The sequence below is a fragment of the Cupriavidus sp. TMH.W2 genome, assembly GCF_050847365.1.
GTDB lineage: Bacteria > Pseudomonadota > Gammaproteobacteria > Burkholderiales > Burkholderiaceae > Cupriavidus.
Window position 1 is genome coordinate 1,986,310 of sequence record NZ_CP193793.1, and the last position, 112,748, is coordinate 2,099,057.

At 65.7% G+C, this 112,748-nt stretch carries 101 protein-coding genes and 2 pseudogenes (2 of these 103 only partly in view); 44 read left to right on the forward strand and 59 right to left on the reverse strand.

Annotation, left to right across the window (positions count from 1 at the left end; all coding sequences use genetic code 11):
• A protein-coding gene (locus ACREYQ_RS26490) for an SDR family oxidoreductase (RefSeq protein ID WP_432260945.1) crosses the window boundary here: on the forward strand, positions 1-379 show its 3' portion. Its footprint begins 362 nt before the window's first position; only the last 379 of its 741 coding nucleotides appear in the window; its start codon lies beyond the left edge, outside the window; its stop codon occupies positions 377-379.
• Positions 380-581: 202 nt separating this feature from the next.
• Positions 582-899 (forward strand): hypothetical protein, encoded by a 318-nt coding sequence (locus ACREYQ_RS26495; protein WP_432260946.1) that lies wholly within the window; start codon positions 582-584, stop codon positions 897-899.
• 93 nt (positions 900-992) lie between these two features.
• Here the strand turns inward: ACREYQ_RS26495 and gudD are convergent, their stop codons facing one another.
• The gene (gene gudD / locus ACREYQ_RS26500; RefSeq protein WP_432260947.1) at positions 993-2,351 is read right to left on the reverse strand and encodes a glucarate dehydratase; all 1,359 of its coding nucleotides are present in this window, start codon (positions 2,349-2,351) and stop codon (positions 993-995) included.
• 379 nt (positions 2,352-2,730) lie between these two features.
• On the opposite strand from gudD, the gene kdgD reads away from it, so the two are divergent.
• Positions 2,731-3,642, forward strand: a complete 912-nt coding sequence (gene kdgD, locus ACREYQ_RS26505) for a 5-dehydro-4-deoxyglucarate dehydratase (RefSeq protein WP_432260948.1) — start codon at positions 2,731-2,733, stop codon at positions 3,640-3,642.
• A 39-nt stretch (positions 3,643-3,681) separates the two neighbouring features.
• Here kdgD and ACREYQ_RS26510 read toward each other — a convergent pair whose 3' ends face one another.
• Positions 3,682-3,921: a TolC family protein gene (locus ACREYQ_RS26510; RefSeq protein ID WP_432260949.1), complete on the reverse strand. Its 240-nt coding sequence runs from the start codon at positions 3,919-3,921 to the stop codon at positions 3,682-3,684.
• Between the two features lie 901 nt (positions 3,922-4,822).
• On the opposite strand from ACREYQ_RS26510, the gene ACREYQ_RS26515 reads away from it, so the two are divergent.
• Entirely contained in the window at positions 4,823-6,421 is a 1,599-nt protein-coding gene (locus ACREYQ_RS26515; protein ID WP_432260950.1) for a kelch repeat-containing protein, read from the forward strand.
• Between the two features lie 205 nt (positions 6,422-6,626).
• On the opposite strand, the gene ACREYQ_RS26520 is transcribed toward ACREYQ_RS26515, so the two are convergent.
• The 5 genes from ACREYQ_RS26520 to gtdA all read right to left on the reverse strand — a co-directional run bounded on the left by ACREYQ_RS26520 (position 6,627) and on the right by gtdA (position 11,779).
• The gene (locus ACREYQ_RS26520; protein ID WP_432260951.1) at positions 6,627-7,979 is read right to left on the reverse strand and encodes an MFS transporter; all 1,353 of its coding nucleotides are present in this window, start codon (positions 7,977-7,979) and stop codon (positions 6,627-6,629) included.
• A 108-nt stretch (positions 7,980-8,087) separates the two neighbouring features.
• Positions 8,088-9,302, reverse strand: a complete 1,215-nt coding sequence (locus ACREYQ_RS26525; RefSeq protein ID WP_432260952.1) for a 3-hydroxybenzoate 6-monooxygenase — start codon at positions 9,300-9,302, stop codon at positions 8,088-8,090.
• A 27-nt stretch (positions 9,303-9,329) separates the two neighbouring features.
• A complete protein-coding gene (gene maiA, locus ACREYQ_RS26530) occupies positions 9,330-9,971 on the reverse strand; it encodes a maleylacetoacetate isomerase (protein ID WP_432260953.1) in 642 nt (213 codons plus the stop codon).
• A gap of 34 nt (positions 9,972-10,005) precedes the next feature.
• Positions 10,006-10,704 (reverse strand): fumarylacetoacetate hydrolase family protein, encoded by a 699-nt coding sequence (locus ACREYQ_RS26535; protein WP_432260954.1) that lies wholly within the window; start codon positions 10,702-10,704, stop codon positions 10,006-10,008.
• Positions 10,705-10,795: 91 nt separating this feature from the next.
• On the reverse strand, positions 10,796-11,779 hold the full coding sequence (gene gtdA, locus ACREYQ_RS26540; RefSeq protein WP_432262665.1) for a gentisate 1,2-dioxygenase: 984 nt from the start codon (positions 11,777-11,779) through the stop codon (positions 10,796-10,798).
• Positions 11,780-11,985: 206 nt separating this feature from the next.
• Between gtdA and ACREYQ_RS26545 the strand changes: the two genes are divergently transcribed.
• On the forward strand, positions 11,986-12,936 hold the full coding sequence (locus ACREYQ_RS26545; RefSeq protein ID WP_432260955.1) for a LysR family transcriptional regulator: 951 nt from the start codon (positions 11,986-11,988) through the stop codon (positions 12,934-12,936).
• A 127-nt stretch (positions 12,937-13,063) separates the two neighbouring features.
• Here the strand turns inward: ACREYQ_RS26545 and ACREYQ_RS26550 are convergent, their stop codons facing one another.
• Entirely contained in the window at positions 13,064-14,230 is a 1,167-nt protein-coding gene (locus ACREYQ_RS26550; protein ID WP_432260956.1) for an acyl-CoA dehydrogenase family protein, read from the reverse strand.
• A 436-nt stretch (positions 14,231-14,666) separates the two neighbouring features.
• A pseudogene (locus ACREYQ_RS26555) lies at positions 14,667-15,098 on the reverse strand (hypothetical protein); the annotation flags it as partial.
• Here ACREYQ_RS26555 and ACREYQ_RS26560 point away from each other — a divergent pair.
• Positions 15,098-15,505, forward strand: coding sequence for an FCD domain-containing protein (locus ACREYQ_RS26560; RefSeq protein ID WP_432262666.1), 408 nt, complete (start codon positions 15,098-15,100; stop codon positions 15,503-15,505). The pseudogene ACREYQ_RS26555 and the gene ACREYQ_RS26560 overlap by 1 nt on opposite strands.
• A gap of 144 nt (positions 15,506-15,649) precedes the next feature.
• On the opposite strand, the gene ACREYQ_RS26565 is transcribed toward ACREYQ_RS26560, so the two are convergent.
• The 4 genes from ACREYQ_RS26565 to ACREYQ_RS26580 all read right to left on the reverse strand — a co-directional run bounded on the left by ACREYQ_RS26565 (position 15,650) and on the right by ACREYQ_RS26580 (position 22,622).
• Positions 15,650-16,804 carry a DSD1 family PLP-dependent enzyme gene (locus tag ACREYQ_RS26565; protein WP_432260957.1) on the reverse strand — a complete coding sequence of 385 codons (1,155 nt, stop codon included), beginning with the start codon at positions 16,802-16,804 and terminating at the stop codon, positions 15,650-15,652.
• The gene (locus ACREYQ_RS26570; protein WP_432260958.1) at positions 16,797-19,829 is read right to left on the reverse strand and encodes an FAD-binding and (Fe-S)-binding domain-containing protein; all 3,033 of its coding nucleotides are present in this window, start codon (positions 19,827-19,829) and stop codon (positions 16,797-16,799) included. Before ACREYQ_RS26570 ends, ACREYQ_RS26565 begins: the two co-directional genes overlap by 8 nt.
• Before the next feature lie 64 nt (positions 19,830-19,893).
• Positions 19,894-21,168 carry an MFS transporter gene (locus tag ACREYQ_RS26575; protein ID WP_432260959.1) on the reverse strand — a complete coding sequence of 425 codons (1,275 nt, stop codon included), beginning with the start codon at positions 21,166-21,168 and terminating at the stop codon, positions 19,894-19,896.
• Positions 21,169-21,401: 233 nt separating this feature from the next.
• Entirely contained in the window at positions 21,402-22,622 is a 1,221-nt protein-coding gene (locus tag ACREYQ_RS26580; RefSeq protein ID WP_432260960.1) for a pyridoxal-phosphate-dependent aminotransferase family protein, read from the reverse strand.
• Positions 22,623-22,793: 171 nt separating this feature from the next.
• On the opposite strand from ACREYQ_RS26580, the gene ACREYQ_RS26585 reads away from it, so the two are divergent.
• Together ACREYQ_RS26585 and ACREYQ_RS26590 are read left to right on the forward strand one after the other, a co-directional pair.
• Complete coding sequence (locus ACREYQ_RS26585) at positions 22,794-23,513, forward strand: GntR family transcriptional regulator (protein ID WP_432260961.1); 720 nt, start codon at positions 22,794-22,796, stop codon at positions 23,511-23,513.
• A gap of 626 nt (positions 23,514-24,139) precedes the next feature.
• Complete coding sequence (locus ACREYQ_RS26590) at positions 24,140-25,363, forward strand: polyhydroxyalkanoate depolymerase (protein ID WP_432260962.1); 1,224 nt, start codon at positions 24,140-24,142, stop codon at positions 25,361-25,363.
• 75 nt (positions 25,364-25,438) lie between these two features.
• Here ACREYQ_RS26590 and ACREYQ_RS26595 read toward each other — a convergent pair whose 3' ends face one another.
• Genes ACREYQ_RS26595 through ACREYQ_RS26615 form a run of 5 tightly spaced genes read right to left on the reverse strand, consistent with a single transcriptional unit; the run spans position 25,439 to position 30,458 of the window.
• Positions 25,439-26,404 (reverse strand): tripartite tricarboxylate transporter substrate binding protein, encoded by a 966-nt coding sequence (locus ACREYQ_RS26595; RefSeq protein ID WP_432260963.1) that lies wholly within the window; start codon positions 26,402-26,404, stop codon positions 25,439-25,441.
• 33 nt (positions 26,405-26,437) lie between these two features.
• Complete coding sequence (locus ACREYQ_RS26600; RefSeq protein ID WP_432260964.1) at positions 26,438-27,328, reverse strand: amidohydrolase family protein; 891 nt, start codon at positions 27,326-27,328, stop codon at positions 26,438-26,440.
• Complete coding sequence (locus ACREYQ_RS26605) at positions 27,321-28,517, reverse strand: CaiB/BaiF CoA transferase family protein (RefSeq protein WP_432260965.1); 1,197 nt, start codon at positions 28,515-28,517, stop codon at positions 27,321-27,323. Before ACREYQ_RS26605 ends, ACREYQ_RS26600 begins: the two co-directional genes overlap by 8 nt.
• 24 nt (positions 28,518-28,541) lie before the next feature.
• Complete coding sequence (locus ACREYQ_RS26610) at positions 28,542-29,534, reverse strand: tripartite tricarboxylate transporter substrate binding protein (RefSeq protein WP_432260966.1); 993 nt, start codon at positions 29,532-29,534, stop codon at positions 28,542-28,544.
• Positions 29,535-29,579: 45 nt separating this feature from the next.
• On the reverse strand, positions 29,580-30,458 hold the full coding sequence (locus ACREYQ_RS26615; RefSeq protein ID WP_432262667.1) for an HpcH/HpaI aldolase/citrate lyase family protein: 879 nt from the start codon (positions 30,456-30,458) through the stop codon (positions 29,580-29,582).
• A 94-nt stretch (positions 30,459-30,552) separates the two neighbouring features.
• On the opposite strand from ACREYQ_RS26615, the gene ACREYQ_RS26620 reads away from it, so the two are divergent.
• Both ACREYQ_RS26620 and ACREYQ_RS26625 read left to right on the forward strand, forming a co-directional pair.
• Positions 30,553-31,428 carry a LysR substrate-binding domain-containing protein gene (locus ACREYQ_RS26620; protein WP_432260967.1) on the forward strand — a complete coding sequence of 292 codons (876 nt, stop codon included), beginning with the start codon at positions 30,553-30,555 and terminating at the stop codon, positions 31,426-31,428.
• A 343-nt stretch (positions 31,429-31,771) separates the two neighbouring features.
• On the forward strand, positions 31,772-32,923 hold the full coding sequence (locus ACREYQ_RS26625; protein ID WP_432260968.1) for a hypothetical protein: 1,152 nt from the start codon (positions 31,772-31,774) through the stop codon (positions 32,921-32,923).
• Between the two features lie 113 nt (positions 32,924-33,036).
• Here the strand turns inward: ACREYQ_RS26625 and ACREYQ_RS26630 are convergent, their stop codons facing one another.
• Positions 33,037-33,300: a helix-turn-helix domain-containing protein gene (locus tag ACREYQ_RS26630; protein ID WP_432260969.1), complete on the reverse strand. Its 264-nt coding sequence runs from the start codon at positions 33,298-33,300 to the stop codon at positions 33,037-33,039.
• A gap of 267 nt (positions 33,301-33,567) precedes the next feature.
• On the opposite strand from ACREYQ_RS26630, the gene ACREYQ_RS26635 reads away from it, so the two are divergent.
• The 3 genes from ACREYQ_RS26635 (at position 33,568) to ACREYQ_RS26645 (ending at position 37,034) form a co-directional block, all read left to right on the forward strand.
• Positions 33,568-34,539 (forward strand): quinone oxidoreductase family protein, encoded by a 972-nt coding sequence (locus tag ACREYQ_RS26635; RefSeq protein ID WP_432260970.1) that lies wholly within the window; start codon positions 33,568-33,570, stop codon positions 34,537-34,539.
• A 91-nt stretch (positions 34,540-34,630) separates the two neighbouring features.
• Positions 34,631-35,953 carry an MFS transporter gene (locus ACREYQ_RS26640; RefSeq protein ID WP_432260971.1) on the forward strand — a complete coding sequence of 441 codons (1,323 nt, stop codon included), beginning with the start codon at positions 34,631-34,633 and terminating at the stop codon, positions 35,951-35,953.
• 625 nt (positions 35,954-36,578) lie between these two features.
• Positions 36,579-37,034, forward strand: a complete 456-nt coding sequence (locus ACREYQ_RS26645) for a histidine phosphatase family protein (protein ID WP_432260972.1) — start codon at positions 36,579-36,581, stop codon at positions 37,032-37,034.
• 47 nt (positions 37,035-37,081) lie between these two features.
• Here the strand turns inward: ACREYQ_RS26645 and ACREYQ_RS26650 are convergent, their stop codons facing one another.
• From ACREYQ_RS26650 to ACREYQ_RS26670, 5 genes are all read right to left on the reverse strand, one after another.
• Complete coding sequence (locus tag ACREYQ_RS26650; RefSeq protein ID WP_432262668.1) at positions 37,082-37,810, reverse strand: amino acid ABC transporter ATP-binding protein; 729 nt, start codon at positions 37,808-37,810, stop codon at positions 37,082-37,084.
• A gap of 77 nt (positions 37,811-37,887) precedes the next feature.
• On the reverse strand, positions 37,888-38,991 hold the full coding sequence (locus ACREYQ_RS26655) for an amino acid ABC transporter permease (protein ID WP_432260973.1): 1,104 nt from the start codon (positions 38,989-38,991) through the stop codon (positions 37,888-37,890).
• A gap of 3 nt (positions 38,992-38,994) precedes the next feature.
• On the reverse strand, positions 38,995-40,191 hold the full coding sequence (locus tag ACREYQ_RS26660; protein ID WP_432260974.1) for an amino acid ABC transporter permease: 1,197 nt from the start codon (positions 40,189-40,191) through the stop codon (positions 38,995-38,997).
• 72 nt (positions 40,192-40,263) lie between these two features.
• On the reverse strand, positions 40,264-41,283 hold the full coding sequence (locus ACREYQ_RS26665; protein WP_432260975.1) for an amino acid ABC transporter substrate-binding protein: 1,020 nt from the start codon (positions 41,281-41,283) through the stop codon (positions 40,264-40,266).
• A gap of 391 nt (positions 41,284-41,674) precedes the next feature.
• Entirely contained in the window at positions 41,675-42,241 is a 567-nt protein-coding gene (locus ACREYQ_RS26670) for a phasin family protein (RefSeq protein ID WP_432260976.1), read from the reverse strand.
• Between the two features lie 1,004 nt (positions 42,242-43,245).
• Here ACREYQ_RS26670 and ACREYQ_RS26675 point away from each other — a divergent pair.
• Entirely contained in the window at positions 43,246-43,620 is a 375-nt protein-coding gene (locus tag ACREYQ_RS26675; RefSeq protein WP_432260977.1) for a PHA-granule associated protein 4, read from the forward strand.
• A 342-nt stretch (positions 43,621-43,962) separates the two neighbouring features.
• On the opposite strand, the gene ACREYQ_RS26680 is transcribed toward ACREYQ_RS26675, so the two are convergent.
• The 4 genes from ACREYQ_RS26680 to ACREYQ_RS26695 form a co-directional block, all read right to left on the reverse strand.
• Positions 43,963-44,304 (reverse strand): hypothetical protein, encoded by a 342-nt coding sequence (locus ACREYQ_RS26680; RefSeq protein WP_432262669.1) that lies wholly within the window; start codon positions 44,302-44,304, stop codon positions 43,963-43,965.
• 409 nt (positions 44,305-44,713) lie between these two features.
• Positions 44,714-47,017 (reverse strand): molybdopterin cofactor-binding domain-containing protein, encoded by a 2,304-nt coding sequence (locus ACREYQ_RS26685; RefSeq protein WP_432260978.1) that lies wholly within the window; start codon positions 47,015-47,017, stop codon positions 44,714-44,716.
• The gene (locus ACREYQ_RS26690) at positions 47,014-47,481 is read right to left on the reverse strand and encodes a (2Fe-2S)-binding protein (RefSeq protein ID WP_432260979.1); all 468 of its coding nucleotides are present in this window, start codon (positions 47,479-47,481) and stop codon (positions 47,014-47,016) included. Before ACREYQ_RS26690 ends, ACREYQ_RS26685 begins: the two co-directional genes overlap by 4 nt.
• A 69-nt stretch (positions 47,482-47,550) precedes the next feature.
• Entirely contained in the window at positions 47,551-48,000 is a 450-nt protein-coding gene (locus ACREYQ_RS26695; protein WP_432260980.1) for a MerR family transcriptional regulator, read from the reverse strand.
• A gap of 78 nt (positions 48,001-48,078) precedes the next feature.
• On the opposite strand from ACREYQ_RS26695, the gene ACREYQ_RS26700 reads away from it, so the two are divergent.
• Together ACREYQ_RS26700 and ACREYQ_RS26705 are read left to right on the forward strand one after the other, a co-directional pair.
• Entirely contained in the window at positions 48,079-49,314 is a 1,236-nt protein-coding gene (locus ACREYQ_RS26700; protein ID WP_432260981.1) for an NADH:flavin oxidoreductase/NADH oxidase family protein, read from the forward strand.
• Between the two features lie 126 nt (positions 49,315-49,440).
• A complete protein-coding gene (locus ACREYQ_RS26705) occupies positions 49,441-50,340 on the forward strand; it encodes an acetoacetate decarboxylase (ADC) (RefSeq protein ID WP_432260982.1) in 900 nt (299 codons plus the stop codon).
• 90 nt (positions 50,341-50,430) lie between these two features.
• On the opposite strand, the gene ACREYQ_RS26710 is transcribed toward ACREYQ_RS26705, so the two are convergent.
• Positions 50,431-51,351, reverse strand: coding sequence for a pyridoxal-phosphate dependent enzyme (locus ACREYQ_RS26710; RefSeq protein ID WP_432260983.1), 921 nt, complete (start codon positions 51,349-51,351; stop codon positions 50,431-50,433).
• Between the two features lie 143 nt (positions 51,352-51,494).
• Here ACREYQ_RS26710 and ACREYQ_RS26715 point away from each other — a divergent pair, with 143 nt between their 5' ends.
• Positions 51,495-52,412, forward strand: a complete 918-nt coding sequence (locus ACREYQ_RS26715) for a LysR family transcriptional regulator (protein ID WP_432260984.1) — start codon at positions 51,495-51,497, stop codon at positions 52,410-52,412.
• A 209-nt stretch (positions 52,413-52,621) separates the two neighbouring features.
• Here the strand turns inward: ACREYQ_RS26715 and ACREYQ_RS26720 are convergent, their stop codons facing one another.
• Positions 52,622-52,915 carry a hypothetical protein gene (locus ACREYQ_RS26720; protein WP_432260985.1) on the reverse strand — a complete coding sequence of 98 codons (294 nt, stop codon included), beginning with the start codon at positions 52,913-52,915 and terminating at the stop codon, positions 52,622-52,624.
• 214 nt (positions 52,916-53,129) lie between these two features.
• Here ACREYQ_RS26720 and ACREYQ_RS26725 point away from each other — a divergent pair, with 214 nt between their 5' ends.
• Positions 53,130-53,744: a cupin domain-containing protein gene (locus ACREYQ_RS26725; RefSeq protein ID WP_432260986.1), complete on the forward strand. Its 615-nt coding sequence runs from the start codon at positions 53,130-53,132 to the stop codon at positions 53,742-53,744.
• A gap of 102 nt (positions 53,745-53,846) precedes the next feature.
• Here ACREYQ_RS26725 and ACREYQ_RS26730 read toward each other — a convergent pair whose 3' ends face one another.
• A complete protein-coding gene (locus tag ACREYQ_RS26730; RefSeq protein WP_432260987.1) occupies positions 53,847-54,185 on the reverse strand; it encodes a penicillin-binding protein in 339 nt (112 codons plus the stop codon).
• A gap of 753 nt (positions 54,186-54,938) precedes the next feature.
• Positions 54,939-55,156: pseudogene (locus tag ACREYQ_RS26735) on the reverse strand (GlxA family transcriptional regulator); the annotation flags it as partial.
• A 129-nt stretch (positions 55,157-55,285) separates the two neighbouring features.
• Between ACREYQ_RS26735 and ACREYQ_RS26740 the strand changes: the two are divergent.
• From ACREYQ_RS26740 to ACREYQ_RS26755, 4 genes are all read left to right on the forward strand, one after another.
• Positions 55,286-55,963, forward strand: coding sequence for a DJ-1/PfpI family protein (locus ACREYQ_RS26740; protein ID WP_432260988.1), 678 nt, complete (start codon positions 55,286-55,288; stop codon positions 55,961-55,963).
• 389 nt (positions 55,964-56,352) lie between these two features.
• The gene (locus tag ACREYQ_RS26745) at positions 56,353-56,550 is read left to right on the forward strand and encodes an FAD-dependent oxidoreductase (RefSeq protein ID WP_432260989.1); all 198 of its coding nucleotides are present in this window, start codon (positions 56,353-56,355) and stop codon (positions 56,548-56,550) included.
• A gap of 55 nt (positions 56,551-56,605) precedes the next feature.
• Positions 56,606-56,941, forward strand: a complete 336-nt coding sequence (locus ACREYQ_RS26750; RefSeq protein ID WP_432260990.1) for an NAD(P)/FAD-dependent oxidoreductase — start codon at positions 56,606-56,608, stop codon at positions 56,939-56,941.
• Complete coding sequence (locus tag ACREYQ_RS26755) at positions 56,938-57,813, forward strand: winged helix-turn-helix transcriptional regulator (RefSeq protein ID WP_432260991.1); 876 nt, start codon at positions 56,938-56,940, stop codon at positions 57,811-57,813. Before ACREYQ_RS26750 ends, ACREYQ_RS26755 begins: the two co-directional genes overlap by 4 nt.
• A 69-nt stretch (positions 57,814-57,882) precedes the next feature.
• On the opposite strand, the gene ACREYQ_RS26760 is transcribed toward ACREYQ_RS26755, so the two are convergent.
• The gene (locus ACREYQ_RS26760) at positions 57,883-58,203 is read right to left on the reverse strand and encodes a hypothetical protein (protein ID WP_432260992.1); all 321 of its coding nucleotides are present in this window, start codon (positions 58,201-58,203) and stop codon (positions 57,883-57,885) included.
• A gap of 180 nt (positions 58,204-58,383) precedes the next feature.
• Between ACREYQ_RS26760 and ACREYQ_RS26765 the strand changes: the two genes are divergently transcribed.
• The 3 genes from ACREYQ_RS26765 to ACREYQ_RS26775 are packed head-to-tail and all read left to right on the forward strand — an operon-like array spanning position 58,384 to position 61,132.
• Positions 58,384-59,379: a Bug family tripartite tricarboxylate transporter substrate binding protein gene (locus tag ACREYQ_RS26765; protein ID WP_432260993.1), complete on the forward strand. Its 996-nt coding sequence runs from the start codon at positions 58,384-58,386 to the stop codon at positions 59,377-59,379.
• Between the two features lie 37 nt (positions 59,380-59,416).
• Positions 59,417-60,772 (forward strand): acyclic terpene utilization AtuA family protein, encoded by a 1,356-nt coding sequence (locus ACREYQ_RS26770; protein ID WP_432260994.1) that lies wholly within the window; start codon positions 59,417-59,419, stop codon positions 60,770-60,772.
• A 9-nt stretch (positions 60,773-60,781) separates the two neighbouring features.
• The gene (locus ACREYQ_RS26775; protein ID WP_432260995.1) at positions 60,782-61,132 is read left to right on the forward strand and encodes an AtuA-related protein; all 351 of its coding nucleotides are present in this window, start codon (positions 60,782-60,784) and stop codon (positions 61,130-61,132) included.
• A gap of 15 nt (positions 61,133-61,147) precedes the next feature.
• Here ACREYQ_RS26775 and ACREYQ_RS26780 read toward each other — a convergent pair whose 3' ends face one another.
• Together ACREYQ_RS26780 and ACREYQ_RS26785 are read right to left on the reverse strand one after the other, a co-directional pair.
• Positions 61,148-61,969 carry an IclR family transcriptional regulator gene (locus ACREYQ_RS26780; protein ID WP_432260996.1) on the reverse strand — a complete coding sequence of 274 codons (822 nt, stop codon included), beginning with the start codon at positions 61,967-61,969 and terminating at the stop codon, positions 61,148-61,150.
• 36 nt (positions 61,970-62,005) lie between these two features.
• Positions 62,006-63,199 carry an acyl-CoA dehydrogenase family protein gene (locus ACREYQ_RS26785; RefSeq protein WP_432260997.1) on the reverse strand — a complete coding sequence of 398 codons (1,194 nt, stop codon included), beginning with the start codon at positions 63,197-63,199 and terminating at the stop codon, positions 62,006-62,008.
• A gap of 139 nt (positions 63,200-63,338) precedes the next feature.
• On the opposite strand from ACREYQ_RS26785, the gene ACREYQ_RS26790 reads away from it, so the two are divergent.
• Positions 63,339-63,989, forward strand: a complete 651-nt coding sequence (locus ACREYQ_RS26790; protein WP_432260998.1) for a GntR family transcriptional regulator — start codon at positions 63,339-63,341, stop codon at positions 63,987-63,989.
• 51 nt (positions 63,990-64,040) lie between these two features.
• Here ACREYQ_RS26790 and ACREYQ_RS26795 read toward each other — a convergent pair whose 3' ends face one another.
• Both ACREYQ_RS26795 and ACREYQ_RS26800 read right to left on the reverse strand, forming a co-directional pair.
• On the reverse strand, positions 64,041-64,403 hold the full coding sequence (locus ACREYQ_RS26795) for a type II toxin-antitoxin system PemK/MazF family toxin (RefSeq protein ID WP_432260999.1): 363 nt from the start codon (positions 64,401-64,403) through the stop codon (positions 64,041-64,043).
• Positions 64,403-64,657 (reverse strand): AbrB/MazE/SpoVT family DNA-binding domain-containing protein, encoded by a 255-nt coding sequence (locus ACREYQ_RS26800; protein WP_432261000.1) that lies wholly within the window; start codon positions 64,655-64,657, stop codon positions 64,403-64,405. The genes ACREYQ_RS26795 and ACREYQ_RS26800 overlap by 1 nt, the downstream gene beginning before the upstream one ends.
• A 311-nt stretch (positions 64,658-64,968) precedes the next feature.
• Between ACREYQ_RS26800 and ACREYQ_RS26805 the strand changes: the two genes are divergently transcribed.
• Complete coding sequence (locus tag ACREYQ_RS26805; protein WP_432261001.1) at positions 64,969-65,574, forward strand: uracil-DNA glycosylase family protein; 606 nt, start codon at positions 64,969-64,971, stop codon at positions 65,572-65,574.
• Between the two features lie 27 nt (positions 65,575-65,601).
• Here the strand turns inward: ACREYQ_RS26805 and ACREYQ_RS26810 are convergent, their stop codons facing one another.
• Positions 65,602-66,426, reverse strand: a complete 825-nt coding sequence (locus ACREYQ_RS26810; RefSeq protein ID WP_432261002.1) for an IclR family transcriptional regulator — start codon at positions 66,424-66,426, stop codon at positions 65,602-65,604.
• Positions 66,427-66,556: 130 nt separating this feature from the next.
• Here ACREYQ_RS26810 and ACREYQ_RS26815 point away from each other — a divergent pair, with 130 nt between their 5' ends.
• The 3 genes from ACREYQ_RS26815 (at position 66,557) to ACREYQ_RS26825 (ending at position 70,474) form a co-directional block, all read left to right on the forward strand.
• A complete protein-coding gene (locus tag ACREYQ_RS26815) occupies positions 66,557-68,212 on the forward strand; it encodes a GMC family oxidoreductase (protein WP_432261003.1) in 1,656 nt (551 codons plus the stop codon).
• Between the two features lie 131 nt (positions 68,213-68,343).
• Positions 68,344-69,672: an MFS transporter gene (locus ACREYQ_RS26820; protein ID WP_432261004.1), complete on the forward strand. Its 1,329-nt coding sequence runs from the start codon at positions 68,344-68,346 to the stop codon at positions 69,670-69,672.
• Between the two features lie 79 nt (positions 69,673-69,751).
• Positions 69,752-70,474 (forward strand): GntR family transcriptional regulator, encoded by a 723-nt coding sequence (locus ACREYQ_RS26825; RefSeq protein ID WP_432261005.1) that lies wholly within the window; start codon positions 69,752-69,754, stop codon positions 70,472-70,474.
• Positions 70,475-70,574: 100 nt separating this feature from the next.
• Here the strand turns inward: ACREYQ_RS26825 and ACREYQ_RS26830 are convergent, their stop codons facing one another.
• Positions 70,575-71,243 carry an alpha/beta hydrolase gene (locus ACREYQ_RS26830; RefSeq protein ID WP_432261006.1) on the reverse strand — a complete coding sequence of 223 codons (669 nt, stop codon included), beginning with the start codon at positions 71,241-71,243 and terminating at the stop codon, positions 70,575-70,577.
• A 457-nt stretch (positions 71,244-71,700) separates the two neighbouring features.
• Here ACREYQ_RS26830 and ACREYQ_RS26835 point away from each other — a divergent pair, with 457 nt between their 5' ends.
• The 3 genes from ACREYQ_RS26835 to ACREYQ_RS26845 all read left to right on the forward strand — a co-directional run bounded on the left by ACREYQ_RS26835 (position 71,701) and on the right by ACREYQ_RS26845 (position 76,961).
• Positions 71,701-74,178: a DUF3772 domain-containing protein gene (locus ACREYQ_RS26835; RefSeq protein WP_432261007.1), complete on the forward strand. Its 2,478-nt coding sequence runs from the start codon at positions 71,701-71,703 to the stop codon at positions 74,176-74,178.
• 196 nt (positions 74,179-74,374) lie between these two features.
• Positions 74,375-75,493 carry an NAD(P)H-dependent flavin oxidoreductase gene (locus ACREYQ_RS26840; protein WP_432261008.1) on the forward strand — a complete coding sequence of 373 codons (1,119 nt, stop codon included), beginning with the start codon at positions 74,375-74,377 and terminating at the stop codon, positions 75,491-75,493.
• Between the two features lie 346 nt (positions 75,494-75,839).
• Positions 75,840-76,961, forward strand: coding sequence for a porin (locus tag ACREYQ_RS26845; protein WP_432261009.1), 1,122 nt, complete (start codon positions 75,840-75,842; stop codon positions 76,959-76,961).
• An 846-nt stretch (positions 76,962-77,807) separates the two neighbouring features.
• Here the strand turns inward: ACREYQ_RS26845 and ACREYQ_RS26850 are convergent.
• From ACREYQ_RS26850 to ACREYQ_RS26865, 4 genes are all read right to left on the reverse strand, one after another.
• A complete protein-coding gene (locus ACREYQ_RS26850) occupies positions 77,808-78,956 on the reverse strand; it encodes an integrase core domain-containing protein (protein WP_432258891.1) in 1,149 nt (382 codons plus the stop codon).
• Positions 78,957-79,314: 358 nt separating this feature from the next.
• Positions 79,315-80,160: an ABC transporter permease gene (locus ACREYQ_RS26855; protein WP_432261010.1), complete on the reverse strand. Its 846-nt coding sequence runs from the start codon at positions 80,158-80,160 to the stop codon at positions 79,315-79,317.
• Positions 80,161-80,195: 35 nt separating this feature from the next.
• On the reverse strand, positions 80,196-80,993 hold the full coding sequence (locus tag ACREYQ_RS26860; RefSeq protein WP_432261011.1) for an ABC transporter ATP-binding protein: 798 nt from the start codon (positions 80,991-80,993) through the stop codon (positions 80,196-80,198).
• Between the two features lie 59 nt (positions 80,994-81,052).
• Positions 81,053-82,030: an ABC transporter substrate-binding protein gene (locus tag ACREYQ_RS26865; protein WP_432262670.1), complete on the reverse strand. Its 978-nt coding sequence runs from the start codon at positions 82,028-82,030 to the stop codon at positions 81,053-81,055.
• Positions 82,031-82,298: 268 nt separating this feature from the next.
• On the opposite strand from ACREYQ_RS26865, the gene ACREYQ_RS26870 reads away from it, so the two are divergent.
• Entirely contained in the window at positions 82,299-82,967 is a 669-nt protein-coding gene (locus ACREYQ_RS26870) for a response regulator (protein WP_432261012.1), read from the forward strand.
• On the forward strand, positions 82,964-84,346 hold the full coding sequence (locus tag ACREYQ_RS26875) for a sensor histidine kinase (RefSeq protein ID WP_432261013.1): 1,383 nt from the start codon (positions 82,964-82,966) through the stop codon (positions 84,344-84,346). Before ACREYQ_RS26870 ends, ACREYQ_RS26875 begins: the two co-directional genes overlap by 4 nt.
• Positions 84,347-84,365: 19 nt before the next feature.
• On the opposite strand, the gene ACREYQ_RS26880 is transcribed toward ACREYQ_RS26875, so the two are convergent.
• The 5 genes from ACREYQ_RS26880 to ACREYQ_RS26900 all read right to left on the reverse strand — a co-directional run bounded on the left by ACREYQ_RS26880 (position 84,366) and on the right by ACREYQ_RS26900 (position 91,145).
• Complete coding sequence (locus ACREYQ_RS26880) at positions 84,366-84,671, reverse strand: hypothetical protein (RefSeq protein WP_432261014.1); 306 nt, start codon at positions 84,669-84,671, stop codon at positions 84,366-84,368.
• 119 nt (positions 84,672-84,790) lie between these two features.
• Entirely contained in the window at positions 84,791-87,907 is a 3,117-nt protein-coding gene (locus tag ACREYQ_RS26885; RefSeq protein WP_432261015.1) for an efflux RND transporter permease subunit, read from the reverse strand.
• Between the two features lie 6 nt (positions 87,908-87,913).
• On the reverse strand, positions 87,914-89,074 hold the full coding sequence (locus ACREYQ_RS26890; protein WP_432261016.1) for an efflux RND transporter periplasmic adaptor subunit: 1,161 nt from the start codon (positions 89,072-89,074) through the stop codon (positions 87,914-87,916).
• A 2-nt stretch (positions 89,075-89,076) separates the two neighbouring features.
• Positions 89,077-90,531 carry a TolC family protein gene (locus ACREYQ_RS26895; RefSeq protein ID WP_432261017.1) on the reverse strand — a complete coding sequence of 485 codons (1,455 nt, stop codon included), beginning with the start codon at positions 90,529-90,531 and terminating at the stop codon, positions 89,077-89,079.
• A gap of 218 nt (positions 90,532-90,749) precedes the next feature.
• Positions 90,750-91,145: a cobalt-zinc-cadmium resistance protein gene (locus tag ACREYQ_RS26900; RefSeq protein WP_432261018.1), complete on the reverse strand. Its 396-nt coding sequence runs from the start codon at positions 91,143-91,145 to the stop codon at positions 90,750-90,752.
• A 323-nt stretch (positions 91,146-91,468) separates the two neighbouring features.
• Between ACREYQ_RS26900 and ACREYQ_RS26905 the strand changes: the two genes are divergently transcribed.
• Both ACREYQ_RS26905 and ACREYQ_RS26910 read left to right on the forward strand, forming a co-directional pair.
• Complete coding sequence (locus ACREYQ_RS26905; RefSeq protein WP_432261019.1) at positions 91,469-91,699, forward strand: antitoxin of toxin-antitoxin stability system; 231 nt, start codon at positions 91,469-91,471, stop codon at positions 91,697-91,699.
• On the forward strand, positions 91,692-92,051 hold the full coding sequence (locus ACREYQ_RS26910) for a type II toxin-antitoxin system PemK/MazF family toxin (protein WP_432261020.1): 360 nt from the start codon (positions 91,692-91,694) through the stop codon (positions 92,049-92,051). Before ACREYQ_RS26905 ends, ACREYQ_RS26910 begins: the two co-directional genes overlap by 8 nt.
• Positions 92,052-92,128: 77 nt before the next feature.
• On the opposite strand, the gene ACREYQ_RS26915 is transcribed toward ACREYQ_RS26910, so the two are convergent.
• Both ACREYQ_RS26915 and ACREYQ_RS26920 read right to left on the reverse strand, forming a co-directional pair.
• Positions 92,129-93,751, reverse strand: a complete 1,623-nt coding sequence (locus ACREYQ_RS26915) for a rhodanese-related sulfurtransferase (RefSeq protein WP_432261021.1) — start codon at positions 93,749-93,751, stop codon at positions 92,129-92,131.
• Positions 93,748-94,365 carry a cysteine dioxygenase gene (locus ACREYQ_RS26920; RefSeq protein ID WP_432261022.1) on the reverse strand — a complete coding sequence of 206 codons (618 nt, stop codon included), beginning with the start codon at positions 94,363-94,365 and terminating at the stop codon, positions 93,748-93,750. Before ACREYQ_RS26920 ends, ACREYQ_RS26915 begins: the two co-directional genes overlap by 4 nt.
• 322 nt (positions 94,366-94,687) lie before the next feature.
• On the opposite strand from ACREYQ_RS26920, the gene ACREYQ_RS26925 reads away from it, so the two are divergent.
• On the forward strand, positions 94,688-95,569 hold the full coding sequence (locus ACREYQ_RS26925) for a DMT family transporter (protein ID WP_432261023.1): 882 nt from the start codon (positions 94,688-94,690) through the stop codon (positions 95,567-95,569).
• 4 nt (positions 95,570-95,573) lie between these two features.
• Here ACREYQ_RS26925 and ACREYQ_RS26930 read toward each other — a convergent pair whose 3' ends face one another.
• On the reverse strand, positions 95,574-97,442 hold the full coding sequence (locus ACREYQ_RS26930; RefSeq protein WP_432261024.1) for a bifunctional sugar phosphate isomerase/epimerase/4-hydroxyphenylpyruvate dioxygenase family protein: 1,869 nt from the start codon (positions 97,440-97,442) through the stop codon (positions 95,574-95,576).
• Positions 97,443-97,571: 129 nt separating this feature from the next.
• On the opposite strand from ACREYQ_RS26930, the gene ACREYQ_RS26935 reads away from it, so the two are divergent.
• Positions 97,572-98,339, forward strand: coding sequence for an IclR family transcriptional regulator domain-containing protein (locus ACREYQ_RS26935; RefSeq protein WP_432261025.1), 768 nt, complete (start codon positions 97,572-97,574; stop codon positions 98,337-98,339).
• Here ACREYQ_RS26935 and ACREYQ_RS26940 read toward each other — a convergent pair.
• Positions 98,336-99,283 carry a LysR family transcriptional regulator gene (locus tag ACREYQ_RS26940; RefSeq protein ID WP_432261026.1) on the reverse strand — a complete coding sequence of 316 codons (948 nt, stop codon included), beginning with the start codon at positions 99,281-99,283 and terminating at the stop codon, positions 98,336-98,338. The genes ACREYQ_RS26935 and ACREYQ_RS26940 overlap by 4 nt on opposite strands.
• Before the next feature lie 95 nt (positions 99,284-99,378).
• Between ACREYQ_RS26940 and aroQ the strand changes: the two genes are divergently transcribed.
• Entirely contained in the window at positions 99,379-99,852 is a 474-nt protein-coding gene (gene aroQ / locus ACREYQ_RS26945) for a type II 3-dehydroquinate dehydratase (RefSeq protein ID WP_432261027.1), read from the forward strand.
• A gap of 358 nt (positions 99,853-100,210) precedes the next feature.
• Here the strand turns inward: aroQ and ACREYQ_RS26950 are convergent, their stop codons facing one another.
• The 3 genes from ACREYQ_RS26950 to ACREYQ_RS26960 form a co-directional block, all read right to left on the reverse strand.
• Entirely contained in the window at positions 100,211-101,275 is a 1,065-nt protein-coding gene (locus tag ACREYQ_RS26950) for a porin (protein ID WP_432261028.1), read from the reverse strand.
• A gap of 46 nt (positions 101,276-101,321) precedes the next feature.
• Positions 101,322-102,659 carry an MFS transporter gene (locus ACREYQ_RS26955; RefSeq protein ID WP_432261029.1) on the reverse strand — a complete coding sequence of 446 codons (1,338 nt, stop codon included), beginning with the start codon at positions 102,657-102,659 and terminating at the stop codon, positions 101,322-101,324.
• A gap of 89 nt (positions 102,660-102,748) precedes the next feature.
• Positions 102,749-103,582: a shikimate dehydrogenase family protein gene (locus ACREYQ_RS26960; RefSeq protein WP_432261030.1), complete on the reverse strand. Its 834-nt coding sequence runs from the start codon at positions 103,580-103,582 to the stop codon at positions 102,749-102,751.
• A gap of 297 nt (positions 103,583-103,879) precedes the next feature.
• On the opposite strand from ACREYQ_RS26960, the gene ACREYQ_RS26965 reads away from it, so the two are divergent.
• The 4 genes from ACREYQ_RS26965 to ACREYQ_RS26980 all read left to right on the forward strand — a co-directional run bounded on the left by ACREYQ_RS26965 (position 103,880) and on the right by ACREYQ_RS26980 (position 109,157).
• Positions 103,880-104,962 (forward strand): 4-hydroxyphenylpyruvate dioxygenase family protein, encoded by a 1,083-nt coding sequence (locus ACREYQ_RS26965; RefSeq protein WP_432261031.1) that lies wholly within the window; start codon positions 103,880-103,882, stop codon positions 104,960-104,962.
• A gap of 407 nt (positions 104,963-105,369) precedes the next feature.
• Entirely contained in the window at positions 105,370-107,136 is a 1,767-nt protein-coding gene (xsc, locus tag ACREYQ_RS26970; protein WP_432262671.1) for a sulfoacetaldehyde acetyltransferase, read from the forward strand.
• A 222-nt stretch (positions 107,137-107,358) separates the two neighbouring features.
• The gene (gene pta / locus ACREYQ_RS26975; RefSeq protein ID WP_432261032.1) at positions 107,359-108,390 is read left to right on the forward strand and encodes a phosphate acetyltransferase; all 1,032 of its coding nucleotides are present in this window, start codon (positions 107,359-107,361) and stop codon (positions 108,388-108,390) included.
• Entirely contained in the window at positions 108,387-109,157 is a 771-nt protein-coding gene (locus ACREYQ_RS26980) for a TSUP family transporter (RefSeq protein WP_432261033.1), read from the forward strand. The genes pta and ACREYQ_RS26980 overlap by 4 nt, the downstream gene beginning before the upstream one ends.
• 70 nt (positions 109,158-109,227) lie before the next feature.
• Here ACREYQ_RS26980 and ACREYQ_RS26985 read toward each other — a convergent pair whose 3' ends face one another.
• The 4 genes from ACREYQ_RS26985 to ACREYQ_RS27000 all read right to left on the reverse strand — a co-directional run.
• Complete coding sequence (locus tag ACREYQ_RS26985; protein ID WP_432261034.1) at positions 109,228-109,512, reverse strand: septal ring lytic transglycosylase RlpA family protein; 285 nt, start codon at positions 109,510-109,512, stop codon at positions 109,228-109,230.
• Between the two features lie 405 nt (positions 109,513-109,917).
• Positions 109,918-111,639, reverse strand: coding sequence for a cobaltochelatase CobT-related protein (locus ACREYQ_RS26990; protein ID WP_432261035.1), 1,722 nt, complete (start codon positions 111,637-111,639; stop codon positions 109,918-109,920).
• Positions 111,636-112,652 (reverse strand): AAA family ATPase, encoded by a 1,017-nt coding sequence (locus tag ACREYQ_RS26995; RefSeq protein WP_432261036.1) that lies wholly within the window; start codon positions 112,650-112,652, stop codon positions 111,636-111,638. Before ACREYQ_RS26995 ends, ACREYQ_RS26990 begins: the two co-directional genes overlap by 4 nt.
• Positions 112,653-112,700: 48 nt before the next feature.
• Positions 112,701-112,748, reverse strand: the final stretch of a protein-coding gene (locus ACREYQ_RS27000; protein ID WP_432261037.1) for an IclR family transcriptional regulator. 783 nt of this gene lie beyond the right edge of the window; only the last 48 of its 831 coding nucleotides appear in the window; its start codon lies beyond the right edge, outside the window; the stop codon is at positions 112,701-112,703.

Genomic DNA, 112,748 nt, shown 5'->3' on the forward strand with positions numbered 1-112,748 from the left:
CCTCAACGCCCAGGCTGCCGCCCGCCGCATGGTGAGCCGCGGCCGTGGCACGATTCTCTTCACCGGAGCAACCGCCGGCCTGCGCGGCGCCGCCAGCTTTGCCGCGTTCGCCGGCGCCAAGCATGCCTTGCGCGCACTGGCTCAGAGCATGGCGCGCGAGCTGGGCCCGCACAACATCCATGTGGCCCATGTGGTCGTGGATGGCGCGATCGACACCGCGTTCATCCGTGATACGTTCCCGGAACGCTACGCGCTCAAGGAGCAGGACGGCATCCTGAATCCGGATCATATCGCCGAAAACTACTGGCATCTTCACCAGCAGCCGCGGGATGCCTGGACGTTCGAGCTCGACCTGCGCCCCTATATGGAGCGCTGGTAAGCGATACTGGCAGCGGTATTCAGTCAGACGGTGACCTCGGCAATCCCTCCCCCCTTCAGTGGGACCTTTTCCAGCGCGAAGCCGATTGCCCTGCTATTTCCATCACGCTATGATGATTTTCAGATAGCGTGCCGTCCGCCGCCGCTCCTGGCATTTCTTCGGGCAGCGGAAAGAAAGGCACCACGGGGCGATGGAGGGTCAATTGGAAAACGAGAACTACAAGCACTGGAGACGCCGGTGGTTGCGGTGGCACTCGCGGTCTCTGTTGGCAGGCACGCTGGTATTGCAGCGCTCCGAGCGGGATGCATACCTTGACAAGATGCTGAAGACATACCTTGCCTACGGCGACTTCACCGAGAATGAGATTGCTTTCATTTTCCGGCGCGTCTCCCACGGTGCCCGGAGGCTCGCCTCACACCTGGATGCATCAGTCTGTGCCCGGCGCGCGCAGGAGCAAATCCGCGCTCAGGGGCTCAGACTGATGACGGACGCTGCCGAGATCTTCGGTCGGGGCTTTTAGCGAACTGCGTGAACTGGCGGGGTGTTGGCCACTATCTCGAAGCCGCTCTCGGCCAAGACAGCGACGGGGCTGCCGCACCCCGGCCGCACCGCATCACCTGACCATGCAGGGCGCCTTGTTGTTGAACTTCCAGCCCGGGATCAGGAACTGCATGGCCACGGCATCGTCGCGTGCGCCCAGGCCTTTGCGCAGGTACAGCTCGTGCGCGCGCGCCAATGCATCCATGTCCAGCTCCACGCCCAGGCCCGGCGTCCCGGGCACCCGCACCTGCCCGCCCTCGATCTTCAGCGGGTTGCGGGTCAGGTGTTCGCCGTCCTGCCAGATCCAGTGCGTATCGATGGCAGTCACCCGACCCGGCGCAGCCGCGGCGACGTGCGTGAACATCGCCAGCGAAATATCGAAGTGGTTGTTCGAATGCGAGCCCCAGGTCAGGCCCCAATCCGCGCACATCTGCGCCACGCGCACTGAGCCCTGCATGGTCCAGAAGTGCGGGTCGGCCAGCGGGATGTCGACCGACTGCAGCCGTACCGCGTGCCCCATCTGGCGCCAGTCGGTGGCGATCATGTTGGTGGCGGTGGGCAGGCCGGTGGCGGTGCGGAACTCGGCCATGATCTCGCGCCCGGAGTAGCCGTCCTCGGCGCCGCACGGGTCTTCGGCATAGGCCAGCACGCCGCGCTGGTCGCGGCACAGGCGCACGGCCTCGGCCAGCGACCAGGCGCCGTTGGGGTCCAGCGTGATGCGCGCCCTGGGGAAGCGCTCGGCCAGCGCCAGGATCGCTTCCATCTCTTCGTCGCCGCGCAGCACGCCGCCCTTGAGCTTGAAGTCGTTGAAGCCGTAACGGTCATAGGCGGCTTCGGCCAGGCGCACTACCCCCTCGGGCGTCATCGCCGCTTCATTGCGCAGGCGGAACCAGGCGTTGTCGGCGTCGCGCTCGGTGCGGTAGTCCAGCGTGGTGCGCTGGCGGTCGCCGATAAAGAACAGGTAGCCCAGCATCTCCACGGCGTCGCGCTGCTGGCCCTCGCCGAGCAGCGCGGCCACGGGGACCCCCAGGTGCTTGCCGAGCAGGTCGAGCAACGCGGCCTCGAGCGCCGTCACCGCGTGGATCGCGATGCGCAGGTCGAAGGTCTGCAAGCCGCGGCCGGCCGTATCGCGAGCGGCAAATGCGTTACGCACCTGGTTCAGCACGGCATGGTAGTTGCCGACCGACCGCCCCACCACCAGCGGCCTCGCGTCGTCGAGCGTCTGGCGGATACCTTCGCCTCCGGGCACCTCGCCTACACCGGTATTTCCCGCGCTGTCCGTCAGGATCACGATATTGCGCGTGAAGTAGGGTCCATGCGCCCCGGACAGATTCATCAGCATGCTGTCATGGCCTGCCACCGGAATGACGGTGAGTTCGGTCACGACAGGCGTGGCATTCACCTGGGCGGCGGAAGTTTGGGAATCTTGCATGGGGCTGTCTCAGAACGTGTCGTATTTGTACCGAAAGACCGGCCTGAGCGATATGCCGGCCGGAGTGACGCCTGGACGATAACACGCTACGTCATCGGTCGTCATATAAGCGATGACCGAGTATAGTCAGAGGCCTCAGGCCCGGTCAAGCGCCACAAAGACCAACCGGCGCGTTAGCCCGTACCGATGGTGGCCGATGCCTTGCGCAGCCATTCGCGGCTCATCGGCCCTGGCTTGCGAGCGGTCGGCTTATGTTATACGATGTCTTACAATGAAGCCGGCACCGCAGCGGCTTCGCCTCGATGGCTGAGCATGGCGTGACCCAATCTAACGTGCAGCCAGTCACATTGACCTCCTTATTTGTTTTCGTTCCCGCGACATGACGCCTCAAGACCTCAAGCAAATCATCAGTTCCGGCCTGCTGTCCTTCCCCGTGACGGACTTCGACGCCCAGGGCAACTTCAACCCGGCAAGCTACGCCGCGCGCCTCGAATGGCTCGCGCCCTATGGCGCCAGCGCCCTGTTCGCGGCGGGCGGCACCGGTGAATTCTTCTCGCTGGAACCCAGGGAATACAGCGACATCGTCCGCACAGCGGTGGACACCTGCCGCGGCAAGGTGCCCATCATCGCCGGTGCAGGCGGTCCGACCCGCGTGGCCATCGCCTACGCGCAGGAGGCCGAACGCCTTGGCGCGCACGGCGTGCTGCTGCTGCCCCACTACCTGACCGAAGCCAGCCCGGAAGGCATCGCCGCCCACGTGGAAGCCGTGTGCAAGTCCGTATCGTGCGGCGTGATCGTCTACAACCGCGCGGTCTGCCGCCTCGACGCGATCCAGCTGGCGCGCCTGGCCGACCGCTGCCCGAACCTGGTCGGCTACAAGGACGGACTGGGCAACATCGAACTGATGGTGTCGATCCGTCGCAAGCTGGGTGAGCGCTTTGCCTATCTGGGCGGCCTGCCCACCGCCGAAGTCTACGCCGCAGCGTATAAGGCGCTGGGCGTGCCCGTGTACTCATCGGCCGTCTTCAACTTCATCCCCAGGACCGCGATGGAGTTCTACCGGGCCGTGGCCAGGGACGATCACGAGACGACCGGGCGTCTGCTCGACACCTTCTTCCTGCCCTACCTGCAGATCCGCGACCGCAGGCAAGGCTATGCGGTCAGCATCGTCAAGGCCGGCGCCAGGCTGGCTGGCCACGATGCGGGCCCGGTGCGCACCCCGCTTACCGACCTCACCGAAGAAGAGACAGCCATGCTGGCCGGGCTGATCGACAAGGTCGGCGCACAGTAAGAGATTGAACCGCTCACGTGTATGTGGGCAGTTCCCCCTTCAAGGCTGGCTTTGCCACCCCCCGCCCATCGCCTGGTATAGCAGTACGCTGGCAATGAGCCGGTCAGACCGTGCCTGAATCAGGTTGAGCTCGGCGTTCAGGAGTTGGCGCTGCGCATCCAGTTGATCCAAGTACGGTGCATCGCCGGCCTTGTACCGGTTTGTCGCGTGGCGCAGCGCCTCCACCAGCGCATCGCGCTGCTCGGACAGGCGTTGCACCTGGGTGCCGAGCTGGTCCACCGCGGCAAAGTTGTCGTTGTCCAGTTTCTCGAAGGCCTGGATCCGTTCGCTGGGCAGCAGCCGCAGCAGGCTGACCGCCGCCAGCGACGAACCGCGCGACTTGCTGGCGACGACAAGGGCTCATGCTAGCGCACGATCGGGTTGCCGGCCATCGGAAGGATCCCCGCAACCCGAGACCAGGCGAATGCAGGCGAATCCTGTCCCCGACTGCGCCGAACCCGGCTGCGCTTTCATGCTCGGCGCCAGTCATGGGCTCGGCGTATCCCCGGGCAAAGCCTGCTACTCGTCATTTGGCACCTCCGCAATTGAATCCCCGCGTTGGAAGTGCAGGGCCGGCGGCCTGACAGACGCAACCCATTTGGGGGATTGAAAAAAATTGCCATTAAGCGATCAAAGCCAATAACTGAGAGCCTATCCAATTGATTTAAAAGAAGAGTTTTGATCTATCCTTCGACTGAAAACAATCAGACGTTGCGTAAAGGAAGGCCTTGTTCTATCGTCCAAAGGCGCTGCAAAACCTCATAAATTAACGCCCGCCTCCTGGCATATCCATATCCAAAAGCGAGCAATAAAGATAGGCGCAATGTGCGTGTTCGATGTTTATCGGCCGCGCCGCTTCCAATCCGACGCTGGGGGAAACTTCTTCTTCACGACAAGGAGAACCCTATGTCGCGCCTTCAAGCGTCCTCGGCTCATCACGTGGCGAGAAACTCGCAAAAGTATTTCGCGTGCGCCGCCATATTGGTCAGGTTGTTCTTGACTGCCTGTGGTGGCGGCGAAGATTCCGCCAGCCTTGCGCATCCCCCCGCCGCCCAGAACGCCGTCAGCAGCAGGAGCGCATGAGCCGGGTTTCGGTCCGCGCATGTTTGACTTGATATTAAGGAAAAGCAGGAGATTCAAGATGAAAAAGAAGAGCACGAATTCACGTTTGGTTAAGTCGGTGATTGCGGCTGGCGCTCTCGCGCTGACACTTGGATGGCCGGCAGCTTCCCCCGCAGCGACATGGAGCAAACTCACCAATGTCGCGCCGGGATCTACCGGTACGATGATGCTTCTCACGGACGGCACCGTCATGGTCCAGGGGAATCCGTTCAATAGATGGATGCGACTGACCCCCTCCGCTACGGGTAGCTACGTCGACGGAACGTGGTCATCGCTCGCCTCCATGGGCAGGCAGCGGCTTTACTTTGGTTCCCATGTGCTGCCAAACGGCAAGGTGTGGGTGTTGGGCGGGGAATATAGCGGAACGCCATTGCAGCAGAATATAACGAACACTGGCGAACAGTACGATCCGGTTACCAATACCTGGTCGCCAATTGCCAACCACCCTGAACATTATTTCGGCGACGACCCTACCATGTTGTTACCGAAGGGCAAGATCCTCGCCGGCTCTATTTTCACGAATATGTCATATCTATACGATATCGCGACGAACTCATGGTCGTTTGCGGCATCGAAGGTATATCCGGACAGGAGTGACGAGGAGACCTGGGTGAAACTACCCAATGGAAAGGTCTTGACCTACGATATTTTTGAGAGCGTCGACCACTCCGGCCAGTTTGCGGAGGTGTACGACCCCGTGGCGAATGCCTGGCAAAGTGTGAGCCCAAGTGACAGCACGGCAGGTGGCTCGATTCCGCCTCTAAGCAGCGTCGCTCTCGGCTACGAATTAGGTCCGCTGCTCAACGTGCCAGCGAATGGAGCTAACAGTCAAGTATTCGCGATCGGCGCAACTGGGCACACCGCACTGTATTCACCGAAGACAAACACATGGACACCTGGCCCCGATATTATGGGGGTGCTTGGAGGCCAACCTGCCTTGTTCGGTGCTGCAGATGCGCCAGCGACGGTAATGCCAAACGGTCACGTTCTTTTTGCCGCAGACGCAAGCCCCACACGCGGGCTGTTTAAACCCCCAACGCAGCTTTTCGATTTCGATCCGGTGTCGAACACGATTTCGGCGGTCTCGCCTGCCATACCCGATGCCAACCTTGCAAGCATTCCTTCCTTTATCACGCGGATGCTCATCCTGCCTAACGGACAGGTCCTGTTCTCCGATAGCACGAATCAACTGTGGGTCTATACGCCTGATGGTTCCGCAGATCCGTCGCGGCGTCCGGTCTTCGCAAACGTGAAGTACGGCGGCGCCGGTGTGTTCACGCTCCAAGGGGTCCGGATGAATGGCCCGTCGGCCGGGTCTGGATATGGCGATGACGTTGAATCAGATGAAAACTACCCGATCGTCCGACTCGAAGACTCCGCGGGAAAGGTGTTCTATGCCCGGACCACAAACTGGAGTAATACCGGAGTCGCAAAGGGCGTCACAACGGAGACTGTTGACTTCACCTTGAAGACAGGCATGCAACCGGGTGACTACTCTCTGGTGGTGAGCGGCGCGGGTGTGTCTTCGCAGCCGCATTGCGTGACGATCACGGCCGGTCAGATCCAAGGCACTGGTGCGGGCTCTAACGCCGCGATTACGTGCCGGGGGACGCCGTAAACGCCGGAGAGACTCTACCGACTCTACCCTTAGCCGGCCGTAGCGCGGTAATGCCGTTCAGTTAACCACCGTCGTTCCCGCGCAGGCGGGAACCCAGTGACTTCATCCCCAAAGGGGACGTGCAAGACGCTGGATTCCCGCCTTCGCGGGAATGACAGTGGAGTCTGATACCTTGACTGAACGGCATTAGCCACAGCGCGGGAGATTATCGGTCCGCGGCCGCTGCCAGACGTTCCACCGCCGCCTCACGCCTGGCCATCCCCAAGACGAACATCGACGCCCCGGCGATCAGCGCGGGCACGCCTATCAACGCAAACAACGCCGGCAAGCCCAGGCCCATCGACAGCATGGTCGCGCCGCCGACGGATCCCACCACCGAGCCCATACGGCCAACGCCATTGGCCCAGCTTACGCCAGTGGCACGGCAGTCCGTCGGATAAAAGCTGGCGGACAGCGCATTCGCGCCCACCTGCGATCCCGAGATGCAGAAGCCAGCCAGGAACACCGCCATGCCCGCGGCCACTGGCTCGGAGGCAAAGCTGCCCACCGCCGCGATGCCAAGCGCCGCCAGCGAATAGCTGCACGCCAGCACAGTGTGCGGCTTGATCCGGTCCATCAGCCAGCCCAGCACGATCGCCCCCGCTGTGCCGCCAACCTGGAACATCGTCGTCACCAGCGCAGCCGTGCGCAGGGAATGACCGGTACTGCGCAGCAGTGTCGGCAGCCAGCTGGACAGCAGGTAGATCACCAGCAGGCTCATGAAGAACGTCAGCCAGAACAGCAGCGTGCCGCGCAGCAGCTCGGGCCGGAACAGGTGCCGCACCGGCGAGCTGGTGACGCGCTGCTCGCCCACCGCGAAGGTGGCGTTGCGCAGGTCTTCATGCGGAGCGATCTTCCGCAACGTGGCGACGACGCGCTCGCGCGACTTGCCGGTCAGCACCAGGTAGCGCACCGATTCCGGCAGCCGCCACACCAGCGCCACCGCCAGCAGCAGCGGCATCACGCCGCCCGCGACCAGCACCGAGCGCCAGCCGAAGGCCTCGATCAGTCCGGCCGAAGCGAGGCCGCCGAAGGCCGAGCCCAGCGTGAAGCCGCAGAACATGGTGGTGACCAGGAAGGAGCGGCGCTTGTCCGGGCAGAACTCGGAAGTCAGCGTAATGGCGTTGGGCATGGCCCCGCCCAGGCCCAGGCCGGTCAGGAAGCGCAGCAGCACCAGTGTCCACAGGTCCTGCGACCAGGCCGATGCCAGGCTGGCGACGCCGAAAAACAGCACCGACAGCACCAGCACGCCCTTGCGGCCGAAGCGGTCAGCCAGCGGGCCAAACAGGAAGGCGCCGGCCATCAGGCCGCCGAGCCCGGCGCCGAACAGCGGCGCCAGCTGCGCCGGCGTCAGTTGCCATTCGGCGCGGATGGCGGGCGCGATAAAGCCGATCGCGGCGGTATCGAAGCCGTCGACGGCAACGATCAGGAAGCACAGTACGACAATGGTCACCTGGAACGCCGACAGCGGCTGGCGGTCGATGAACGCGGTGACGTTCAGGGGTTGGCTGGCAGGCATGGTGTCTCCTCCTTGATGCCAGGGTTGGGGGCGAGAGAGGGCCGGCAGCTTCGTCGGCCGCCAGCTCGCTATCCGTTTTCTGCGGGAAAGAACCCCGCGCTCAGCGGCTTACAGCCACGGCGTGGGGCTCAGGCACTGGTCGGCACGCCAGCCATGCAGCCATTGCAGTGCGTCGTAGAACTGCGCCTGAGTGCGTCCGGTCCACAGGCTGTTGCGCACCAGCCGGTCGACGCCCTTGGCGTGGTAGACCCGGCCCATGTCGCGCGCGGCGTAGAGCACGCGCGCGGTGCGCGGGATGCGGGCTTGCTCGTACAGCCTGAAGGCCGCGGCATAGTCGCCATCCGCCGCCTGCACCGCGGCACCGAGCGTGACCGCGTCTTCCAGCGCCTGGCAGGCGCCCTGCGCCACATACTGGGTCATCGGATGCGCGGCATCGCCCAGGATGGTGGCGCGGCCGAAGCTCCAGCGCTCGACCGGGTCGCGGTCGGCGGTGGCCCAGCGCTTCCAGGAGGTGGGACGGTCCAGCATCTGGTGCGGCAGCGGATGGATGCCTTCGAAATACGACAGCACCTCTTCCTTGCTGCCCTCGCGCACGCCCCAGGTTTCCGCTTCGCGGCTGTGGAAGGTCACCACCAGGTTGTACTGCTGGCCGCCGCGCAGCGGGTAGTGCACCAGGTGGCAGTGCGGGCCGGCCCAAACCACCGGGGCATTGACTTGCAGGTCTGGCGGCATGTTGTCGACATCGACCACGGCGCGATAGACCACATGGCCGGTCACGCGTGGCTCGTCACCGATCAGCGCCTGGCGGATCGCGGACTTGACGCCGTCGCAGCCGATCACGGCGTCGCCGCGATGCTGCTCGCCATGCTGGTCGATCACGGTCACGCCGTGCTCATCCTGCAGCAGCTGCTCCACGCGCGTGCTGGTGCGGAAGGCGATCAGCGGATGGTCCTGCACCGCCTCCAGGATCGACAGGTGGATATCGGCGCGATGGATCACCGCATAGGGGTTGCCGAAGCGCTCGCGATACGCTTGCCCGACATCGACCTCCGCGATCACCTGCGTGTCGATCGCATCGCGCAGGCTGAGGTAGTCGGTGAAGACCGCGCGGCTGCGCGCGGCCTCGCCAACGCCCAGCGCGTCCAGCGCGGCAAAGGCGTTGGCGGCCAGCTGGATGCCGGCGCCGATCTCGCCGATCTGCTCGGCCTGCTCCAGCAGTTCGATGCGGATGCCCTGGCGTGCCAGCGCCAGCGCCGCCGCCAGGCCGCCGATGCCGCCACCGATGATCAGGACCTTGCCGGTCGCGTTGTTGGAATGGTTCATGCTTGTCTCCTGGCCTGCGCGCTGGCGTCAGGCGGTGAAATCGGGCTGGCGCGCGGGCGCGGCTTCGGCAAAGGCCGGGTGCTCGCTGGCGTGGGCATATGCCGCCATGGCACGCGGATACGGGCTGAGGTCGCAGCCCATGCGCAGGGCGTTGGCCACTTGCGGCACCAGCGTGACGTCGGCCAGCGTCGGCGCATCGCCAAAGCACCACTTGCCATGCCCGTGCAGCGCCAGCAGGCGCTCCACGCCGGCCATGCCTTCATCGATCCAGTGGCGGTACCACGCGTCCTTCTGCGCAGGCGTGACTTGCAGCACGTCCTGCAGGTAGCGCAGCACGCGCAGGTTGTTGACCGGGTGGATGTCGCAGCCAATCAGCGTGGCCAGCTCCAGCACCCGCGCGCGCTGCACCGGGTCTTGCGGGATCAGGCGCGGCTCGGGGTGGCACGTGTCCAGGTAGTCGAGGATCGCGAACGACTGGCCCAGCGTGAAACTGCCATCCACCAGCGCTGGCACCGAGGCCGACGGGTTGATGCCCGCCACATACTCGGCCTCACGGTGCTGGCCGGTGCGGATATTGACGGGCAGGTAGTCGTACGGCAGGCCCTTCAGGGCCAGCGCGATGCGCACCCGGTACGACGTGGAGCTGTTGAAGAAGCTATAGAGCTGCATGATCGGTATTGCCTGTATGCTGCGCTGCGCGCGTTCAGACCACGCGCAAGGTCAGTTCGCCCAGTCCGTCGACGCCGGTGACCATGGTGTCGCCAGCCTTGACCGCGCCCACCCCTTCGGGCGTGCCGGTGAAGATCACGTCGCCCGGCTCCAGGCGGAAGAACTGCGACAGGTAGGCCACGGTCTCGGCCACCGACCAGATCAGGTGCGACACATCGCTGCGCTGCTTCGTTTCACCGTTGACCGTCAGCCAGAGGCCGGCCTGCTGCGGGTGCCCGATGTCGCTGGCACGGTGGATCGGCGCCACCGGGGCCGAGGCGTCGAAGGCCTTGCCGATTTCCCAGGGGCGGCCCATCTCGCGCATCTTCATCTGCAGGTCGCGGCGCGTCATGTCGAGTCCGACGGCATAGCCCCACACGTGGTCGAGCGCCTGTTCGACCGGGATATCCGAACCGGCCTTGCCGATCACGGCCACCAGCTCGGCCTCGTAGTGGTAGTTCTGCGTCTGCGCCGGGTACGGCAGCTCCAGCGTGGTGCCGGCCTGCACGGGGACGATCGCATCGGCCGGCTTGCAGAAGAAGAACGGCGGCTCGCGGTCAGGGTCGAAGCCCATCTCGCGGGCGTGGGCGGCGTAGTTGCGGCCCACGCAGTAGACGCGGCGCACGGCGAACTGGTCATCGCTGCCGGCAACGGGAATGGCAACGGTGGCTGGGGGCGTAAAGACGTAGGACATGGTGATGGCTTCCGGGAAATTGTCAGGTATGCAAAGCCCGGCGGTGCGGTAAGCACCGCGCGCGGCGGATCGGATCAGGGTTGGCTTGCGCTCAGGTGCGCGATTCACGCAGCAGGTTCAGGGCCGACAACACCGGCCGGTCCGAATAGCTGAACAGCACGGCGTCTTCCAGCGCGCCGAGCTGCACCGGCGCCCACGACGGCGCCACGAATACATCGCGCGGCTCGAACTGGAACTGCGCATCGCCAATGCGCACCGTGCCGCGCCCTTCCACCACGCTGTACACGGTGGCGTCGGTGCTGCGGTAGGTCTTGCCCTGGAAGCCCGCCGGCAGGTACTGCATGAAGGTGGCGATGGTCGGCATCGGCCAGCCGCCGGTGGCCGGGTTGACGTAGCGCAGCTTGACGCCGTCCCAGGGATCGAGCTCGCCGTTGCGATACAGCTGGTCCAGCGCCTCGCGCGAGCGTGCGTATGGATAGCTGAAGATCGGCGAGGTGGGATCGGTCACGCGGTGCCGCACCGGCACCATGTTGTGGCCGAAGCGCGCAAAGCTGTCGCCCTCGGCGCGGGTCACCGGCTGCTGGGATTCGGGGTAGTTCTCGGCAAACCCGGCGTCGAACTGCTGCACCAGCGGGATGTCCAGTCCGTCCAGCCACACCACCGGCTCGCCGCCGTCTTCGACGCCGGGGTTGCCATGGTCATGCCAGGTCCACGACGGCGTGATGATGAAATCGCCGGGGTGCATGGTGGCGCGCTCGCCATTGACCGCGGTCCAGGCGCCCTTGCCTTCCACGATAAAGCGCAGCGCCGACTGGGTATGGCGGTGGCTGGGGGCAATCTCGCCCGGCAGGATCAGCTGCAGGCCGGCATAGAGCGTGGAGGTGATGCTGGACTTGCCGGGAATGCCCGGGTTCTCCAGCACCAGCACGCGGCGCACCGCTTCCTCGGCGCTGATGACGCTGCCGGCCTGCATCACCAGCGGGCGCAGCTGCTCGTACTTCCAGATGGCGGGAACGATCTGCGGCCGCGGTTGCGGCGGCACCAGCGCGTGCAGCGACTCCCACAACGGGGTCATGTGGCTGCGGCCGATCTCTGCGTAATAGGCCGCGCGCGCTGCGTCCGTTGCGTGGTGAGGGGCGTGTTCGGACATGCTGTCTCCGTAACTTTCTGACGGTGTCGCGGTGTTTGCACCGCTGATGTTGTCGTTATACGCCCCGCCCTATAAGATATGAAATGAAGATTTCATCTTATCCATACGATTTTTCATATAGGTAGACCTCGATGGACTGGACCCAGAGACTGCGGCTGCGCAACCTGCAGATGCTGCTGAGCCTGGCCGAGACCGGGAACATGAGCCAGTCGGCGGCGCTGCTGAATACGACCCAGCCCGGGCTTTCCAAGTGGCTGAAAGACCTGGAGGACGACATCGGCCTGCCGCTGTTCGAGCGCCAGGCGCGCGGCCTGCGCCCGACGCCCTACGGCGAGTCGCTGATCGAGCACGCGCGCCGGATCGAGGCCCAGCTGGATACCGCGCGCGACGACCTGCAGGCCATGCGCGAGGGCGGCAGCGGGCTCGTGGTGGTCGGAACATCCGGCGCGTCGGCGGCGGATACCGTGCCCCTGGCCGCGTTGAATCTGCTGCAGCAGATGCCCCGCGCCAGCATGCGGCTGGTGGAAACCACCATGGACCGGCTGATGAGCCAGCTGGCACACAGCGAGCTGGATATCGTGGTCGGCCGCTCGGCCCCCGAACTGCAGGACGCGCAGATGCGTACGGAATCGCTCTACATGGAGCCGATCCATTTCGTCGCCCGGCCCCGCCATCCGCTGCTGCAGGGCGCCGCCATCGGCTGGGATGACCTGTATCGCTACCGCTGGGTGGTCTGGCCGCGCGGAACGCCGATTCGCAATGCGCTGGAGGGCGCGCTGGCCAGCGCCGAGCGCGCGCTGCCAGCGGACTGCGCGGAAAGCAATTCCACGGTGCTGAACCTGACCTTGTTCAATAACAGCGACATGATCGGCCTGGCCTCGCACCGCACCGCGCGCCGGCTGGAAGAGCTGGGCGCGCTGCGCATCGTGCCGCTGCGGCTGGCGGGGTTCGGTTCCGTGTCGATGTACTGGCGTGAGGATGGCGAGTCGCGCGCGGCGGTGGCGGCGATGCTGGATTGCCTGCGGCGCGCTGCCGTGGGCGAAGACTATGCAAGGCGCACCGAGACCGGCGCCACGCGTTAGCTGGCTTTGTACACGATGCAGGCCCGGACACGGTGTTGCCCAGGGCGCATGATCCGGCTGGCGGGAGGTGGCCGGCGCTTCAGTTTCCGCGCCTGGCACATGCGCCAGGCGCGCAATCCAACGTTCCTCAGAACGACCGTGGCAGGCCCAGCACGTGCTCCGCGACGAAGGAGTAGATCAGGTTGGTCGAGATCGGCGCAACCTGGTACAGGCGCGTCTCGCGGAACTTGCGCTCGACGTCGTATTCGCAGGCGAAGCCAAAGCCGCCATGGAACTGCAGGCAGGCATTGCCGGCCTCCCAGCTGGCCTTGGCGGCCAGGTACTTGGCCATGTTGGCCTGGGCGCCCATGGGCTCGTGCCTGTCGAACAGCTCGCAGGCCTTCCAGCGCATCAGGTTGGCCGCTTCCAGCTCGATGAAGGACTCGGCGATCGGGAACTGCACGCCCTGATTCTGGCCGATGGGGCGCCCGAAGACCTCGCGTTCCTTGACGTACTTGGTGACACGGTCCATGAACCAGTAGCCGTCGCCGATGCATTCGGCCGCGATCAGCGTGCGCTCGGCGTTCAGGCCGTCAAGGATGTACTTGAAGCCCTTGCCCTCTTCGCCGATCAGGTTTTCCTCGGGGATTTCCAGGTCCTCGAAGAACAACTCATTGGTCTCATGATTGACCATGTTGGGGATGGGGCGCACGGTCAGGCCCTGCTTCTGCGCCTCGTGCAGGTCCACCATGAAGATGGACATGCCCTCGCTCTTCTTCTTCACCTCGGCCAGCGGCGTGGTGCGCGCCAGCAGGATCATGAAGTCGCTGTGCTGGACGCGGCTGATCCAGACCTTCTGGCCGTTCACCACGTAGCGTCCGTCCTTCTTCACCGCCGAGGTCTTGATCCTGGTGGTGTCGGTGCCCGTGGTGGGCTCGGTCACGCCCATGGACTGCAGGCGCCATTGCCCGGAGGCAATCTTCGGCAGGTACTTTTCCTTCTGTGCCGTTGACCCGTGCCGCAGCAGCGTGCCCATGTTGTACATCTGGCCGTGGCAGGCGCCGGAGTTGCCGCCGCAGCGGTTGATCTCTTCCATGATGACCGAGGCCTCGGTCAGGCCCAGGCCGGAGCCGCCGTATTCCTGCGGGATCAGGGCCGCGAGCCAGCCCGCCTCGGTCAGCGCATTGACGAAAGCCTCGGGATAGGCGCGCTGCTCATCCACCTTGCGGAAGTACTCGTCGGGAAACTCCGCGCAAAGCGCTCGGATGGCATCGCGGATTTCGTGGAAGTTGTTCGATTGGGTCTGTTCGATCATGGCGCTAAGCTGGCGTTCGGTCTCTGGCGGACGGCCGCCTCCCTGTGATAGCTGCAATAGTCGCGGCATTCGCCCGGTTGGACAATCAGCCTTTCCGAAAGCGCGCCTTCCACTGGGGTTAAGTCCAGGCGGATTCTGGCCTGGAGCGCAGCGCGCCCGGCCCGGCCGAACTGGCCATTGCCCGCCACATTGCCGGCTGGGTGGAGGATGGCGCGACCCTGCAACTGGGTATCGGCAACCTGCCGCTCGCAAACGTCCGGTGTTCGCTCCTTTCAAAGTCGTGCGAACACGGATGGAACTACCTTGAACGAATATGTAACCGCCATAGATGCCTCGTCGCAATCAGCGCGCCAAGCCGGCTCAAACTATTGATGCTTCCAAAATTCACGACAGCCTTGCTAACCGTCGTCCCCGCGCAGGCGGGGACCCAGTGGCTTTATCCCCGAAGGGGACGTGAAGACCCTGGATTGCTCGCGTTCGCTCGCCATTCGGGCCGTCCGGCTTCCCTGCGCTGGCGGGCGAGCGTGAGCGCGGTGTCTTCGATCATGTCTTCCTGACCGCCGACCATGCCGCGCCGGCCCAGCTCGACCAGGATGTCGCGCGCCGGGATACCGTACTTCTCGCCGGCACGCTTGGCGAACAGCAGGAAGGAACCGTAGACGCCGGCATAACCCAGCGTCAGGGCGTCGCGGTCGCCCCGAATCGGGAAGTCCATCATCGGCACTACCAGGTCTTCGGCGACATCCTGGATCTTCCACAGATCGACGCCGGTCCGGACGCCCATCCGTTCGCAGACCGCCACGAAGACCTCCAGCGGCGTGTTGCCCGCGCCGGCGCCGAGGCCCGCCGCTGCGCCTCCATATCGAGATCGATGCACTCCGCGAGTCCGTACGGCATGGCGACGACGCATGGGAGCGGCGCGTCCGGGAGAGCTTCGAAGCCCTCTCCGCCTGGGAGCAGCCGGTCCGCGCTGAGCATCGCGCCGCATGGGAGGCTTGCAACCGTCGCTACCACGAAGCCCTGATCTCGGCCGCGGCAACGTCCTGGACCTACCTGGTGCTGCGCATGCTGTCGCAGCAGGGCGAGCGCTACCGGCGCGTATGCATCGGGCTGGAGACCAGGACGCACCGCGACGTGCATGCCGAACACCTGTGCATCTTCGATGCGGCAATGCGCCGCGCCGACGCGCGCGCGGCACTTGCGCTGGAGGACCATATCAGCATGACGCTGGCGATTGTCAGAAGCGTCCCGGCCGGGACACTGCCATTCTGTTGAAAGATAGAGGTGAAGCATGACCAACATCGACCCCGAGCTGATGCCAAGTTGAGGCGAGCTTCAACGTCTGCGACCTACAGGACGATCGCGGCTTTTCTGTATTCCTGGCGCGGCGGGCCCGCGCCAACGGCTGCAAATCCCGCGTCAGCGGATCAGGCCGCGCGCATCCACCTCCCACAGGGCGACGACTTGCCCCGCGCGAAAACACACGTACTGCGCATGCAGGTTCGCGGTGGGATCGCAGTGCCCGGGCACCAGCAAAAGCTTGTTGCCCAGCAATCCCTGGCTGTCTGCGTTCAGCACTTCCAGGACACCGTGTTCATCGTTCGCCGCGACATAGCGCAGCCATCCGCCGCGGTCCCTGGGCCACAGGCGCGGCAGGCCGGAGTCCACCGCGACCGATTTCAGGCCCACGTCGCAGACCGCCACGCCGTGCCGCGCCGTGCTCATGACCGTTGCCGACAGGAACAGGCTGTGCTTCGGCTGGAACTGACCCAGCCATTCGCTGGCGCCGTAGTGGCCGTCCAGGAAGAGATAGGTGCCCGGCTGGACTTCGGTGTAGACCCCGCTCTGGCAGTCGAACTCGGCCGTGCCGGTGCCGCCGCCGGTGATCACCGGGCAGGCAATGCCCCGTGCATCGAGATGCCGCACGTAGGCGTCCACCGCTTGCGCGGCGCGCTGGGCGGCCTGCCGGCGCTGGAGCCAGACCGGCAGGTGCTGCGCGCCGCCGTGATACGCCTGCAGTCCGCCGAAGCGCAGCGCCGGCGCCTCGCCGATGGCATCGGCCAGCCGGCTCAGCCCATCCGTGCTGTTGACGCCGCAGCGCCCGTGCCCGACGTCGACCTCCGGCAGCACGGTGATGCGCACGCCGCCGGCTTCGGCCGCGGACGCTATCGCGGCCACCTGCCGCACGTCATCGACGCAGAGGCTCAGCTGCACGTGGCGGGCCAGCTCCACCGCCATCGCCAGCTTGTCCGCGCCGACAAACTCATTGCTGATGTGGATGTCCGCGATGCCGGCGGCAGCGAACGGATAGGCCTCGCTGAGCTTCTGGCAGCAGATCCCGACCGCGCCGGCGGCGATCTGCCGCTGCGCAACCGCGACGGACTTGTGCGCCTTGGCATGCGGGCGCAGGGCAACGCCGCCGGCGTCGGCCAGGCCCTGCATCTGCGCGAGATTGCGGTCGAAGGCATCGAGGTCGACCAGCAAGGCCGGCGAGCCCACGTCTGCCACGCGGTCGCCGATCCTGGCCTGAGCCGGCGGCCGCAGCCGCGTACGGTCGTGCAGGGGCTCAGACATGGCGGCCTCCCTCGAGGGCCATCGCCAGCACCCGGGCCACGTGCAGCGCCTCGGCGTCGGCGCCGTCCAGGATCTGGTGGCGGCAACTGGTGCCGTCCGCGACCACGATGGCGTCGGGCGCGCGTTTGCGCACCGCCGGCAGCAGCGACAACTCCGCCATGGCCTTCGACGCTTCGAAGTGCTCCGCCTCGTAGCCAAAGCTGCCGGCCATGCCGCAGCAGGATGACTCCACGGGCACTACGTTCAGCCCCGGAATCCACCCGAGCACGGTCTGCACCGGCGTGAACGCATCGAACGCCTTCTGGTGGCAGTGGCCGTGCACGACGGCCTCGGATGCCTGCAGCGGCTGCAGCGGCAGGTTCAGCCGGCCCGCGCCCTGCTCCCGCACCAGGAACTCCTCGAACAGGAACGACAGGCCGGCAAGCCGCCTGGCCTCCTCGCCATAGCCGTAACTCAAGAACTCATCCCGCAACGACAGCAGGCACGACGGCTCCAGGCCGACCACCGGCACGCCGCGCTCGACGAAGGGGCGGAACGCGTCCAGCATGCGCCGCGCCTCTTGCTTCGCCTGGTCGACCAGGCCTGCCGCCAGGAAAGTACGGCCACAGCACAGCGCGCGTTCGCCTTCACGGACGTTGAAGTGCACCGTATAGCCGGCGGCTTCCAGCACGGCCTGCGCGGCGCGCGCGTTGTCGGGTTCCATGTAGTTGCTGAAGGTGTCGACGAAGAGCAGGACTTCCCGGCCGCCGGCCTTGCCCGCTGCGTTGCCGCGCCCCGCCAGGAAGGGCTTGCCGAAGCGCGGCAGCGACCGCTGCGGGGCAAACCCCAGCGCCCGCTTGATCCAGCCCGAGACCCCGGGCACGCTGTCGGCCAGCGCCAGCAGGCCTGGCACGCGCGCGGCAAGCGGCGCATAGCGCGGCATGAACGCCACCATGCGCTCGCGCAGGCTGATGCCGTGCCGCGTGGCCCAGGCATGGCGGGCCTCGATCTTGAACTTCGCCATGTCGACACCGGTCGGGCAGTCACGCTTGCAGCCCTTGCACGAGACGCACAGGTCCAGCGCTTCCTTCACCTCCGCGCTGGCCAGTCCGTCCGGGCCGAGCTGGCCGGACAGCGCCAGCCGCAGCGTGTTGGCACGGCCGCGCGTCACGTGCTGCTCGTCCTTGGTCACGCGATAGCTCGGGCACATGGTGCCGGCGTCGAACTTGCGGCAGTGGCCGTTGTTGTTGCACATCTCCACGGCCGATGCCAGGCCGTGCGTGGCCGTGTCGGTGCCGGTGCCGGGCGCGGTCTCGGCGCCGGTCATCGGGTCCCGCCGCACATTCCACGCCGACCAGTCCAGCGCGGGCGTCAGCGGCAGCGCCGCGTAGCCGGGGGCAAAGCGGAAGTGCTCGCGCGCGTCCATCTTCGGCGGGCGCACGATCTTGTCCGGATTGAAGCGGTTGTCGGGGTCGAACAGCGCCTTGATCTCGCTGAACGCCGCGTTGATGCGCGGGCCGTACTGCCAGGCCACCCATTCCCCGCGGCACAGGCCGTCGCCGTGTTCGCCGGAGTAGGCGCCCTTGTACTCGCGCACCAGCTCGGCGGCCTCCTCGGCGATCTCGCGCATGCGCACCGCGCCGTCGCGCCGCATGTCCAGGATCGGGCGCACGTGCAGCGTGCCGACGCTGGCGTGGGCATACCAGGTGCCCTCGGTTTCGTGCTTGTGGAAGACCTCGGTCAGCCGGCGGGTGTACTCGGCCAGGTGCTCCAGCGGCACCGCGCAGTCCTCGATGAACGACACCGGCTTGCCGTCGCCCTTCATGCTCATCATGATGTTCAGGCCGGCCTTGCGCACATCCCACAGGGCCTTCTGCGCCTTCTCTTCGGCCATCTTCACCACCGAACCCGGCAGGCCGAGGTCCCCCATCAGCTCGACCAGCCGGTCAAGCTGCGCCAGCAGCGCCTGCCGGTCCTCGCCGGCAAACTCCACCAGCAGGATGGCCTGCGGATCGCCGGCCAGCGCGCGCTCGACCACGGGGCGGAAGGCCGGGTTCTCCCTCGACAGATCGATCATGGTGCGGTCGACCAGCTCCACCGCCACCGGACGCAGCTTGACGATGTGCTGCGTCATGTCCATCGCCTGGTAGAACGTGGGGAAGTTGACCACGCCCAGCACCTTGTGCGCCGGCAGCGGCGACAGCGTCAGCGTGAGCTGGCGGCTGCAGGCCAGCGTGCCTTCCGAACCGACCAGGATATGCGACAGGTTGGCATGGCCGTCGTCCGTATAGGCAAGCGGGTTCTGGCAATCGAACAGGTCGATGTTGTAGCCGGCCACGCGGCGCAGCACCTTGGGCATGCGCTCCGCAATCTCGTCGCGCTCGCGCCGGGCGATGCGCTCCAGTCCGCGCAGGATGCCTTGCGCGCGCCCTGCCGCCACCGGCTGCGCCAGCGAGCCAAAGTGGCATTCGCCGCCGTCGGCCAGCACCGCGTCGATGGCCAGCACGTTATGCACCATGTTGCCGTAGGCAATCGAGCGCGAGCCGCACGAGTTGTTGCCGGCCATGCCGCCGATGGTGCATTGCGCCCCGGTGGAGACATCGACCGGGAACCACAGTCCGTGCGGCCTGAGCCAGGCGTTGAGGTGGTCGAGCACGATGCCCGGTTCCACCGTCACCGTGCGCGCCGCGGCGTCGAAGTCGATGATGTTGTTGAGCCATTTGCTGTTGTCGATGACCAGGGCTTCGCCCACGGTCTGGCCGCACTGGCTGGTGCCCGCGCCGCGCGCCAGCACCGGCACGCGCTGGTCGCGCGCGATGTCGAGGGCGCGCAGCAGGTCGGCCTGGTCGCGCGGGACCACCACGCCGATCGGCATGATCTGGTAGATCGACGCGTCGGTGGCATAGCGGCCACGGCCGGCCCGGTCGAACAGCACGTCGCCGCGCAGCTCCTTGCGCAGGAGCGCGGACAGCGGCGAGGCAGCGCGATGCCGGGCGGGCACCAGGTGGATCGGCTTGACCAGCAAGGGGGACGAAGAAGTATTCATGGCATTCGGTAGACAATGGTTCTGCATGCCCGCGGCGCTGCCGTGGCTTGACTTGGAACCCGTTTCAGGCATGCGAGCGCGAAGCAACCGGCGCACCGGCCGCATCGGTCTCGAAACGGCTTTCCGGCTGCATCCGGAAGGCGAGCATCACGCCCAGCGCCATCAGCACCATGCTGCCGATAAAGGGCAGTTCCCAGCTGCCGAAGCGGTCGATCAGATAGCCCGACAGGACTGGCGAGATGATGGCCGCCAGCGCCGACCCGGAATTCATCATGCCGCTCGCCGTGCCGGCGTGCTCCGGGGCGATGTCCATGGGGATCGCCCACATCGGACCGATGGTCATCTCGGCAAAGAAGAAGCCGAAGGCGAGGCACGCCATCGACACGTACAGGTCGTGCGTGAACAGCATCGGCAGCAGCGACAGCATGGTGAGCAGCATGCAGACCGCGACCATCCAGCTGCGCGCACGCTTCAGGCATCCCGTCTTGTGGTAGATCTTGTCCGTCACCATGCCACCGAGGGTGTCGCCGACAACGCCGGCAAAGAACACCGCGGACGCGAACACCGCGGACTTCTTCAGGTCCAGCGAGTAGCTGTGCAGGAAGTACTGCGGAATCCAGCTCAGGAACAGCCACAGCGTCCAGCCGTAGCAGAAGTACACCACGGTAACCGGCGCCATGCGCCTGAACAGGCGGCGCCACGGCACGTTTGTGGTCTTCGGCTTCGGCGTCGGCAGCGCATCCAGTTCATCCCTGGTGATGCGCGGATGGTCCTTGGGATGCTCGGTAAAGCTCCACGCCCACAGCGCCACCCAGACCAGGCTGATCACGCCGCAGATGTAGAACGACTCGCGCCACCCGTACACGGCCATGATCGCCACCACCGCGGCCGGGGCCACGGCATTGCCGACCCGTGCGCAGGCGTGGGTGATGCCTTGTGCAAAGCCGCGTTTTTCCCTGGCGACCCATCGCGACATCGCCGCGGTGGCCGCGGGAAAGGTGGCGCCTTCGCCAAGGCCGAGCAACAGGCGTGCCGCCAGCAGCGAGACCAGGCCACCGGCCATGCCGGTCAGGAACGTGGCAATGGCCCAGAGCACGCCGCAGACCAGCAGCGTGCGCCTGGCGCCGAAGCGGTCGCTGACCCATCCGCCGATGATCTGGAACACAAGGTAGGGGTACGCGAACGCGGAAAAGACAAGACCGATCTCGGTCTTGCTGAGGTTGAATTCCTGGCCGAAACCCGCCGCGGCCGTGCTCACATTGACACGGTCGAGATAGGTGATGAAATACATGATGCATAGCATCACCAGCACAATGCTGGTCGCACGAAAGCGCTTCATGACTTGTCTCCGGACTGCTGGTTCCGGCGCCGACTGGCGTTGGCGCCGGTGACTTCAGATCGCCGCCGGCTCTGGGTCCGGCTTGGGCGAACACGGGTGGATGCCGGCAAGATGCGAAGGCGGCTGCCGCCCTGCCGATCCCCTGCGCGGTGATGGCATGCTCTTGTGACGCTCCGGCGTGACTGGAAAGCCGGCTGCGCGTCCTCCGCGCGCCGGCCTTTACTGGCTGCCGCTCAGGCGGCGGCCTTGAGAACGGGCATGTCCGCGTGCGCTGCCAGGTAGTCCATGGCCGCCACAATCCCGCTGCCGGCTACCGGCACGCCCGCCAGCTTCAGTCCCATCTCGCAACCGGCGAGGGTCGCCATCAGGGTCAGGTCGTTGCAATCGCCGAGATGGCCGATGCGGAACATGCGTCCGCGCATCTTGCCCAGCGCCTGCCCCAGCGACATGTCGAAGCGCTCATAGATGATCTTGCGCACCGCATCGGCATCGACGCCGTCGGGCATCATCACGCCGGTCAGCACCGGGCTGTACACGGCGGGATCGGCGCACTGGATCTCCAGCCCCCAGGCGCGCACGGCACGGCGCGTCGCTTCGGCCAGGCGCTGATGCCGGGCGAAGACATTGTCCAGGCCCTCGCCGAGGATCATGTCGAGCGCCTCGGACAGGCCGTACAGCAGGTTGGTATTCGGCGTGTAGGGCCAGTAGCCGTTCTGGTTGGCCTCGATGATCTCCGCCCAGCCCCAGAACGCGCGCGGCAGTCTTGCCGTCTGGCTGGCAGCGATCGCCTTGGGCGAGAGCGCATTGAAGCTGATTCCCGGCGGCAGCATCAGGCCCTTCTGCGAGCCCGACACGGTCACGTCCACGCCCCACTCGTCATGGCGGTAGTCGGCCGAGGCCAGCCCGGAGATCGTATCCACCAGCAGCAGCGCCGGGTGGCCGGCGGCATCGATGGCCCGGCGCACCGAAGCGATATCCGACGTGACCCCCGTCGAGGTCTCGTTGTGCACCACGCACACCGCCTTGATTGCGTGGCCGGTGTCCTGGCGCAAACGCGCTTCGATCATGTCCGCCTGCACCCCGCGGCGCCACCCTTCAATGCCAGGCAGGCCCAGGAACTCCGGCTTCAGGCCGAGCGCTTCGGCCATCTTCTTCCACAGCGTGGCGAAGTGACCCGTCTCGAACATCAGCACGTGGTCGCCCGGGCTGAGCGTGTTGGTCAGCGCCGCTTCCCACGCCCCCGTGCCGGAAGCGGGATAGATGATCACCGGGTGCCGGGTCTTGAAGATCTGCTTGATGCCGGCCAGCACCTTGCGGCCCAGCGCGCCGAACTCGGGACCGCGGTGGTCGATGGTCGGATAGCTCGTCGCGCGCAGGATGCGGTCGGGGACCGGGCTCGGTCCGGGAATCTGCAGGAAGTGGCGGCCAGCGGGGTGAAAGTCGAGGTGAATCATGGGAGCGATGCCTCCTTGTTGAATAATGAATTTTGAATTCAATCGACTATAGCAGACGAAAAATCTGGATCCAAGCCGGAATTTGGCCTGAAATCTCGGTGTATACCCGACGTTTTGAGCGAAGAATGAAGATGCAGTAGAATCCTCCGCAACGCGTATAGAGGACATTGAATGCAAAATTCACTTATGGAAGAGGCAGTTGCACGCCCCGCCGCGGGCCCGTCGCTGCCGCGCCTGGCGCGTCCGCGCCTGCATGACACGGTGGTCGGGCACCTGCGGCAATGCATCGTCGAAGGCGTCCTCGCTCCTGGCACCAAGCTCAATGAGCGTGAGCTTTGCGAGACCCTGGGCATCTCCCGGACACCCCTGCGCGAGGCGTTCAAGGTGCTGGCGGCAGAGGGCCTGATCGATCTCTCGCCCAACCGCGGCGCAAGCATCTCCCAGATGAGCGAGTCCGAGATCCGGGAGAACTTTGAGCTGATGAGCGGCCTGGAAGCGTTCTCGGGCGAACTGGCCTGCGAGCGCATCACCCCCGCCGAGCTGGCGCAGATCAAGGCGCTGCACTATGCGATGCTGGTCTGCCGCACGCACAACGATCTGCCTGGCTACTACAGCCGCAACCAGGAGATACACGACCGCATCAACGAAGCCGCACGCAATTCGGCGTTGCGCCAGGCCTATCAGTCGACCAACCGGCGCCTGCAGGCGATGCGCTTTCGTTCCAACCAGCAAAGCGGCAAGTGGGACGAGGCCGTCGATGATCACGAAGACATGATCAAGGCCCTGGAAGCCCGGGACGGCAAGAAGCTGGCGGCCGTATTGAAGCGGCACTTGCTGGAAAAGCGCGATGCGGTGTTGACGCTGGTGTCGGGGGATGGGATTTCTGGGTAGAGAGTGAGAGGCTTCGAGCCCTGCCTGTCCGAGCGTAACTTGCAAAGGCTTACAAATAGCACCGCGGATAGCCAGACCGCATTTGGCTTACTGGAATCAGAAGATCACATCCCGCCAGAAAATCGCCCAATATTTGCATCGAACGCCTTGCCTCTGCCCTCTTCATTGCGAGAAAACCATGCAAAACGTTGCAATAGGGTTAGATCGCATGTGTTACCAAATGTAAATCGTGTAACTTGATTGCACGGTGTTCTGCCGGCATTGCGATGCAATGCCGGTGGCTTTGGGTGGTAGGGGGCGTCATGCAGTATTCCAGCCGATCCGCGTGCGACCAGGCTCGCGCGCATCTGTCAGGCCGCAACGGCCGCCACGGCAAGTCCGGCGCTTCCCGCAGTCAGTCGATTCGACCTCGAAGACACCTGAGCCGCGCGCAGCACTTCTCAGTGCACCAGCGCCACCGTCGCGCAGGCGGATCCGTGGCAGAAGCCTGTCGGCCGCCCACCCAGCCTGCGCGATGCCGGCCATGCGGCTGTCGGGCACGCCATCCGCGCTGAAGCCCGCGTCGCGCAGCGCGTTCCTGCGCGAAGACAACACTCCACAACCCGATCCAAGAGGCGGGAATCGCCATGGCACTCTATGCTCTGCGGGAACTCACGCTGCAATCCCTTGGACCGCTCGAGGCAATCATCGAGGCAGGTTCCCGTGCAGTCAGTTTCTGGGGCGAGTCGCTCGCCTGGCTTCCGGGCATCCGCGAAGCCGACGCCGTGCTTGAACTGTTCACGCGGCTGACCAAGGCCTACGGCAAACCTCGCTTTGGGATCGACGAGGTCATCGCAGGCGGGCAACGGGTCGCCGTCACCGAGACCGCGCTTGTCGAAGAGCCCTTCTGCCGGCTGCTGCATTTCAGGAAGGATATGCCCTGCCCTGGTCCCCGGGTGTTGCTCGTGGCGCCGCTCTCGGGCCACTACGCCACCCTGCTGCGCCCAACGGTCGAGGCATTGCTGCCCGGTCACGACGTCTACATCACCGACTGGGCCGATGCGCGCCTGGTCCCGCTTGACGCCGGGCACTTCGACCTTGGCGGCTATGTCGATTACCTGAAGAAATTCTTGCGATACCTCGGCACCGGCACGCATATCGTGGCGGTTTGCCAGCCGGGGGTCCCGGTGCTTTGCGCGGTCGCCCAGATGGCCGAAGACGACGAGCAGCTGCAGCCCCGCTCCATGACCCTCATCGCCGCGCCAATCGACACCCGCGTCAGCCCGACGGCAGTCAACCGGTTTGCCCGACAGCATTCGCTGGCATGGTTCGAGGCGAACGTCATCGAGCAGGTACCTGTCGGCTACCCGGGAAAAGGCCGCCAGGTTTATCCGGGCTTCCTCCAGCTTGCCGGCTTCGTATCGATGAACGTCGCACGCCACGCCGGCGCGCACCTCGACTTCTACCGCCACCTGGTCGATGGCAGGCGGAGCGAGGCTGCCAGGCATCGCCAGTTCTATGACGAGTACAACGCCGTGCTCGACGTGCCGGCCGAGTACTACCTGGAAACCATCCAGAAGGTTTTCCTGGAGCATCACCTGTGCCGCGGCAGCATGGAAGTCGGCCAGCGCCGTATCTGTCCCGAGGCCATTACGAACGTTTCATTGCTGACCATCGAAGGCGGCGACGACGACATCACCGGCCGCGGCCAGACCCAGGCGGCTCACGCACTCTGCGCAGGCCTTGCCGCAGAACGGAAAGAACACCTGGTCGTTGACGGCGTGGGTCACTACGGCACCTTCGCCGGCCAGGGATTCCGGCAATCCATCCTGCCTGCCATCACGCAGTTCATTCAACGGTGCGCTGACTGAGCGCTGTGGCGCGTCGGCACGGCCATGCTCGTACTGCCGCCCTGCACCCACCAGGTGCTGAATGGCAGCGGCGCGTTATTCAACGCGGACGCCACGTGCCTTGACCAGGGCGTGCCAGCGCGCCGACTCGGCCTGCAGGAAGCTCCTGAACGCTTGCGGCGTGTTGCCGACCGGATCGAGTCCGGCTTGCTGCAGCCTGGCGCGCACCCCCGGATCGGCCACCGCCTTCTGTACGGCGCCGGCAATTGCCTGTACGCGATCCGGTGCGGTCCCCCTGGGCAGGAACACGCCGTTCCACTCAAGCACTTCATAGTCGGGCATGCCGCTCTCGGCCAGGGTCGGCGTATTGGGCAAGGCCTTCATGCGCGTCCTGGACGTCACCGCCAGCGCGCGCAGCTTGCCCCCGGTCACGTATTGCAGCGTCGACGCCGTATTGCCGAAATAGGCCGCGACCTGCCCGCCCATCACGTCGGTCAGTGCCGGCGCGCCGCCTTTGTACGGAACATGGAGCAATTCGATCCTGGCCTGCTCATTGAACATCTCCGCAGCCAGATGCGAGCCGGTGCCAGCGCCGGCGGAGGCATAGGTCAGCTTGCCCGGCGACTTCCTGGCCGAGCCGATGAAGTCGGCAACGGTCTTGTAAGGCGCGCTCGCCGCGACCACCAGGATCTGCGGCGCCGTGGCCACCAGCGAGATCGGAATGAAATCGCTGCTCGGGTCGAACGGCAGCTTGCGCAGCGCGCCGTTGACCGCGAACGCCGAGGCATCGTACAGCACCGTGTAGCCATCCGGGGCAGCCTTGGCCACTGCGTCGGCGCCGATGACGCCGCCGGCGCCCGGCTTGTTGTCGATGACGACGGTCTGGCCAAGGATCTCTCCCATTTTCTGGGCCACGACCCGCGCCGTGTTATCGGCACCGCCGCCCGCCGAATAGGGCACCACCATGCGGATCGGCTTGTCGGGGAACGCGAAGGCGCCGAGCGGCACCGCCGCCGCCAGAATCGCCAGGCTTTTGCCAAGACGCTGCAGAATGATTTTCATGATGTCTCCGATTTTCTATTTGGTTCGGGCCGGCTATGCGGTCTCGAATCCGTACAGCAAGGCAGGGTTGTCCACCAGGATGCGGCGCCGGAGCGCCTCGGTGCCGGTCCAGCGGGCCAGCAGGTCGTACAGCAAGGCATCGTCCGGCTTGAAGCAGGTCTCCGTGCTGTGGGGCCAGTCACTGCCCCATACCAGCCGTTCCGGCGCGGTGCGCACCCATGCCATCGCCACCGGGTCGATGTCCGCATAGCTCCCGGCGGCGCCGACGATGGAATCCAGATATGCGCCGGACAGCTTCACCCACGCGTTGCCGCGCGCCAGCAGGCCGGAGATGACTGAGAACGCAGCGTGCCCCGTTCCGCCGGGCAGCGGCAGGCGGCCCAGGTGGTCGAACACCAGCGGCGTGCGCAGGCGTGCCAGCAAGTCGCCGTAGGCGACGATCTGGTCCGCGGTCCAGTGCAATTGCAGATGCCACCCCAACCCGGCAACGCGATCGGCGAGCGCTTCCACCATCTCGAAGCTCACCGCCGCGTGGGCCTCGGTGTAGAGCGAGAACCGGATGCCCCGGATCCCACCCGCATGCAGGCCATGCAGGGTCTCGTCTGTCACATCCGGCCGCACCACCGCCACGCCGCGCGCATGGGCCATGCCCAGCTTCCGGATTGCATCGAGCGTAGCGCTGTTGTCCGTGCCGTAGCAGCGAGGCTGCACGATGACCGCGCGGCTCGTGCCCAGCAGCCCTTGCACGCCACGGTAGTCATCCACGGTGGCATTTGCCACCACCGGCGCAATCGCCGCGAAGCGCGCGTCGTAGATATGCAGGTGAGCATCGCAGGCGTTGGCGAGCGCTGGGCTGCGTGGCGCGCCGCTTGCCGAACTGTTCGGCACCAGCGGGACCGGGCCGCCGTAGCGGAGGTCAGCCATGTCCTGCCAGCCTGTCCGCCGCAGCGCGGACCCGGTCCCCGTGCTGGTCGAGCGCGGGGGCGGCGAACGGTTCCGGACCGGGCGTACGCCCGAACTTCACGGCGCGCGTGAAGCCGCGATAACGGCCAACCACGGGGTGTTCAAACGTTGCCAGCATCCCTTCGGCGGCGACCTGGGGGAAATCGAACATGTCCTCCACCGAGCGAGCGGCCGCGCACGGCACTTCCTCGCCGAAGATGGCCTCCCATTCCAGCGCCGAACGCTCCTGCAGCGCCGCGTGCAGGCGGGGCACGATTTCCCCATGATGTTCGGCGCGCTTGCGCACGCTGTTATAGCGATCGGTCGACAGCAGATCGGCCAGGCCGGTCTTCTCGCACAGTGCCCGCCAGAAATGCGGGGTATTGGCCGAGATATAAAGGTAGCCGTCCCGGGTCGGATGAATGCCGGTGATCCCGCCGGAGCGCATGTCGCGCCCGACCTCCCTGGGCTCCGATTCGGCCCAGACCATCCGGGCCGACTGCATGGTCAGCGCCGCGCGCAGCAGCGACACGCCCACATACTGCCCCGCCCCGCTCTTCTCCCGCTCGTAGAGCGCTGAAGACACCGCACCCGCGACCAGCGCCGAGGCATAGTAGTCAACCACGGAGCCGTACAGAATCTCCGGCGGCCCGCCGTGCTTGCCCTGCAGCGTGCACATGCCGGTCATGGTCTGCAGCACCTGGTCGTAACCGGCCTTGTCCTTGAGCGGACCCGTCTCGCCGTAGCCGGTGACGGCGCAGTAGATCAGCCGCGGGTTGACCTGGCTGAGCTGCTCGTAGCCAATGCCGAGCCGGCCTGGCACGCTCGGGCGGAAGTTATGCACCAGCACATCCGCGTTGCGCACCAGCGCCAGCAGCCGCTCCAGATCGGCCGGGTGCTTCAGGTCGAGCACGACGCCCAGCTTGCTTCGGTTGACGCCCAGGAAGGCCCGGCTTTCGGTCTCCAGCGTCGACGGATACTTGCGCAGGTTGTCGCCCACGGGCGGCTCGACCTTGATCACGTCAGCGCCCTGGTCGGCGAGCAGCGAACAGCCGTAAGGCCCGGCGATATAGGCGCTCAGGTCGAGCACGCGCACGCCGCTCAGTGGACCTGGCTGTCCCGCCCGGTCCGAGCCGAAGACATCGTCCCCGGCAGTGGTGTTGACTTGCATACAGCCTCCGAATCAGCCAGGCGTTCAGTCCGCGACAATGTTCTGCTGTTTGGCCAGCGCCTTCCACCGCACCACGTCGGCCGCGATCGTCTCGGCGAACTGTTGGGGGGTGACGGGCTTGGCCTCGGCGCCTTCCCTGAGGATGGCCGCCTTGACGTCAGGCCTGGCGAGCACCTGGTTCACCGCCGCATTCAGCCGCGCGACGACGGCCGGCGGCGTGCCTGCCGGCGCCAGCAGGCCCCACCAGAGTTCAAACTCGTAGCCGGGGACCGCGCTCGCCATTGGCACCAGCTCCGGCGCGACCGGGCTTGGCTTCAGACTGGTGATGCCCACGGCCCGCACCTTGCCGGCGCGGACCATCGGCAGCAGCGAGGGGCCGCTCGAAATCAGCACCTGGGTCTGGTTGCCGATCAGGTCGGTGATGGCGGGGCCCATGCCACGGTAGGGTACGTGGGTGATGGCCAGCTTGCCGGCCTTGGCCTTGAGCAGCTCGGTGCCGAACTGGTTGACGCTGCCCGGGCCGGAAGACGCGTAGTTGAACTTGCCCGGATGGGCGCGGATCGCGCTGATCAGTTCCTGCGGCGTGCTGGCGGGAAAGTCGTTGCTGACCGCCACGATGAACGGCCCCCTGGCAAGCATCGCCACTGGCGCAAAGCTCTTGACCGCGTCGTACGGCAGCTTGCCCTGCACCGCCGCATTGGTCGTCATGCTCGACGACACCGCGACCAGGGTATAGCCGTCCGGCGCCGCCTTGGCCACCATGCCGGTTCCCGTATTGCCGCTCGCGCCGGGGCGGTTGTCGATGATCACCGTCTGCTTCAGTTCCTCGCCGATTTCCTTGGCGACGATACGGGCGAAGATGTCGTTCGAGCCGCCAGGCGGATACGGCACGATGATCGTGACGGGCCTGGACGGATAGGGGCTCTCTGCGGCTGCGTCGGCCCCTGCCGCCCAAGCGCCGAACGCGGCGATCAGCCCGAAGCATGCGGCGCCCCGACGCGGCTGTAAGTTCGTCATGGTCTGTCTCCTGTATGGATTTTTATGTGGGTCTGTGCTGAGGGGTCAGGCGGCAATCAGTCCAAGCTGCCGGGCCATCGCGACCGTGGCCTGCGCACGACGGACGAAGGGGGCATCGATCATCTTCCCATCCACGACGTAGGCGCCGACGCCGTCGGCCTGCGCCTGGGCGGCGGCCGCCACGACCCGCAGCGCGTGCGCGATCTCGTCGTCGGACGGCCGATAGACATGGTTGGCCAGCGCGATCTGGCTTGGATGGATGCAGCTCTTGCCCAGGAAGCCCATCTGCCTGGACATCTCCGCCTCGGCACGGAAGCCCTCGGCATCGCGAATGTTGGCGAATACCGTGTCATAGGCGTAGACGTTGGCTTCGGCGGCCGCCATGCGCACGGCGAACATGGCCGATGCAATGGCTGCTGTGTTGCGCCGATGAACGCCGGCGGGCTCGAACAGATCGCCCAGGCCAAGCTGCAGGCCCGCCACGCGCGGATGCGCGCCGGCCAGTTCGGCGGCACAGCGCAGCGCCGCTGGCGATTCAATGTTAAGCAGCAAGCGGACCTTCGCATCCGTTGCGGTGAAGCCGTTGGCCCGCTCCGCCTGTTCTACCGCCGCCGCCGCGCGGCGGACGTCGCCGACACTCTCCGGCTTGGGCAGGTTGACCAGATGCACGCCGGGCACCACCACCGCGGCCAGGTCAGCCTCGAAATGCCCGGTGCCGAGGCCGTTGACGCGAACGATCAGGGTCTTTGCCGTCGAGCGGGCCTCAGCGGAACGCAGCCACCGGGACAGCAGGTCACGGGCCTCCGCTTTCTTGTCCTCGGCCACCGCATCCTCCAGGTCAAAGGACAGTGCATCCGCGTCGCTCGCGAGCGCCTTGGCAAAAAACTCCGGGCGGGAACCGGGGACGAACAATTTGCTTCTCATGGCCAACACCGTGTCTTGTAGGAGGCAATGCAGTGTGGCGCAGCCAGAAGAGAAGATAAACTATACTTTCCTACCTTCGCACAATAGAAATTCTATGGAGACGAGCTACCTCAAGGCGTTCAGCCTGGTTGTGGAAACAGGCACGCTGGCGGAAGCCGCGAGGCGGCTCAACGTGACGCCTGCGGCAGTTTCCCAGCAAATCCAGGTACTGGAGCGGGAACTCGGCACGGCATTGCTGGCACGTGCCGGCCGTACGGTGGCGCCCACCGAGTCCGGGCGCCGCCTTGCTGCGCGCTGTGTCTCGCTGCTCAGGGAAGTCGACGCGCTGAGGGGATGGGTGAACCAGGCGGACGAGATCCGCGAGCTGCGCATCGGCACCATCAATACGGCGCTCCACAGCCTGCTGCCGGACGCCCTTGCGCGTTTCGCGGCCAGGCATCCGGGCGTGTCCGTCCGCATCCGGTCCGCCATGTCGAGCGAGCTCTACGACGCGGTCAAGCAGGCGGAGCTTGACGCCGCCGTCTGCCTGCACCCGCCCTTCTCCATCCCCAAAGCCTTTGCCTGGGAACTGCTGCGCAAGGAACCGCTGGTCGTGCTTGCCGCGCAGCGGGACCGGGAAGCGGATCCGCTCGAGCTGCTGCGCACCAGGCCACTGATCCGCTACGACCGCAGCCTCGGCGGCGGCAAGCAGGCCGACGACTACCTGCGCAAGGCCGGCATCACGCCAACGCAGGAGCGCTTCGAGCTGAGCTCGCTCCTCGCAATCGCAATGATGGTGGATCGTGGCCTGGGGGTGTCGCTGGTCCCGGACATCGCATCGCCGCTGACTGCCGGCCTGCGTATTGCAAAGCTCCATCTGCCGTCAGAGCCCGAGCCACGCCGGTTCGGCCTGCTGTGGCGAAGGACGTCGCACAGCGCCAGCCTGATCAGAGACTTCCTTGAGCAGGCCCGGCTCGCGGCCCGATCGTAGCGGCGCGTTGGACCGGACCGCCCGGGGGGCGAAAATCCGGAACTCGGACTTGGTGTTCCTGGAATAGCCAGGCTTACGCTGGCAGGTACCGCAGCGCTTATCAGGTACTCCCGGCGTGCTCCCGGCGCAAGGCGTGCCGCTGGTCGACTAGAATTATTTACAGTCGCCCCTATGCGGAGGCGGCTATCGCCCTGGGAACATGTCATTGCGCAGCGCCGGTGATATTGGCCGCGCAGTGGACACCTGAGGGAATAAATGAGGCGCCTGCAACGCTTATATTGAGCGCCTTTTCGCGTTGAAGCATTGCGCAGCCGGGGTGTTCCTCAGAAGATGGAGGTGCCCAATGGAAGCCTCGCGTCACGTCCCTGCCGTCGAATCCCCCACGCGGAATATCGACGCGGCAGTCCCTCCCCGAACCCGGTTCACGCCCCGCCATCTGTGCGGCGTAATGTGTGGCGTCGGCCTCCTTGTACTGTCGCTGGGATCCTCCCTTGCTGGTGGAGAAACGATCCTTCCACCGACATCCACGGTTGCGTCGACCGTTCCGGCCAACCATGACCTCAATCCCTACGGCATTGCCTTTGTGCCTGCCGGCGTTGCGTCGGGGGGTGCGCTGAAGCCGGGGGACGTGGTGGTGTCCAATTTCAATGCGCACTCCAACAAGCAAGGCACGGGAACGACCATCGTGAAGCTGGTGACCGACGCCAAGCCAGTCACCTTTTTCCAGGGGCAGAATCTGGGGCTCACTACCGCACTGGCTGTACTGAATAGCGGATTCGTGCTGGTCGGCAATCTTCCGACGACGAATGGCACAACCATCAGCTCCACCAGCTCGCTATTGGTGATCACTCCCCAAGGAGAGCTTTTCAGCGTGCTGAAAGATCCAAACCTCCTGGACGGTCCGTGGGACATGACGGTCATCAACGATCAGGGGTCGCAGGTCACGGCGTTCGTATCGAACGTCTTGAACGGAACCGTGGCAAGGATCGATATCAACATTGGCCCGAGCGGCGCAACGCTTTTGAATACCTCTCATATCATTGCGTCCGGCTACATGCACCGGCCCGATGCCGCGGCACTCGTTATCGGCCCGACAGGACTGGCCTATGACGCGGCCCACGATGTGCTCTATGTCGCATCGACCAACGACAATGCCGTGTTCGCAATCTCGCACGCTGCGGCGCTTACGCAAGACAACGGACCGGGAACGGTGATCTATCAGGACAATGACCACCTTCGCGGGCCGTTGGCACTGGCGCTTGCGCCGAATGGAGATCTGGTGACGGCGAACGGAGACGCGATCAACGCCAATCAGCAACATGGGAGCGAAATCATCGAGTTCACGCCCCAAGGGCAATTCGTCGCGGTGATGCAAGTCGATCCGGCACCCGGCTCCGCGTTTGGCCTCGCATTCGGACGGGGCGGCGGCGGCCAGTCACAGTTCGCGGCGGTGAACGACAACACGAATACGGTAACCGTCTGGACGCTGCGCTAGATCGGTGGTGATTGACCTCGGGGACGCCGCCATGGCAGGTAGTGTCCCCCATCATTGTGGCTTCGGCCCTCGCAGGTGCGTGGCGCCGGGCCGGTGCCTTTGATTTCAGACTATCACCTGTGTTGCAGCAGATTACGGCGCCACTCCTGTGGCGCGCAGCCGACCTCTGCGCTGAACCAACGCGTAAAGGCGCTGTGGCTGCGGTGGCCCAGCATGGCGGCGATCTGGCCAATGCCGTAATGGGGGTTGGCCAGGTAGCGTTGCGCAAGATCGTGGCGCACCTGGTCAAGCAGCGCCGTGAACGACAGCCCCTCGGCATCCAGCGCGCGTGCAGGGTTCGCATGCTGCGGCCCAGCCCCAGCGCTACGCCCGCGCATGTGGCGCGCCCCGAAGGCAGCAGCAGGTAGATGGCACAAAGCCGGCCAACGCCGCTGCGCGCAGCAAAGTCACCAGCCGCAACACGTCCGCCAGGGGAAAACCCGGAGTGGCACAAATAGTACAGCCGTTGGCATGAAATGCAAAAGGTGGAAACGCCAGGATTTCCTACAGTTACCACCGACAGAACAAGGGACGCCCGATCCGAGCCGGTGGCCGCGTGCACTCGATGTCATCGCCGAGCTTTCGGCTTAGTCAGGAGAATTCTCATGGTCAAGGCAGTACGTTTCTACGAAACCGGTGGCCCCGATGTGCTGAAGGTCGAACACGTCGAAGTCGGCGACCCCGGTCCAGGCGAGGCGCGCGTGCGCCACAGCTTCATCGCGCTGAACTTCATCGACACCTACTTCCGCACCGGGCGCTACCCGCTCGACCTGCCCAACGGCCTGGGCTCCGACGCCGTGGGTGTGGTCGAGGCAGTGGGGCCCGGCGTGGACTACCTCAAGCCCGGCGACCGCGTGGGCTACCTTGTCGGCCCGCAGGGCGCGTATTCCGAAGTGCGCGTGATGCCCGCCGCCGTGCTGATTCCGCTGCCCGATGGCATCAGCGATCGTAGCGCCGCCACGCTGATGATGAAGGGCATGACGGCGCAGTACCTGTTCCGCCAGGTCTACCCGCTGAACGGCGGTGAAACCATCCTGTACCACGCCGCCGCGGGCGGCGTGGGCCTGATTGCCTGCCAGTGGGCGCGCGCCCTCGGCGTGACCATTATCGGCACCGTGAGCACCGACGAAAAAGCCGCGCTCGCAAAAGCCAATGGCTGCACGCACACCATCGTGACCTCTCGCGAAAACACCGTGGAGCGCGTAAAGGAACTGACCGACGGCAAAGGCGTGAAGGTGGTCTTCGACTCGGTGGGCAAGGACACGCTGATGACCTCGCTCGACTGCCTGCAACCGCGCGGCAGCCTGATCAGCAACGGCACCTCGTCGGGCCCGGTGGTCGTCGATTCGCAACTGCTCGCGGCAAAGGGTTCCATCTGGATGACGCGGCCCGCGATGATGCACTACATCAACCCGCGCCCGCACATGCTGGACATGGCCAGAGAGCTGTTCGAGCACGTGCTCGCCGGCCGCATCGTCAGCGAACCGCAGCAGGAATTCGCGCTGGAAGACGCGGCCAACGCGCACCGTGCCCTGGAAGGCCGCAAGACGGTCGGCTCCACCATCCTCGTGCCCTGACCGGCCTGACTCGCCCAGCCCCTCTTCCGCACGCGGGAGAGGGCGCCATGCAAAAAAAACAATTCATGGTATTGCCCCCACGGAGACTGCGATGGACTTGAGTACGGCGACCCACTTGCGGGCCAACCCCGACGACTACCTCTTTGGCAAACGCCAGGCGTGGTTCGCCTTTGTGATGACGGTAGCGCTGATGCTGGCGGACTACATCGACCGTCAAGTCATCGTCTCGCTCTTCCCCCACCTGAAACTGGAGTGGGGCCTGTCGGACAAGCAGCTTGGCGCGCTGGTGTCCGCCGTGTCCGTCACCGTGGCCGCGGGCGCCGTGCCGATCGCGCTGTGGGCCGACCGGGGCAGCCGCGTCAAGAGCATCGTCGTGATGGCCACCGCGTGGAGCCTGGCCTGCATCTCCTGCATGTTCACGCGCAACTACAGCCAACTGCTTATCGCGCGCGCCGTGGTGGGCGTGGGCGAGGCCGGCTACGGCTCGGTGGGCGCGGCGCTGCTGACCAGCCACTTTCCGGCGCGCATGCGTTCCGCGCTCATGGGGGCCTTCTTCGCGGCAGGCTCTTTCGGCTCCGTGCTGGGGGTCATGCTGGGCGGCGTCATTGCCGCGCACTGGGGTTGGCGCGCCGCATTTGGCGTGGTGGGCATACCAGGGCTGGCACTCGCGCTGCTCTACATGTTCGTGCGCGACTACCGCACCGTGGCACTAAGCCCACGGCTCGACCAGGCCACGCAAAGCCTGGGCAGCAGCGCCCGCGCCATCGTGGCGGCGCTCACGCGCTCGCCCTCCATGCTGTGGGTGTGCCTGGGCTCGTCGGCCCAGGTGATCGTGCTGTCCACCGTCTGGGCCTGGCTGCCCAGCTACCTGAACCGCACGCGCGGACTGCCGCCGGAAAAAGCCGCTGTCAGCGCCGCACTGGTGGTGCTGTGCGGCGCCGTGGGCGCAGTGCTGTGGGGCGCAGTGGTGGACCGCTCGGGCCGCCACCGCCCGCGCAACAAGCTGACCACCGTGGCGGTGCTGTGCCTGCTCTCCATGGCGATGCTCATGCCTTCGCTGGGCGGCACCGGCCTGGCCCTGGCACCCGGCCGGCAACTGGCCTGGATCGCGGTGGGCGGCTTGCTCATGACCTGCACCGCCGGCCCCGCGGTTGCCCTGGTTCTCGACGTGGTGCACCCCGGCATCCGCGCCACGGCCGGCGCGGTGCTGGCCATCTTCCTGAACCTGTTCGGGCTGGCGGCAGGGCCATTCATCGCCGGGGTGCTGTCCGACCTGTGGACGCTGCCCGTGGCGATGGCCATCATGCCCGCATTCTCGGTGCTGGCGGCGCTGGGCTTTCTGGTCGCGGCGCGCACCTATGAGCGCGATGTGCAGGGCATCCGGGAACAGGTAGCGGCAGAGACCGTGGCATAACGGCACGAACGAAAACACGGACGGGCTGAATATGGACCGTAGCGTTGGCCGCCGACTGCAGTCATTTTTGAGAGCAGTACATATCATGACGGGCATGAGATAGCCTGGGTGCGGCACCGCACAGACGCGAAACACCAGGCGCTGGAAAGAGAAAGCAAAGGCGGACCTCTCGCCACTGCAGGCAAAATAGGTCGCAAGTAGCCTCGCCGCCTATGTTTGTCGACGCACACATGAGGCAATTCGGCGTCAGTTAGAGTGAGGGACGTGTGAAGAATGGACTAGCCCTAGCCAAGTGATCGAAGTGTTCGGGCGGCCAGTGAGTCCATTTCCATCCGAGATATACCCGTGCCAGACCAGGCGCGCTCCGCCAGGAACTTTGCGATAAATGGGCCGGTCAGGTCCACGGGATCGTGCCATCAGGCCACATCGCCAATCTTCCGTGGATTCAGTTCAGCTCCGTTGCGCCGCGAGACGTCCGCAACCTCATGCTTACAAACTTGAGCAGCCGGAGAAGCCCCTTCTTCTTCCTCTGTTTCGTCCTTTTGCTGACGCAGTCAGCCGGACAGGCCTTTGCCAGCGACGAGCAGGTCTGGGCGGCATTAAGACAGGGGGGCAGGTTGTCCTGATGCGTCACGCTCATGTCGACATGCGAGCAGGGATAGGGCATCTCGCGCCCGGAAACTGCGCGGAAGAAGTAAACCTCTCGCCTGGCGGCATGGAGCAGGCCAAGCGTATCGGCGAAGCCTTCCGCGCTCACAAGATTGCGGTCGGGGAGGTCCTGACCAGCCCCTATTGCCGTTGCATCGACACCGGCACCCTTGCGTTCGGTCGCGCGACGCCTGCCCAATATCTCAGACCACCCGGTACCGTATCGGAAGACCAGGCCAAATCAAATCGACAACGTATGGTCCAGGAAATTCTGACGCACCACGGGCCCTCAAACTTGATCATGATTACCCATGATCTCAACATTGCCGACCTGGTGCTTGAGGGAACGGTTTCGATGGGTGAGTTTTTCGTAGTCCAACCGAAAGGCACAGATTTCGACATAATCGGTAAAATTCAATTGAACAATCGGTAACTCAAGCGCACGAAATTTGCGGCATTCGACAGGCGGCTGGTACGGCCTCATCGATTGAGGATCTGGCTCAGGAACAGTTTCGTCCGGTCGTGCCGCGGGCGCGTGAAGAACGCCTCAGGTTCGTTTTCCTCGATGATCTCGCCGCCGTCCATGAATATCACGCGATTGGCGACCGTCTTGGCAAAGCCCATCTCGTGGGTCACGCAGAGCATGGTCATCCCGCTCCTGGCCAGTTCCACCATGACATCGAGCACCTCCTTGATCATCTCCGGGTCGAGCGCCGAGGTGGGCTCGTCGAACAACATGATCTTGGGGCGCATGCAAAGGCTGCGGGCGATCGCCACGCGCTGTTGCTGGCCGCCGGAGAGCTGCCCCGGGTACTTTTTCGCCTGCTCGGGAATGCGCACACGCTCGAGGTATTCCATCGCGGCCTGCTCGGCTGCCTTTCGCGGCGTCTTGCGAACCCACATCGGCGCCAGTACGCAGTTCTCCAGGACCGTGAGATGTGGAAAGAGATTGAACTGCTGGAACACCATACCCACTTCGCAGCGGACCTTCTCGATGTTTTTCACGTCGCTGGTGAGTTCGACGCCGTCAACGACGATCCTGCCGCGCTGATGCGCTTCCAGGCGGTTGATGCAGCGGATCAGCGTGGACTTCCCGGAGCCCGAGGGCCCGCAGATGACGATGCGCTCGCCTTTCGCGACACTCAGGTTGATGTCCTTGAGCACGTGGAAGCTATCGAACCACTTATGCACGCCACGCAGCTCGACCATGGCCTGGCCGGCGCTCGCGGCGTTGCCTACCGGGTCGACGGCCTGTACGGCATTCATGTGCGTCTCCTCATTGGATCTCAGCGTCGTTGACCGGCTTGCAGCCTCTTCTCAAGCCACTGGCTGTAGCGCGACATGCTGAAACAGAAGACCCAGTAAACGCCTCCTGCAAAAACGTAGCCTTCGGTCGAAAACCCCAGCCAGTTGGTGTCGGCATTGGCGGCCTGGGTACTGCCGAGCAGGTCGAACAGGCCAATGATGAGTACCAGGCTGGTGTCCTTGAAGAGCCCAATGAACGTGTTCACGATGCCCGGGATCACCAGCCTGAGCGCCTGGGGCAGGATGACCAGCACGGTCGACTTCCAGTAGCCCAGGCCCAGCGCCGCGGCGGCCTCGAACTGGCCCCTCGGAATGCCCTGCAGGCCGCCGCGCACCACCTCCGCCATGTAGGCGGACGCAAACAGCGCCACGCCGATCAGGGCGCGCAGGAGCTTGTCGAAGCTCAGCCCTTCGGGCAGGAAGAAGGGCAGCATCACCGATGACATGAACAGGACGGTGATGAGCGGAACGCCGCGCACGAGTTCGATGAACGCCACGCACAGGGCCTTGAGAATGGGCATGTTGGTGGCGCGCCGGCCGAGCGCGAGGACGATTCCCAGCGGCAGGGCCGCCACCATGCCGACGATGGCGATCACCAGCGTCAGCGACAGCCCGCCCCATTTGCTCGTTTCGACGTGGCTCAGGCCGAAGCGGCCGCCGACAAGAAGGTGGAACGCAATGACGGGATAGACGAGGAGGATAACGGTGCCCAGCCACGACTTCAGCGCAAAGCGCCTGAAGCACAGTGGCGCGATGAGCGCCCCCAGCAGCACGATCGCGAGGTTCACCCGCCACTGCTGGGCGACCGGATAGAAGCCGTACATGAACTGGTTGAGATGCACGCGGATGAATGGCCAGCACGCGCCGACCCTGGAGCAGGCCTCACTGCTGGCACCCCGCCAGTCGGCCTTGATCAGTGCCCACCCGACCACCGGCGGCACAACGAGGTAAAGGAGATACAGCGAGAGGAACGTGAGCGCGCAGTTCAGGGGCGAGTCGAAGAGGTTCTTGCGCAGCCAGCCCAGACCCGCCGTCCGGGCGGATGGTGGTGGCAGGTCGGCGTGGCGCTGCTGGCAAGTCGTCATGGCCTAGCGCTCAACCAGCGCCATGCGCGCGTTGAACCAGTTCATGAACATCGAGATCACGAGACTGATGACGAGATAGACCGCCATGGTCATCGACATCACCTCTACGGCCTGGCCCGTCTGATTCAGGGTGGTTCCGGCAAAGAGCGACACCAGGTCCGGATATCCGATTGCCGTGGCCAGGGAGGAGTTCTTGGTGAGATTCAGGTACTGGCTCGTCAACGGCGGGATCGTCACCCGCATCGCCTGGGGGATGATCACGAGCCGTAATGTCCAGCCCGGGCGCAGTCCGAGCGCGTACGCTGCTTCCGTCTGCCCGGGGGACACCGAGAGGATGCCGGCGCGCACCGTCTCGGCGATGAAGGCGGCGGTATAGATGGAGAGCGACAGCAGCAGCGCGGCGAGTTCCGGGATCACATCCACGCCGCCAACGAAATTGAAGCCGGCAAGCTCGGGCTTTACCCATTGCAGCGGTCGGCCCGTGAGCACGAACGCGACGAGCGGCACGCCCAGCAGCAAGCCGGTGGCAGCAAGATACGCGGGGAAGCGCTTGCCCGTGCGGTCCCGGCGATGCCGCGACCAGCGCACGAGGGCGATGGACGCGACCATCGCCGCAACGAACGCGAGGACCATCCAGCCAAATCCGGCCTGCGCGACCGGGCGCGGCAGGTAGAGGCCCCGCAGCGTCAGGAAGAACGAGTCGCCGACGTGCAACGCCTCGCCCGGCGGCGGCAGGTTCAGAAAGACCGCGAAGTACCAGAAGAGGATCTGGACGAGTAGCGGAAGGTTGCGGAAGGTCTCGATATAGGCCGACGCCAGCTTTGCCACCAGCCAGTTCCGGGAAAGCCGCGCCACGCCGATGATAAAGCCGAGGATGGTGGAGCAGACGATGCCCAGCCCGGAAACGAGGAGCGTATTGAGCAGGCCAACGACGAAGGTCCGCCCGTAGGTCGAAGTTTCCTCGCTGTAGGGAATCAGCGACTGGTTGATGGCGAAGCCCGCCCGGCTCGAGAGGAAGCCGAATCCCGTCGAAATGCCGCGTACCTCGAGGTTGTGCATCAGGTTGCGGACCAGGTAGGCGGCGAGCGCAACGACACCCGCGATCACCAGCACCTGGAACAGGATTGCCCGGACGCGGGGATCGTTCCAGGGCAGTGGCCGTGCCGGCGGCGCTTCACGAGATTCCTTGGTCTGGGCCATGGTCCGGGTCGCAGCAGATTCCTGGCCTGAAACCGGCAGGCGCCACGCCCGCTCACGGATCTCCGGGGGCGCCTAGCGGATCGGCGGCGCGTACTGCAGGCCACCCTTTGTCCACAGGGCATTCTGGCCACGGCTGATCTTGAGCGGGCTGCCGGAACCGACGTTGCGCTCAAAAATCTCGCCATAGTTGCCCACCTGCTTGACGATCTTGTAGGCCCAGTCGTCAGGCAATCCGAGGCCGTGCTTGATGACCTCCACGCCCAGCAGGCGCTTGATGTCCGGGTTCTTGCTCTGCTTCATCTGGTCGACGTTCTCCGAACTCACACCCAGTTCTTCCGCGTCCAGCATGGCGAACAGGGACCAGCGAACGACGTTGAACCACTCCTGGTCACCCTGGCGCACTGCCGGGCCGAGCGGCTCCTTGGAGATCACTTCCGGAAGCACGACAGCGCTGTCGGGATCGGCAAGCTTGAGGCGTAGCGCATAAAGCTGTGACTGATCGCTGGTGAGTACATCGCAGCGGCCGGCCGCGAAGCCCTTCTCCGTTTCATCCGAGGTGTCGTAGACCACGGCCTTGAACTTCATCTTGTGAAGCGCGAAATAGTCCGCCAGGTTTAGTTCCGTGGTCGTTCCCGATCCCACGCAAACCGTCGCGCCGTCTAGCTTGAGCGCGGATTTCACGCCGAGCTTCTTTTTCACAAGGAAGCCCTGCCCGTCAATGTAGGTGATGCCGGTGAAGACGATGCCCAGCCCGCCCTCGCGGGTCACAGTCCACGTGGTGTTGCGCGAGAGGACGTCCACCTCCCCGGACTGCAGCGCGGTGAATCGCTCCTTGGCGGTGAGCGGCGTGAACTTGACCTTGGCGGCGTCGCCGAATACCGCTGCCGCGATCGCCCGGCAAACGTCGACATCGAGGCCCTTCCAGACGCCTTTCTCGTCGGCGACCGAGAATCCCGGTAGCCCGACATTCACGCCGCATTGGACAAAGCCCTTCTTCTTCACGGCGTCGAAGGTCGCGCCGGCGTGCGCCGTACCGGCCAGAATGGCGCAGGCCACCATCGAAACTGCTGCGATTAGGGTGCGCGCTCTCATTACGTCCTCCTCGGTTCAGTTCCTTAGCGCAGCCAACGACGCGCCCACGCACAGGGCGTGGCCGGCAGGCGCCTGCGTGCGAGGCATGTCGCCCTGGTCTGCTGCAACGTTGCTTGTCCCTGCAACAACGACTCGTGTCTGCCAGCGCAGTCTCAAGCCGCGCCAACAAGCGCACCATAGTACTCACCGCCTATAAGGCTAGATTAGGCAAGCCCCGTTCGCAAGGCGCGGCGGTTATCGCTATCCATTGCCAGAACGGCGGTGTTGGCGTCGGTATAGGCCAGCGGCAAGGCGAGCTCACGCCCGCCCTGCTCACCGCGCCCCCGATATCGCCACGAATCTGGCAGACCCTCGGCACCGTGAAGCCGCATAACGAAGAGCCAAAGCCGACTTACTTGGCAGCCGCCTTTGAGGCCTGTGCTGCACGACGTTGCAGGCCTTTCGAGGCCGCCTGCGCAGCGGTATTGAAGCTGCTCTCGGCCACTTGCATGGCCTGTCTTGCCGTCGTTTGCATCGACTCATAGAGCGTAGTGGTCGCGCTCACGGCCTCCTGCCAGGCAGCCAAAGGCGCCGCCGGACCGGCTGGCGTTCTGTTCACCACGCTTCCAAGGAAGTCGTGCAGACCCTGCTTGCCTGCCGCGTACTGGACCTCGGCAACCGTCTCGAACTCCGCCCGAGTGGCGGCGAAGATATCGTACAGTTGACGGCGATACGCTAATACATTGTCGGCTGCGGGTTGAAATAATTCGATTTGCAACTCGACCAATTCTTGCGGGTCCTTGACTGAGAGCGCTTTCTTTGCGCCTTCTCGTGTCTCGGCCAGCGCCGTCTTCATCGTTCGCAGATTCAACTCCAGCAGTTTTTCGAAGCCCTCAAAGGCCTTGCCGGTCAGCCCGGTCAAGGTTTCAATGCCTGCCATTTGGAGCTTAATGAATTGCTCGGGGGACCACTGAGTCATCTTGCGTCTCCTGAAGTGCGGCCCGCCACCTGAGCTATCCGACGAGAGCTCCGACGGGGCGGGAATCGAGTGGACAACGATTGCAATATTGTGACCCTGGCAGGCCACGCCGACGCCGGCAGTCGCTACAAGCTAAAGCAATACGCTGATAGGGAGACCTGGCGAGCCCGGCATTCCCTTGCGTGAGTTCGCCCGAAGGCTTTCAGAAAGGCGTAGCCCTGGATTGTCACGTGAGGGCGGCTGTGGTTTGGCCCGAGGCGCTCAAGCGTAACCAGCCGATGCGAGAGCAGCGTGTCCATATCAGAGCGGTCCAGCCCTGTTGGCTCTGAGCTGTCGTTTACCAGCATCAGCGTAGCGAATTCATGGTGACTCAGCACAGTTGTCTCCCAAGCTATATTTATTTTTGCTACGGGACTTCACTGCCGTCCGTGACAGCCGGCCTGGTTTGTACAGACCGCTTCTTTCCTCCCGGACGCGAGGTTCTGGCTGGCGGGTGCTTGTTCTCGCGCCCGGAATGTCCATCTTAGCTGCTCGCCAAGTTGGGTTCAATGTGATCCGAAGGCATGTCTGCCGCAATTCCCGGCATCTTCTCGGTCGCCAGAACGCGCGCAGGGCCGCGCAACGGAATATCACGACATGATATGCATCCAGGTTCGAAAGCATCCATTCGTCGACCGGCCGGACGGCTTACATTAACGCCAACGCCGAGGTCAGCTAATGATATGTGATTGCTGAGGGAAGATATGGAGTTTCAGGCTGAATGAGAGCGAAGCACTCTGTTTAAAAAAAAGAACCCGCGCCGCCGGAGCGGCTGCGCGGGTGGCAGCAAGGATTCAGGGCGATTCTATATTGACTTAAATTTTTCTTACGTCAGAATTAAGCGGGATCTTGGCTCCAAATCTGCAGCCAAGGCTCAAGGTGAGCAGGGCAGCGTTGCGTTGAATTCAGCAGCACGTTGAGGCAGACCGGCAACCCGTGTGCCGGGGGTGTAAGGGGAGGCAGAAATGACAACGGCTCGGGCTGGAACCAAAGGGGAAGCCATCAGGCTGCTGGAGGCAGAGGGGGTTGCGCTAGTGGAGCTCGACTATGAGTCAGGTTGGCAAGATGCGATTGAGCTCGGGCGCCTGGGTAACAAGGTGGGGGTACGGGTGGAGTATCGCGGACACGAGAGCATTGCCGTGAAGTCCCACGCGGCGCTCATTGCTGGCCTCAGTCGGCCGAAGGTGTCCTTCCGGCAGCGGAACCTTTACTGCCAGTTTGCATTGGACCAGCTGGCAGCCAACGAGTTGGCTGCCTTGGAGACAAAGGCCATGAAGGTCGGCGACTACATCCTGGCCGGGCACCTGCTGCGGGACGTCGATGCCGTTTGGACCGAGTAAGCCTGGCTCGAGGAGGCTTGCTCAGATTCGGCGGTCGGAAACTTGCGCACTCAGCCCGAATCCCTACTCGCCCGCCTCTTCTTCAGCTCTCTCACCCCCAGGCTAACCCGCAGATACTGTCGGCCCTCGTCTTCGGCAGCGGCGAGCTTGCCTGAAGTCCTAATGCCGTTCAGTTAAGGTCTCAAGCCCTACCGTCATTCCCGCCCAGGCGGGAATCCAGCGTCTTTCACGTCCCCTTCGGGGATGAAGTCACTGGGTTCCCGCCTGCGCGGGAACGACAGTCGCCAACTGAACGGCATTAGGCCTGAAGTCCCCCTTCCATGTCGCTGCGCAATGCAAGCCTTACTGACCGATCTGGCGACTGACAGTGTTTTCCTGCTGGTTCAGCGTGCGCTGCTCCTGGCGCGTGATATGGCTGCCGTTCTGGTTTGCCATCATGCGCTCTTCCCGGCGAATCTGACGATCTTCCTGGTGTAGCCTGTCGGCTTGGGCCTTCGAGATCTCGCCTTCCTTCAGTTCATGGCTGATGCGCCGGTTCTGGTTGGCAAGTCGTTCATTGACCTGCTCGCGACGGGGGTGGTTGCGTTCCCAGCGGTTGTCCTTATCGTTCGCGATGGCCGCGCTGGAAAGGCTTGCCGCGAAGACCGCGATCGCTACGCCACCCAGAATTCTCTTCGTCATCATTTCACGCTCCCCTTCGTTGTAGGTGCCCGGCGCGGGTCGCCGAACATGACCCAGTAACGGCACCTGGATCGGCCAGGATGACGGCACGCACAATGAACTTGTAACGGAAGATTTTCCGGCTGCATGCTGGTTCACCGCTTTCCAATATATCCAGCAGGGACCGTTATCCCGCCTTATCGCCGCGTCCGGGAAACGCCGGCCTCACGTTCTTCCTGGCCCGCACGGGCCGGCAAGCGACGACCCGCTCAGTGGCTGTATCAAGTCCCGCGCGATGCCAGGTCTCGGCATTGGAAAAGCCCGGTCCGGCAGCCATCCTGCAATGGCTTCGGGACGACCTGACGCTGCTGGAGCGCAGTCTGGAGTTGCCGGCCGCGGCTGCGACCGAGCCTGTGCCAACACCCGGCGGCGGCTAACGGCCGATCATCGGCAGCTGCCGCACCGGCTTTCCGGTGAGCTGGGCGATGGCGTGTGCCACGGCCGGCGCGATCGGCGGCACCGCGATTTCTCCGACGCCGCTCGGCTCGGCCGTGCTGGGCACGAGGTGGGTTTCGATCACCGGTGCCTCCGCCATCTTCAGCACCGGATAGTCGGGGAAGTTGGCCTGCACGACCTGCCCGTCCTTGATCTGCACCTGGCCGTACAGCGCCGCGGTCAGCCCGAAGATGATGCCGCTTTCCACCTGCTGCGCGACGATGTCGGGGTTGACCACTGTGCCGCAGTCCACGGCGCAGACAACGCGATGCACACGCGGCTTTCCGTCCTTGAGCGACACCTCCGCCACCTGTGCCACCACCGAGCCGAACGCATTGTGCAGCGCCAGCCCGCGCGCACGCGGGGCGCCGTCCGCAGCCGGTGCCAGCGGCTGGTTCCAGGCTGCCGCCTGGGCTACGGTGTCGAGCACCTTCAGCTCACGCGGGTGCGCCTTGAGCAAGTCGCGCCGCATCGCCAGCGGGTCGAGCGCGGCAGCAGCCGCCACCTCGTTCAGGAAGCCTTCTAGGAAGAACCCGGTGTAGGAATGGCCGACGCTGCGCCAGAATCCGACCGGCACCGGCAGATCGACCACCAGGTGCGCAATATGCTCATGCTCGATCTCATACGGCAGGTCGAACAGGCCCTCGGCTGCATAGCGGTCGATGCCCAGCGACGGCGCGCCGAACAGGCGCTCCAGTTCGCCGGCCAGGATCGACTGCCCGGCGCTGCGCGAGGCGATGGCGGTGACTTTGCCATGCTCGACGCGGGCCTTCAGCCGTGCGATGGCCTGCGGGCGATAGAAGTCGTGGCGGATGTCGTCCTCGCGCGACCAGATCACCTGGACCGGACGGCCCTCGGTCCTGGCGGCGATCGACACGGCCTGGCCGATGAAGTCCGACTCCAGCCGCCGGCCAAAGCCGCCGCCAATGAGCGGGATGTCGATCTGCACCTGGTCCCGGCTCACGCCTGCCGCGCGCGCGGCGACCAGTTGCGCCAGCGTGGCCACCTGGGTGGGCGCCCAGAGTTGCACACGGTCCGTGGCCACCTGCGCCGTGCAATTGATAGGCTCCATGGCGGCATGCGCCAGGTACGGCGCGCTGTATTCCGCCTCGACAATGGTTGCGCCCTGCGTCGTGTCAAAGGCCTTCAGCCCATCACCCATCGAACGGTAGGTGAAACCGCCCTTGTCGCTGTCGAGCGCGCCGACGAGCTGTTTCCGGAGGCCAGCGGAATCGAGCGTCGCATGCGGCCCGCTGTCCCAGACCGGCTCGAGCGTCGCCACGGCCTGGCGTGCCTGCCAGTAGTGGTCGGCCACCACGGCCACGCCCGGTGCGCCGCCCGCCGAGCCGTCGAACGGCACGACATGGCGCACGCCAGGCATGGCAAGCGCGGCCTTCGACTGGAAGGTCTTGAGCTTGCCGCCAAACACGGGACACATGACGACCGCCGCGTACAACATGCCCGGCGGCCGCGCATCGATGGCAAAGCGTGCGCTGCCATCTGTCTTGCCGGCAATATCGTTGCGCGGTGCAGACTTGCCGATCAGCTGGTATTGCGAAGCCGGTTTAAGCGTGACATTCGATGGCGGCGCTATGTCGCGCGCCTTCCGCGCGACCGCGGAGAAAGGCTTCTGCTTGCCGCCCGGGCCAATGAGCTGGCCTTCCTTCACAGTCACCTGTGCCGCCTGCACACCCCATTCGCGCGCGGCCGCTTCCACCAGCGTGGCGCGCGCGGTTGCGGCAGCCTCGCGCACTGGCTGCCAGCCATCGGCCACACTGCTGCTGGCGCCGGTGATGGTAAGGCCGATCTCGCGCGCGCTCTTGGCCATGATCCAATGCAGCGCGCGCGCCCAGGTCTTGGCGGCATCATCCGGATGCAGCGGCAACGAGCTGTCTCCCATGGTGACGACATTGCCGTAGATACGCTCGATGGGCGATGACTCGATGCTCACCCGCGCCAGCGGCATATCAAGCTCCTCGGCGGCCAGCATCGACAGCGCGGTGTGGATGCCCTGCCCCATCTCCACGCGCGGCATGGCAAGGATGACGTCGCCTTCCGGCGTGATCTTGATCCAGCCGTTCAGGGCAATCTGGCCGGACGTTTCCGGAAATACCGCCGGATCGCCAAGCCGGCTGCGCGGGGGCATCACGCCCCAGCCCACCACCAGCGCGCCGCCAAGGCCGAGCGCCCCCAGCAGGAACCGGCGCCGTCCGCGGCGCGGGGTCGTTGCGCTGGCGTTCATGCGCGGCCCTCCCGCAGCGCCTTCGCGGCACGCCTGATGGCGGTGCGCACGCGCGGATAGGTGCCACAGCGGCACAGGTTGGTGATGGCCGCGTCGATGTCGGCATCGCCGGGGTCGGGCTGCCGGGCCAGCAGGTCCGCCGCCGCCATCAGCATGCCCGACTGGCAGTAGCCGCATTGCGGCACCTGCTCGTCGATCCAGGCCTGCTGCAGCGCGTGGCGCTTGCCCGGCGCGCTGGCCAGCCCTTCGATCGTGGTGATGCGCTTGCCGGCCACCGCCGCCACGGGCAGGACGCAGGACCGCACCGCCGCGCCATCCAGATGCACGGTACACGCGCCGCAAGCCGCGACGCCGCAGCCGAACTTTGTCCCGGTCAGGTTCAGGTGGTCCCGCAGCACCCACAGCAAGGGGGTGGCCGGGTCGCAATCGACGCTGACCGGCTGGCGGTTGATGTCCAGATTCATGTATTGCTCCTCGCCCTCTAACGGCCGCAGTCAGCACTTTAAGGTTAAACGCAGCTTTAACGTCAAGCATTAACTCGCGGCGGACCGACGGCCCTTGCCCCGCGCTGGCACGGCCCCCTCTTCGCGAAGGCGGTCCAGCACCCACTTCGTCCCGTCAGAGCACTTCATATCCTCAGGCCGGTTCTCAATATTCCTGATGGCGGCGAGCAGATGGGCCTTGTTCTGTTTGAGGCGCTTTTGCATGTCCTCGATTTCGGCGACTTTCCGCTTGAGGGCATCCAGCAACTCATCATGCTGCCAGTTCCCCGAACCGGGCGGCAGCAGATGGCGGATCTGATCGAGTGAGAATCCCGCACTCTGCGCACAGGTGATGATTTCCAGAATCCATACCGCCTCCGGCGGGTAGTCGCGATAGCCGTTCGCCTTGCGCTCGACCGCCACGATCAATCCAGCTGCCTCGTAAAAGCGGATGCGGGAGGCCGTCAGACCACTGAGCTCCGCCAGCTCTCCAATTCTCATACATCACCTCACCAAAGCTCTTGACATTAAAGCTTACTTTAACCTTAAAGTCGAGTCACGATCAAACGAGGTGCCCCCATGAACGTGTTCGACAAGTTGATTCTCCGTAACGGTTCAAGCGTTCCGAACCGCATCGCCAAGGCTGCCATGGAAGAGAACATGGCGGACGCCGACCACGCGCCCTCCGAGGAACTCATGCGCCTTTACAAGGCCTGGGCAGAGGGGGGTGCCGGCCTGCTGATCACCGGCAATGTGATGGTGGACAGCCGCGCCATGACGGGGCCCGGCGGCGTCGTGCTGGAAGACGCCAGGCACCTGGACCGGTTCAGGCGCTGGGCCCAGGTCGGGCGATCCAGGGGGGCGCAGTTCTGGCTGCAGATCAACCATCCCGGCCGCCAGATGCCGGCCAATCTGGGGCAGCCCGCCTGGGCGCCCTCTGCCGTGCCATTGAACCTGGGCAACATGTCCAGGCACTTCAGCACCCCGCAGGCGATGACGCAGGAGGTCATTGAAGACGTGATCCAGCGCTTTGCCCGTACGGCGCAACTGGCGGAACAGGCAGGTTTCACCGGCGTCGAAATTCACGCGGCGCACGGCTACCTGCTGAGCCAGTTTCTTTCGCCGTTGAGCAACCAGAGAACGGATGCGTGGGGTGGCCCGCTGGAGAACCGCGCTCGCCTGCTCATTGAGATCGTCAAGGCCGTACGCGCCGTGGTTTCGCCCCGCTTCGCAGTTGCTGTCAAGCTGAATTCGGCCGACTTCCAGCGTGGTGGCTTCAGCGCGGAGGACGCCCGCCAGGTTGTGAAGATGCTCAATGAACTTGCCGTTGACCTGGTCGAGCTGTCGGGAGGCAGCTACGAGGCCCCGGCCATGCAAGGTGACGCCCGCGACGGCCGCACGCTCGCCCGCGAGGCCTACTTTGCCGAGTTCGCCCGCGACATCCGCGCGGTGGCGAAGATGCCGGTGATGGTCACAGGCGGCATCCGCCGCCGGCCCGTGGCCGAACAAGTGGTCAGAAGCGGCGTGGATATGGTTGGCATCGGCACTGCCCTGGCCGTAGACCCCAATCTGCCGCGCGATTGGCGTGCCGGCAAAGACAGTGCGCCTGCGTTGCTGCCGATCAGATGGAAGAACAAGCCGCTGGCCTCGTTGGCCAACATGGCGGCAGTCAAGTTTCAACTGCGCAAGCTCAGCCGAGGCAAGGTCACTGATCCCAGGGTGTCACCGCTGCGCGCGCTGATCCTGCAGCAGGTGTCCGACGCGTGCCGCGTCCGTCAATACCGGCGCTGGGTGGCTCAGCGCGTCCAGAGCTGACAGACCAGACTACCCTCAAGCCCCCAACGTATCGTCAATTTGAAAACCAGCAATCTTGTGGCTACTGCAGGTGTCATCCTGAGTGCCCTCTTGAATCCTTCATGGGCCGATGGCACATCGGAAACTATGCAAGCCGAAAGCACAACCATCAACATCGCTGGCCATGAGGTCCCCGTGGTCAGGGGCGGGCTGTATGACCGCTATCGCTCGAATCCTCCTCTTTCCGTCATTGAGTCTGAAGCGCCGGACGTCGACCTGAGCTGGCTCAAGGGACTCCGGAAAGAGAGGGTAGATATTGGCTTTGAATCCTATTCGCCAAACTTCTACTACAAGAACAGCAGGGTCACGGCCATCTTCACCGCAGACCTCGACAAGCTGCGGGAACTGATGCCTGCCGAAGTCCTGGAGAAGGTGCAGCCACTTCAGGTCTGGCCGGGCAGAGGCCTCCTCGCACTCACCGCCTACGCCTATCACTATTGCGACAACGACAGCTATAACGAGATTGGTCTTTCCGTCATCACAAACCGGCCGGGCAGCTCCAATCTCGGGCCGCTTACCCTGATGAGTCAGGCGATGTCGAGCGATTTCTGGGGCTACGTACTGAAGCTGCCGGTCAATACCGAACTCGCCAGGGTACGGGGCGTGATTGGCTACAACCTGCCCAAATGGCTGACCGGCATTGACTACCGCGAGACCGACAACGCAGTTGTCGTCGAGATTCTTGACAGCGAAACGGGCAAGGTCGATGTCACCCTTGAAACCAGGAAGCTGAGCGAGCTCTCGAGCAAGGCCTCCATGGTGACCAACAGCTTTACCAATGTCGACCGGAAGGGACGATTGACCACTGGCTACGCGATTTCTCGTCAACTCAGTCATGCCTCCAGCACCAGTGCGGAGTCGGTGAACCTCACACTTACCGAAGGGAGTCTGTCGACGTACATCAAGGCGCTGAAGCTGGGGAAGATGATGAAATACGAGTACGTGCCGGAATTCCAAAGCGCGCTGTATTCCCCCAAGCCGCTGTAATCGCTCACAAGCGCACTGGTCGCAGGGTGCCGGCCACCCTGCTCCGGCGAAGCGTGATAACAGGGCCCGGCGCGGACACAGCAGCAACGGTCAGTCCAGCATTGCGGCAAAGTCTTGCAGTTGCCGGGCGGTGACCGTGGCCCCGCCACATACCACCACGGCGATGCTGGAGGCTGCCTTCAGCACCGGGTGGTCGCTATCCAAAGCCGCCAGCGTGGCGCCGCATGCCGGTTCAACCAGGACGCGGTGTTCATCAAGAAACCTTATTGCTGCCTGCACCGCCTGTTTGTCTGACACCACCACGCTGTGGATCTCGCGGCGCTTCTCCCATTGGAGCGCGTCATCACACGGCCGCTTCGCGCCAAGCGACGTCGCCACGCTGGTGATTTTCGGGAGTTCGACCGGCCTGTCTTGTGCGACCGAGCGGGCGTAGCAGTCCGCACCGTCGGTCTCTACAGCGATGACAGGTACGTCAGACCAGCCATTGCGTTGAAGTCCTTCCAGCACGCCGCACAGCAGGCCACCACCGCCCACGGCAAGGACGATTGCGCCTGGCTTCGGCCCGGAAGCCGCCATCTCGTCCACCAACGTGGCGTGCCCCTGCCAGATCAGCGGATCGTCGAAGGGGTGCACGAAGGCATCGCGTGGCCCGATCAGGGACAGGGCAAACTCGTGCGCTTCCGCCCATGTGCTGCCATGCACGATCAACGCCGAGCCTTCAAGGCGGATCAGGTCGCGCGCCTGGGATGGCGTGCTCTCAGGCACCACGACCACGACGGGAACGCCAAGTTTGCGCCCGCAATAGGCTGCCGCAATCCCGGCATTGCCGCCCGACGATGAAACGAATCGCTGTACGCCGGCGGCGTGCCGCGCTTCACACAAGGCGCCGATGCCCCGGAGCTTGAAGGAGCCGGACGGCTGTGCGGCTTCCATCTTTAACCAGACCGGCTTGCCAAGCCGCCGTGAACAGGCCTGGGACTGTACAAAAGGGGTGTTGATATGAAGCGTCATGTTTGGTAGCGAACTGTGGCAGCGAGGCGTCCCTTCAACGAAGGAAGCCATACCATCGTAGACCCGGTAAGCTATGCAAACAAATGCTATTCAGGTAGCCAGGCTATGCTTTATGAGCATGGAAACGAACTTGCGGAAAGGGTATGCGCAACCTTGAATTGCGGCATCTTCGCTACTTCATCGCGGTTGCGCAGGCCGGCAGCGTGGTGGCGGGCGCCCGTGCCGTCGGCATCGTCCAGCCCGCCCTGTCGCGGCAAATTATCGAGCTTGAGGCGGCCATCGGCACGCCACTGCTGACGCGCAAGGCAAGGGGCGTGCAACTCACTGTGGCGGGCGAGAGCTTCCTGCGCGATGCCACACAACTTCTGGCAAGCCTGCAAGCCAGCCGCGATCGCGCCTTGCGTTGCGCCGCCGGGCAGCTCGGCGAACTGCGCCTTGGGGTGTTGCCGAACTATCTGAGTTCTGCCGTCGTGACGAACGTGCTTAGAGCTTTCCAGGTGGCATGCCCGGAAGTCAAGGTCCTGGTGGACCCGATGCTGTCGACGGAGCAGATTGCCGCGATCCGGCACAGGCAGGTCGATGGCGGCGTCATGGCCTGGCGTCGGTACGAGGCTCCGCATCTTTCCGGCATTGTGTTGCTCAGTGACCGTTTCGTCCTGGCCGTGCCTTCATCGCAGACCGTCCGAAGCAAGCCACCGAAACGCCTGGCGGACGTGGCGGATCTGCCCTTCGTCTGGTTCGATCCGGCGCGGTCCTCGTCCCAGCATCGCTTCCTGATGACGCAGTGTGAGCGCGCCGGTTTCACGCCTCGGGTGACCCAGGTTGGCAGCGACATCCCGACCGTGCTCGGTCTTGTCTCAGCCGGAATGGGTTGCGCGTTTGTCCCCGAAAGCCTGTCGACCGTCTGTCCGCCGACCGTGCGGCTGGTGCCATTGGCTGAGGTCGCTGACCGCTTCGACGTGGAATTCGCGTTCGACGAGGACGCAGCGACGCCTGCAGTCAGGCAATTTGTGCAGGCGCTACGGCAGGTGATCGATGGTGGAGACCGGGCAAACCAATAGCAATCGGCTCCTTGGCGGCTTGCGCCGGTCGGTCGTTTACTCGGTGGCCGCCGCCCGCAACGATGCCGACGCCCGGCTCGCCGCTTCTGCCGCCAAGCTACCCTACGGCGTGAAAAGCGGCTCGAGCGCCGGCCAGGCCATGAGCAATAATCGACTAAGCTTCTCCACTGCCATGGCATACGGTGCGCCCCAGTTGCGGCGCACTCTTGTTACTTGCGAGTCTTCTTCTCTTTCGGCGAAGAAACCGAGGTTGCGGGTTGGGCAACGAGGGAAGTCGTGGTTACAGTACCCGGCGTCGTTGCTTGTGTCTTGTCGACGGCAGGTGCCTGGGTTGCCGCGCCGTTCTCATAGCCGGTCGCGACAGATTCCAGATAGCCAGGCGGAAACTTCTGTTCGGGCGTTGCAGCCGGTTCGGCGCCCAACGAGTTGGCGGCATGAAGTGCAACGGCACCAATGACCAAAACCTGTTGCCAAGCTGTAAGCACAAAGAGTTCTTGATTCATTAGCGGCTCCCTATCCAGTCGAAGGATACAAGGTCGTGGCAGGAGCCCCCGTAGTTTGCAGGCATGACGTAGGGTCGCACTTGCGTCGGTCAAGAGCGCATCGTGTCGTCCATGAAGTCGCCATGGTGATGGTACGTGGCGCGCAGGCCATTGCGCATTCAATCGGCTTTTCCGTGGGCGGCCGCACATTCTTGTGCGCTCGACTGCAGACAATATGTTTGCACTATCGACCCAGCCCGCTGCGCCAGGCCTGGTAACCTGGCATCTCGGATTTTTTGCCCCGGCGCCTGCGCTGATGACACCTTTCCTGTTCGGAGCATTCGGGATGACCACAAACGCCTCCACGCTTGAGCCAATCACAATTGGTGGCCTGACAGTGCGCTATCTCATAGACGGATCCGCCTCGAAGGGCATGGGCGTCTTCGAGTTGACGATCGCGCCGGGAGCAAACGTTCCGCCACCACATAGCCACACCCACAATGAAGAATGCATTTACGCCCTGGAGGGGCTCATCCGCTATTCCGTTGACGGCGTTGTCAGAGATCTGGCGCCGGGTGAGTGGATGCATACACCCAAGGGCTCCGTCCATGCGTTCAGCAACCCTCATCAAGCCACTGCGAAGGCACTAATCGTCCTTACCCCTGACCTGGGTGCACAATACTTCTTGGATGTACAGGGAGTTGTGAATGCCGGCGGGCCGCCAGACCGCCAGAAGTTGTTGGCAGTCATGTCCAGCTACGGGCTCGTTCCTAGCGCCCCGATTCCAGCAGCCGCCCAACAATCGGTTGAACAGGATGTGCCTGCGTCGCAAGGACGCCCCTTGACCTGAGCGTTGAATGACCGCTTTCCGCTTCGAGGAAAGGCAGCTTAGGGTCGAAGAGGCGCATTGCGAACGGAGGTAGTGAAGCAATTTCTTGACCTCTGACGCAATTCAGCGGCCCATGCGGCGATTGTAGTTGCGCGAAATGCGCGCCATCAACGCTGGATCGTCTGCAGCCATGCTGTCGAATTCCACCCGCACATGGCCGTCTGCCTGCTGGTGAACACTGGCCATCACCGTCCTGGTATCCAGACTGCCGATGACCACGCCGTTGACCGGGTCCTCGACGCTGATCGCCAGGCCCTGGTCGCGCATTGCCCCGGTTGCCGCGGTGAAGGTGCGGTCGAAGCTGGCCGGCCCCATGACTGTAAAGGCGCCTGTTCCCACCGGATCCGATGTACATGCCAAAAGCGCCAGCGTGGCGCCGCCGACTATTATTGAGAGTCGCATGATGATGACTCCTTCCGCCAGCCCCGGCTCGAAAATGTACGCGTTGCGACTTCAGGCGAGATTTCCACTCGCTGATCGCTAAGACATAAGATTAGGCGACGTTGGCGAATAGACACAGCTTCTCAGATGCGCGCCCGCGCCCTGCGGATTCCGACCGACTCACCTGATCGGCTGCCCGATGGCAAGGAGGTTGCCCTCGCTGTCTCTGAGCCAGGCACCTCTCTCGCCCACACCACTCCTGGACGCTTTTGCGGCGGCATTCCGGGGTGACAGAATTACTTCGTTCTACGAATGCGGCAACGGTCAGTGGCTCAGATCGGCCAGATGCGGCCGTAGGTCCGTGCGCTCCGATCGACATTCGAACGTCTGCTCAGCCGCAGTCGACGGACTCTCGCGAATGACTGAAGATTCCGGTCGCGGTTGCGTACTTCCGACCGATACGGGTCCTCCGCGTTACCAGGTGCAAGTGTTTGTTTTGCAGATCTTCCGCTGCGGTCGTGCGTGAAATTTGTGCAGTAGCGACCTGACCGCTCAGGTCCTATTGGCGGAGATCAGCGTCGATATCTAGGCCCGCCGCGGTGCCAAGAAGGCCATCCTCCCGGTGGCTGTCTCCATGCTCACCGCCGCGTATCACATGTTGCGTAGTGGCGTTGAGCACGCCGACCTTGGTCCCGACTACTTCGACCGTCACGACGTCAACAAGGCCATCCATCGCCTACTCGAACGCCTCGCCGACCTCCGGTATAACGTGGCTGCAGCAAGATGGCCCCCGATCCAGGCGCGCGGTTCTCCAAATTGATCGCCATGTGATTGCAGCAGCAAAGTTGCACTGAACTGAGCCTGCTCACCAGGCCGCTTGAGAAACACCACAAGGTGTCGGGCAACGTCGAGCGCCAGCGCGCGACCAAATCCCTCTTCAACACAAGCGCAAGATCGATGCCAGCCGTTACACCGGCAGAGGTGGGCATGGCAATTGGCGAAGAATATTGGCTATATGGCATTCTCGCCATAAGCTACTTGCGTACTTTTCGTCTGTCCATCTGTGTATGGGCTGCTGCCCCCCCGGCAAGCTATGGTCACTTACGTAACGAGGTACTGCGATGACGCTTCATATTGGCTTTCTTCTGTTCCCGCGAGTGCAGCAGCTCGATCTGACCGGGCCACATGACGTTTTTGCGTCGCTGCCCGATGTGACGGTCCATCTTGTCTGGAAAGACCTCGCGCCGCTGAAGGCCAGCAGCGGGCTTACGCTGACGCCGGACACCACGTTCGACAGTTGCCCAGCGCTCGACGTGATCTGCATACCTGGCGGCGCCGGAGTTGGAGATCTGATGGAGGACGCGGAGACGCTCGGATTCATCCGTCGGCAGGCCGGCAATGCGCGCTTCGTTACGTCCGTCTGTACCGGTGCACTCGTTCTTGGCGCGGCCGGTTTGCTCCGTGGACGCCGGGCGACGACGCACTGGGCATTTCACGAATTGCTCGGTCCGTTGGGCGCAATTCCCGTGCACGAGCGCGTGGTCCGCGACGGCAATCTGATGACCGGTGGTGGCATTACTGCGGGAATCGATTTCGCCCTGACGTTGGCGAGTGAGCTTGTCGGTAAAGAGGAGGCACAAGCCGTCCAGTTGGAGCTCGAATATGCGCCCGCTCCTCCATTAGACGCTGGTAGCCTGGATTCCGCACCAAAGTCCATTGTGGAGCTGGTACGCCAGCGGTCCGCAGGCTCGCTAGCGCGACGTGCGGAGATCGTTGCGCGGGTTGCCTCATCCCTTTGACGCGGATTGGATAGCCTGAAGGCCGACGATCCGCCAGCTCTAAGGTTCTGTGCTACCGACCGGTATCGTCCAGAAGATGCCGACTTTCGGTATAGATCAATGACCCTTGTACCTGGTTACGCCAGGGCAAGCAGGCGACCAAGCGTGAGCGAATGGCCGTTGGACACTCAAGGACGGCCGTCGCCGTTGCGGCGACCTGAATGACGGCAAGGGGTCGGGAAGAGCCGACCAACGAACGACTGGGGAATGTGGTGTTCCAGACGGCTTCGGCCCCTGGCCGGCTTTTCCCCGCGGACATTCTCCGCCTACACTGACGTGAGTATGGCTTCGACGCATGCGGGGCAGACCATGGCCGCCCGAAATGTGCGACGCATCGTGCGGGAGGTGTGATGGATGATTCCGCGGACGTCATCGTGGTCGGGTCCGGAGGGTTGGGGGCGGCCACGGCGTACTACCTCGCCAAACGCGGAGCAGGGCGCATCGCGCTGCTGGATCGTCACGACATTGGCTCGCAGACTTCGCCGCGCGCAGCAGGCATGGTGAGCACGCTGCGAAAGAGCGATCTGATGATCGGCCTGATTCGGTGAAGCAGCGGCCAAAATCCGTAGCTTCACCGAAGACACGGGCCAACCGCTCGACTGGGTGCACTCAGGTAGCCTCAAGGTGGCGCGTCGGCCTGAGGACGGTGAAGTCCTGGAGGAAGACCTCGTCCGTGGCAAGCGCCACGGCCTGGACGTTGCACTCATTGAGCCCGAGGAGGCAAACAGGCTTAACCCGTTCCTGCAGGTCCGGGACGTCGTGGCGATACTGCGCATCGGTGATGACATGTACTTCAACCCGGCGCAACTGGCGATAGGATTCGCCCGCGCGGCCCAAAGCTGTGGGGTCGAGCTGCTGCCAAATATGACGGCCAACCGTGTACTGATGGAGGCGGGCCGCGTGACCGGTGTCGAGACCCCGCGCAGCAACCGTTCGTGACCGAACCCTTGTCTGGCGCGTTGGCGACGTTGCCGATGGTACGCATCATGGATGCCGCGGTTTATATGCGACCCTGTGATGGCGGGTTTCTATGGGGCGTGTATGAAGCGGAACCCAAGTTCTTCGACATGGCGGATCTTGGAGAGGACTTTGACGTCAAGGACCTGCCACTCGATGCCGGGGTTCTGTGGCAGTATGCGCGCGACGTACAGGCGCAGCTCCCCATTCTTCTTAAGGCACCGGTTCGCGAGCATCGTGGCGGGCTGCCTACGATGACTGCCGACGGACAACATATCGTGGGGCCGGCGGCGCATGTTCAGGGTTTCTACTTCGCCAGTTCATACAGGCCCAGCAGGTTCTCGATACGGCGGCTGTTGAACGCGCTGGCGAACGCTGCGTTCATGTCACGTGGGGTCTGGACGCGAAACATCGATAAGATCCGAAGAATTGGAAGCAAGCAACCATATCGCTGTCGCCTATTACTATCCAAACGGAAAGGATGTCCCGTGCCACCCAGTGCCGAAGCAAACGCTGCCGACCGCGACCAGCCATCGTCACGCCGACCGCCCGAATGCCCTGTCGAGGATTGGCTGGCGTTCCTGGGCCACCGCTGGAATGCGTTGAGGCTGTGGCACCCGTCCACCGGGTCAAAGCGCTTCGGGGACTTGATGACCTGCCTGCCCGGCATCACCCCAAAAGTCCGTTCCGATCGGCTCGATGGCCTGGTGCAGCGTGGCCTGTTGTGCAGGCAGGCGACCGACGCCTTCCCACGGGCAACACGCTACACGCTCTCTGCATCGGGGATCGCGCTGGTCGGCGTACTCGATCAGTTGGAAGCCTGGTCGAGGAACTGCCAGGCCCCGATTCCGTAGATCGACAGCCGCCGAAGCACGCGGACCGCGTCCACCAGCATTCACCAGCCGTCGGACGCCACGTCCGCTTCAGGTCAGACGGTCCGATGTCACCACGTGGATGCCTGGCGCCGCGCCCTTCGCGGAAGCCAGCAAGGCCTCTGCAATCCGCGACGCGGGGTTGAGGCGCCAGCGACGCGGCGCTACCGGCCCGAGCAGCGTCAGTGCGGTCACCATGGCCCGCTCCCCGAAGCGGAACTCCGCACGCTGCCCGCCGGTCAGTCCAGGCCGGACATAGGTCAGCGCGCGTCGCCCCGGCGCCACTACGCTGTTCACACACGGATCGGCGAGCGCCTGTTCCAGGGCGTGGCTTCCTACCAGGCCGGTCGATCCCACCAGCAGCAGATTCATGTTCAGACTCTCCATATCCACGCGCCCCAACGGCGCCTTCCCGCCTGGAATTTTCATCCAATGAAAATATACGGCATTAGTTTGACGCTGTTTCGCTCCGCTCCCTAAGATCTCTCACACAGAGTTTCCGTCAACGAAACCGGATGCGCGGGCACTGCCCGGCGCCCAGGAGACAACCCGATGCAGCGTCATTCCCGCCAGCGGCGCGCCGTCCTTGCGGCGCTTGCCTCCCTGCCCGCTTTGCTTGTCTGTTCCGCAGCGGCCTTCGCGGCGGAAGCATTTCCCTCGCGCCCGATCAGGCTGGTGGTGCCGTTCACGCCAGGCGGCACCACCGACATCCTCGCACGCCTGGTTGCGCAGAAGGCGGGCGAGGCGCTGGGCCAGTCGATCGTGGTCGACAACCGCCCGGGTGCAGGCGGCAATATCGGAGCGGAGGCGGTGGCGCGCAGCGCGGCCGACGGCTATACGCTGCTGATGGGCACGCTGGGCACACAGGTGACCAATCAGTTCATCTATCCGCGCATGCCGTATGACAGCGCCCGGGACTTCGTGCCCGTGACGCTGGTCGCCAACTCGCCCAACGTGCTGCTGGTCAACAGCACACTCAACGCCAAAACTGTCGGCGAACTGATCACGCTGGCCCGGCGCGAACCAGGCAAGATCAACTACGCGTCCACCAGCACCGGCGGATCGCCCCATCTTTCGGGTGAGTTGCTGAACATGATGGCGGGCGTGAGCATGCAGCACGTGCCGTACAAAGGCGCCGCCCCGGCTATGACGGACCTGCTCGCGGGCCAGGTCAACCTGATGTTCGACAACCTGCCGTCGGCGCTCGCGCAGATCCAGGCTGGCAAGGTGACGGCGCTGGCCGTCACCAGCGTCAAGCGGGCATCGGTGCTGCCTTCGGTGCCAACCGTGCGCGAGTCCGGGCTGCCGGGCTACGAGGTCAATTCCTGGTTCGGGCTGCTCGCACCGGCCGCCACGCCGCCCGAGCGCGTGCGCCAGCTCCAGCAGGCCGTGGACAAGGTGCTGGCGACGCCCGACGTGCGCAAGCGTATCGAGCAGCTTGGCGCCGAGCCCGGCGGTGACGGCTCGGCCGCGTTCGCGGCGCAGATCAAGAGCGACACGGAGAAATGGTCGCGCGTGATCCAGACTGCCGGCATCAAGCCGCAATGACTGCGTGCGCAGCCCCAACCCCTGACACATGACGACCATGACCAAGACCAACACCCTTCGCATCGGCTCGGGATCGGGCTGGTGGGGCGACCGCGTGGAGCCGGCCGAGCGCTCGGCGCGCCTGGGCAGGCTCGACTACCTGTGCTTCGAGACCATGGCCGAAGCCACGGTATCCGCAGCACAGGTGCGCAAGCGGCGCGATACCGCCTTCGCCGGCTACGACACCTATCTCGACGAGCGCATGCACGCGGTGCTACCCCCGTGCATCGCCAACGGCACGCGCATCATCAGCAACCAGGGCTGGATTCATCCGCTGGGCGCGGCGCGGCGCGTGGCCGAACTCTGCGAGGAACTGGGCCTGCCCGGCGTCAGGATTGCGGCGGTCACCACCACGGACCTGACCGGCAGCATCTGTGAACTCGATCTCACGTTGCTGGAGAGCGGCGCACCCGTTTCCTCGCTCCGCGAGACGCTGATCAGTGCCGAACCATATGAAGGCGCGGAGCCGATCGTCGCAGCCCTGCGGGCCGGTGCGCAGATCGTGATCACGGGACGCGTGGCCGACCCGTCGCTGTTCCTCGCGCCGATGATCCATCATTTCGGCTGGTCGCCGGATGACGTGACTCGGCTCGCGCGCGGCAGTGCCATCGGCCACTTGCTGGAATGCGGGGCGCAGGTGACGGGCGGGTATTTCGGCGACCCCGGCTACAAGGATGTGCCGGAACCGTGGAACCTGGCCTTCCCGATTGCCGAGGTGGAGGCCGACGGCAGCGCCGTGATCGGCAAGGTGGAGGGCAGCGGCGGCCGCATCGACCTGCTGACGGTCAAGGAGCAGATGTTCTATGAAGTCCACGACCCGCGCCGCTACATCACGCCGGACGTGGTGGTCGATTTCTCGACCGCCGTTCTCGAACAAGTCGGGCCCGACCGCGTGCGCATCTCTGGCGTGAGCGGCGAGCCGCGCACCGATACGCTCAAGGTGTCGCTGGGCTGCACCGAAGGGCATATCGGCGAAGACATGTTCTTCTATGCGGGTCCCGGCTGCCTGGAAAAGGCCAGGCTCGCCAAACGCATCCTCGAAGAGCGCTTTGCCATGGCGCGGCTGCAGGCGGACGAACTGCGCATCGACTTCCTGGGCGTCAACGCCGTGCACGGCGCGGCATCGCCCGAGCCGGCCTGCGAGCCCAACGAGATCGCCGTCCGCGTCGCCGCGCGCACCCCCACCCGCGAGGAAGCCGCCAAGGTCGGCCGCGAGATCGACAGCATGGCGGTCTGCGGCCTGGCCTCCACCGGCAAGCGCGTGCCGCACCAGGACCGCACGCGCGAGATCATCGGCGTCTGGTCGGCGCTGGCGCCGCGCGCGCTGATCACCTCCCAGGTCCACTATCTCTGAGGATTTGCCATGCGTGTACCACTGCGCCGTCTCGCCCACAGCCGCTCGGGCGACAAGGGCAATACTTCCAACACGGCCGTCATCGCCTACGCGCCGGAGTTCTATCCGCATATCAAGGCACAGCTGACGGCACCCGCATTCAAGGCGCTGTACGGCACGCTGATCACAGGCGAGGTCACGCGCCATGAAGTGGATGGGCTGCAGGTGCTCAACTTCGTCGCAGAGGGCGCGCTCGGCGGCGGCGTGTCCCGCAGCCTGGCGATCGACAACTATGGCAAGGCGCTGGCCAGCGCCGTGTTGCGCTTCGAAGTGGAAATCCCCGAGGCGCTTGCCGGGCTGCTGCGCGGGCCCGCGCAATAGGCTTGCCGGGGTGCGTCAGCGGTCGCCGTCGCCCTGGCGCACCCTGGAACGCCGCCCGCCCGTACCGGCATCGGCTCGCGGCGGTATCACGGTGCGGGTCCAGGCGCTGGTGATGCGCCGCGCCTCGTCCTTGAGCTTGCGTGCCAGCGCAGCCTCGCGCGAGCGGATGCGCGCACTCATCGCCGCCACGCTCAGGGCGCCGATCGGCCGGCCCTCATAGTCGAGAATCGGCACCGCGATTCCGCCCATGCCGTCAACCACCCAATCGAGAAACAGCACATGCCCGCGCGCGCGGGCTGCCTCGATCTCGGCGGCGATGCACGCGGCATCGAGCCGCGGATGCTTGCCAAGCTTGCGCGTGGTCTGCTGCAGCCGGCGCGCGCGCTCGGCCGCGGGCAGCCATGCCAGCACCGCCAGGCTGCCCGCCCCCACGCCAAGCGGCCGGCGCGTGCCGACTGCCACATAGTTCGCGCGGATCGCATACGTGCCCGGCTCCAGGTCCGTGCACACCGCCTCCCCACGGCTGGCCTCGGTCAGCACGGCGGTATCCTCAAAGGCCTCCACCAGCCGCTCCAGTGCGGGACGCGCCAGCTTGCGCAGGTCCACACGGCGCTGCGCCACATCGGCCAGCTGGAAGATCTCCGGCCCGATACCATAACGGCGCGCCTGGTCGCGTGTGGCAAAGCCCTCCTGTACCAGCAGGTCGAGCATGCGCGAGGCCGTCGCCGGATCGAGCCCGGTGGCCCGCGCCACGTCGCTCATGCGGCGCACTTCCGGGTCGGACAGCGCGCGCAGCACGGCGAGCGCGCGCTGCACCGGGGACGGGCGCGTTGGCATCCCGATGGCCTCGCTCAGGCAGCCCCGGCGTGATGATCAGCCATGATGCGAGGCATCCAGCGTGTCGCGCTTGATCTTCTTCGCGAGCGACCACTTGTGGACCTCCGTCGGGCCGTCGTAGATGCGGAAGGCCCGCACCTCGCGGAAGACCTGTTCGACGATGGTGTCGCGCGACACGCCCATGCCACCCATGATCTGCACGCAGCGGTCGGCCACGCGGAACAATGCGTCCGATACGGCCACCTTGGCCATCGAACTCTCCGCCGTGCCCAGCGAGCCGCCGTCGAGCACGCCCGCGCACCAGTCGATCATCAGCGCGGCCTGCTGCAGGTCGATCAGGTTCTCGGCCAGCATGAAGCCCACGCCCTCGTGGTCGATCAGCAGCTTGCCGAAGGCCTTGCGTGTGGTCGCGTAGGCGCGCGCAATCTCATCGGCGCGCGCGACACCGCCAAACCAGCGCATGCAGTGCGACAACCGCGCCGGCGACAGGCGGACCTGCGCATAACGGAAGCCCTCGTTCACCTCGCCCAGCACCTGGTCCTGCGGCACGCGCAGGTCGTCGATCAGCACCTGCGCATGACCGCCCGGCATGGAGCTGTCGATGGTATCGAGCAGGCGCTCGATGCGGATCGCCGGATGCGGCAGGCCGACCAGGAACATGGTCGCCTGCGCACGCTCGCCGTCGCCGGTGCGCGCCATCAGGATGCCCACCTGCGCGCCTTCCGCGCCGGTGATGAACTTCTTGCGTCCGCGGATCACCCAGTCGTTGCCGTCCCTGACCGCCGTGGTCTGCAGCATCGAGGGGTCGGAGCCGGCGCCGCCCTCTTCCGCGGGCTCGGTCATGAAGAACGCGGAGCGGGCCTCGCCGCTGATCAGGGGCTCCAGGAAGCGCTGCTTCTGCGCCGCCGTGGCCACCTTGCCCAGCAGGAACATATTGCCTTCGTCCGGCGCCATGGTGTTGACGGCGACCGGCCCGAGCGGCGACAAGCCCGAGCGCTTGAGCACGGCCGCGGTCTCAAGCTGGGTCAGGTGGGAGCCGTCGGGCAAGATATGGGGCGTCATGACGCCGGCGGCACGCGCCTTGTCGCGCAGTTCGGCGACCAGTTCGGCGGTCGGACCGTGGGCTTCGCAACGCGGATCGCGTTCATACGGCACCACGATCTCGCGGACAAAGCGTTCGACGCGATCCGCAATGACGCGGCTTCTTTCTGTGGGGCAGGCGGTGAACATGGGATGGCTTCCTTGCGATGGACTGACGCTGACAGGTAGGACTATATTGTAGGATGATTCTATCCCATTAGAATGTCATCGTGCCATCCACCAGAGTTGTCGAGTGACGCTTACATCCCCCCTGATTCCTCCCACTCCCATGCCCGGCGCTGTCCGGCATGACCGCAGTGCGTCCGACATCGTGTTCTTCGGCATCATCGGCGGCCTGGAACTCGGCAGCTTCGTGCCCGGGCAACGGCTGGTGGAAACCGACCTTGTCACGGAATTCGGCGTGGGCCGCAACTCCGTGCGCGAAGCCCTGCAGCGGCTGGCGGCCGAGGGCATCGTCGAGTTGCCGCGCCACCGGGGCGCGATGATCCGCCGGCTCGGCCCGCAGGACACCATGGACGTGCTCGACGTGGCCGAGCGCATGACCGGCCTGCTGGCGCGCGCGGCGACCCGCGGCGGCGGCGACCGCACCTTTGTGCAGACGCTGCGCGCCACGATTCAGGAACTGGTTGCTGCAGAGAAGGCGCGCGACAGCGAGGCATTCTCCACCGCCCGGCGCCGTTTCTACCGGACGCTGCTGGACATGGGCGGGAACCAGGAACTCCGGCGCCTGTTCCCCACCATCCACATGCCCGTGGTCCATGCCCAGCATCGCCTCGCCTCGCTGCAGCAGATGCGGCTGGCAGACTACCGGCGCATCGCCACGGCGGTCCTGGCCGGCGATCCGGACCAGGCCGAGGCCGCGGGCATCGCACACGTGCAGAATGTGCGCCAGGCGATCCTGGCGGCACAGCAGGGGTAGGCGCGGCGCCGCTGGCACCGTCAGCAACCCGCTGGACGGTCATGCACGCAGTTATTCCGCGATCGCAATAATCTGGTTTAGCTGCTCGCAAGCGGCGGCAAAAACCTCCAAGGGCGCTTGCTTCCAGGGGTGAGCCTTTGCATTTCGGGCTCGCCAGTCAAACGACTTGGGTTGATGGGCCAGAATGTAGCTGTCCTTTCCCTTCGGCCCCTGAAATTTGATGGCAAACGGATTGGTCTCGTTATAGGCTGCCGTAGTCATCGGCAAGCCAATCACGATACTCGTCCTTTCATTGAACGGCCGCGGTGAAAGAACAAGCATCGGATGCATATCCTTCATCTCGCGGCCCGCCTGCGGATTGCAATCGATCCAGATAATGTCGCCTCGTTCAGGCGCCCATGGCTTGCCCGCCATTACATGGCCTCGTTGCCGACACGCGGGGTGGCCATGGCTTCGCCGCCGTGCTTGACCGGGTCAAACAGGGCAAGCTTTTCCGCGAGGGTGAGGGCACGACGGCCAACTGGTCGGACAGTGACGCCAATCTCATCGACGGACACCTCCACTTCCTGACCCTCGGCGAAATGTGCGGAACGAGCCACCGCAGTGGGGATTCGAACCGCCAGGCTGTTGCCCCATTTTTGAATCGTCAGGGTTGCGCTCTTTCGCATGACAGATATCTCCGAACAATGTTGATACAAGTATAAACATATGAGTTCCATGTTTCAACGCGTATCTACTTCGCTCTCGCCACCGGCAACCAATGCCTTTATCCGGCGCGTATCGCGACGGCCGTCCGGCTCGCAATCCGCCTCCGAGCCGCGTCCAGGGCGCCGCGCTTGCTCGATCGTCGTCAGCATAGCCTCCCGGTCGCAAAACCGCATGGAGACGAGCATCCCCGAATGCGCCAAAGTGCAGGTGACCACCTGCGGCTTCCTGTCGCGGCAGGTGGCAGGCAACCACGCGTGACGGCGCATTGACCATGAGCCGGCCCCGATACGCGTCACTCGATGCCCTGCTGAAGGAAGTGCGCGCTTGCCGCGTCTGCGCCCCGCACCTGCCCCTCGGCCCGCGCCCGATCGTGCGCGTCGGGGCCGGCGCGCGCATCCTGATCGTCGGCCAGGCACCGGGGACCCGCGTGCACGAGACCGGCATTCCCTGGAACGATGCAAGCGGCGACCGCCTGCGGCAATGGCTCGGGGTCGACGCCGCCACCTTCCTCGACGCATCGCAGTTCGCCATCATCCCGATGGGGTTCTGCTATCCCGGACGCGGCAAGCGTGGCGACAACCCCCCGCGCCCCGAATGCGCGCCACTGTGGCTCGACCGGCTGCTGGCGGAACTGCCGTCGATTGCGTTGACCTTGCTGGTCGGCCAGTACGCGCAGCGCCATTTCCTCGGAGCGCGCCGCAAGCCGACTTTGACCGAGACCGTCAGGGCATGGCAGGACTACGCGCCCGACTTCATACCGTTGCCGCACCCGTCTCCGCGCAACCAGCCGTGGTTCAAGCAGCATCCGTGGTTTGAGGGCGAGGTGCTGCCGATGCTGCGCGAGCGGGTCGGGGTGCTGTTGCGGCACGACGGGTAAGCGATTGCGGACGTCGCGCATCCACCCTCACTGCGCGCACAGCACCGCCGCCATCTCCCTCGCCGCGCCCTGCAGCGTCGGCACCGCCTGCAACAGCGCCTCCAGCGTCGCCCGCGCCGTCGGCGCATGGCAGGCAATCGCCGCCACCACCCGCCCCGGCCCCGCGCCGTCCGGCTCGCGCACCGGCACCGCCACCGCGCACATGCCGCGCACGAATTCCTCGTGATCCACGCCGATGCCGCGCGCGCCCAGCCGGTCCAGCTCGGCATTGAGTCCCGGCAGATCGGACAGCGTGCGCGGCGTGTGCGGGGCCAGGTCCAGGCGCCGGAGCATCTGCTGGCGCTCCAGCCGGTTCATCGCCGACAGGAACAGCTTGCCACTGGCGGTGCAATGCAGCGGCACATGGATGCCGGGCGAGAGCTGCAGGCGCAGTGGCTCGTGCGTCTCCACGCGCTCCACATAAAGCACACGGTCGCCGTCGAGCGCGGTGAGGTTGCAGGTTTCGCCCAGGCTCGCCACCAGCCGGGCGAGGATCGCGCGGCACTCGCGCAGCAGCGGCGGGCTGCGCAGTGTCTGCAGCGCCAGCGCCGCCGCGCCCGGGCCAGGCACATAGCCGCGTTCGGCCGGCATCCGGACCACGAAGCCGGAACGCTCCATGGCGGCCAGCAGGCGCATCAGTGTTGCCTTGGGCACGTGCAGGCGCTGCGAGAGCTGGGACAGCGTCTGCGGGTGCTGCGCCCTGGCCAGGCTGGACAGCACCATCAGCACGCGCAGGCTGCGTGCATCGTCGTCCACCGCCCCGTCTTCTGCTGCAGTGCGATTCTGAAACGGGAATTGCACGTTCTGTTTCACAACCGGCGTCTCCTCGCGATTGAGCTTTCCATTCCGGCTTAGAAAAATAGAATCCGGAACAGAACGTTTCAGATTATAGACAAAAGCCGGGCGGCTATGCGCCTGCCGGCCAGAACAGGAGACAGCGACGATGTCGCAAACCGTTGACTACATCGTGGTGGGCGCCGGCTCGGCCGGGTGCGTGCTGGCCAACCGGCTCAGCGAAGACGGCCGCTATTCGGTCTGCCTGCTGGAGGCCGGCCCGCCCGACCGCTACCCGTGGATCCATATCCCGATCGGCTATGGCAAGACCATGTTCCACAAGCAGGTGAACTGGGGCTTCTATACCGATCCCGATCCCAATATGCTGAACCGCCGCATCTACTGGCCGCGCGGCCGCACGCTGGGCGGCAGCAGCGCCATCAACGGCCTGATCTATGTGCGCGGCCAGCGCGAGGACTACGACCACTGGGAGGCGCTGGGCAATCCGGGCTGGGGCTGGGACGACTGCCTGCCCTACTTCCGCAAGCTCGAGAACAACGACCTCGGCGCGGGCCCGACCCGCGGCACCGAAGGCCCGCTCAATGCCACCTCGATCGACCGGCAGCATCCGCTGGTCGACGCCTTCATCGGCGCCGGCCAGGCGCTGGGCCTGCCGCGCAGGACGGACTTCAACGGCGGCGACCAGGAGGGCGTGGGCTACTACCAGCTCACCACCCGCAACGGCTGGCGCTGCTCCACCGCGGTGGCCTACCTGCGCCCGGCGCGCGGGCGCGCGAACCTGCGCGTGGAGACCGACGCGCACACCACCGGCCTCCTGTTCGAAGGCAAGCGTGCCGTCGGCGTGCGCTACAGCCAGCATGGGCAGCCTTATATCCTGCGGGCGCGGCGCGAGGTGATCCTGTGTGCCGGCGCGCTGCAGTCGCCGCAGTTGCTGCAGTTGTCGGGCATCGGTCCGGCGGCGCTGCTGCAGGACCTGGGCGTCCCGGTGGTACATGCCCTGCCGGGCGTGGGCGAGAACCTGCAGGACCATCTGCAGATCCGGCTGATCTACGAGGTGGCAAAGCCGATCACCACCAACGACCAGTTGCACTCGCTGACCGGCAAGGCGCGCATGGGCCTGGAATGGCTGCTGATGCGCAGGGGGCCGCTGGCGATCGGCATCAATCAGGGCGCGATGTTCTGCCGGGCCTTGCCGCAGGAAAGCGCCACGCCGGACACGCAGTTCCATTTCTCGACACTGTCGGCGGACATGGCCGGCGGCATGGTGCATCCGTTCTCAGGCTGCACCTATTCGGTATGCCAGCTGCGGCCCGAGTCGCGCGGCACGGTGCGGATCCGCTCGACCGATCCGTATGCGCCGCCGTCGATGCAGCCCAACTACTTGTCGGCCGAGCTGGACCGGCGCAGCACTGTCGCGGCAGTGCGCTATGCCCGCCGCGTAGCGCAGACCGAACCGATGCGCGGCCTGATGAAGCGCGAGTTCCGGCCCGGCGATGCGGTGCGCAGCGACGACGAGATCCTGCACTTCTGCCGCGAGTACGGCGCCACCATCTTCCATCCGTCGGGCACCGCGAAAATGAGCCCCGCCGCCGATCCGCTGGCGGTGGTCGACGCGCGCCTGCGCGTGCACGGCATCGGCGGCCTGCGCGTGGTGGACTGCTCGGTGATGCCCACGCTGGTGTCGGGCAACACCAACGTGCCGGTGGTGATGATGGCCGAGCGCGCGGCTGACTTTATCCGCGAAGACGCACGGCGTGAAATCCACCCCGTCGAGGTCGCGCCACCGATAGCGACAGCCGCCTGAGCGGCCTGCGGCCATCGTTGCCGCAACAACCCGGGCCTGGCATCGATAACAACAAGGCCAGACCCTGCCGTGCATCCGGCGTCCATAACCATTCTTTCAAAGGACGCCGCCCATCACCAGAGGAGACAAGCATGACAAGCCCTAATGAACAGGCGATCCGCAAGGTCGCACTGGCGTCCGTGATCGGCGCCACCATCGAGTGGTATGACTTCTTCCTGTACGGCGTGGCCGCCGGCCTGGTCTTCAACAAGCTGTATTTCCCCGGCACTGACCCGCTGGTGGCCACCATGCTGGCCTACACCACCTTTGCGGTGGGCTTTGTCACGCGGCCGCTGGGCGGCGTGATCTTCGGGCACTTCGGCGACAAGGTCGGCCGCAAGAGCATGCTGGTGATCACGCTGATGATCATGGGCGTGTCCACCTTCCTGATCGGGCTGGTGCCGACCTATGACAGCATCGGCATCCTGGCGCCGGTCCTGTTGCTGGTGCTGCGCGTGCTGCAGGGCATCGGCCTGGGCGGCGAATGGGGTGGCGCGGTGCTGATGGCGTATGAATACGCGCCGCCGGGCAAGAAGGGGTTCTATGCGTCGCTGCCGCAGATCGGGCTGGCGATCGGCCTGTGCCTGGCCTCCGGCGTCGTGGCCCTGCTGTCGCTGACCCTGACCGATGCGCAGTTCCTGGCCTGGGGCTGGCGGGTTGCCTTTCTGATCTCGGCGGGGATGGTGTTCGTGGGCATGTATATCCGGCTCAACGTCAAGGAAACGCCGGAATTCGCCGTGATCAAGCAGCGCAATGCGGAGACACAGATTCCCTTTGTCGACATGATGCGGCGCTATCCGGGCAATATCCTCAAGGGCATGGGCGCGCGCTATATCGACGGGGTCTTCTTCAACATCTTCGGCGTGTTCTCGATCACCTACCTGACCCAGACCATCCATATCAGCCGCACCGAGGCGCTGGTGGGGGTGATGGCGGCGGCCATTGCGATGTGCTTCTTCATCCCGTTCTTCGGCCACCTGTCCGACCGCATCGGGCGCACACGCGTGTATTTCTGGGGCTCGCTGATCACGGCCCTGTCCGCCTTCCCGGCGTTCTGGCTGATGCTGAACAGCGGCGGCAACACCATGCTGCTGTGGCTGTCCATCGTGGTGCCGTTCGGCATCCTCTACGCCGCGGTCTATGGCCCGGAAGCGGCGCTGTTCTGCGAACTGTTCGATGCCAGGGTGCGCTACACCGGGATCTCGTTCGTTTACCAGTTCTCGGGAATCTTCGCGTCGGGGATCACGCCCATCATCGCCACGGCGCTGCTGAAGTCCGGCGGCGGCAAACCCTGGCAGATCTGCGCCTACGTGGCGTTTGCGGGACTGGTGTCGGCGTTGTCGGTGGCGCTGATCGGGCGGGGCGAAGGCTCCGGAGCCCCGCACGAAAGCGGCATGCCGCTACGCGGCCCAGCGAGCTAGAGCGGTTCACAGCGCTGCAGGCGGTGCGGCAAGCCGGCAATGTCTTAGAATGGCACAACGCTAATGACAGGAACATTGCATGCAAAGTCCGGACGGCACTGGCGCGGCCGCCGCCCCGCTCCTGCCCAAGGTGGTGCGCCAGCGGCTGCACGACACCGTGGTCGACCACCTGCGCAACTTCATCGTCGAGGGGGTGCTGGCCCCGGGCACGAAGCTGAATGAGCGCGAGCTGTGCGAAACGCTGGGAATCTCGCGCACGCCGCTGCGCGAGGCGCTGAAGGTACTGGCCGCCGAAGGGCTGATCGAGATCGCGCCCAACCGCGGCGCAAGCGTGTCGCGGATGAGCGAGGCCGAGGCCTGGGAGGCCTTCGAGCTGATGAGCGGCCTGGAGGCGTTCGCCGGCGAGCTGGCGTGCGAGCGCATCACGCCGCAGGAACTGGCGGAGATCAAGGCGCTGCATTACGCCATGCTGGCCTGCCGCGCGGGCGGCGACCTGCCCGGCTACTACAGCCGCAACCAGGAAATCCACGACCGCATTGCCGCGGCGGCGCGCAACCAGACGCTGCAGCAGACCTACCTGACGCTGAACCGGCGGCTCAAGGCGATGCGCTTCCGCTCCAATTTCCAGACCGACAAATGGGACCGCGCCGTGCACGATCATGAAGAGATGATCCGCGCGCTGGAAGCCCGCGACGGCAAGCGGCTGGCGTCCATCCTGCGCCAGCACTTGCTGGAAAAGCGCGCCGCCGTGATGCAGATCCACCCGGATCCGGCCGACGCGCCTGCCCTGCCCAACGCCTGAGCAATGCCTGACGCCGGCCGTCAGCGGCGCGGGCTTCATCCGCTGCGGGTTGCCGGTGCCATGCGCGCGGTCGGCGCAATCGCGGGGAAGATCTAAGCCTCTACACTGCCGCGCCGGGCTCGGGGCGATCCAGGTATCCGCCCACGATACGCACCAGCAGCGGCAGCTTGCCGGTAAAGAAGTGATCCGCGCCAGGCACCACGACTACCGGCAGCGCCTGCGGCCGCGCCCAGTCGAACAATGCGCCCAGTTCCGCGCGCTCGTCGCGCTCGCCGTGGACCACCAGGCAATCGGCAGGCACGGCCGGCGTGTCATAGCTGCGATGGGCCTTCACCGTGCCGTATGGCGTGCCGGCCAGCACCAGGTGCCGGATCGGCACTGACTGCGCGGCCAGCGTGGCGGCCACATTGGCCATGACGAAGGCGCCAAAGGAGAACCCGGCCAGCGCCAGCGGCAACCCGGGATGCGCCGCGCGCAGGTGGGCGACGACCGCCAGCATGTCCCGCGCCTCGCCGCTGCCCTGGTCGTGCTCGCCGGCGGAACCCTCGACCCCGCGGAAGTTGGGCCGCACCGTCAGGTAGCCGCGCGCCACCAGCGCCTTGGCCAGCTGGTGCGGCACCTTGTGCGTGGCCGAGCCGCCCAGCAGCGGATGCGGATGCGCCACCACGGCGACGCCGCGCGGCGCGCCGGCGGGCCGGTCGACCAGCATTTCAATGGGCCCGGCCTCGCCGCCGAGTTGGGTTTTTTCCGTGCCTGACGGAACAGCCATGCCTACTCCTGATGGTGACAATGGGCCGCATGCGGCCTGAAGTCCGTGATGTTAATGCGATTGCGACGACCGTGGCGGCCGTGGCGGCAACGCCAGGCAGGTCCGCGCACGGATGCGTATCAATTTGTCACCGTGTGCCGCATCCGCCCCTGCATCCGGCTGCATGGCGCATGCGCTTCCCTATAATTTTGCGAATCGCTGCGAGGCCGGCTTCGGCTGGCCCTGCCGCCATCGGTCAGCACGCCTTGCCGATGCGCCCTGGGCGCGTTGTGCCCTGACCGGACAATTCGCTGAAGGGATTGCCAGCGAGCAGCCATCCCTTCCCATGTTCATCGCCGGTATCCCGGCCGTTCCCGCATCCGATCGCAGCCGCGCCCCCTGCGTGCCGGCGCGATCCCCGCTTCCGCTTTCCGATGCCGGGCCGCCGCGAGCCGTCACTATCCGACGAGATTCCGCCATGAGCAACGTTTCACGGCTGGCGCTGGGCCTTGCGCTCGCTGCGCTATGCCACCTGATGCCAGCCACATTGCCGGCCGCCGTCGCGGCCCCGGCATCCGAGGCCGCCTCCGCCACGGAGGCGCAGCAGACGCCGGCCCAGGCGCCTGCCATCACACATGCAGAAGCCGGCGCAGAACTCAAGCGCCTGCAGACCGAGCAGGACCGCATCAAGCAGCAAGCCTCGGACCCCGATGGCAGCACCAAGCTGGATGAACTAGACCACACCCTGCACAAGCTCGATACCGACGTCGGCAACCTGTCCTCGGCACTGACGCCGCAACGTGCGCAGCTGCAGGCGCAGCTTGATGTGCTGGGGCCGCCGCCGGCGGATGGCACCACCAGGGAAGCCCCGGCGGTGGTGCGGCAACGCGCCGAGCTGAATGCGCGCCGCACGCAGCTCGACGCGCAGATCAAGCAGGCCACCGAGAGCAAGGAAAACATTGCCAACCTGAGCGACCAGCTCGGGCGGCTGCAGCGCAGCCAGATGAAGGACCAGCTGGCGCTGCGCTCGGACAGCATCCTGAACCCGCAGTTCTGGAAGCCGATGGTCAGGCCGACCCCAGAGGACGGGGCGCGCATGGACACCTTCCTCGACCAGGTCGTGCCGATGGTGCAACTGGCCTGGCAGCCGTCGCAGCGCGCCGCCACCATCGCCCTGCTGCTGCTCGCGCTCGGGGTCTGGCTGCTGGGCAAGCGCCTGGCCGAGCGCGCGCTGGCCTGGTTCTGCCTGAACCGGCTGCCCGAGACCCGCCTGCGGCGCAGCGCGCTGGCGCTGGCCACCACGGTCGCCACCGTGGCCACCACGGGGCTGGCGGTGCAGATCGTCTACAACGCCTTCACGCGCAACTATGCACTGCCGCCCGACCTGATGGCGCTGTATGGCCAGCTGCTCAAGCTGACTTTGACCAGCGCCCTGATCGCCGGCCTTGGGCGCGCACTGCTGTGCACCGGCCACCCCTCCTGGCGCCTGCCGGCGCTGGCCGACCCGGTGGCGCTGGCGATGAAGCCGTTCCCCGCGGTACTGGCCGGCCTGTTGCTGCTGGCCGGCACGCTGGAACAGCTGAACCGCATTGCCGATACCAGCGTGCAGGTCACGCTGCTGGGGCGCGGGCTGGTCTCGCTGGTGGTGGTGCTGACCATCGGCGCCGCGCTGCTGCGCGCCAACCGCGTGCGCAACGTGCTGGCCGCCGCGGGCGAACGGCCGGAGGCGCGCGCCACCCTGGCCGGCATGATCCACGCCGGCGTGAGCCTGATCGTGATCGTGTCGCTGGTGGCGCTACTGGCCGGCTATATCAGCTTCGCGCGCTTCCTGACCTATGAGCTGGTCTGGTTCGACATCGTGCTGTGCAGCCTGTACCTGCTGACCCAGGTCACGCGCGACGTCTTCGAAAGCGTGCTCTCGACCCAGCACGCCAGCGGGCAAGTGATCAAGCAGCTGTTCGGCGTCGACGATTCGCGCCTGGAGCAGGCCGCCACCATCCTGTCGGGCATCGGCGCCAGCCTGCTGTTGTTGCTGGCCGTTCTGGCACTGCTGACCGGCGGCTTCGGCACCACCCCGGCGGACTTGGTCAACAGCATGGCGACCGTGCTCGGCGGCGAAAAGCTGCGCAGCCTGAACATCATGCCCGAGCGCATCCTGAATGCGCTGGTCGCGCTGGGCGTGGGCATCTGGCTGCTGCGCACGGTGCGGCGCTGGCTGGAGGGGGAGTTGCTGCCCAAGCTGTGCGTGGAGCCGGGCCTGCGTGCCTCGCTGATCACGCTGTTCAGCAATGTCGGCTACGTGCTGCTGGTGCTGCTGACGCTGTCGCTGCTGGGCGTGCGCTGGGACAACCTGGCGTGGATCGTCAGCGCGCTGTCGGTGGGCATCGGCTTCGGCCTGCAGGAGATCGTGAAGAACTTCGTGTCCGGGCTGATCCTGCTGACCGAGCGTCCGGTCAAGGTGGGCGACATGGTCAGCATCGCCGGCGTGGAAGGCGATATCCGCCGCATCAACGTGCGCGCCACCGAGATCCAGCTGGGCGACCGCTCCACCATGATCGTGCCCAACTCGCAGCTGATCTCGCAGAACCTGCGCAACGTGACCATGAGCAACAGCACCCAGGGGGTGGCGTCGCTGCAGCTTACCTTCCCGCTGAACACCGACCCCGAACAGCTGCGCGACCTGCTGCTGGACGTCTACCGCGAGAACGAGAGCATCCTCGACGTGCCTGCGCCCTCGGTCATGTTCAGCCAGCTCGCGCCCAACGGCATCACGCTGTCGGTGACCGGCTATGTCGGCAGTCCGCGCATCGCCGCCGCCACGCGCAGCGACCTGCTGTTCGAGATCCTCAGGCGGCTGCGCGGCGCGGGCATCTCGCTGTCGGTGCCGCAATCGCTGCGGCTGGAGAACTTGCCGCCGTTCGGCCAGGAGCCGGAGCGCGCGCTGGCGGCCGGCTGACGCGCGACGGCTGCCGCGGAGTTCCGCGTCGCCGTTCTGCGCGATGCCTGCACGCCGCGCTCCGGCGCAGGCATCGCCCCCACTCCCTTGACTTTCACGATGTCCGCAGCAAGACTGCCCGACGACTGAGCACACCTTGCGCCGCATCCATTCTCTTCCTCGCCCCGCCCGCGGGCGCCACCCCAGGAGCGCCAGATTGAACGCCTCGACCCCATCCACTGACCACACCGCGCTGCTGCGCAAGCTCGGCATCCGCACGCCCATCATCCAGGCACCCATGGCCGGCGTCAGCACGCCGGCGCTGGCCGCCGCGGTGACCAATGCCGGCGGGCTGGGCTCGCTCGGCGTCGGCGCGATGGATGCCGAAGGCGCCCGCAAAGCCATCCGCGAAACCCGCGCGCTGACCAGCGGCCCGTTCAACATCAACCTGTTCTGCCACGCCCCGGCGGTAGCCGACGGAGCGCGCGAGCAGGCCTGGCTGGACTACCTTGCCCCCCGCTTTGCCGAGTTCGGCGTGACGCCGCCCGCCACGCTGCGCGAGATCTACCGCAGCTACGTCGCCGACGACGCCATGCACCAGATGCTGCTGGAAGAGCGCCCGGCCGTGGTCAGCTTCCATTTCGGCCTGCCCGACGCGGGCAGGATCCGGGCGCTGAAGGACGCCGGCATCGTGCTGCTGGCGACCGCGACCTCGCTGGACGAGGCGCGCGCGATCGAGGCCGCGGGCCTCGATGCCATCGTCGCGCAGGGCATCGAGGCCGGCGGCCACCGAGGCGTATTCGATGCGCAGGCCTTCGATGAAGGGCTTGGCACCTTCGCGCTGGTGCGCGTGCTGGCCAGCAAGACCGCGCTGCCGGTAATCGCAGCCGGCGGCATCATGGATGGCGCGGGCATCGCCGCCGCCCTGGCGCTGGGCGCGCAGGCGGCGCAGCTTGGCACTGCCTTCATCGCCTGCCCCGAGACCAGCGCGGACGGCCCGTTCCGCGATGCGCTGGCGCAGGCGCAGATGCGCCCCACTACGCTGACGCAGGCGATCTCCGGGCGCAACGCGCGCGGTTTCGTGAACCGCTTCACTGAACTGGGCGCTGCACCCGGCGCGCCGGCCACGCCGGACTATCCCATCACCTACGATGCAGGCAAGGCGCTGCACGCCGCCGCCAAGGCCAGGGGCAGCGCCGAGTTCGCCGCGCAATGGGCAGGCCAGGCCGTGCCGCTGGCCCGCGCGCTGCCTGCCGCTGAACTCTTTGCCGCCCTGGAAGCCGAACTGGCCGACAGCTTGCGCGGACTTGGCGCACTGGCCATCCGGCCCGCCTGACGCCGCCGACTTAGCTTTGTCAGCAGTCTGGGCCCCATGCCATGCATGGGGCCTTTGTCTTGGAACGGCTTGGCAAATCCTGGCCTGTGCCGGCCCCGAGTGCTTCCAGACCTCCCACGGGCTCCCGATCCATCCGCCGCAGCCGCTCAGGACACCCACCCCAGGGCCGATTGCCTCGCCCTTCTCGGTATTTCCCCTGAGTCAGAACCGCCACAGCAGGAAAGCTGGATGAAGGCTTCACCGGCCTACGATGCGCAGGTCTGTCCGGCCCCTGGGCGATTCCGTCCAGGACCAGCCGGCAACACAGAGCCAACCAGAACGAGTTCACGCCCCTGAGGAGAGTCACTTGAAGACCAAATTCACCGCGCTCGCGCTTGCTGCCGGCGCCATCTGCGCCGGCCAGGCCCACGCCCAGTCGGTCACGCTGTATGGCCTGATCGACACCACGCTGAGCACCATCAGCAACGCCGACGCCCAGGGCCACCGCCTGACCGGCTTCCACCAGCCCGCATGGTTCAGCGGCAACCGCTGGGGCCTGACTGGCTCTGAAGACCTGGGCGGCGGCACCAAGGCCATCTTCAAGCTGGAAAGTGAATTCCAGAGTTTTGACGGCGCCATGGACACCCCCGGCGTGCTGTTCAACCGTGATGCCTGGGTCGGAGTAGAGAACGAGACCTTCGGCAAGCTGACCTTCGGCCGCCAGGATGCGCTGGCGCGCGATCCGATCGCTTCCGGCATCTACGCCGACCCGTATGGCTCAGCCGTGATCAGCACCGAAGAAGGCGGCTATACCAACAACAACAATTTCAAGCAGCTGGTCTTCTACGCGGGCAGCGCAACCGGCACGCGCATGAACAACGGCGTGGTGTGGAAAAAGATCTTCAGCAATGGCCTGACCGCCGGCGCTGGCTACCAGTTCGGCGAAGTGCCGGGCAATCCGTCGCGGGGCACCACGGAAAGCGTGACGCTCGGCTACAATGGCACCAACTTCCACGTTTCCGGCTTCTACACCCAGGCCAAGCTCGGCGACCTCTGGCACCGCTCCTATTCGGTCGGCGGCAACTACATCTGGGGCATCGTGCGCGCCAATGCCGGCTACTTCCACTACACCGCCGATCAGGGTGCACTGGGCATGCGCCGCGACGACGCCTACACGGTCTCGTTCAAGGTGGCACCAGCTGGCGCGTTTGACTACGAACTGGGCTACCAGATGATGAAGGCCGGCAATGCCGCCCTGAATGCCGGCGGCTTCACCCTGAATGCCTTCTCCAGCACGACGGCATCAACCGCCACCGACAGCGGCCGCAAGAACACCATCTACGGTTCGATCTTCTACCACTTCTCCAAGCGCACCGAAGTCTATCTGGCGGCGGACTACATGTTCCTGCAGAAGGGCTACCATGCGTCCCAGGCCAACGGCTTCTCGCACCAGAGCGAGTTTGCGGTGGGCATGCGCACGCGCTTCTGATCTTGCGGGATGGCGGCGCTGCGCGCCGCCTCATGCTCCGGTCTTTCCTTGTTCCCGGCCACAAGCCGGGTTTTTTGTTCTTCGCTGGATTTGGGGTCGCTTGTTGCCGTGCGGCTGGTCTGGGCTCTTGGCAGGCGTGGCTGGCTGGTCTCGTGCTCGTTGGCTTGCTTTGGGTATGTCGGTCGGGGTCGATGTTGTCGTAGGTTTTACGGCCTGGTTCCGCCCTGCTGGGCGGGTCACTTTTTGTCCGAGCGACAAAAAGTAACCAAAAAACGCGTCGCCTCTGGCGGCTGGCCACCAATTCCTCGGTGTGGGTAGTTCCAGCGGTGGTGATTTCCGTTCGACGGGGTTGGTGGTTCGACCCTGCTACGCTCCCGGGATGTGCCTTGCGTCCAGGGACTATTGGACGAACCCGACTTTAGGCTGTTGGCAGCCTTCTAACCAGGTTATCGGTAGGACGCCTACGGCTGCGCTGCGCGCACTCAGTATCTTAGGTCATGGGCCCTGGCACGGAGTGCGTCGCTGCGCTCGCACGGCGTTGTCGTGAATGATGCCGGGCCAACAGCGAATATCAGGAAGAGGTCCGCAGCTCTGCCACGCTAGGGCGTGCGCGCAGCGCAGCCGAAGGCGTCCGACCGACGCGGTACTTAGTAGGCTGCCAATAGCCTAAAGTCGGGTTCGTCCAATAGTCCGTTGATGTGGGCACAGACAGGGTGCGTAGCAGGGTCGAACCACCCACCCCATCGAACGGAAATCACCGCCGCCGGAACTACCAACATCGTGGAATTGGTGGCCAGCCGCCAGAGGCGTGTACGGGACAACCACATGGGTAACAAACGAGTTCACTCACATGGGTAACACTTTGAGACTTAGATAGCGCTTGCGGTTGTGGCGTTCATCTATTCCTCCAATCACGATTGGGCCGAAGTGAACATGCCAGACGCCATCGTCGATCGCCTCCAGTCCCACCAGTTCTCCTCGCAGCAAGTGTCCGACATACATCACCACGTTGTGGCGGTAGAGCAAACCGGCGGTGCTCACTCGGTACGTCTCCATGTAGCTTGGATAGCTCATCTCCGGCAGCCGGCTCGGATACTCCCGATTCGATGAGGTGTAGCAGCTGTGCGGCGTCTGCTGGCCCAGCGCTTCGTGTGGGCGCTGTTCGTTATAGAAGCGCCGGAACGCATCCATGCGCCGTTGCTGCGCCGCCAGCGTCGCCGCTGGCGGCAACGCCGTCGCGCGCTTGAGCGTGCGGTGCATGCGCTCGTGCCTGCCGTTCTGCTCCGGATGCCCGGGCGCAATCCGCTCCGGCACAATCCCCAGCTTCAGCCACCAGATCGACAGCTGCGACAGTCCTCCACACCCCGTGGACGCGAACGGCACGCCGTTGTCGGTGCGCAGCCGGTCCGGCAACCCATAACGCCGGAACAGCCGCTTGAACACCGACTTCGTCGGCGCCAGCCGCGGGCCGGCCAGGCCCTTGCAACTCAGCAGGTAACGGCTGGCGTGGTCCATCACCGTGAGCGGATAGCACCAGCACTGGTCCGCCGTCAGGAACTGTCCCTTGAAGTCCGCACTCCACAGCGCGTTCGGCTCGCGCGGCGAGCGCAGCGGCGTGCCATACCGCATCACCCGTCGGCGCTTGCGTTGCGGATCGATCCGGCCCGCTGCCTTCAGGATGTTGTAGATGGTCGTGCGCGAGGGTATCTCTGCCTCGCCAAACCGTTCGGCCAGGCGCTGCTGGATCTTCTTCGGCCCCAGCTCCATCCCGCCTTGCCCGCGCAGTTCCAGGATCGCCTGGCGGATCGGATAGGCGATCCGCTCCTGCGCATGGCGGCTGCGGCTGTGGTCCGCGAGCCCACTGGCGCCTTCATTGGCGTAACGATCGATCCACTTGTAGCCAGTCTTGCGGCTGATGCCATAGCGCTCGCACAGCGCGCTGACGCTGTCCGCGCGGCGCAGGTGCTCGGCAATGAACAGAAGTCGTTGGTCCATAGGTTTGAGCTCACTCCAGGGCATGGGCGCCTCCCTTTGGCTGTCGCCCATGCAGGGTAGAAAACTGTTACCTATGTGCTTGAACTGTTCTGTTACCTATGTGGGTGAGTCGTACCGGCGACGCGTTTTTGGTTACTTTTGTCGCTCGGACAAAAGTGACCCGCCCTTCAGGGCGGAACCAGGCGGTTAAACCTACGACAACATCGAACCCGCCCTACATAACCAAGCCAACGAGAAGGACGACGCCCCGTCAGGGGCAATTCATTCCCCAGCGAACCAAAGAAAAACCCCACGCCGCAACCAGACAGACGTGGGACAAAGGAGACGACGGAGAATTCGCGACGGACCGCTGCAGGCATCACCCCAAGCTGCTTGGCTTCCACTTGAGCAACCGGTTCTCCAGCCGGGTCAGAAGATAGTCCGCCGCCAGCGCCACCACCGCCAGCACGATCATCGCCGCGAACACGCCGCTGGCGTTGAATGCACCCTGTGCCGTGGCAATCAGCAGCCCGATGCCCTGCTTGGAGCCAAGGAATTCACCCACCACCGCGCCCACCAGCGCAAAGCCGAAGCTGACATGCAGGCTGGCCAGGATCCAACTCAGCGCTGAAGGCACGACCACCGCGAACGTCAGCTGGCGCTTTGACGCCCCCAGGATCTGCGCATTGGCGATCAGGTAGCGGTCGGCCTCGCGCACGCCCTGGAAGGCATTGCCGAAGACAACGAAGAACACCATCACCACCGCCAACGCTACCTTCGACGCCATCCCCAAGCCAAGCGCGATCACAAAGATCGAGCCCAGCACCACGCGTGGGATCGAATTGGCAATCTGGATGTAGATGCTGAACACGTCGGCCAGCAACTTGTTGCGCCCCAGGACAATGCCGCACACCACGCCCGCAATCGAGCCGATCAGGAAGCCCAGCCCGGTCTCTTCAAGCGTGACCGCCACCTGGGCCAGCAACGGGCCTTGTGACGTGCCATTGACGAACCAGTCGTAGATCTGCTCGGCGATCAGCGTCGGCATGGAGAAGAAAAAGGGATCGATCCAGTGCAGCCTTCCGGCCAGTTCCCAGCCGCCCAGCACCACCACCAGCAACAGCACGCGCAGGCTGACAATCAGCCAGTAGCGGCGCTGTGCCTTGATCCGGGCCTGAATTTCAAAGGCCTCGTCCTGCGCGGCAAAAGCGATGTCTGCTTCCATGGTCATTCTCATTGCGTCATTTCGCGGCATATGCACTAGTCGATGTGGACTTCCTCGCGCAGGTCAGCCCAGATTTCGCGCGACAGTTCCACGAAGCGCTTGTCATAGCGGATCTCGGAGGTCACGCGCGGGCGCGGCAGGTCGATCTCGTAGACCCGCTTGAGCGTGGCCGGGCGCGCGGTCAGGACGAGGACGCGGTCGGCCATGGCAATCGCCTCCTCGAGATCGTGCGTGACAAACACCACTGAGCCTGCGGTCTGGGACCACAGCTGCAGCAGTTCATCCTGCATCAGCGTGCGGGTCTGCATGTCGAGCGCGCTGAACGGCTCGTCCATCAGCAGGATCTGCGGGTTGTTGATGAATGTCTGCGCCAGCGCCACGCGCTTGCGCATGCCGCCCGAAAGCTGGTGCGGGTAGTGGTCGCCAAACTTGCCCAGGCCCACCTTGCGGATCCACTGCTCGGCCAGGCCATAGGCTGCGTCGCGCGAGCTGCCGCGGAACAGCGGCCCCGCCGCGACGTTATGCATCACGGTGCGCCAGGGAAATACCGCGTCGGCCTGGAACACAAAGCCGATGCGCGGATCGATGCCGTTGACACGCTGCCCCATCAGCCGCACCTCGCCCGCGCTTGGGGTCAGCAGGCCGGTGATCAGGCTGAGCGTGGTCGACTTGCCGCAGCCGGTCGGCCCGACGATGGCAACGAATTCTCCGTTGCCGACCGTCATCGAGAAATCGCGCAGAGCGACCGTGGCCTTGCCATCCGGCGAGATGAAGCGGCACGAGACATGATCGAACTCGATCGCCGGCGTGTCCTGCAATACTGGGTGAGTCATAAGAATTCCTCGGGGCCGGCCCAGGCAGGAGCATGCCGGCCCGCTGTCATGGCGACGGCCTACTTTGCCTGATCGACAAACGCATTGGTGTACGTCCGGGCAAGCTCGATGTGCTTGCCCTTGACCGTGGGATCGAAGGAAGCGAGCACCTTCAGCACGGTTTCCGGGCCGCCCGCGGGCATTTTGCCGTCGGACGTGAACATGGGCAGCGACGCGCCCAGCGCCTTGACATAAAGCTCGCGGTTGTTCCCGTAGTAGTCCTTGGGCATCTTTTGCGCGATCTCATCGGGAGTATGCGTCTTCATGAAGCGCAGTGTCTTGACGAAGGCCCGCGCCAGCTTTTGCACCTGCTCCTTGTGACTGTCCACCCAGGCGCGCTGCATATAAAGGCTGGAGGCCGGATACAGCCCGCCCAGCGCCTGCGTGGTGCCTTCCACCGTGCGCATATCGACCAGCACCTGCGCTTCGCCGGTCTTGAGCAATTGGGAGATGGTCGGCTCGGTGGTCATGCCGGCGTCGATGCGGCCCTGGCGGATGGCGGCGATAAAGGTGTTGTCCGCCCCGACCGGCAGGACCGTGAACTGGCTGGACGACACCCCGGCCCGGAATGCCAGGTACTGGGTCAGGAAGTTGGTCGACGAACCCAGCCCGGTCACGCCCAGCGTCTTGCCCTTGACATCGGCCATGCTCTTGATCTGGGTGGCCGCCTTGGTGGCCACCATCTCGGCCTCGCCGGGCACCTGGCCGAACACCACCACGGCCTCGACCTCCTTGCCCTTGCTCTGCAGGTCGATGGTGTGATCGTAGAAGCCGACCACACCCTGCACGGCGCCTGCGAGCAATTCGTTCTCCGCATCGACTCCTGCCGGCTGCGACTGAATTTCGACGTCCAGCCCTTCTTCCTTGAAGTAGCCCAGCTGCTCGGTCAACCTGGCCGGCAGATAAATGATCTTGGTTGCACCGCCCACCATGATCGTGATCTTGCCGCCGCCATCGGCTGCAAGTGCAGCGGCAGGCACTGCAAGCACTACCAGCATGGCGCCGGCCAGCGAGACCTTCCGGAATGGATTCATGTGTCTCCGTCCTTTCTGTTCTTGATGTGGGTTCGCCGCACCGCGAAGCACAGCGATTGATTCTAGGCACCGGAATCCTTCACGCAGCTTTCCCCGGGCCTAGGTGAAATCCCGATGCACCCAAACGGCCCAACCAGCGTTAAAAATACGGGCCGGGCCCGACCATGCCCCAATCCGACCGGCTCCCGCCCGAACTCCCGCCAAATCCCCGCCCCAGACCCAAGAGCTGTTCATGAAGGTACTGCTGATCGAAGACAACGCCTCGCTCATTCACTGGCTCGCCAGGCTGCTGAAAGAGGAGCGCTTCATGGTGGATACCGCGCTGGATGGCGAGTACGCGGACCAGTTGCTGATGACGCAGCACTACGACGTGGTGCTGCTGGACCTGCAGATCCCCCGGCTGAGCGGCAAGAACCTGCTGCGCCGGCTGCGCACGCGCCGCAACAATCTGCCGGTGCTGGTGGTGACCGCCAGCGGCTCGGTCGACGAGAAGGTCGAGTGCCTCGGGCTCGGCGCCGATGACTACCTGGTCAAGCCCTTCGAGGTCCGCGAACTGGTGGCCCGGATCAAGGCGCTGGCCCGCCGCAACACCGGTGAGAAGCAGTCCGAGCTGACTTGCGGCGACCTCACCTACAACAGCGATACCCGCCAGTTCTATGTGCAGGGGCAGTTGCTGCCCTTGCGCCTCAAGGAACACGCCACGCTTGAGATCCTGATGATGCGGCAGGGCAAGACCGTCTCGAAGACGGCGCTGATGGAGGGCATCTACGCGCTCGAGGAAGAGGCCAGCGAAGACGCCGTCGAGATTTATATCCATCGCCTGCGCAAGAAGCTCGAGGGCTGCCAGGCAGCCATCATGACGCTGCGCGGCCTGGGGTATCTGCTGCAGCAAAAGCAATGATCCACAGCCTGCGCGCGCGCCTGCTGCTCTGGCTGCTGGTCCCGCTGACCGGCTTCGTCCTGATCAGCGGCTACGCCTCATATGTGAGCGCCGTCGACACCGCCAATCGCGTGCAGGACCGCGCCCTGCAGGCATCGGCCGATGTGATCGCCGGCCAGATCGGCTGGGCCGACGGCCGGCTTGTGGCGCAGGTACCGCCGGCGGCGCTTTCGCTGTTTGACTCGCCCTATGGCGACCATGTTTTCTACCGTGTGGCAGATGACACCGGACGGATCCTGGCGGGCAACCCGCGCTTTGAGCAAGCCCCGCTGGCCGGCGCCGCCAGCCCCGTGTTCTACGGCTCCAGCTTCGAGGACATGCCGGTGCGCGTGATACAGATCTCGCGCCTGATGTTCAACAGCGGACAGGCAACCAAGATCACGGTGGCCGTGGGCCAGACGCTGAAGGGCAACCAGGAACTGGTGCGCAGCTTGCGGCTGCCGGCACTCACGCGTGAAATCGTCTTGCTGCTGCTGGCGGTGCTGCTGGTGCTGTGCGGCCTGACGGTGGAACTGCGCCCGCTGGTCCGCACCCGCGACGAGGTGGCGGGACGCGACCCGATGGACCTGCAGCCGATCAGGCCGGGCGACCTGCCGATGGAACTGCGGCCCATCGTCGAGGCGATCAACCAATGCATCCAGCGGCTCAACGAATACGTGCAGAAGCAAAGGCGCTTTATCGCCGACGCGGCCCACCAGTTGCGCACGCCGCTGGCCGTGCTGGCCACCCAGTTGCAGTACGCCGTCCAGTCGCAGGACGACAGCAAGCTGCGCGAGATTGTGGGCTCGATGGAAAGCAGCACGCGGGCCATGACCGACCTCGCCAACAAGTTGCTGCTGCTCTCGCAAGCCGAAGCACAGGGCGCCAGCGGCACGGCGGCTGGCCAGCCGGCTGTTGAGCTGGCGCCGGTCATCACCGCCGTGCTGGAAGACCTGGTGGTGCTGGCGCAGCGCAAGCAGATCGACCTTGGCGCGGAACTGGCCGGGCACAACGTCAGCGTGCGGATCAACGAATGGATGCTGGTCGCGGTGATTTCCAACCTGGTCGACAATGCCATCCGCTATACCCCGGACGGCGGCCAGGTGACGGTGTCGCTGTCAACCACGGACCGCCACGCCATCCTCGCGGTCAGCGACAACGGGCCCGGCATTCCCCCCGAGACCCGCCCCAAGGTGTTCGACCGCTTCTACCGCTGCGCGCACCCGCACCAGCCAGGCACCGGGCTGGGCCTGGCCATCGTCAAGGAGATCGTGCTGGCGGCCCAGGGCAGCGTGAGGCTGTCGCCGGGCATTGGCGGCAAGGGGGTCACGCTGACTGTCGCCTTGCCACTGGCAAACTGAGACCCGTGCGATCCTTGCGTCAGCGGCTCAGTGCAAAACAGGCGATGGCCGGTGCGGTGTAAGGCGTCGGATACGGCGCGCGGGGCCCCGACAGCAGACGCAGGCGCTGCGTCGCCAGCACTTCCGCTTCCACGCGTTCGCTGGTGCTGAGTGCCGTCTCGGGTACCAGGGGCGCCTGCGGCGGCTGATTCACCGCGCATTGCACGGTCTTGCCGTCGCGCAGCTGAACATTGACGGTGTATGCGTAGTCCTGCGCGGCTGCCGCGACCGATATCCATGCGACAGCCGAGACGCATGACAGCGCGCATGGAAACGGGCGCTTCATGACTTCTGACTCCCTCGGCGGTGTCGGACCCCGACATAGATCATCTTAGGCGCTTTGCTTGCTGGCGCGGGGGCAGCAAAAAGGGCGCCAGGCAACAACCGCCCGGCGGCACCAGACCATCAGACCGGCACGTCCCTGGTCGGATCCGGCTTGCGGTCATCGAACCAGCGATACAGCGTCGGCACCATCACCAGCGTCAGCAGCGTCGAGGTGATCAGCCCGCCGATCACCACCACCGCCAGCGGACGCTGCACCTCGGACCCCGGCCCCGTCGAGAACAGGAACGGCACCAGGCCCAGCATCGCAATGGTCGCGGTCATCATCACCGGGCGGAAACGCTGGGTCGCGCCCTGCACCACCGCCTCATCGAGCGACAAGCCCGAGTCGCGCAGCGTGCGGATGTACGACACCAGCACCACCCCGTTCAGCACCGCCATGCCCCACAGCGCGATAAAGCCCACCGAGGCCGGCACCGACAGGTATTCGCCAGTGACGAACAGCCCGATGATGCCGCCGATGGAAGCGAACGGCAGCACGGTGATGATCAGCGTGGCGAAGCGCAGCGAGTTGAACAGCAGGAACAGCAGGAAGAAGATCGCGGCGATGGTGACCGGCACGATGATCTTCAGGTGGCCCATGGCGCGTTCCATGTTCTGGAACTGGCCGCCCCACTCCAGGTAATAGCCTTCGGGCAGCTTCACCTTCGCGCCGGTGGCCTGCTGCAGCTCGGCCACGAAGCCGCCGAGGTCGCGGTCCTTCACGTTGATCATCACCACCACGCGGCGCTTGGCCATTTCGCGGCTGATCTGGGCCGGGCCGTCGTTGACCTCGATCTTCGCCACGCTCTGCAGCGGCACCTGGGTGCCGTTGGGCGTGGACACCAGCAACTGGCGGATGGCCTGCACGTTGTCGCGGAATGCCTCAGGCAGGCGCACCGCCGCGGCAAAGCGGCGCTCGCCTTCGAAGATGTCCGTGGCACGCTTGCCGCCGATGGCAATCTCGATCACGTCATGGATGTCGGACACGTTCAGCCCGTAGCGCGCAATCGCCTGGCGGTCGATCTCGATCGACAGGTACTGCTGCCCCGACACGCGCTCGATGCGGATGTCCTGCGAGCCCTGGATGCCCCCGGCCACACGGGCGATCTCGCCCGCCAGCTCGCGCAGCTTGTCCAGGTCGTCGCCGAACACCTTCACCGCCACGTCCGAACGCACGCCGCTGACCATCTCGTCGACACGGTCCGAGATCGGCTGCGCCATCACGATCTGCACGCCGGGAATGGCCTTGAGCTTGTCGCGGATGGCGTTGGCGATATCGTCCTGGGTCCAGCCGTCGGGCCACTCGTCGCGGTCCTTCAGGCTGGCGATCGGGGTCGATTCGTTCTGGCCCTGCGGGTCGGCCGGGCTTTCGCCGCGGCCCACGCCGGACACCACCGACTTCACGCCCGGCACGCTCAGCACCAGCTTGTTGGCTTCCTTTTCCAGCTTGATCGACTCTTCCAGCGAGATGTTGGGCACGCGGTCGATCGCGGGCACGATCGAGCCTTCCTTCATCTCGGGAATGAACGAGGTGCCCAGCAGCGGCACGATCGCCAGCGTGGCAGCGAACGCCGCCACCGCGCTGATCACCGTCTTGCGGCTGTTGCCCAGCGCCCAGTGCAGCAGGCGCAGGTAGTGGCGCTTCATGAAGGCGATCACGCGCGTATCGTGCTCGGCGCCGCCCTTGAGCAGGTACGACGACAGCACCGGCGACAGCGTCAGCGACAGGAACAGCGAGATCGCCAGCGCGATCGAGATGGTGAACGCCAGCGGCGCGAACATCTTGCCTTCCATGCCAGACAGCGTCATCAGCGGCAGGAACACCAGGATGATGATGCCCACGCCCACGATCACCGGCGTAGCCACTTCCTGCACGGCCTTGACCAGGATCTCGGTCTTGCTCAGGCCCGGCTCCTTGTGGCCGAGCCGCTCGAACGCGTTCTCGACCACCACCACCGAGCCGTCGACCATCAGGCCGATGGCAATGGCCAGCCCGCCCAGCGACATCAGGTTGGCCGACAGCCCCACCTCGTTCATCACCATGAAGGTCAGCAAAGGCGTCAAGACCAGCGTGGCCAGCACGATCACCGACGAACGCACGTCGCCCAGGAACAGGAACAGCACGATTACCACCAGGACCACGCCTTCCAGCAGCACCTTGGTCACGGTCCACAGCGCGGAGTCGACCAGTTCGCTGCGGTCGTAATACGGCACGATCTGCAGCTTGCCCGGCAGCATGCCGCGCTCGTTGATCTCGGCCACGCGCGCCTTCACCCGGCTGACCACTTCCTTGGCATTGCCGCCGCGCATCATCATGACGATGCCGCCGACCGCCTCGGTCTGGCCGTTCTTGACCAGCGCGCCCTGGCGCACCTCATGCCCGATGGTGACATTGGCCACGTCGCGCAGGTACACCGGCGTGCCGTTGATCTCCTTGAGCACGATGCTGCCCAGGTCATCCACGCCCCGGGCCAGGCCCACGCCGCGGATCAGGTACTGCTCGGCATAGTGCGGCAGCACGCCGCCGCCGGAGTTGGCGTTGTTGCGCGCCAGCGCCTGATAGACCTGCTGGATCGAGATCTGGTAGTGGCGCATGCGCTCCGGGTTGACCAGCGCCTGGTACTGGCGCACATAGCCGCCCTGCGAGTTGATCTCGGCCACGCCCGGGATCGAGCGCAGCAGCGGGCGCACCACCCAGTCCTGGGCGATGCGGCGCTCGGCCAGCTCTTCCTGCGCCAGTTCGCGGTTGCCGTCGTCGGCGCGGTCCAGCGTGTACTGGTAGACCTCGCCCAGGCCGGTGGAAACCGGGCCCAGCACCGGCGACACGCCTTCGGGCATGCGCCCGCCCACTTCGATCAGGCGCTCCATCACCAGCTGGCGGGCAAAATACACGTCAGTGGCGTCGGTAAAGACCAGCGTGATCAGCGACAGGCCCGCCTTGTTCAGCGAGCGCATCTCTTCCAGGCCGGGCAGCCCGGTCATGGCCATTTCCACCGGCACGGTGACAAAGCGCTCCACTTCCTCGGGCGAACGGCCCGCGGCTTCGGTGGCGATCTGCACCTGCACGTTGGTGACATCGGGGAAAGCATCCACCGACAGCCTGGTGGCAGCGCGCAGGCCGAAGAAGAACAGCACCACGGCAATCACGCATACCACCAGCCGCTGCTTGATGGCGGCTTCGACTAGGGATTTCATCATGGCCGCTTATCCTTGCTCGAGGCGCTTGCGCTCGTTGTCGAGATGGAAGGCACCATCGACCACGATGCGGTCGCCGGCCTTCACACCGTTCTGCACCACGCGCATGCTGTCACTCTCGGCGCCCAGCCTGACCTTGGTCAGGCGGTACTTGTTGCCGGGCATCTCGACATAGACCAGCTCGTCATTGCCGTCGCGCACCACCGCGGCGGCCGGGATCACCAGCTGGTCTACCGGCTTGCCGGCGATCAGCATGCTCGCCAGCATCGCGGGCTTGAGCCGGCCTTCGCGGTTGTCCAGCTCGGTACGGACCAGCACCGTGCGCGACTGCGGGTTGACCGTGCGGCCGACATAGATCAGCTTGCCGGTGATGCTCTTGTTGCCGGCACCGTTGCCCAGCGACGGCACCTCGATGTCCACGCTCTGCCCTTCGGCCACCTGGGCGGCCTGCTGTTCGGGCACTTCGGCCACCACCCATACACGCGACAGGTCGGCCACGGTGTAGAGCGCATCGGCCGGCTGCACCACCTGGCCCTGCGCCACATTGCGCTCCACCACGGTGCCGCTGATGCTGGAAAACACCGGCGAATGCGAGTTGATGCTGCCGTGCTTCGCCAGTTCGGCGATCGATGCCTGCGACATGCCCAGCACGCGCAGCTGGTCGCGGTAGGCGCGCATCTCGGCCGAGGCAATCGCCAGTTCGCTTTCGCGGCGCTGCAGCTCACCGCGGCCGATCACGTCGGCGGCAAACAGCTGGCGCGCCCGCTCGGCATTGCGGGCCTGCAGCTCGGTCTGGGCCTCGCTCTTGAGGAAGGCCATCTGCGCCGCGCCCAGCTCGCTGCTGTGCAGGCGCGCCAGCACCTGGCCGGCCTTCACTTCCTGGCCCAGCGTGGCATAGAGGTCGGTCACGCGGCCGGTCACGCTGGCGCCGATGCGGGCCACGCGCTGTTCGTCGAAGTCGACGCGGCCGGCCACGCGCAGCATCTCGCTGAACGGGGAGGCAGCCACCTGCGCCACCTTCAGCGCCTGCTGCAGGTTGCCCTCGGGCTGGATCACGCCCGGCGGCAGCCTGGGCGCTTCGGCGACGGGTTCAGGCTGGTCGGAACAGGCCGCCAGGCTGAACGTCAGGACGGCAGCGGCCGTCAGCGAAAGCAGGAAATTGGGACGCATGGTTATTTGGGTTCGATGTTGGAAGCCGGCTGCAGGCCCGGCGCGGCGGTGGCGCCCGGGGCGGTCGACATAAGCTTTTCGATCTGGATGGCGGCCAGCTGCAGGTCGTACTGGGCGGCGATCAGCTCATTGCGCGCGCCGCGCAGCACGCGCTGGGCATCGAGGTAGTCCAGGATGCCGCGCTCGCCGAAGCGGTAGGCGGACTCGGCCACGCCCAGCGCCGACTCGGCCTCGCGCACGATGCCGGACTCAAGCGCGGTCACCTGGGCCTGGTTGATCTCGTACTGGCGGTAGGCGGATTCCAGTTCCTGCGTCAGCTCGAACTCGCGCGCTTCCAGGGCGCTGCGCGCCTGCGTGGCTTGCGCCGTGGCCTCGCCCACCGGGCCGCTGCGGCGGTCCCACAGCGGGATGGTCAGGATCAGGCCGATCTGCGAGACGTTGTTGTCAGGCTGGCGGTCGGTGCTGGCGCGCACCGCCACTTCCGGCCAGCGCAGCGACTTCTGGTAATCGACGCCCAACTGCGCGCGCTCCAGTTCCATGCGGCGCTGGACCAGCTCGGCATTGCCGGCGGTCATGGTGTCGCGCAGCAGCGGCAGCGGCGCCACGTCGGGCGACTGGCCCAGCGCGCCGGCCAGCGAGAACTGGCCCGGCATCGCGCCGCCCACCTGCTGGCGCAGCGCGGCCTTGGCCTGGTTGACGCGCAGCTCGGCGGTCTGCTGGCTCTTCTGCGAGGCCAGCAGTTCGGTCTCGGCCTTGATCAGTTCATAGCGCGGCGCCTCGCCCACCTCCACGCGCAGCCGCGCGCGCGAATGGATCTGGCGCATCATCGCCAGGTCTTCCTCGGCGGCGTGCAGCTCGCTCTCGCGGCGCAATACGTCGTAATAGCCGGTCTTTACGCGCGCGGCCAGGTCGGCCCGGAAGCCCTGCCGCACCGCCTGCGACGACTCCAGCCCGCGGCTGGCCATGGCCTCGCGCAGGCTGCGCTGGTGCGGGTAGTCCAGCTTCTGCACGACCGCGTAGCTGGGCGCATTGCCGCTGCTCACGCCCGGCTGCTTGCCGGACAGGCGGCCATACATCACCTCCACCTGCGGATTGGGATAGGCACGCGCGCTGCTGATGGCTGCGCTGGCCGCATCGACATTGGCCTCGGCGGCAGCCACGCCCTTGTTGGTGGACTGGGCCAGGTCGAGCAACTGGGACAAGGAGTAGGCGGGCCCCGCCGGGACGCCAGCCGATGCGGCGGATGCAGGCTTGGGCACGGCCGCGGCCGCAACGATAGCGGCGCCCGGCATGGGCGCGGCAGCAGGTTCGGACAGAGGTGCGCGGGCGGTGGGCGCGGCACCGGCCACGTCCGTTGCCTTCGCGGGTGCCCCGCCTTGTGCGCCGGCCTGGGCCGGAGCCACGGCAAGCGCCATCAGCGAAAGCGACGCGATCAGGGTCAGCTTGGTTGTTGTCATGAGTCGGGAAAGCAAGCAATACGGCTGCCTCTCGCCATGCTGCCGCCCGCCCCGGGGCGAAGCCGTCACGGGGACGGATTCACGGCAGGACGCACAACGGCTGCGGCTTGCCCGCTGCGGTCAGGCAGCAGGCAGGCTGGCGATATCAGGCAAGGGGACGCGGCCCGCGGCTCGATGGCTGCATGTGGCAGCGCGAGCGTTGCGGGCGCAGGAAACGATCAGGCGCGGGAAATGGGCGGCCGGAAAAAGGCCGAAGGCGGGGGGTCGGCGCGGCCAGGCGGGTGCCGGGCCACGTCGCCGGTGGGCAGCAACAGCTTCACTGGCGGCAGCGCGATGAGCGCGCTGGATTCTTCGATCTCGTCGAGCAGGTCGAGCGGATCGAGCAGGTCGGCCGACCAGATATTGCAGTACCCGGGCGGCAGGTCGTCGCAGGGATCGTCGTCGTGCAAGCCGTCGTCGCCGGGCACGACGATCCGGCCGAGATCGTCGACGGGCTGGGCCGACGCCATCTCCACCAGATCCGCGCCCACCTGCGGCTGCCCTGACCACGCCGTGCGCGCGTCCGCCGCCGCTCCGAAGGAGAGTAGCGACAAGCACATGGCAGTCAGCAGCAAGAACAACAATCGCATTGGGTCGGGGGCGTTGACGGCATCGCCGGCGGGTCCGCGGTCTGGACTGCCGGTGGGATGCTGCAGGACAGCATTGTAACGGAATGATTACGATTGACCGGGAATCGCCAGGTTCGTTCCCTTGCTGCAGAAAGACCGGAAGCCTTCCGGGAGCTTTCAGACTCATCCGCTATCTGCCAGTTACCCTCCCCGCTAAGCTCAAGTCGCGATACCAAAGCCGGCATATCCCCCGTGTTGCAATTTTGTAATACAAAAACGAGTGACAAATGAGCGCTATACTTCCGTACTACCCAAGTACGGAGCCATTTATGCAGGGAACGACTTTGTCCTTCCGCGCTGGCGAAGAACTGGCCGAGCAGACGCGTGCCCTGGCAAAGGCAGCGGGCCAGAAAACCTCCGACTACATCCGCGATGCCGTGCGCGAGAAGAATGAGCGGGAAATGGCCGCCCGTATCGCCATGCTTTCCCGCAAGCTCTCGGCAAAGCACCTGGCCGCCAGCGAAGACATGGACGCATCGGCCGGGGACGGCCTTGACTGAGTTGAAGCGCGGGCAGATCTGGGAGGTCGATCTCAATCCCCAGACCCATCGGGAAGAGCCGGCCAAACGCAACCGGCCGGCTCTGGTCATCCAGACGGATTTGCTCAACGACGCCGGGCACCCGACCACGATCATCGTGCCGGGCACATCGCAAATCGAACGCGAGGATTGTTTCCCATTACGGGTTGCACTGGGGAAGCTGCCCGGCCTGGCCTATGAGACGGACTTGTTGATCGACCAGGTCCGTGCGGTATCCAATCACCGGTTCATGGGCGGTCGGCCGGTGGCCACGTTAGCGGCCAATCACGTTCGGAAGGTGGAAGAGGCTCTGCGCCTGCTGCTTCGGCTCTAGGGCCTGCCGGCCCCCTCTCCCACTGCCGCCGACTTCGCTGCATGATATGCAGTGTCACTGCATATCATGCAGCAGCCCTACACCACCCTGAACCCATGCGTCCCATCGCGCTCCAGCTGCGCGATCAACCCGAACTCCCAGTCCAGGTAACCCTGCATCGCCTCGCGCGGATTGCCGGTGCCTTCATACGGCCTGCGGTAGCGGTCGGTACGCTCGGAGGCGAGGCGCGTTTCGCCGCTTTCCAGCGGCAGCTCGGCGGCAAGCCATGACTGCGTGCCGCCTTCCAGCACCAACACGTCCACATCGGTCAGGCGCCGCAGGTCGGCCGCGGCAAAGCGCGCCAGCAGGCTCGAGCCGCAGGTGAGCACGTAGCGCCTGGGCTGCGCAATGCGTGGCAGCGCGTCGGCCAGCTGGGCGCGAATGACAAAGTACGCGCCGGGGATATGGCGCTTGACGTAGTTGGCGCTGGCGGTGAAATCCAGGACAGCGGTGCTGCCATCGCCTGCATCGAGCCATGCGGCCAGTTCAGTTGCGGTGACGGTCGATACGGGCGCTGACGCAGGCACCGGTGCGGCGACGGCGCCGGTTTCGCTGCGTTCGGCCGCCGCCACCGGTTCCACCACCCAGACGTCCCAGCCCATCTGCGCCAGCCATGAGCCGGTCATGCTGGCGCGCACGTCATCGTCGTCCGCCAGCACGATGCGCGCACCGCGCACTGGTGCGGAGTGGTCGGTCTCCTGCACCAGCTGGCCGCCCGGCGCATTGACGAAGCCCGCCAGGTGGCCATCGGCGAATTCCTCGGGCGTGCGCACATCGAAGCGGTACACGGTGCGGCCGGGTTGCTGCAGCGTATCGAGCTGCGCCAGCGCGATGCGGCGCACGCCGGCCCGGTCGGCGATCTCGCGCGCGCCGCGGCGGGCGCTGTCGCGGTTGGCATCGCTGACCGAGGCGGGGGCGCGGCGGCTGGCGCCGTGGTCCAGTTGCTGGCCGGCCAGGGTCCAGCCGATGGTGCCGTTGCGCAGCGCCGCCACCGGGTTCGGGATGCCCGCATTGACCAGCGACTGCGTGCCGATGATGCTGCGCGTGCGCCCGGCGCAGTTGACGATCACGCGCGTGTGCGGATCCGGCGCCAGCTCGCGCACGCGCAGCACCAGCTCGGCACCCGGCACGCTGGTGGCGGTGGGAATGCTCATGGTCTGGTACTCGTCGAAGCGGCGTGCATCGACGATCACCACGTCGGCCTTGCTGTCGATCAGCGCCTGCACTTCCTCGGCCGCCAGCGACGGCGTGTGGCGCCTGGCTTCCACGACTTCGCCGAACGACTTGCTCGGCACGTTGACATCGCGGAACACCTCACCGCCGCCGTCGATCCAGGCGCGCAGCCCGCCTGCCAGCAGATGCACGCTCGTATAGCCCAGTTCGCGCAGCACGGCAGCGGCGCGCGGCGCCAGATCCGCGCCGGCGTATTCGCCGTACACAACGATCAGGGTGTCGCGACGCGGGATGCGCGCCCACGCTTCGATCTCAAGCTTTGACAGCGGGAAATTGGCGGCCCACAGCGGGTGCTCCTGGGCGAAGGGGTCTTCCTCCCGCACGTCGATCAGCGCGATCTCGTCGCGGTCGAGCAGGGCCTTGCGCACCTCCTCAGGCGAATACGTCGGAAAGGCCGGTGCGGCTTGCGTAGCAGTAATCGTGGTCATGACTGGGCAACTTCGCGGGAACGGTCCCACAGGTTGGGCAGGGTCTGGTTGGAATAGCCGGAGACAAAGGGCTTGCGCGTGCCGTCCTCGGCATAGACCGAGCGGCGCACCGCGCCGATATTGGCGCCGTACACGTGGATGCTGACCGAGACGCGGTCGTCATGCGCGTTGTTGACACGGTGGATATCGCCGACCGTGGGCGAAACGGCCTCGACCTGCCCCGGCAGCAGGCGCACGGCGCCGCCCTGCGGCACGGGCCGGCCGGCGGCGTCGAGCACGAACGGCTGCGCGTCTTCCGCGCCGCGCAGCATGCCGATCAGGCCCCATACGGTGTGGTCGTGGATGGGCGTGCGCTGGCCCGGTCCCCAGACAAAGCTGACGACCGAGAAGCGTTCGGCGGAATCGCAATGCAGCAGGTGCTGCTGGTAGTACTCGGGGTGCGGCTGGGCCCAGGCATCGGGCAGCCAGTCGTCGCGTGCGACCAGCTTTGCCAGCAGGGCACCGCCTTCGCGCAGGATGCGGGGCTCGTCCGGGTGCTGGTCCAGCAGCGCAGCCAGGCCGGTGATGAAGTCGCGCAGCGGCGCGAGCGTATTAGGGGTGGAGGTGCTGCCCATGGGAATGACTCCGGAGTGTCTTGTTCTGGTTTGCCGCCCTCTGCGGGGCGCTGCTGCTGCAAACATAGCACGGCCCGGCCGGCAATGGTCCGATGCAGACCTTGTGTGCGTGTCGGGGCCCGCAGCCAACACCCCGCGCCCTGGCCGTCGCCCTCCTGGATTATTCGCTGCCAGCGAATTCTGACTTTCCATCGATTGCGCGGATTGCCCCCGCCCCTGCCGGTAACCTGCACACAAAGACAAAGCCAACATGGACCGGTGACATGATGCAGACAGGGATGGCCGTGGCAGGCGCAGCTTGCCGGCCAGCGGCGTGAGCCCCATGGGAGGGACCCGGGAACTGCAAGGCATCTTGCTGATGGTGGCGGCGGTAGCCTGCTTTGCCGCGCTCGACACGCTGACAAAGATCGCCGGCGCGGCCGTGCCGGTCGTGATGGCGCTATGGCTGCGCTACCTGGTGCAGGCGGCGCTGACCGGCACGGTGTTGCTGCCGGCGCGCGGCCGCGCCCTGCTGCGCACGCGCCGGCCGCTGTTGCAGTGCGCGCGTGCGCTGACGATGCTGCTGTCCAGCGGATGCGCGTTCTTCAGCCTGCAGGTCCTGCCGGTAGGCGAGTTCACCGCCGTGGTGAGCCTGACGCCGCTGGTGATGGCGCTGGCCGCGGCGGCCATGCTTGGCGAGCGTGTGTCGGCCGTGCGCTGGCTCTGCCTGTTGACGGGGTTCGCCGGGGCGCTGGTGGTGATCCGGCCGGGTGTCGGGCTGCAGCCCGCGATGCTGTTGCCGCTGGTGGCCGTGCTGTGCAATGCCGCCTACCAGCTGCTGACCAGCGTGCTGACCCGCGCCGATGGCGCCGGCACCACGCACTTCTATACCGGCTGCGTTGCCACGGTGCTGCTGTCCGCGGCGCTGCCGTTCGCATGGACCGCGCAACTCACGCTGTGGCACTGGTGCCTGCTCGCCGGCATGGCGCTTGCCGGCACCGCCGGCCACCTGTTCCTGGTGCTTGCCTATGCGCGCGCGCCGGTCGGACTGCTCACGCCTTATCTCTACCTGCAGATCGCTTTCGCGATGCTGGGCGGCTGGCTGGCGTTCGCTTACCTGCCCGATGCCTGGTCCGTGCTTGGCGTTGCCCTGATAGCCGCCAGCGGCGTGGGTGGCACGGTGGCCGCGGCGCGCGAGCGTGCACTGCCGGCCGTGGCCACGTAGGCCCTCAGCCGTGCCGCAGTTGCGCCTGCGCAGCCATGCGCACCGCGGCATTGGCCACGCCATAGCCCAGGTACCCGGCGCGCTGCACCAGTTCGAAGAAGAACCGTTCGTGGAAGGGCGCGGTATAGGCGTGCAGGAATTCACCGTGCGCGTCCCGGTCATAGAGCAGGCCGAGGCGTTGCAGGCGACCCAGCAGCGCATCGTCGAGCGCCAGCCGCGCGGCGACGTCGTCGTAGTAGTTGTCCGGCACGTGCAGCATCGCGGCGCGGCCGCGGTCGATCGCTTCCAGCGTTTGTTCGATATGGTCCGAACGGAAGGCAATGTGATGCACGCCCGAGCCCGCGTAGGCGGCAACAAAGCGCCCGGTGGCGGTGCGATCGCTCTCGGACACATTGAGCGGGATACGCACATGCTGGCCGGGACTGACCATGGCGCGGCTCTTCACCAGGCCATATGGGTCGGCGATCTCATGCACCGCCTCCGGCTCCATGCCGAACACCGAGCGATAGAACAACACAAAGCTGTCGAGCCGGTTCGCCGGCAGCGCTTGCGCGAGATGGTCGATGGCGCAGAGCCCGGCGCCGTGGTGGACGGCATCCGCCGGCGCATCGAGCGTGAAGTCGCTTTCGTAGATGCTGCGATCGGCATCGCGGTCGTCGATCAGGTGGAACAGCATGCCGTCGGGTGAGCGCAGCGCGGGAATCACCCGCTCGTCGGGACCGAGCGGCTGGCGCCATTCCTTGCACAGCAGCGCGCTGGCGCGCGCCATGGCGCGGCGGGCGTCGTCCACCTTCAGGCCGATGGCGCACACCGACGGCCCGTGCAGCTGGAAGTGCTCGGCGGCGGCGCTGTCCTGCTCCGCATTCAGGATCAGGTTGATGCCGCCCTGGCGGTAGAGGTCGACCGCCTTGGAACGGTGGCGGCCGGCATGGGCAAAGCCCAGCGATTCCAGCCGTTGCGCCAGCTCGCGGCCAGCCACGTAATCGACCGCGAACTCCACGAAATCCACGCCGCCGAGCACCGGCGGCGCGGGCAGCGGCGCGCCGCCGGCCTCAGACTCAAGCCAGATCAGCGAGCGCAGCCCGTCTTGCGCCGTCAGCCGTGCCGGCGCCGCGCGGAAGTCGTCGTTGAACACCTCGAGCGACAACGGGCCGGCGTAGCCCGCCTGCAGCACGGCGCGGGCAAACTCAACCACGGGCAAGTCGCCCTGGCCGGGGAAGTTGCGGTAGTGCCGGCTCCACGACAGCACATCCAGCGACAGGCGCGGCGCATCGGCAAGTTGCACGAAAAAGATTTTTTCCGCCGGGACCGCGTCGAGGCCCTGCAGCGAATCGCCCAGCGACAGGGTATGGAAGCTGTCCAGCACCAGCCCCAGCGCGGGATGGTCGGCGCGCCGCACGATGTCCCACGCCTGCTGCCAGCGGCGCACATGGCGGCCCCACGCGAGCGCCTCATAGCCCACGCGCAGGCCGCGCCGCGCGGCGGCCTCGGCCATCTGGCGCAGGTCGGCGGCGGCACGGGCGGGGTCGTCGATGGCCACGTCCTGCACATTGCTGCAGACCAGCACCATCTCCGCGCCAAGCTGCGCCATCACATCGAACTTGCGTTCGGCGCGCGCCATATTGCGTGCAAACGCCTCGCCGGGCATGGCCTCGAAGTCGCGCAGGGGCTGGTAGAGCAGGATCTGCAGGCCCAGGTCGGCCGCCATGCGGCGCACCTCGGCGGGCGAGCCGTCGAAATGCAGCAGGTCGTTCTCGAAGATCTCAACCCCGTCGAAGCCTGCGGCCGCGGCGGCTTCCAGCTTTTCCGGCAGCGTGCCGGACAGCGAGACAGTGGCGATCGATTTCGGGAGGGGATAGCGAACGGCGGTCATGGCAATGGCAAGGTGGCGGTATTGCCCAAAGGTTATGAGCCAGCCAGTCCGTCAACAACCACAATTCGCGCGCAGGCGTGCGACAATCGCTCCATTGCGATCATCATACGCGCGAAACTCGGGTTAACCATGGAAAAAGAACCGCTGAACCGGCGCGACTGGATCGCCGGGCTGGAGAAAGGCCTGGCCATCCTGGAGGCCTTCGACAACGACCATCCGCGCCTCACGCCCACCCAGGCGGCACAGTTGACGGGGCTCACGCGCACCGCAGCGCGCCGCTATCTGCTGACGCTGGAACACCTGGGCTACACCACCAGCGACGGCACGCTGTTCAGCCTGACGCCGCGCGTGCTCAAGGTGGGCTGGTCCTATTTCGATTCAGCACGGCTGCCGCGCACGGTGCAGCCCTTCCTGCAGCAGATCACCGCTCAGCTTGGCGAGGCGGCCTACCTGAGCGTGCTCGATGGCTGGGAACTGGTCTTCATCGCGCGCACCGGCACCAGCCGCGTGATGAGCACCGGCTTCGTGCTGGGCGCGCGGGTGCCGGCGCCGCTGGGGTCGGCCGGCGTGATGATGCTGGCCTCGCGCCCCGAGGCGCAGGTACGCGCATGGCTGGAATCTGTCGTGCTCGCGCCCTATACCCCTTACACCATCCTGCAGCACGAGCGCCTGCTCGAAGAGATCCGCAAGGCCGGCGCGCAGGGCTACGCCATGCTGGAGCAGCAGCTGCAGACTGGTGTGCGCGGCATCGCGGTGCCGCTGCGCGACCGCCACGGCAAGGTGATTGCCGCGCTCTCCGTCAATATGCCGATTGGCGACGAGACCCCGCAGCAGGCGCTGGACCGGGTGCTGCAGGTGTTGCAGGACACCGCATTGCTGATCATGCGGGTGCTTTAGTTCAGCGCCGTCGCCAGCGCGTGCGTGCCCTCTGACAGCTGCGCCTTGAGGAACTCAAGGCAGGCGCGCATTCGGACCGAGGCTGACGCCCGCGCGCTGGTCACGGCCCAGATATCGGCCGGCTGCTGCCAGCCCGGCAGCACGCGCACCAGCTCACCCGCGCGCACGCTCGCGGCCACGTCCCAGACCGAGGCCATGATGATGCCGAAGCCTCCCAGCGCCCACTGATGGGTGACGTCGCTATGGTTCGATGCCATCGGCCCGGTCACTTTTACTGTCTCCCACCCGTGCGGTCCCTGCAGCCGCCATACGCCAAAGGCCTGGTCGCGTTCGCGCAGCAGCAGGCAGTCGTGCCGGGGTAGTTCGCCCGGGTGTTCCGGCATGCCGCGCCGCGCCAGGTAGGCGGGCGCCGCGCAAAGCACGCGGCTGCCCGTGGCGATCTTGCTGGCGATGAGGTGAGGTTCTTCGACCTCGCCCACGCGGATGTCCAGGTCGAAGCTCTCGCCGATCAGGTCGACACGCCGGTCGAGCAACTCCAGCCAGACCTCCAGCCCCGGATGCCGCTGGCGCAGCAGCGACAGCACCGGCGACACATGCAGGCGCCCGAGCCGCACGCTGGTGGCAATGCGCAGCAGCCCACGCGGCTCGCCACCGGTGGCACCCACGGCTTCAAGCATGCCGTCCACGTCTTCCAGGATCTTCTGCGCCCACGCGAAGGCGCTTTCGCCCTCGGCTGTCACGCTGACGCGGCGCGTGGTGCGGTGGAACAGTCTGGCGCCGAGCATGGCCTCGAGCATGGCGATGCGCTTGCTGACATGGGCCGGCGAGATGCCCGTCTCGTTGGCGGCGGCGATAAAGCTGGAGCGCCGCGCTACCGTGCAGAACAGCCGCAGGTCCCGCAGGAACGGGTCATTGTTCGCGGTGAGCGCATTCTGAGTTTCCATGGCCGTCGATGATCGATGAAGGAGCTAACGATAGGCTATCCGCGATGGCCGCGCCAGTGGCGCGGCCGCTCACGTGAGACGCAACAGGAGACACAATGAAGACAGTACTGGTGCTCAACGGGCCCAACCTCAACCTGCTCGGCACCCGCGAGCCCGCGGTCTATGGCAGCGAAACGCTGGCCGATGTCGAGCGCATCTGCCAGCAAGCCGCGCACCGCCTCGGGCTGGAGGCGCAATGCCGGCAGACCAGTCATGAAGGCCAGCTGATCGACTGGATCCACGAGGCCGGGCGGCTGTGCGCGCAAGGGGAAATGATCGGCGTGGTGCTGAATGCCGGCGCGCTGACGCATACGTCGATCGCGCTGCACGATGCGATCAAGGGCGCGTCGGTGCCGCTGGTCGAGTACCACATCTCCAACGTGCACGCGCGCGAGGCGTTCCGGCATCACTCATGGATCTCGCCGGCGGCGCGGGCGGTGATGGCGGGGCTGGGGGTGAAGGGATATGCGTTGGCGGTTGAGGCGCTGGTGCTGGTGACGACTGTTCAGGCTGAGTCAGGGAAAGCTTGAGTCTTGCCGCAGGCCCTGGCAGGCCGGCGGTTTGCTCCCCTCCCGCTTGCGGGAGGGGCCGGGGGTGAGGGCAGGCGCAGGCATACCACTGCGCCGCACTTCGTGGACATGCCGGCCCTCTCCCCAACCCTACCCAGGAACCGCTTCTTTAGAACGTTGACCCCACTCCGTCATTCCCGCGCAGGCGGGAATCCAGCGTCTTTGAAGTCGCCGGGTCCCCGCCTTCGCGGGGACGACGTGTCGGTTCTTGGACGCAAGCCGGCATGGCCCGCGTGCATCGGTCTCTCCCGCAAGCGGGAGGGAGCCGGCTTGCAAGGCTTGGCACTGCATCGCTGTGCGCAAGCGCCGTCAGACACCATCAGAACTTGTGCCGCACCCCCGCCATCACGCCAAGGCGCGAGGCATTGCCATAAGTATTGCCGCTGCTGGCAAACGCCGGCGCACTGTTCAGCGCAATCCACTGCCCCTGCAGGTGGGTGTAATCCACCTCCACATACACATCGGTGCGCTTGCTGAAGTTGTAGTCGAGCATGCCGGCGGTGGTCAGCCGCTTGCCGCCCTGCCCCGCGTGGCGCAGCCAGTCGTACTGCAGCGTGCCGATAAACGCGAGCGCGTCGGTGATATTGAACCGCGTCCCGACATAGCCGACGTTGTTGCGGTAGTCCGCCACATCGAGCCGGTTGTTGGTGTAGCCGAGGTAATACTGGGCCCGTGCCGCCTTCCACGTACCACCCAGGCCCCACACCGTCTGCTTGCTGGCCTGAGCCGCCGGCACCGCGCCAAAGAATGCCGTGGTGACGTTCTGCGTCTGCTGGTACACGGCGCCGATCTCCAGCGGCCCCGAGGTATAGGCCAGCGAACCGGCCGCAGCCGAGCCGCTCTTGATACTGCCTGGGACCTCGCCGAAGGTGTAGGCCGCGGCCGCCTGCAGGCCGCCAAAGCTCTTGATGTACTTGACGGTGTTGTCGTAGCGCAGCCCGGTGTAATTGCCGCCCTGGTAGCCGACGATGGAGTTGTTGGCAAAGGCCATGGCCTCGTAGGACGAGAGCAGCTCGTGCGCCAGCGTGTACTGGCGGCCGAGCGCCAGCTTGCCGTAGTCGCCGTCGAGCCCGATCACGGCGGTGCGCCCGAACAGCCGCCCGCCCTGCTGGCTGATGCCGGTGTCGGGCGCGAAACCCGACTCCAGGATGAACCAGGCCTTGTTGCCGCCGCCGATATCCTCGGTGCCGCGCAGGCCCCAGCGGCTGCCGGTGAGCACGCCATCGGTCATCTGGGTGCGGCCGTGGCCGGCCGCGTCTTCATGGGTGCTGTAGCGGATAGTCGTATCCAGCAGCCCGTAGAGCGTGACGCCACCGGCAGTCTGGGCGACAGCGGGCAGGCTGCCCGCGCCGAGCGCGAGCAGCGCAATCAGTCGTTTTTGCATCGGGGTTTTGTCTCTGTGTTGAGTTGTTGTGATGCGATGAAAAAGGTCAGGCGACGTCCGGCACCTTGCGCGGAGCCAGGAAGAAGAGCCAGGTGAGCGCGATGAAGTAGGCGCAGGGGATCATCGTGAACAGCACCGAATAGTTGTTGTGCGTCGCGGTGAGCACGTAGCCGACCAGCTGCGTCATGAACATGCCGCCGATGGCGCCGATCATCCCGCCGAAGCCGAACACCGAGCTGACCACATGCTTGGGCGTGTAATCCATCACCATGCTCCAGATATTCGCGGTCCACGCCTGGTGCGCGCCGATGGCGACCGAGATCGCGGCCACGGCCATCCACAGGCTGCTGGCGCCGGCGGCCATCACTACCGAGGTAATGCACGCCGCGAAGATCAGCATCGACAGCAGGCGCGCACGCACCGCCGGCATGCCGCGGCTGATCAGCCACGACGAGAGCGCGCCGCCGCCCACGCTGCCGACATCGGCCGCCAGGTAGATGACGATCAGCGGCAGGCCCATCTGCGTGACGCTGATGCCGAGCTGGTACTGCTGGTTCAGGAACGGCGGCAGCCAGTACAGGTAGAACCAGAACACCGGCGCAGTGATGGCGTAGGCCATGGCGAAGGCCCAGGTGCCGCGCATGCGCAGGATCTGCGCGTAGCGGATGCGGTGCGGTGCCGGTTCGACATCGCGCGTGACATGGGCCAGTTCGGCGGCGCTGACGGTCGGGTGCTGTTCCGGGTTGTGGTAGCGCGCAAGCCAGAAAACGAGCCAGATCGCACCCAGCGAGGCTATCGCGATAAACGCGGCCTGCCAGCCCCATGCCTGCAGGATCAGCGGCAGCATGATCGGCGTCAGCATGGCGCCGACATTGGTGCCGGCATTGAAGATGCCAGTGGCAATGGCGCGCTCGCTCGCCGGGAACCAGATGCGCGTGGTCTTGACGCAGGCGGGATAGTTGGCCGCCTCCGCCAAACCCAGGAAGAAGCGGCAGATCATGAATCCGACCGCGGAGGCCGCGAACGCATGCGCGCCGCAGGCGATGCTCCACAGCAGCACCGCGAGCGCGAAGGCGCGCTTGACGCCGACCATGTCGATAAACCGGCCCTGCAGCACAAAGCCGATCGCATAACCCACCTGGAACCAGAAGTTGATATTGGCGTAGTCCTGCGCGGTCCAGGACATGGCCTTGGCCAGCACCGGCTGCAGCACGCCAAGGGCGGCGCGGTCGATGTAGTTCAGCGTGGTGGCAAAGAACACCAGCGCCAGCATGCCCCAGCGCACCTTGCCGAAGGCAAAGGCCGCGCGGATCCTGTCGCCGAGCGAGTTGCCGTGCGCTGCAGGCGTGGCACCGGCCGGCAGCTCCTTTTGCGTCGTTGTCATCTTGTCTGTCTCCACCATTGGATAGGAAATGCTTGCCGGCGTGCCTTTATGTGACGGCATCCGCGCGGCGGTTGATCGGGGGCCTGCCCTCAGTACCGGATCTGCGCGACCGCGCGCAGCGCTTCGGGCGTGGTCGTGCCGTAGCCAAAGAACTCGAGGTAGGCCGGGATCATTTCGAACAGCATGTCGGTGCCCACCAGTACCTTGCAGCCGCGCGCCAGCGCCGCCTTGAGGAAGGGGGTGTATTCGTGCTTCATCACCACCTCGCCCACCATGGCACCGGGGTCGATGCGAGCGACGTCGAACGGCAGCGGATCGCCGGGATTCATCCCAAGCGGGGTGGCATTGACCACCACGTCGCAACCATGCGGATCGGCCGAGCCGGTCGTCACGCGCAAGGCCGGGTAATGCTCGGCGAGGCGCCGGGCCAGCGCACGCGCGGCGCCATCGCGGGCATCGAACAGCGCCAGTTCCGCCACGCCGGCTTCAGCCAGCGACGCGGCAATCGCGCTGCCCACGCCGCCGCTGCCCGAGACCACGGCGCGCGCGCCTTCGAGCCGGCAGCCCTTGCGCGCGATGCCCCGCACAAAGCCAGTGCCGTCGAACTGCTCGCCGACCAGCGTGCCGTCGTCGCGCCGCAGCACGGCGTTGCAGGCGCCAGCGATGCGGGCTGCCGGCGTGAGCTCGTCCACCAGTTCCATGGTGGCGACCTTGTGCGGCATGGTCACGAGCGCGCCGCGGATGTTGGTCAGGCGGAACAGCGAGCGGAATACCTCGGCATAGTCGTCGGGCCTCACGCCCATCGGAACCACCACCGCATCGATGTCCTGCTGCGCAAACCAGGGGTTGTAGATCATCGGCGCCTTGAACGACTCAGTGGGATAGCCAAGGTGCGGGATGAGCGTGGTCTTGCCGTTGATCATGATCTTCCAGAGGTTCGGGGGCGTTGGCCTGGCGGCCGACCGGCGGGGCCGCCGCAGTGCCGTAACGCGTTGGGTTGACCGGAGATTAGTGGTCGGCAACGGCCTCGCCAAGCGTCCGACAAGCCATATTGCGCGATCAGTGAACGCACATGCGCGATCAAGGCGCGCAGTTCGGGTTTCTACGAGGTGCCGCTGCTCGCCTTCCGGACGCGGTCCGGCGGGCGTGCGTTGCTATGATCCGATCGTCGCCGCAATGGCTCGGCACCGCCCCCACGCCACCCAACAGGAGCAACGACAATGAACGCCGCAGACGTCTCTTCCCCGCGCGCGGACGAAATCCAGGCCTGGGACAACCCGCTGGGCATCCAGGGCTACGAGTTCATCGAATTTGCCTCGCCCGACCCGGCCGCGCTGGGCCGGACCCTGGAACGCTTTGGCTTTGCCGCCATTGCCCGCCACCGCCACAAGGCCGTGAAGCTGTACCGCCAGGGCGAGATGAATTTCATCGTCGATGCCGAGCCGGATTCGTTCGCGATGCGCTATGCCAGCGAGTATGGCCTGTCGATCTGCGCCATCGGCATCCGCGTGGACGATGCCGCGGCCGCCTTCGCCCGCGCGCTGGAAGCCGGCGCCTGGCCGTTCGAGGGGGGCACGGTGGGGCCGATGGAGCTCAATATCCCCGCCATCCAGGGCATCGGCCAGTCCATCCTCTATTTCATCGACCGCTGGCGCGGCAAGGAAGGCCGGCCGGGCGACGTGGGCGATATCTCCATCTACGACGTCGATTTCCGCCCGCTGCCGCAGGCCGCCGATGCGCCCGGCGCGGGTCTGTTGCGCGTCGACCACCTGACCCAGGCGGTCGACCCCGGCCATCTCGATGAATGGCTGGAGTTCTACCGCAAGGTGCTGGGATTCCGCGAAATCCAGGTTGCCAGCGAGGCGCACGCGCTGGTGTCGCCGTGCGGGCGTATTCGCATTCCGCTGTATGAGAAGGGAACGCCGCGCCATGACCAGATGCGGCATTACCTGTCAGACCAGCACGGAGAAGGTATCCAGCACATTGCGCTGGCCAGCGCCGACCTGCTCGCCAGCGCCGCGGCGCTGGCGGGCAACGGCGTGCAGTTCGTGCAGCCGCCGGCGGCCTACTACGATTCGGTCGACACGCGTCTGCCCGGGCATGGGCTGGACCTGGCCGCGTTGCAGCGCTACGGCATCCTCGTCGACGGCGCCGTGCATGCCGACGGCACGCGGGATCGCTTCCAGCAGGCGTTCGCCAGGCGCGAGGCAGGCGAATTCTTTTTCGAAATCGTCCAGCGCGACGGCCACGACGGCTTCGGCGAGGGCAACCTGCCGGTGCTGGAGGCGCTGTCGCAGCGCTGACCCCCCTCTTTTTTCCCTCCGCCGCGTAACCCGCGGCCCCCCATCCCTGCCCTTCCTTCCCGGCGCCGGCATGTCATCGGCGCTGCATTGTCTCGCTGATTTCCCGCCCTTGCGCCGCGCAGCCTTCACTTGCACTGGCCAATAGTGCTCTACACAGCACCAAAAATCCTATTTGTCTCGTTTTTTTGTCGATTACATTCCGTAAATCAAAACTTTCTATTGACCAACGGAAGTCTTCCGCCTACATTTCCCCCAACACGCAATTTTCCGGAACGCCTTGTTCCACTTTATAAGACCCTCATCAGGAGACAAACGCCATGCGCGACCTCGATACCACTTCGAATCCCGCCGTTTCCGGTGGCTCGGCCGCCGCGAAGGAAAGCCAGGTTCCTGCCGGCCCGCAGACCATGACCCCGTCGGAAGCCTTCGTTGAAACGCTGGCCGCCAACGGCGTGACCGACATGTTCGGCATCATGGGCTCGGCCTTCATGGATGCGATGGACATCTTCGCGCCGGCGGGCATCCGCCTGATCCCGGTGGTGCACGAACAAGGCGCCGGCCACATGGCCGACGGCTACGCCCGCGTGTCGGGCCGCCACGGCGTGGTGATCGGCCAGAACGGCCCCGGCATCTCCAACTGCGTGACCTCGATCGCCGCTGCCTACTGGGCCCACAGCCCGGTGGTGATCGTCACGCCCGAGGCCGGCACCATGGGCATTGGCCTGGGCGGCTTCCAGGAAGCCAACCAGCTGCCGATGTTCCAGGAGTTCACCAAGTACCAGGGCCACGTCACCAACCCGGCGCGCATGGCCGAGTTCACGGCCCGCTGCTTCGACCGCGCCACCGCGGAAATGGGCCCGACCCAGCTGAACATCCCGCGCGACCACTTCTACGGCAAGGTCAACGTCGAAATCCCGCAGCCGCGCCGCCTCGACCGCGGCCCCGGCGGCGAGCAGAGCCTGAACGAAGCCGCCGAGCTGCTGGCCAACGCCAAGTTCCCGGTGATCATCTCGGGCGGCGGCGTGGTGATGGCCGATGCGATCGAGGAATGCAAGGCACTGGCCGAGCGCCTGGGCGCGCCGGTGGTCAACAGCTACCTGCACAACGATTCGTTCCCGGCCAGCCACCCGCTGTGGTGCGGCCCGCTGGGCTACCAGGGTTCCAAGGCCGCGATGAAGCTGATCTCGCGCGCCGACGTGGTGATCGCGCTGGGCTCGCGCCTGGGGCCGTTCGGCACGCTGCCGCAGCACGGCATGGACTACTGGCCGAAGAACGCCAAGATCATCCAGATCGACGCCGACCACAAGATGCTGGGCCTGGTGAAGAAGATCTCGGTGGGCATCTGCGGCGACGCCAAGGCCGCCGCCGTCGCGCTGACCCAGCGCCTGGCCGGGCGCACGCTGGCCTGCGACGCCAGCCGCGACGCCCGCGCCACCGACATCGCCAATGAAAAGGCCGCGTGGGAGAAGGAGCTGGACGACTGGACCCATGAGCGCGACCCGTACAGCCTGGACATGATCGAAGAGCAGAAGCAGGAACGCACGCCCACCGGCGGCCAGTACCTGCATCCGCGCCAGGTGCTGCGCGAGCTGGAAAAGGCCATGCCGGAAGACGTGATGGTGTCCACCGACATCGGCAACATCAACTCGGTGGCCAACAGCTACCTGCGCTTCGAGAAGCCGCGCAGCTTCTTCGCGGCGATGAGCTGGGGCAACTGCGGCTACGCCTTCCCGACCATCATCGGCGCCAAGGTCGCGGCACCGCACCGCCCGGCCGTGTCGTATGCCGGTGACGGCGCCTGGGGCATGAGCCTGATGGAAACCATGACCTGCGTGCGCCACAACATCCCGGTGACCGCGGTGGTGTTCCACAACCGCCAGTGGGGCGCGGAGAAGAAGAACCAGGTGGACTTCTACAACCGCCGCTTCGTCGCGGGCGAGCTCGACAACCAGAGCTTCGCCGAGATCGCCAAGGCCATGGGCGCCGAAGGCATCGTGGTGGACCGCCTGGAAGACGTGGGCCCGGCACTCAAGCGCGCCATCGACCTGCAGATGAACCACGGCAAGACCACCATCATCGAGATCATGTGCACCCGTGAACTGGGCGACCCGTTCCGCCGCGATGCGCTGGCCAAGCCGGTGCGTTACCTGGACAAGTACAAGGACTACGTCTGAGTCTGAGCTTGCACAGGCGCCCCGCTTGCGATCGGTGCGCTCCCTCTCCCGCAAGCGGGAGAGGGTTGGGGTGAGGGCGGGGATCTCCACAAAGTTCCGGCTGGTGGCATGCCACCGCCTGCCCTCACCCCCTGCCCCTCTCCCGCACGCGGGAGAGGGGAGCACACCGCAAGCATGACAAGGGCTCCGGCCCTTTTTTCCGTTCTACACAGCCATCCCGCCATGAAAGCCATCCTCCGCATCATCGACCGCGCCCGTGCCGCGCCCCGCCGCATCGTGCTGTGCGAGGCCGAAGACCCGCGCATCCTGCAGGCCGCGCAGCGCGCCACGCAGGAAGGCATCGCGCGCATCGTGCTGGTCGGCAACACGCGCCAGATCAACGCCGCCGCGGCCATCCACGGCATCGGGCTGGACGGCATGACGCTGGCCGACCCGGCCACCTCGGCGCTCACGCCTTCGTTCGCGCAGCAGCTCTTTGCGCTGCGCCAGAAGAAGGGCATGACGCTGGATGAAGCCAGGCGCGCGGTGCTCGATCCGCTGTGCTTCGCCAACCTGATGGTGCGGCTGGGCCATGCCGACGGCTCGGTGGCGGGCGCCGCCCACACCACCGCCGACGTGGTGCGCAACGCGATCCAGCTGATCGGGCTGGCGCCCGGTTTCCGGCTGGTATCTAGCTTCTTCCTGATGATGCTGTGCGAGCCCTTCCACACGCTCAAGGGCGGGCTGATCTTCTCCGACTGCGGGCTGGTGGTGGATCCCGATGCCGAGGCGCTCTCCGACATCGCCATGGCCGCGGCCGACAGCGCCCGCGCGTTGCTGATGGAAGAGCCGCGCGTGGCCATGCTGTCGTTCTCGACCAGCGGCAGCGCCCACCACGCGGCGGTGGACAAGGTCGTGGCCGCCACCGAGCGCGTGCGCGCGCAGCGCCCGGACCTGGCCATCGACGGCGACGTGCAGCTCGACGCCGCCATCGTCGCCGAGATCGCCGCGCGCAAGGTCGCGCATTCGCAGGTGAACGGGCACGCCAACGTGCTGGTGTTTCCCAGCCTGGAGGCCGGCAATATCGGCTACAAGCTGGCCGAGCGGGTCGGCGGCGCCAAAGCCATCGGGCCGATGCTGCAGGGGCTGAGCAAGCCCGCCAATGACCTGTCGCGCGGCTGCAGCGCCGACGATGTGTTCCATGTCATCGCCGTCACCGTGGTCCAGGCGCAAGCCACCGCGGAACAGGCCGGCAAGGGCGAGCAGGCGGCATGAAAGCAGAATTGTTGTTGCCGCTGCTGGGCCTGCAGGCCCTGCTCGGCGCCGGCACCTATTTCCAGACGGTGACCGGCTTTGGCCTGGGCATGATCGTGATGGGCGCCACCAGCGGGCTGGGGCTGGCGCCGGTGGCCACCGTGGCCGCGGTGGTCAGCCTGGTGACGCTGGCCAACAGCGCCTGCGCGCTGCCCGGCAAGATGCAGCATATCGACTGGCGCGCCGTCGGCGCGGCGGCCATCGGCATCCTGCCGTCCGTGGTGGTGGGCGTGCTGGTGCTGGAATACCTGAGCAGCAGCGCCGCCACCCTGCTGCAGTTGCTGCTTGGCGCCGTGATCCTGTACGGCGGCCTCAGTGCCGCGCTCAAGCCCGCGCCGCTGGCGCAACGCTCGGGCGACCGCACATTTTTCGTCAGTGGAGTATTCGGTGGGCTGCTGAGCGGCATGTTCGGCGTCTCCGGCCCGCCGCTGATCTTCCAGTTCTACCGGCAGCCGATGAAGCCGGTGGAAATCCGCTGCGCGCTGATCCTGGTCTTTACCGTGACCTCCAGCGTGCGCACGCTGTTCTCGGCCTGGCAGGGACAGCTCGACACCGCCGTGTGCGTGCAGGCCGCCATTGCCGTGCCGGTGGTGGTGATCGCCACGCTGCTAGGCCGGCGCTTCCCGCCGCCGTTCTCGCCGACCACGACGCGCAGGGTGGCGTTCGGGGTGTTGATCGGGATCGGGGCCAGCCTGATGCTGCCGGCGATTTCGGCGTGGGTGTTATAAGGGCGCGCGGCGCTCGTGGGGTTGTCACTGAAGGCCCATGCGTAGGCATAAAACGGCCCAAAGCAGAGGATCAGCGTTCAATCTGCACGCGCATCGACCGCGCGTCTGGCAAACCCAAGGCTTCCGCCGCAGCGTGAGAGAGATCGATAATCCGGCCTTTGACGTATGGTCCGCGATCATTGATGCGAACGACAACCGACTTCCCGGTGGCCAACGATCGGACGCGCACATAGCTGCCGAGCGGTAATGTTCGATGGGCGGCAGTCAGGGCGCCGCCATCGTAGCGTTCTCCATTTGCGGTCAGACGCCCCTGGAACGTTGCCGAATACCATGACGCCTCGCCGGATTGCAGCATCTCGTGCTCGTGCCGAGGGCGACAGGAATCAGCTCCGCACGCAGCATGCCTGGACGGAATCTGTCCGCAAGCAGTGAACAAAGCGCAGATGCCCAAGACTCCCAAATAGCGAAGTGACAGCACCATAGACCACCCGTCAGTTATTGAGACATGGCTCTAACGGTTTCCAGAAGTTCGCGTTGGCGGCGTGACCGGGTTACGTAACACCTTGACAATATTTTAGGTGACAAGCGACGTCCCTGAAGGTCCGGCCCAACGACAGCCGGTTTCTGGGCTTCACATCGACTCCTTGTCGTTATCCGTGCCGGCGGCGGCGCGGTGGGGGCGCGCCTTCGGTTTGTACGATTTCCCGACCGTGTAGGCGTAACGCGAACGCCGCAAGCATGTCGATCGCTAGCGTGGCCGCTACCGCCGCCTCGCCCCCACCAGCCCCGCCACCTCATCGAGCATCGCCATATCCACCGGCTGCGACAAATCCAGCGCCAGCGTATGCCGGTAGTAAGGACTCAGGTCCAGCCCGACCCCCAGCCCCAGCACCTCCACATCCCGCAGCGCCTCGTGGCGTGCCACCACGGCCTTCAGGTGGTTGTCCAGGTAGCAGGCGTCGTTGGCTTGCCCGGTCGCGGTATCCATGGGGCTGCCGTCGGACACCACTACCAGGATGCGGCGTGCCTTGCCGCTGGTGTGCAGGCGCGCGCAGGCCCAGTCCACGGCCTCGCCATCGACGCCTTCGCGGAACAGGTCGGCCTTGAGCAAGGCGGCGATGTCGGTACGCGCGCGCCGCCAGCTGCGCTGCGCGTCCTTGAACACCATATGGCAGGTTTCGTTGAGCCGGCCGGGATGCTGGGGCCGGCCGCGCGCGAGCCAGTCGGCGCGGGCGCGGCCGCCGTTCCAGGCGTTGGTGGTGAAGCCCAGCACCTCGGTGGCCACGCCGGCCTGGTCGAGCGCGCGGGTGAGCATGTCGATGAGCAGCGTGAGCGGCTCGGCCTGCGCCTTCATCGAGCCGGAGCAGTCGATCAGGAAGCCGACCACGCAGTCGGCATGGGCCTTGTGCGCTTCCAGCCGGAAGAGCCGGCGCTCGGCGGGGGAGCTGACCAGTTGCGCCAGGCGGCGGCCGTCGATGCGGCCGCTTTCCTCGCCGAAGGACCAGCCGTCCACGCGCGGCTGCGACAGCGCGGCGCGCAGCCGGCGCGCCAGCCGGGCGATGTTCACCCCCGCGCGCGCGATGCGTGCGTCGAGCCGCGTGCGGTACTCGTCCAGCAAGGCGCGGCGCACCAGCGTGGCGGCGCGCACTTCGCGGTCGTAGCGGGTGGTAAAGACGCGGTAGCCGCCGGTGGCATCTGCCAGCACGCGGCTGTGGCCGCTGTCAGCCAGCGCAAAGCCTTCCGCCGGCGGTTCGTCGAAGTCCAGCCAAAGCGCAAACCCGGCGCGCGCGGCCGAGGCCGCGTTGTCGTCGTCTGCGCCGGCAAGCGGGGCTTCCGTACGGATCATCCGCGCCACCGCGCGGGCCAGCGCCAGTGCGTGCGTGGCGTAGACGGCCTGATCGTGACGCTGGGCGCGCAGGCCGGCCAGCGAGGCGCCCAGCACCGGCACGATGGCGGCGCGCGTGGCCTCGATCAGGTCTTCGGTCTCTGCCAGCACGGGCTCGCCGGTCAGTCGCGACCACGCCACCTGTGCCACGGTGTACAGCAGGATGCCGAGATGCCCCTCGGTCAGTCCGGAGCGATGGAAGTCCCGCGACCACGCCATGAAGCGGTGGCGCAGGTTGGCCGCCACGCCGGGCATGCCGCGCGGCAGGCGGGTCTCGCAACGCAGTTGCTCCAGCAGTTCGAAGACCAGGCGCTCGACCGGATCGGCCGGGCATAGCTGCCGGTGCAGCGCGGCGTCGGAATGCGCCTGGCGCAGCGCTGCACCATCGGCCGCACCGCGCAGGCAGGTGGCCGTGTCGGTTTCCAGATCCGTGCGCAGGTGCGGCGCGTGCTGCGGCACCGGGCGCATCGCGCGCCAGAGCTGGCCGTCGCGGAAATGCAGCGCCGCATCGCCGGTGATCGCGCGCACCGCGGCGCCGGACAGTTCATCTTGCCGCTGCCGCTTGCGCAACTGCTGCGCGACCGTGGGCGCACTCATCGCGCAGGTTCCGACTCTGCGCTGACGCCGGCGGCCTCGCCCGGCAGGTGCCCAAAGCAACGCTGGTAGTACTCCGCCACCACCGGCCGCTCGGCCTCGTCGCACTTGTTCAGGAAAGTCAGGCGGAAGGCGAGCGCGGGGTCACGGAAGATCTGGCAGTTCTCGGCCCAGCTGATCACCGTGCGCGGCGACATCAGCGCGGACACATCGCCGGCGGCAAACCCGCGGCGCGTAAGCCCGGCCAGCGCCACCATCGCGTCGACCAGCGCGCGCCCGGCGTCGTTATCCAGTTCCGGCACGCGCGCCAGCACGATGCCGGCTTCCTCGTCATGCGGCAGGTAGTCCAGCGTGGCCACCACGTTCCAGCGGTCGATCTGCGCGTGGTTGAGCAATTGCGTGCCGTGGTAAAGGCCGTTGACGTTGCCCAGGCCCACGGTATTGGATGTGGCAAACAGGCGGAAGGAAGGATGCGGGCGGATCACGCGGTTCTGGTCGAGCAGCGTGAACTTGCCGTCGCGCTCCAGGATGCGCTGGATCACGAACATCACATCTGGCCGGCCCGCGTCGTATTCATCGAAGATCAGCGCCACCGGGCGCTGCAGCGCCCACGGCACAATGCCTTCCTGGAATTCGGTGACCTGGCGCCCGTCGCGCACCACGATGGCGTCCTTGCCGACCAGGTCCAGCCGGCTGATATGCCCGTCCAGGTTGACGCGCACGCAGGGCCAGTTCAGCCGCGCGGCCACCTGCTCGATATGGGTCGACTTGCCGCTGCCGTGCAGGCCCTGCACCATCACGCGCCGGTCGCGCATGAAGCCGGACAGGATCGCCAGCGTCACCTCGGGCTGGAAGCGGTAGGCCGGATCGATCTCCGGCACGTGGTCGTCGCGCTGGCTGAAGGCCGGCACCATCAGGCCGGAATCGATGCCGAACACGCTGCGCACCGGAATCATCCGGTCCGGCTTGCCAAACTGCTCTTGCGTCACCTCATGCTCCTTGTTACTTGTCGCCATGCCATCGGCACCGCGGCAGGCGGAGCAATCCGCGTGACGCCGTGCGCGCTATTCGTCCTCTTCCGCGCCGCCCTGCCAGCTGCCGGCGCTGTCGGC

Bases quoted from the DNA above. Each gene is read 5' to 3' on its own strand.
- ACREYQ_RS26700 (WP_432260981.1), top strand. From the start codon at position 48,079: ATGAACGTGTTCGACAAGTTGATTCTCCGTAACGGTTCAAGCGTTCCG.
- ACREYQ_RS26670 (WP_432260976.1), bottom strand. From the start codon at position 42,241: ATGACTCAGTGGTCCCCCGAGCAATTCATTAAGCTCCAAATGGCAGGC.
- ACREYQ_RS26800 (WP_432261000.1), bottom strand. From the start codon at position 64,657: ATGCGAAAGAGCGCAACCCTGACGATTCAAAAATGGGGCAACAGCCTG.
- ACREYQ_RS26685 (WP_432260978.1), bottom strand. From the start codon at position 47,017: ATGAACGCCAGCGCAACGACCCCGCGCCGCGGACGGCGCCGGTTCCTG.
- ACREYQ_RS26985 (WP_432261034.1), bottom strand. From the start codon at position 109,512: ATGCTGCAATCCGGCGAGGCGTCATGGTATTCGGCAACGTTCCAGGGG.
- ACREYQ_RS26525 (WP_432260952.1), bottom strand. From the start codon at position 9,302: ATGAACCATTCCAACAACGCGACCGGCAAGGTCCTGATCATCGGTGGC.
- ACREYQ_RS26995 (WP_432261036.1), bottom strand. From the start codon at position 112,652: ATGGCGACAAGTAACAAGGAGCATGAGGTGACGCAAGAGCAGTTTGGC.
- ACREYQ_RS26785 (WP_432260997.1), bottom strand. From the start codon at position 63,199: ATGTTCACCGCCTGCCCCACAGAAAGAAGCCGCGTCATTGCGGATCGC.
- ACREYQ_RS26635 (WP_432260970.1), top strand. From the start codon at position 33,568: ATGGTCAAGGCAGTACGTTTCTACGAAACCGGTGGCCCCGATGTGCTG.
- ACREYQ_RS26855 (WP_432261010.1), bottom strand. From the start codon at position 80,160: ATGGAAGCAGACATCGCTTTTGCCGCGCAGGACGAGGCCTTTGAAATT.
- ACREYQ_RS26565 (WP_432260957.1), bottom strand. From the start codon at position 16,804: ATGTCTGAGCCCCTGCACGACCGTACGCGGCTGCGGCCGCCGGCTCAG.
- ACREYQ_RS26890 (WP_432261016.1), bottom strand. From the start codon at position 89,074: ATGCGTCCCAATTTCCTGCTTTCGCTGACGGCCGCTGCCGTCCTGACG.
- ACREYQ_RS26795 (WP_432260999.1), bottom strand. From the start codon at position 64,403: ATGGCGGGCAAGCCATGGGCGCCTGAACGAGGCGACATTATCTGGATC.
- ACREYQ_RS26615 (WP_432262667.1), bottom strand. From the start codon at position 30,458: ATGAGAAGCAAATTGTTCGTCCCCGGTTCCCGCCCGGAGTTTTTTGCC.
- ACREYQ_RS26955 (WP_432261029.1), bottom strand. From the start codon at position 102,659: ATGACAACGACGCAAAAGGAGCTGCCGGCCGGTGCCACGCCTGCAGCG.
- ACREYQ_RS26905 (WP_432261019.1), top strand. From the start codon at position 91,469: ATGCAGGGAACGACTTTGTCCTTCCGCGCTGGCGAAGAACTGGCCGAG.
- ACREYQ_RS26740 (WP_432260988.1), top strand. From the start codon at position 55,286: ATGACGCTTCATATTGGCTTTCTTCTGTTCCCGCGAGTGCAGCAGCTC.
- ACREYQ_RS26860 (WP_432261011.1), bottom strand. From the start codon at position 80,993: ATGACTCACCCAGTATTGCAGGACACGCCGGCGATCGAGTTCGATCAT.
- ACREYQ_RS26680 (WP_432262669.1), bottom strand. From the start codon at position 44,304: ATGATGACGAAGAGAATTCTGGGTGGCGTAGCGATCGCGGTCTTCGCG.
- ACREYQ_RS26790 (WP_432260998.1), top strand. From the start codon at position 63,339: ATGCCCGGCGCTGTCCGGCATGACCGCAGTGCGTCCGACATCGTGTTC.
- ACREYQ_RS26570 (WP_432260958.1), bottom strand. From the start codon at position 19,829: ATGAATACTTCTTCGTCCCCCTTGCTGGTCAAGCCGATCCACCTGGTG.
- ACREYQ_RS26595 (WP_432260963.1), bottom strand. From the start codon at position 26,404: ATGAAAATCATTCTGCAGCGTCTTGGCAAAAGCCTGGCGATTCTGGCG.
- ACREYQ_RS26825 (WP_432261005.1), top strand. From the start codon at position 69,752: ATGCAAAGTCCGGACGGCACTGGCGCGGCCGCCGCCCCGCTCCTGCCC.
- ACREYQ_RS26585 (WP_432260961.1), top strand. From the start codon at position 22,794: ATGCAAAATTCACTTATGGAAGAGGCAGTTGCACGCCCCGCCGCGGGC.
- ACREYQ_RS26745 (WP_432260989.1), top strand. From the start codon at position 56,353: ATGGATGATTCCGCGGACGTCATCGTGGTCGGGTCCGGAGGGTTGGGG.
- ACREYQ_RS26815 (WP_432261003.1), top strand. From the start codon at position 66,557: ATGTCGCAAACCGTTGACTACATCGTGGTGGGCGCCGGCTCGGCCGGG.
- ACREYQ_RS26930 (WP_432261024.1), bottom strand. From the start codon at position 97,442: ATGACCGCCGTTCGCTATCCCCTCCCGAAATCGATCGCCACTGTCTCG.
- gudD (WP_432260947.1), bottom strand. From the start codon at position 2,351: ATGCAAGATTCCCAAACTTCCGCCGCCCAGGTGAATGCCACGCCTGTC.
- ACREYQ_RS26850 (WP_432258891.1), bottom strand. From the start codon at position 78,956: ATGGACCAACGACTTCTGTTCATTGCCGAGCACCTGCGCCGCGCGGAC.
- ACREYQ_RS26880 (WP_432261014.1), bottom strand. From the start codon at position 84,671: ATGAAGCGCCCGTTTCCATGCGCGCTGTCATGCGTCTCGGCTGTCGCA.
- maiA (WP_432260953.1), bottom strand. From the start codon at position 9,971: ATGCAGCTCTATAGCTTCTTCAACAGCTCCACGTCGTACCGGGTGCGC.
- ACREYQ_RS26640 (WP_432260971.1), top strand. From the start codon at position 34,631: ATGGACTTGAGTACGGCGACCCACTTGCGGGCCAACCCCGACGACTAC.
- ACREYQ_RS26915 (WP_432261021.1), bottom strand. From the start codon at position 93,751: ATGACCACGATTACTGCTACGCAAGCCGCACCGGCCTTTCCGACGTAT.
- ACREYQ_RS26990 (WP_432261035.1), bottom strand. From the start codon at position 111,639: ATGAGTGCGCCCACGGTCGCGCAGCAGTTGCGCAAGCGGCAGCGGCAA.
- ACREYQ_RS26695 (WP_432260980.1), bottom strand. From the start codon at position 48,000: ATGAGAATTGGAGAGCTGGCGGAGCTCAGTGGTCTGACGGCCTCCCGC.
- xsc (WP_432262671.1), top strand. From the start codon at position 105,370: ATGACCCCGTCGGAAGCCTTCGTTGAAACGCTGGCCGCCAACGGCGTG.
- ACREYQ_RS26760 (WP_432260992.1), bottom strand. From the start codon at position 58,203: ATGAATCTGCTGCTGGTGGGATCGACCGGCCTGGTAGGAAGCCACGCC.
- ACREYQ_RS26520 (WP_432260951.1), bottom strand. From the start codon at position 7,979: ATGCCTGCCAGCCAACCCCTGAACGTCACCGCGTTCATCGACCGCCAG.
- ACREYQ_RS26605 (WP_432260965.1), bottom strand. From the start codon at position 28,517: ATGCAAGTCAACACCACTGCCGGGGACGATGTCTTCGGCTCGGACCGG.
- ACREYQ_RS26650 (WP_432262668.1), bottom strand. From the start codon at position 37,810: ATGGTCGAGCTGCGTGGCGTGCATAAGTGGTTCGATAGCTTCCACGTG.
- ACREYQ_RS26730 (WP_432260987.1), bottom strand. From the start codon at position 54,185: ATGCGACTCTCAATAATAGTCGGCGGCGCCACGCTGGCGCTTTTGGCA.
- ACREYQ_RS26895 (WP_432261017.1), bottom strand. From the start codon at position 90,531: ATGACAACAACCAAGCTGACCCTGATCGCGTCGCTTTCGCTGATGGCG.
- ACREYQ_RS26960 (WP_432261030.1), bottom strand. From the start codon at position 103,582: ATGATCAACGGCAAGACCACGCTCATCCCGCACCTTGGCTATCCCACT.
- ACREYQ_RS26820 (WP_432261004.1), top strand. From the start codon at position 68,344: ATGACAAGCCCTAATGAACAGGCGATCCGCAAGGTCGCACTGGCGTCC.
- ACREYQ_RS26935 (WP_432261025.1), top strand. From the start codon at position 97,572: ATGGAAAAAGAACCGCTGAACCGGCGCGACTGGATCGCCGGGCTGGAG.
- ACREYQ_RS26580 (WP_432260960.1), bottom strand. From the start codon at position 22,622: ATGATTCACCTCGACTTTCACCCCGCTGGCCGCCACTTCCTGCAGATT.
- ACREYQ_RS26980 (WP_432261033.1), top strand. From the start codon at position 108,387: ATGAAAGCAGAATTGTTGTTGCCGCTGCTGGGCCTGCAGGCCCTGCTC.
- kdgD (WP_432260948.1), top strand. From the start codon at position 2,731: ATGACGCCTCAAGACCTCAAGCAAATCATCAGTTCCGGCCTGCTGTCC.
- ACREYQ_RS26940 (WP_432261026.1), bottom strand. From the start codon at position 99,283: ATGGAAACTCAGAATGCGCTCACCGCGAACAATGACCCGTTCCTGCGG.
- ACREYQ_RS26925 (WP_432261023.1), top strand. From the start codon at position 94,688: ATGGGAGGGACCCGGGAACTGCAAGGCATCTTGCTGATGGTGGCGGCG.
- ACREYQ_RS26655 (WP_432260973.1), bottom strand. From the start codon at position 38,991: ATGACGACTTGCCAGCAGCGCCACGCCGACCTGCCACCACCATCCGCC.
- ACREYQ_RS26535 (WP_432260954.1), bottom strand. From the start codon at position 10,704: ATGTCCTACGTCTTTACGCCCCCAGCCACCGTTGCCATTCCCGTTGCC.
- ACREYQ_RS26920 (WP_432261022.1), bottom strand. From the start codon at position 94,365: ATGGGCAGCACCTCCACCCCTAATACGCTCGCGCCGCTGCGCGACTTC.
- ACREYQ_RS26870 (WP_432261012.1), top strand. From the start codon at position 82,299: ATGAAGGTACTGCTGATCGAAGACAACGCCTCGCTCATTCACTGGCTC.
- ACREYQ_RS26630 (WP_432260969.1), bottom strand. From the start codon at position 33,300: ATGCGCGGGCGTAGCGCTGGGGCTGGGCCGCAGCATGCGAACCCTGCA.
- ACREYQ_RS26550 (WP_432260956.1), bottom strand. From the start codon at position 14,230: ATGATCGAACAGACCCAATCGAACAACTTCCACGAAATCCGCGATGCC.
- ACREYQ_RS26885 (WP_432261015.1), bottom strand. From the start codon at position 87,907: ATGATGAAATCCCTAGTCGAAGCCGCCATCAAGCAGCGGCTGGTGGTA.
- ACREYQ_RS26865 (WP_432262670.1), bottom strand. From the start codon at position 82,030: ATGCTGGTAGTGCTTGCAGTGCCTGCCGCTGCACTTGCAGCCGATGGC.
- ACREYQ_RS26965 (WP_432261031.1), top strand. From the start codon at position 103,880: ATGAACGCCGCAGACGTCTCTTCCCCGCGCGCGGACGAAATCCAGGCC.
- ACREYQ_RS26765 (WP_432260993.1), top strand. From the start codon at position 58,384: ATGCAGCGTCATTCCCGCCAGCGGCGCGCCGTCCTTGCGGCGCTTGCC.
- ACREYQ_RS26515 (WP_432260950.1), top strand. From the start codon at position 4,823: ATGAAAAAGAAGAGCACGAATTCACGTTTGGTTAAGTCGGTGATTGCG.
- ACREYQ_RS26950 (WP_432261028.1), bottom strand. From the start codon at position 101,275: ATGCAAAAACGACTGATTGCGCTGCTCGCGCTCGGCGCGGGCAGCCTG.
- ACREYQ_RS26675 (WP_432260977.1), top strand. From the start codon at position 43,246: ATGACAACGGCTCGGGCTGGAACCAAAGGGGAAGCCATCAGGCTGCTG.
- ACREYQ_RS26625 (WP_432260968.1), top strand. From the start codon at position 31,772: ATGGAAGCCTCGCGTCACGTCCCTGCCGTCGAATCCCCCACGCGGAAT.
- ACREYQ_RS26645 (WP_432260972.1), top strand. From the start codon at position 36,579: ATGCGTCACGCTCATGTCGACATGCGAGCAGGGATAGGGCATCTCGCG.
- ACREYQ_RS26720 (WP_432260985.1), bottom strand. From the start codon at position 52,915: ATGAATCAAGAACTCTTTGTGCTTACAGCTTGGCAACAGGTTTTGGTC.
- ACREYQ_RS26710 (WP_432260983.1), bottom strand. From the start codon at position 51,351: ATGACGCTTCATATCAACACCCCTTTTGTACAGTCCCAGGCCTGTTCA.
- ACREYQ_RS26620 (WP_432260967.1), top strand. From the start codon at position 30,553: ATGGAGACGAGCTACCTCAAGGCGTTCAGCCTGGTTGTGGAAACAGGC.
- ACREYQ_RS26875 (WP_432261013.1), top strand. From the start codon at position 82,964: ATGATCCACAGCCTGCGCGCGCGCCTGCTGCTCTGGCTGCTGGTCCCG.
- ACREYQ_RS26705 (WP_432260982.1), top strand. From the start codon at position 49,441: ATGCAAGCCGAAAGCACAACCATCAACATCGCTGGCCATGAGGTCCCC.
- ACREYQ_RS26830 (WP_432261006.1), bottom strand. From the start codon at position 71,243: ATGGCTGTTCCGTCAGGCACGGAAAAAACCCAACTCGGCGGCGAGGCC.
- ACREYQ_RS26715 (WP_432260984.1), top strand. From the start codon at position 51,495: ATGCGCAACCTTGAATTGCGGCATCTTCGCTACTTCATCGCGGTTGCG.
- ACREYQ_RS26660 (WP_432260974.1), bottom strand. From the start codon at position 40,191: ATGGCCCAGACCAAGGAATCTCGTGAAGCGCCGCCGGCACGGCCACTG.
- aroQ (WP_432261027.1), top strand. From the start codon at position 99,379: ATGAAGACAGTACTGGTGCTCAACGGGCCCAACCTCAACCTGCTCGGC.
- ACREYQ_RS26835 (WP_432261007.1), top strand. From the start codon at position 71,701: ATGAGCAACGTTTCACGGCTGGCGCTGGGCCTTGCGCTCGCTGCGCTA.
- ACREYQ_RS26665 (WP_432260975.1), bottom strand. From the start codon at position 41,283: ATGAGAGCGCGCACCCTAATCGCAGCAGTTTCGATGGTGGCCTGCGCC.
- ACREYQ_RS26775 (WP_432260995.1), top strand. From the start codon at position 60,782: ATGCGTGTACCACTGCGCCGTCTCGCCCACAGCCGCTCGGGCGACAAG.
- ACREYQ_RS26590 (WP_432260962.1), top strand. From the start codon at position 24,140: ATGGCACTCTATGCTCTGCGGGAACTCACGCTGCAATCCCTTGGACCG.
- ACREYQ_RS26575 (WP_432260959.1), bottom strand. From the start codon at position 21,168: ATGAAGCGCTTTCGTGCGACCAGCATTGTGCTGGTGATGCTATGCATC.
- ACREYQ_RS26545 (WP_432260955.1), top strand. From the start codon at position 11,986: ATGGACTGGACCCAGAGACTGCGGCTGCGCAACCTGCAGATGCTGCTG.
- ACREYQ_RS26690 (WP_432260979.1), bottom strand. From the start codon at position 47,481: ATGAATCTGGACATCAACCGCCAGCCGGTCAGCGTCGATTGCGACCCG.
- ACREYQ_RS26780 (WP_432260996.1), bottom strand. From the start codon at position 61,969: ATGCCAACGCGCCCGTCCCCGGTGCAGCGCGCGCTCGCCGTGCTGCGC.
- ACREYQ_RS26725 (WP_432260986.1), top strand. From the start codon at position 53,130: ATGTTTGCACTATCGACCCAGCCCGCTGCGCCAGGCCTGGTAACCTGG.
- ACREYQ_RS26770 (WP_432260994.1), top strand. From the start codon at position 59,417: ATGACCAAGACCAACACCCTTCGCATCGGCTCGGGATCGGGCTGGTGG.
- ACREYQ_RS26610 (WP_432260966.1), bottom strand. From the start codon at position 29,534: ATGACGAACTTACAGCCGCGTCGGGGCGCCGCATGCTTCGGGCTGATC.
- pta (WP_432261032.1), top strand. From the start codon at position 107,359: ATGAAAGCCATCCTCCGCATCATCGACCGCGCCCGTGCCGCGCCCCGC.
- ACREYQ_RS26805 (WP_432261001.1), top strand. From the start codon at position 64,969: ATGAGCCGGCCCCGATACGCGTCACTCGATGCCCTGCTGAAGGAAGTG.
- ACREYQ_RS26600 (WP_432260964.1), bottom strand. From the start codon at position 27,328: ATGGCTGACCTCCGCTACGGCGGCCCGGTCCCGCTGGTGCCGAACAGT.
- gtdA (WP_432262665.1), bottom strand. From the start codon at position 11,779: ATGACCCCGTTGTGGGAGTCGCTGCACGCGCTGGTGCCGCCGCAACCG.